General features: G+C 61.4%; 103 protein-coding genes and 5 tRNA genes (1 of these 108 cut by a window edge). 65 read left to right on the top strand and 43 right to left on the bottom strand.

Features of this window, described 5'->3' with window-relative positions; translation table 11 throughout:
* The first annotated feature begins 23 nt into the window (after positions 1–23).
* Entirely contained in the window at positions 24–2,534 is a 2,511-nt protein-coding gene (gene hrpB, locus TRP66_RS10910; protein ID WP_333401664.1) for an ATP-dependent helicase HrpB, read from the top strand.
* Here the strand turns inward: hrpB and TRP66_RS10905 are convergent.
* Positions 2,531–3,616 (bottom strand): endonuclease/exonuclease/phosphatase family protein, encoded by a 1,086-nt coding sequence (locus tag TRP66_RS10905; RefSeq protein ID WP_333401663.1) that lies wholly within the window; start codon positions 3,614–3,616, stop codon positions 2,531–2,533. The two genes, hrpB and TRP66_RS10905, sit on opposite strands and share 4 nt — an antisense overlap.
* A gap of 79 nt (positions 3,617–3,695) precedes the next feature.
* Positions 3,696–4,358, bottom strand: a complete 663-nt coding sequence (locus TRP66_RS10900) for a YciC family protein (RefSeq protein WP_333401662.1) — start codon at positions 4,356–4,358, stop codon at positions 3,696–3,698.
* A 199-nt stretch (positions 4,359–4,557) separates the two neighbouring features.
* Between TRP66_RS10900 and TRP66_RS10895 the strand changes: the two genes are divergently transcribed.
* The 5 genes from TRP66_RS10895 (at position 4,558) to TRP66_RS10875 (ending at position 8,930) form a co-directional block, all read left to right on the top strand.
* Positions 4,558–5,223: a DUF2076 domain-containing protein gene (locus tag TRP66_RS10895; RefSeq protein WP_333401762.1), complete on the top strand. Its 666-nt coding sequence runs from the start codon at positions 4,558–4,560 to the stop codon at positions 5,221–5,223.
* 158 nt (positions 5,224–5,381) lie between these two features.
* Positions 5,382–5,858 carry an NYN domain-containing protein gene (locus tag TRP66_RS10890; protein WP_333401661.1) on the top strand — a complete coding sequence of 159 codons (477 nt, stop codon included), beginning with the start codon at positions 5,382–5,384 and terminating at the stop codon, positions 5,856–5,858.
* A 25-nt stretch (positions 5,859–5,883) separates the two neighbouring features.
* A complete protein-coding gene (locus tag TRP66_RS10885; RefSeq protein WP_333401761.1) occupies positions 5,884–6,495 on the top strand; it encodes a 3'-5' exonuclease in 612 nt (203 codons plus the stop codon).
* Positions 6,496–6,585: 90 nt separating this feature from the next.
* Positions 6,586–7,500 carry a drug/metabolite exporter YedA gene (gene yedA, locus TRP66_RS10880; RefSeq protein ID WP_333401660.1) on the top strand — a complete coding sequence of 305 codons (915 nt, stop codon included), beginning with the start codon at positions 6,586–6,588 and terminating at the stop codon, positions 7,498–7,500.
* A gap of 101 nt (positions 7,501–7,601) precedes the next feature.
* Complete coding sequence (locus TRP66_RS10875) at positions 7,602–8,930, top strand: DEAD/DEAH box helicase (protein WP_333401659.1); 1,329 nt, start codon at positions 7,602–7,604, stop codon at positions 8,928–8,930.
* A gap of 70 nt (positions 8,931–9,000) precedes the next feature.
* Here the strand turns inward: TRP66_RS10875 and TRP66_RS10870 are convergent, their stop codons facing one another.
* Both TRP66_RS10870 and TRP66_RS10865 read right to left on the bottom strand, forming a co-directional pair.
* Positions 9,001–10,239: a TIGR03862 family flavoprotein gene (locus TRP66_RS10870; protein WP_333401658.1), complete on the bottom strand. Its 1,239-nt coding sequence runs from the start codon at positions 10,237–10,239 to the stop codon at positions 9,001–9,003.
* 66 nt (positions 10,240–10,305) lie between these two features.
* Entirely contained in the window at positions 10,306–11,223 is a 918-nt protein-coding gene (locus TRP66_RS10865) for a histone deacetylase family protein (RefSeq protein ID WP_333401657.1), read from the bottom strand.
* 121 nt (positions 11,224–11,344) lie between these two features.
* Here TRP66_RS10865 and TRP66_RS10860 point away from each other — a divergent pair, with 121 nt between their 5' ends.
* From TRP66_RS10860 to TRP66_RS10850, 3 genes are all read left to right on the top strand, one after another.
* Positions 11,345–11,914, top strand: coding sequence for a GNAT family N-acetyltransferase (locus TRP66_RS10860; RefSeq protein WP_333401656.1), 570 nt, complete (start codon positions 11,345–11,347; stop codon positions 11,912–11,914).
* 122 nt (positions 11,915–12,036) lie between these two features.
* On the top strand, positions 12,037–12,906 hold the full coding sequence (tesB, locus tag TRP66_RS10855; protein ID WP_333401655.1) for an acyl-CoA thioesterase II: 870 nt from the start codon (positions 12,037–12,039) through the stop codon (positions 12,904–12,906).
* Positions 12,903–13,493 carry an HAD family hydrolase gene (locus TRP66_RS10850; protein WP_333401654.1) on the top strand — a complete coding sequence of 197 codons (591 nt, stop codon included), beginning with the start codon at positions 12,903–12,905 and terminating at the stop codon, positions 13,491–13,493. Before tesB ends, TRP66_RS10850 begins: the two co-directional genes overlap by 4 nt.
* A 94-nt stretch (positions 13,494–13,587) precedes the next feature.
* On the opposite strand, the gene TRP66_RS10845 is transcribed toward TRP66_RS10850, so the two are convergent.
* From TRP66_RS10845 to TRP66_RS10820, 6 genes are all read right to left on the bottom strand, one after another.
* Positions 13,588–14,577 carry an alpha/beta hydrolase gene (locus tag TRP66_RS10845; protein WP_333401653.1) on the bottom strand — a complete coding sequence of 330 codons (990 nt, stop codon included), beginning with the start codon at positions 14,575–14,577 and terminating at the stop codon, positions 13,588–13,590.
* A gap of 4 nt (positions 14,578–14,581) precedes the next feature.
* Positions 14,582–15,466 carry a KPN_02809 family neutral zinc metallopeptidase gene (gene ypfJ / locus TRP66_RS10840; protein ID WP_333401652.1) on the bottom strand — a complete coding sequence of 295 codons (885 nt, stop codon included), beginning with the start codon at positions 15,464–15,466 and terminating at the stop codon, positions 14,582–14,584.
* A gap of 91 nt (positions 15,467–15,557) precedes the next feature.
* Complete coding sequence (locus tag TRP66_RS10835) at positions 15,558–16,499, bottom strand: LysR family transcriptional regulator (protein ID WP_333401651.1); 942 nt, start codon at positions 16,497–16,499, stop codon at positions 15,558–15,560.
* A 67-nt stretch (positions 16,500–16,566) separates the two neighbouring features.
* Positions 16,567–18,096 (bottom strand): tripartite tricarboxylate transporter permease, encoded by a 1,530-nt coding sequence (locus tag TRP66_RS10830; RefSeq protein ID WP_333401650.1) that lies wholly within the window; start codon positions 18,094–18,096, stop codon positions 16,567–16,569.
* The gene (locus tag TRP66_RS10825) at positions 18,093–18,623 is read right to left on the bottom strand and encodes a tripartite tricarboxylate transporter TctB family protein (RefSeq protein ID WP_333401649.1); all 531 of its coding nucleotides are present in this window, start codon (positions 18,621–18,623) and stop codon (positions 18,093–18,095) included. The genes TRP66_RS10830 and TRP66_RS10825 overlap by 4 nt, the downstream gene beginning before the upstream one ends.
* 77 nt (positions 18,624–18,700) lie before the next feature.
* Positions 18,701–19,714 (bottom strand): Bug family tripartite tricarboxylate transporter substrate binding protein, encoded by a 1,014-nt coding sequence (locus TRP66_RS10820; protein WP_333401648.1) that lies wholly within the window; start codon positions 19,712–19,714, stop codon positions 18,701–18,703.
* 304 nt (positions 19,715–20,018) lie between these two features.
* Here TRP66_RS10820 and TRP66_RS10815 point away from each other — a divergent pair, with 304 nt between their 5' ends.
* The 5 genes from TRP66_RS10815 (at position 20,019) to araD1 (ending at position 25,814) form a co-directional block, all read left to right on the top strand.
* Positions 20,019–21,371 carry an MFS transporter gene (locus TRP66_RS10815; protein WP_333401647.1) on the top strand — a complete coding sequence of 451 codons (1,353 nt, stop codon included), beginning with the start codon at positions 20,019–20,021 and terminating at the stop codon, positions 21,369–21,371.
* Complete coding sequence (locus TRP66_RS10810; RefSeq protein ID WP_333401646.1) at positions 21,364–22,320, top strand: amidohydrolase family protein; 957 nt, start codon at positions 21,364–21,366, stop codon at positions 22,318–22,320. Before TRP66_RS10815 ends, TRP66_RS10810 begins: the two co-directional genes overlap by 8 nt.
* The gene (locus TRP66_RS10805) at positions 22,317–23,315 is read left to right on the top strand and encodes a 4-hydroxythreonine-4-phosphate dehydrogenase PdxA (protein ID WP_333401645.1); all 999 of its coding nucleotides are present in this window, start codon (positions 22,317–22,319) and stop codon (positions 23,313–23,315) included. The genes TRP66_RS10810 and TRP66_RS10805 overlap by 4 nt, the downstream gene beginning before the upstream one ends.
* Before the next feature lie 264 nt (positions 23,316–23,579).
* Entirely contained in the window at positions 23,580–24,755 is a 1,176-nt protein-coding gene (locus tag TRP66_RS10800) for an L-rhamnonate dehydratase (RefSeq protein WP_333401644.1), read from the top strand.
* Positions 24,756–24,818: 63 nt separating this feature from the next.
* A complete protein-coding gene (gene araD1 / locus TRP66_RS10795) occupies positions 24,819–25,814 on the top strand; it encodes an AraD1 family protein (RefSeq protein ID WP_333401643.1) in 996 nt (331 codons plus the stop codon).
* 18 nt (positions 25,815–25,832) lie between these two features.
* On the opposite strand, the gene TRP66_RS10790 is transcribed toward araD1, so the two are convergent.
* The 3 genes from TRP66_RS10790 to TRP66_RS10780 all read right to left on the bottom strand — a co-directional run bounded on the left by TRP66_RS10790 (position 25,833) and on the right by TRP66_RS10780 (position 29,679).
* Positions 25,833–27,116, bottom strand: coding sequence for an MFS transporter (locus TRP66_RS10790; protein ID WP_333401642.1), 1,284 nt, complete (start codon positions 27,114–27,116; stop codon positions 25,833–25,835).
* Positions 27,117–27,301: 185 nt separating this feature from the next.
* Entirely contained in the window at positions 27,302–28,387 is a 1,086-nt protein-coding gene (trmA, locus tag TRP66_RS10785) for a tRNA (uridine(54)-C5)-methyltransferase TrmA (RefSeq protein WP_333401641.1), read from the bottom strand.
* Entirely contained in the window at positions 28,384–29,679 is a 1,296-nt protein-coding gene (locus tag TRP66_RS10780; RefSeq protein ID WP_333401640.1) for an NCS2 family permease, read from the bottom strand. Before TRP66_RS10780 ends, trmA begins: the two co-directional genes overlap by 4 nt.
* Positions 29,680–29,927: 248 nt before the next feature.
* Between TRP66_RS10780 and TRP66_RS10775 the strand changes: the two genes are divergently transcribed.
* The 6 genes from TRP66_RS10775 (at position 29,928) to TRP66_RS10750 (ending at position 36,667) form a co-directional block, all read left to right on the top strand.
* Positions 29,928–30,458 carry a (2Fe-2S)-binding protein gene (locus TRP66_RS10775; RefSeq protein ID WP_333401760.1) on the top strand — a complete coding sequence of 177 codons (531 nt, stop codon included), beginning with the start codon at positions 29,928–29,930 and terminating at the stop codon, positions 30,456–30,458.
* Positions 30,455–31,441: an FAD binding domain-containing protein gene (locus TRP66_RS10770; RefSeq protein WP_333401639.1), complete on the top strand. Its 987-nt coding sequence runs from the start codon at positions 30,455–30,457 to the stop codon at positions 31,439–31,441. The genes TRP66_RS10775 and TRP66_RS10770 overlap by 4 nt, the downstream gene beginning before the upstream one ends.
* On the top strand, positions 31,441–33,642 hold the full coding sequence (locus TRP66_RS10765; RefSeq protein ID WP_333401638.1) for a xanthine dehydrogenase family protein molybdopterin-binding subunit: 2,202 nt from the start codon (positions 31,441–31,443) through the stop codon (positions 33,640–33,642). Before TRP66_RS10770 ends, TRP66_RS10765 begins: the two co-directional genes overlap by 1 nt.
* Before the next feature lie 382 nt (positions 33,643–34,024).
* Positions 34,025–35,464, top strand: a complete 1,440-nt coding sequence (locus TRP66_RS10760; protein ID WP_333401637.1) for a cytochrome ubiquinol oxidase subunit I — start codon at positions 34,025–34,027, stop codon at positions 35,462–35,464.
* Between the two features lie 3 nt (positions 35,465–35,467).
* Positions 35,468–36,475 carry a cytochrome d ubiquinol oxidase subunit II gene (gene cydB, locus TRP66_RS10755; protein WP_333401636.1) on the top strand — a complete coding sequence of 336 codons (1,008 nt, stop codon included), beginning with the start codon at positions 35,468–35,470 and terminating at the stop codon, positions 36,473–36,475.
* 21 nt (positions 36,476–36,496) lie between these two features.
* Positions 36,497–36,667, top strand: coding sequence for a DUF2474 domain-containing protein (locus TRP66_RS10750; RefSeq protein ID WP_333401635.1), 171 nt, complete (start codon positions 36,497–36,499; stop codon positions 36,665–36,667).
* Between the two features lie 81 nt (positions 36,668–36,748).
* Here the strand turns inward: TRP66_RS10750 and TRP66_RS10745 are convergent, their stop codons facing one another.
* Together TRP66_RS10745 and TRP66_RS10740 are read right to left on the bottom strand one after the other, a co-directional pair.
* Positions 36,749–37,873: a methyltransferase gene (locus TRP66_RS10745; protein WP_333401634.1), complete on the bottom strand. Its 1,125-nt coding sequence runs from the start codon at positions 37,871–37,873 to the stop codon at positions 36,749–36,751.
* Between the two features lie 123 nt (positions 37,874–37,996).
* Positions 37,997–38,230: a response regulator transcription factor gene (locus tag TRP66_RS10740; protein ID WP_333401633.1), complete on the bottom strand. Its 234-nt coding sequence runs from the start codon at positions 38,228–38,230 to the stop codon at positions 37,997–37,999.
* Positions 38,231–38,562: 332 nt separating this feature from the next.
* Between TRP66_RS10740 and TRP66_RS10735 the strand changes: the two genes are divergently transcribed.
* Positions 38,563–39,339 carry a ferredoxin--NADP reductase gene (locus TRP66_RS10735; protein ID WP_333401632.1) on the top strand — a complete coding sequence of 259 codons (777 nt, stop codon included), beginning with the start codon at positions 38,563–38,565 and terminating at the stop codon, positions 39,337–39,339.
* 18 nt (positions 39,340–39,357) lie between these two features.
* Here the strand turns inward: TRP66_RS10735 and mscL are convergent, their stop codons facing one another.
* Complete coding sequence (mscL, locus tag TRP66_RS10730; RefSeq protein WP_333401631.1) at positions 39,358–39,804, bottom strand: large-conductance mechanosensitive channel protein MscL; 447 nt, start codon at positions 39,802–39,804, stop codon at positions 39,358–39,360.
* Between the two features lie 190 nt (positions 39,805–39,994).
* Here mscL and radA point away from each other — a divergent pair, with 190 nt between their 5' ends.
* Positions 39,995–41,362, top strand: a complete 1,368-nt coding sequence (gene radA, locus TRP66_RS10725) for a DNA repair protein RadA (protein WP_333401630.1) — start codon at positions 39,995–39,997, stop codon at positions 41,360–41,362.
* Positions 41,363–41,527: 165 nt separating this feature from the next.
* Here radA and TRP66_RS10720 read toward each other — a convergent pair whose 3' ends face one another.
* Positions 41,528–41,896, bottom strand: a complete 369-nt coding sequence (locus TRP66_RS10720) for a PilZ domain-containing protein (RefSeq protein WP_333401629.1) — start codon at positions 41,894–41,896, stop codon at positions 41,528–41,530.
* A 259-nt stretch (positions 41,897–42,155) separates the two neighbouring features.
* On the opposite strand from TRP66_RS10720, the gene TRP66_RS10715 reads away from it, so the two are divergent.
* The 3 genes from TRP66_RS10715 (at position 42,156) to yjiA (ending at position 45,527) form a co-directional block, all read left to right on the top strand.
* On the top strand, positions 42,156–44,231 hold the full coding sequence (locus TRP66_RS10715) for a carbon starvation CstA family protein (protein ID WP_333401628.1): 2,076 nt from the start codon (positions 42,156–42,158) through the stop codon (positions 44,229–44,231).
* Between the two features lie 24 nt (positions 44,232–44,255).
* On the top strand, positions 44,256–44,453 hold the full coding sequence (locus tag TRP66_RS10710) for a YbdD/YjiX family protein (RefSeq protein WP_333401627.1): 198 nt from the start codon (positions 44,256–44,258) through the stop codon (positions 44,451–44,453).
* Between the two features lie 96 nt (positions 44,454–44,549).
* Complete coding sequence (yjiA, locus tag TRP66_RS10705) at positions 44,550–45,527, top strand: GTPase (RefSeq protein WP_333401626.1); 978 nt, start codon at positions 44,550–44,552, stop codon at positions 45,525–45,527.
* Positions 45,528–46,026: 499 nt separating this feature from the next.
* Here yjiA and TRP66_RS10700 read toward each other — a convergent pair whose 3' ends face one another.
* Complete coding sequence (locus tag TRP66_RS10700) at positions 46,027–46,572, bottom strand: hypothetical protein (protein WP_333401625.1); 546 nt, start codon at positions 46,570–46,572, stop codon at positions 46,027–46,029.
* Positions 46,565–47,833, bottom strand: a complete 1,269-nt coding sequence (locus TRP66_RS10695) for a PAAR domain-containing protein (protein ID WP_333401624.1) — start codon at positions 47,831–47,833, stop codon at positions 46,565–46,567. Before TRP66_RS10695 ends, TRP66_RS10700 begins: the two co-directional genes overlap by 8 nt.
* 196 nt (positions 47,834–48,029) lie before the next feature.
* Here TRP66_RS10695 and TRP66_RS10690 point away from each other — a divergent pair, with 196 nt between their 5' ends.
* Positions 48,030–50,234 (top strand): OsmC domain/YcaO domain-containing protein, encoded by a 2,205-nt coding sequence (locus TRP66_RS10690; protein ID WP_333401623.1) that lies wholly within the window; start codon positions 48,030–48,032, stop codon positions 50,232–50,234.
* Between the two features lie 67 nt (positions 50,235–50,301).
* On the opposite strand, the gene glyA is transcribed toward TRP66_RS10690, so the two are convergent.
* A complete protein-coding gene (glyA, locus tag TRP66_RS10685) occupies positions 50,302–51,552 on the bottom strand; it encodes a serine hydroxymethyltransferase (RefSeq protein WP_333401622.1) in 1,251 nt (416 codons plus the stop codon).
* 327 nt (positions 51,553–51,879) lie between these two features.
* Positions 51,880–55,716 carry a bifunctional diguanylate cyclase/phosphodiesterase gene (locus TRP66_RS10680; protein WP_333401621.1) on the bottom strand — a complete coding sequence of 1,279 codons (3,837 nt, stop codon included), beginning with the start codon at positions 55,714–55,716 and terminating at the stop codon, positions 51,880–51,882.
* Between the two features lie 367 nt (positions 55,717–56,083).
* Between TRP66_RS10680 and ettA the strand changes: the two genes are divergently transcribed.
* Entirely contained in the window at positions 56,084–57,748 is a 1,665-nt protein-coding gene (ettA, locus tag TRP66_RS10675) for an energy-dependent translational throttle protein EttA (RefSeq protein WP_333401620.1), read from the top strand.
* 102 nt (positions 57,749–57,850) lie between these two features.
* Here ettA and TRP66_RS10670 read toward each other — a convergent pair whose 3' ends face one another.
* The 4 genes from TRP66_RS10670 to TRP66_RS10655 all read right to left on the bottom strand — a co-directional run bounded on the left by TRP66_RS10670 (position 57,851) and on the right by TRP66_RS10655 (position 61,326).
* Positions 57,851–58,366 (bottom strand): GreA/GreB family elongation factor, encoded by a 516-nt coding sequence (locus TRP66_RS10670; RefSeq protein WP_333401619.1) that lies wholly within the window; start codon positions 58,364–58,366, stop codon positions 57,851–57,853.
* 78 nt (positions 58,367–58,444) lie between these two features.
* Complete coding sequence (locus tag TRP66_RS10665; RefSeq protein WP_333401618.1) at positions 58,445–58,792, bottom strand: hypothetical protein; 348 nt, start codon at positions 58,790–58,792, stop codon at positions 58,445–58,447.
* A gap of 129 nt (positions 58,793–58,921) precedes the next feature.
* Positions 58,922–60,775 carry an Lnb N-terminal periplasmic domain-containing protein gene (locus tag TRP66_RS10660; RefSeq protein ID WP_333401617.1) on the bottom strand — a complete coding sequence of 618 codons (1,854 nt, stop codon included), beginning with the start codon at positions 60,773–60,775 and terminating at the stop codon, positions 58,922–58,924.
* A gap of 62 nt (positions 60,776–60,837) precedes the next feature.
* The gene (locus TRP66_RS10655; protein ID WP_333401616.1) at positions 60,838–61,326 is read right to left on the bottom strand and encodes a DUF3015 domain-containing protein; all 489 of its coding nucleotides are present in this window, start codon (positions 61,324–61,326) and stop codon (positions 60,838–60,840) included.
* Positions 61,327–61,678: 352 nt separating this feature from the next.
* Here TRP66_RS10655 and TRP66_RS10650 point away from each other — a divergent pair, with 352 nt between their 5' ends.
* The 4 genes from TRP66_RS10650 (at position 61,679) to TRP66_RS10635 (ending at position 66,004) form a co-directional block, all read left to right on the top strand.
* Complete coding sequence (locus tag TRP66_RS10650; RefSeq protein WP_333401615.1) at positions 61,679–64,114, top strand: Lon protease family protein; 2,436 nt, start codon at positions 61,679–61,681, stop codon at positions 64,112–64,114.
* A 242-nt stretch (positions 64,115–64,356) separates the two neighbouring features.
* On the top strand, positions 64,357–64,686 hold the full coding sequence (locus TRP66_RS10645) for a PA4575 family protein (protein ID WP_333401614.1): 330 nt from the start codon (positions 64,357–64,359) through the stop codon (positions 64,684–64,686).
* Positions 64,687–64,775: 89 nt separating this feature from the next.
* Complete coding sequence (locus TRP66_RS10640; protein WP_333401613.1) at positions 64,776–65,264, top strand: TIGR00645 family protein; 489 nt, start codon at positions 64,776–64,778, stop codon at positions 65,262–65,264.
* Positions 65,265–65,386: 122 nt separating this feature from the next.
* Complete coding sequence (locus TRP66_RS10635) at positions 65,387–66,004, top strand: FKBP-type peptidyl-prolyl cis-trans isomerase (RefSeq protein ID WP_333401612.1); 618 nt, start codon at positions 65,387–65,389, stop codon at positions 66,002–66,004.
* Positions 66,005–66,068: 64 nt separating this feature from the next.
* On the opposite strand, the gene TRP66_RS10630 is transcribed toward TRP66_RS10635, so the two are convergent.
* Together TRP66_RS10630 and TRP66_RS10625 are read right to left on the bottom strand one after the other, a co-directional pair.
* Positions 66,069–66,311, bottom strand: a complete 243-nt coding sequence (locus TRP66_RS10630) for a PA4570 family protein (protein WP_333401611.1) — start codon at positions 66,309–66,311, stop codon at positions 66,069–66,071.
* A gap of 267 nt (positions 66,312–66,578) precedes the next feature.
* Positions 66,579–67,547 carry a polyprenyl synthetase family protein gene (locus TRP66_RS10625; RefSeq protein WP_333401610.1) on the bottom strand — a complete coding sequence of 323 codons (969 nt, stop codon included), beginning with the start codon at positions 67,545–67,547 and terminating at the stop codon, positions 66,579–66,581.
* Between the two features lie 241 nt (positions 67,548–67,788).
* Between TRP66_RS10625 and rplU the strand changes: the two genes are divergently transcribed.
* From rplU to TRP66_RS10600, 5 genes are all read left to right on the top strand, one after another.
* Positions 67,789–68,100 carry a 50S ribosomal protein L21 gene (gene rplU / locus TRP66_RS10620; protein WP_333401609.1) on the top strand — a complete coding sequence of 104 codons (312 nt, stop codon included), beginning with the start codon at positions 67,789–67,791 and terminating at the stop codon, positions 68,098–68,100.
* Positions 68,101–68,132: 32 nt separating this feature from the next.
* Positions 68,133–68,408, top strand: a complete 276-nt coding sequence (rpmA, locus tag TRP66_RS10615; protein ID WP_333401608.1) for a 50S ribosomal protein L27 — start codon at positions 68,133–68,135, stop codon at positions 68,406–68,408.
* A gap of 206 nt (positions 68,409–68,614) precedes the next feature.
* The gene (cgtA, locus tag TRP66_RS10610) at positions 68,615–69,838 is read left to right on the top strand and encodes an Obg family GTPase CgtA (protein ID WP_333401607.1); all 1,224 of its coding nucleotides are present in this window, start codon (positions 68,615–68,617) and stop codon (positions 69,836–69,838) included.
* A gap of 89 nt (positions 69,839–69,927) precedes the next feature.
* Complete coding sequence (gene proB, locus TRP66_RS10605; RefSeq protein WP_333401759.1) at positions 69,928–71,046, top strand: glutamate 5-kinase; 1,119 nt, start codon at positions 69,928–69,930, stop codon at positions 71,044–71,046.
* A gap of 23 nt (positions 71,047–71,069) precedes the next feature.
* A complete protein-coding gene (locus tag TRP66_RS10600) occupies positions 71,070–71,534 on the top strand; it encodes a CreA family protein (RefSeq protein WP_333401606.1) in 465 nt (154 codons plus the stop codon).
* A gap of 65 nt (positions 71,535–71,599) precedes the next feature.
* On the opposite strand, the gene rpsT is transcribed toward TRP66_RS10600, so the two are convergent.
* Complete coding sequence (gene rpsT / locus TRP66_RS10595) at positions 71,600–71,878, bottom strand: 30S ribosomal protein S20 (protein WP_333401605.1); 279 nt, start codon at positions 71,876–71,878, stop codon at positions 71,600–71,602.
* A 251-nt stretch (positions 71,879–72,129) separates the two neighbouring features.
* Here rpsT and murJ point away from each other — a divergent pair, with 251 nt between their 5' ends.
* The 6 genes from murJ to ispH all read left to right on the top strand — a co-directional run bounded on the left by murJ (position 72,130) and on the right by ispH (position 79,623).
* On the top strand, positions 72,130–73,668 hold the full coding sequence (gene murJ / locus TRP66_RS10590; protein WP_333401604.1) for a murein biosynthesis integral membrane protein MurJ: 1,539 nt from the start codon (positions 72,130–72,132) through the stop codon (positions 73,666–73,668).
* Positions 73,669–73,803: 135 nt separating this feature from the next.
* Positions 73,804–74,730: a bifunctional riboflavin kinase/FAD synthetase gene (gene ribF / locus TRP66_RS10585; protein WP_333401603.1), complete on the top strand. Its 927-nt coding sequence runs from the start codon at positions 73,804–73,806 to the stop codon at positions 74,728–74,730.
* 75 nt (positions 74,731–74,805) lie between these two features.
* Positions 74,806–77,637: an isoleucine--tRNA ligase gene (gene ileS / locus TRP66_RS10580; RefSeq protein WP_333401602.1), complete on the top strand. Its 2,832-nt coding sequence runs from the start codon at positions 74,806–74,808 to the stop codon at positions 77,635–77,637.
* On the top strand, positions 77,630–78,151 hold the full coding sequence (gene lspA, locus TRP66_RS10575) for a signal peptidase II (RefSeq protein WP_333401601.1): 522 nt from the start codon (positions 77,630–77,632) through the stop codon (positions 78,149–78,151). The genes ileS and lspA overlap by 8 nt, the downstream gene beginning before the upstream one ends.
* Positions 78,152–78,170: 19 nt before the next feature.
* On the top strand, positions 78,171–78,620 hold the full coding sequence (locus tag TRP66_RS10570) for an FKBP-type peptidyl-prolyl cis-trans isomerase (protein ID WP_333401758.1): 450 nt from the start codon (positions 78,171–78,173) through the stop codon (positions 78,618–78,620).
* 55 nt (positions 78,621–78,675) lie between these two features.
* Positions 78,676–79,623: a 4-hydroxy-3-methylbut-2-enyl diphosphate reductase gene (gene ispH / locus TRP66_RS10565; RefSeq protein WP_333401600.1), complete on the top strand. Its 948-nt coding sequence runs from the start codon at positions 78,676–78,678 to the stop codon at positions 79,621–79,623.
* Positions 79,624–79,631: 8 nt separating this feature from the next.
* Here ispH and TRP66_RS10560 read toward each other — a convergent pair whose 3' ends face one another.
* Positions 79,632–80,132, bottom strand: a complete 501-nt coding sequence (locus tag TRP66_RS10560; RefSeq protein WP_333401599.1) for a GspH/FimT family pseudopilin — start codon at positions 80,130–80,132, stop codon at positions 79,632–79,634.
* A 130-nt stretch (positions 80,133–80,262) separates the two neighbouring features.
* Between TRP66_RS10560 and TRP66_RS10555 the strand changes: the two genes are divergently transcribed.
* The 7 genes from TRP66_RS10555 to thiO are packed head-to-tail and all read left to right on the top strand — an operon-like array spanning position 80,263 to position 87,160.
* A complete protein-coding gene (locus TRP66_RS10555) occupies positions 80,263–80,727 on the top strand; it encodes a GspH/FimT family pseudopilin (protein WP_333401598.1) in 465 nt (154 codons plus the stop codon).
* A complete protein-coding gene (gene pilV, locus TRP66_RS10550) occupies positions 80,724–81,233 on the top strand; it encodes a type IV pilus modification protein PilV (RefSeq protein ID WP_333401597.1) in 510 nt (169 codons plus the stop codon). Before TRP66_RS10555 ends, pilV begins: the two co-directional genes overlap by 4 nt.
* The gene (locus TRP66_RS10545; RefSeq protein WP_333401596.1) at positions 81,230–81,949 is read left to right on the top strand and encodes a PilW family protein; all 720 of its coding nucleotides are present in this window, start codon (positions 81,230–81,232) and stop codon (positions 81,947–81,949) included. Before pilV ends, TRP66_RS10545 begins: the two co-directional genes overlap by 4 nt.
* Before the next feature lie 7 nt (positions 81,950–81,956).
* Positions 81,957–82,460, top strand: a complete 504-nt coding sequence (locus tag TRP66_RS10540; protein ID WP_442965191.1) for a pilus assembly PilX family protein — start codon at positions 81,957–81,959, stop codon at positions 82,458–82,460.
* Positions 82,447–85,626: a pilus assembly protein gene (locus TRP66_RS10535; RefSeq protein ID WP_333401594.1), complete on the top strand. Its 3,180-nt coding sequence runs from the start codon at positions 82,447–82,449 to the stop codon at positions 85,624–85,626. The genes TRP66_RS10540 and TRP66_RS10535 overlap by 14 nt, the downstream gene beginning before the upstream one ends.
* A 10-nt stretch (positions 85,627–85,636) precedes the next feature.
* Positions 85,637–86,035: a type IV pilin protein gene (locus tag TRP66_RS10530; RefSeq protein WP_333401593.1), complete on the top strand. Its 399-nt coding sequence runs from the start codon at positions 85,637–85,639 to the stop codon at positions 86,033–86,035.
* 27 nt (positions 86,036–86,062) lie between these two features.
* Complete coding sequence (gene thiO / locus TRP66_RS10525; protein WP_333401592.1) at positions 86,063–87,160, top strand: glycine oxidase ThiO; 1,098 nt, start codon at positions 86,063–86,065, stop codon at positions 87,158–87,160.
* A gap of 160 nt (positions 87,161–87,320) precedes the next feature.
* On the opposite strand, the gene TRP66_RS10520 is transcribed toward thiO, so the two are convergent.
* The 4 genes from TRP66_RS10520 to TRP66_RS10505 form a co-directional block, all read right to left on the bottom strand.
* The gene (locus tag TRP66_RS10520) at positions 87,321–88,661 is read right to left on the bottom strand and encodes a sigma-54-dependent transcriptional regulator (protein WP_333401591.1); all 1,341 of its coding nucleotides are present in this window, start codon (positions 88,659–88,661) and stop codon (positions 87,321–87,323) included.
* A complete protein-coding gene (locus tag TRP66_RS10515) occupies positions 88,658–90,256 on the bottom strand; it encodes a two-component system sensor histidine kinase NtrB (RefSeq protein WP_333401590.1) in 1,599 nt (532 codons plus the stop codon). Before TRP66_RS10515 ends, TRP66_RS10520 begins: the two co-directional genes overlap by 4 nt.
* The gene (locus tag TRP66_RS10510; RefSeq protein WP_333401589.1) at positions 90,246–90,476 is read right to left on the bottom strand and encodes a PP0621 family protein; all 231 of its coding nucleotides are present in this window, start codon (positions 90,474–90,476) and stop codon (positions 90,246–90,248) included. Before TRP66_RS10510 ends, TRP66_RS10515 begins: the two co-directional genes overlap by 11 nt.
* Before the next feature lie 145 nt (positions 90,477–90,621).
* Positions 90,622–91,644, bottom strand: coding sequence for an outer membrane protein assembly factor BamD (locus TRP66_RS10505; protein WP_333401588.1), 1,023 nt, complete (start codon positions 91,642–91,644; stop codon positions 90,622–90,624).
* A 149-nt stretch (positions 91,645–91,793) separates the two neighbouring features.
* Between TRP66_RS10505 and rluD the strand changes: the two genes are divergently transcribed.
* The 7 genes from rluD to TRP66_RS10470 all read left to right on the top strand — a co-directional run bounded on the left by rluD (position 91,794) and on the right by TRP66_RS10470 (position 96,949).
* The gene (rluD, locus tag TRP66_RS10500) at positions 91,794–92,756 is read left to right on the top strand and encodes a 23S rRNA pseudouridine(1911/1915/1917) synthase RluD (protein WP_333401587.1); all 963 of its coding nucleotides are present in this window, start codon (positions 91,794–91,796) and stop codon (positions 92,754–92,756) included.
* The gene (gene pgeF, locus TRP66_RS10495; protein ID WP_333401586.1) at positions 92,753–93,481 is read left to right on the top strand and encodes a peptidoglycan editing factor PgeF; all 729 of its coding nucleotides are present in this window, start codon (positions 92,753–92,755) and stop codon (positions 93,479–93,481) included. The genes rluD and pgeF overlap by 4 nt, the downstream gene beginning before the upstream one ends.
* 172 nt (positions 93,482–93,653) lie before the next feature.
* Entirely contained in the window at positions 93,654–96,218 is a 2,565-nt protein-coding gene (gene clpB, locus TRP66_RS10490; RefSeq protein ID WP_333401585.1) for an ATP-dependent chaperone ClpB, read from the top strand.
* Between the two features lie 299 nt (positions 96,219–96,517).
* A tRNA-Asn gene (locus TRP66_RS10485) sits at positions 96,518–96,593 on the top strand.
* Positions 96,594–96,619: 26 nt separating this feature from the next.
* A tRNA-Pro gene (locus tag TRP66_RS10480) sits at positions 96,620–96,696 on the top strand.
* A 5-nt stretch (positions 96,697–96,701) separates the two neighbouring features.
* Positions 96,702–96,777 (top strand) — tRNA-Lys (locus TRP66_RS10475).
* 95 nt (positions 96,778–96,872) lie between these two features.
* Positions 96,873–96,949: transfer RNA gene (locus TRP66_RS10470), tRNA-Pro, on the top strand.
* A gap of 276 nt (positions 96,950–97,225) precedes the next feature.
* Here the strand turns inward: TRP66_RS10470 and TRP66_RS10465 are convergent.
* The 4 genes from TRP66_RS10465 to TRP66_RS10450 form a co-directional block, all read right to left on the bottom strand.
* On the bottom strand, positions 97,226–98,524 hold the full coding sequence (locus tag TRP66_RS10465; RefSeq protein ID WP_333401584.1) for an NAD(P)/FAD-dependent oxidoreductase: 1,299 nt from the start codon (positions 98,522–98,524) through the stop codon (positions 97,226–97,228).
* 66 nt (positions 98,525–98,590) lie between these two features.
* Positions 98,591–98,764 carry a DUF3094 family protein gene (locus TRP66_RS10460; protein ID WP_333401583.1) on the bottom strand — a complete coding sequence of 58 codons (174 nt, stop codon included), beginning with the start codon at positions 98,762–98,764 and terminating at the stop codon, positions 98,591–98,593.
* On the bottom strand, positions 98,761–99,300 hold the full coding sequence (locus TRP66_RS10455; protein WP_333401582.1) for an MOSC domain-containing protein: 540 nt from the start codon (positions 99,298–99,300) through the stop codon (positions 98,761–98,763). The genes TRP66_RS10460 and TRP66_RS10455 overlap by 4 nt, the downstream gene beginning before the upstream one ends.
* The gene (locus TRP66_RS10450) at positions 99,297–99,926 is read right to left on the bottom strand and encodes a DUF1780 domain-containing protein (RefSeq protein WP_333401581.1); all 630 of its coding nucleotides are present in this window, start codon (positions 99,924–99,926) and stop codon (positions 99,297–99,299) included. Before TRP66_RS10450 ends, TRP66_RS10455 begins: the two co-directional genes overlap by 4 nt.
* 146 nt (positions 99,927–100,072) lie before the next feature.
* On the opposite strand from TRP66_RS10450, the gene TRP66_RS10445 reads away from it, so the two are divergent.
* Together TRP66_RS10445 and TRP66_RS10440 are read left to right on the top strand one after the other, a co-directional pair.
* On the top strand, positions 100,073–100,534 hold the full coding sequence (locus TRP66_RS10445; RefSeq protein WP_333401580.1) for a hypothetical protein: 462 nt from the start codon (positions 100,073–100,075) through the stop codon (positions 100,532–100,534).
* A complete protein-coding gene (locus tag TRP66_RS10440) occupies positions 100,531–101,214 on the top strand; it encodes an energy-coupling factor ABC transporter permease (RefSeq protein WP_333401579.1) in 684 nt (227 codons plus the stop codon). The genes TRP66_RS10445 and TRP66_RS10440 overlap by 4 nt, the downstream gene beginning before the upstream one ends.
* A gap of 64 nt (positions 101,215–101,278) precedes the next feature.
* Here TRP66_RS10440 and yacG read toward each other — a convergent pair whose 3' ends face one another.
* From yacG to pilB, 5 genes are read right to left on the bottom strand one after another with little or no spacing between them, the layout of a single operon-like run.
* A complete protein-coding gene (gene yacG / locus TRP66_RS10435) occupies positions 101,279–101,488 on the bottom strand; it encodes a DNA gyrase inhibitor YacG (protein ID WP_333401757.1) in 210 nt (69 codons plus the stop codon).
* Positions 101,482–102,105: a dephospho-CoA kinase gene (coaE, locus tag TRP66_RS10430; RefSeq protein ID WP_333401578.1), complete on the bottom strand. Its 624-nt coding sequence runs from the start codon at positions 102,103–102,105 to the stop codon at positions 101,482–101,484. Before coaE ends, yacG begins: the two co-directional genes overlap by 7 nt.
* Positions 102,102–102,974 (bottom strand): prepilin peptidase, encoded by an 873-nt coding sequence (locus TRP66_RS10425; RefSeq protein WP_333401577.1) that lies wholly within the window; start codon positions 102,972–102,974, stop codon positions 102,102–102,104. The genes coaE and TRP66_RS10425 overlap by 4 nt, the downstream gene beginning before the upstream one ends.
* Position 102,975: 1 nt before the next feature.
* Positions 102,976–104,193, bottom strand: coding sequence for a type II secretion system F family protein (locus TRP66_RS10420; RefSeq protein ID WP_333401576.1), 1,218 nt, complete (start codon positions 104,191–104,193; stop codon positions 102,976–102,978).
* A 2-nt stretch (positions 104,194–104,195) separates the two neighbouring features.
* A complete protein-coding gene (gene pilB / locus TRP66_RS10415; RefSeq protein ID WP_333401575.1) occupies positions 104,196–105,899 on the bottom strand; it encodes a type IV-A pilus assembly ATPase PilB in 1,704 nt (567 codons plus the stop codon).
* Between the two features lie 224 nt (positions 105,900–106,123).
* On the opposite strand from pilB, the gene TRP66_RS10410 reads away from it, so the two are divergent.
* Both TRP66_RS10410 and TRP66_RS10405 read left to right on the top strand, forming a co-directional pair.
* Positions 106,124–106,558, top strand: coding sequence for a pilin (locus TRP66_RS10410; protein WP_333401574.1), 435 nt, complete (start codon positions 106,124–106,126; stop codon positions 106,556–106,558).
* A 40-nt stretch (positions 106,559–106,598) separates the two neighbouring features.
* Positions 106,599–106,675 (top strand) — tRNA-Thr (locus TRP66_RS10405).
* 118 nt (positions 106,676–106,793) lie between these two features.
* Here the strand turns inward: TRP66_RS10405 and TRP66_RS10400 are convergent.
* Entirely contained in the window at positions 106,794–107,339 is a 546-nt protein-coding gene (locus TRP66_RS10400) for a DUF1523 family protein (RefSeq protein ID WP_333401573.1), read from the bottom strand.
* 120 nt (positions 107,340–107,459) lie between these two features.
* On the opposite strand from TRP66_RS10400, the gene TRP66_RS10395 reads away from it, so the two are divergent.
* From TRP66_RS10395 to TRP66_RS10375, 5 genes are all read left to right on the top strand, one after another.
* A complete protein-coding gene (locus TRP66_RS10395; RefSeq protein WP_333401572.1) occupies positions 107,460–108,458 on the top strand; it encodes an ATP-grasp domain-containing protein in 999 nt (332 codons plus the stop codon).
* Positions 108,459–108,512: 54 nt separating this feature from the next.
* Positions 108,513–109,652 (top strand): trypsin-like peptidase domain-containing protein, encoded by a 1,140-nt coding sequence (locus TRP66_RS10390; protein ID WP_333401571.1) that lies wholly within the window; start codon positions 108,513–108,515, stop codon positions 109,650–109,652.
* A gap of 63 nt (positions 109,653–109,715) precedes the next feature.
* The gene (locus tag TRP66_RS10385; RefSeq protein WP_333401570.1) at positions 109,716–110,849 is read left to right on the top strand and encodes a phosphoribosyltransferase domain-containing protein; all 1,134 of its coding nucleotides are present in this window, start codon (positions 109,716–109,718) and stop codon (positions 110,847–110,849) included.
* The gene (locus TRP66_RS10380; RefSeq protein WP_333401569.1) at positions 110,842–111,618 is read left to right on the top strand and encodes a trehalose phosphatase; all 777 of its coding nucleotides are present in this window, start codon (positions 110,842–110,844) and stop codon (positions 111,616–111,618) included. The genes TRP66_RS10385 and TRP66_RS10380 overlap by 8 nt, the downstream gene beginning before the upstream one ends.
* Positions 111,611–112,602, top strand: the 5' portion of a protein-coding gene (locus TRP66_RS10375) for a cysteine protease StiP domain-containing protein (RefSeq protein ID WP_333401568.1). 103 nt of this gene lie beyond the right edge of the window; the window shows 992 of its 1,095 coding nt (coding positions 1–992); the start codon lies at positions 111,611–111,613; the stop codon falls past the right edge of the window. The genes TRP66_RS10380 and TRP66_RS10375 overlap by 8 nt, the downstream gene beginning before the upstream one ends.

The raw sequence follows: 112,602 nt of genomic DNA, 5'->3' as shown, positions 1-112,602 counted from the left end.
CGGCCCCTTGTTCTGGAGCCGCCATGATTTCTCTTCCCATCGATTCAGTCCTGCCGGCCTTGCGCCAGGCGCTCATGTCCCGTGACGAAGCCGTGCTCGAAGCCCCTCCCGGCGCGGGCAAGACGACGCGCGTGCCTCTGGCGCTGCTGGACGAACCCTGGCTGGCGGGGCAGCAGATCCTGATGCTCGAACCTCGCCGGCTGGCGGCGCGCGCCGCGGCCGAGCGACTGGCAAGCGAGCTGGGCGAGAACGTCGGCGAAACGGTCGGCTATCGAATTCGTCTGGAGAGCAAGGTCGGTCCCAGGACCCGTATCGAGGTGGTCACGGAGGGCATCCTGACCCGCCGCCTGCAGGACGATCCCGCGCTGGAAGGCGTCGGTCTGCTGATATTCGATGAGTTTCACGAGCGCAGCCTGGACGCCGACCTGGCCTTGGCGCTGAGCCTGAACGGTCGCGAGCTGTTTCGCGACGAGCAGCCGCTGAAAATCCTGCTGATGTCGGCCACCCTGGAAGGCGAGCGCTTGTCGGCGTTGCTCGACGATGCGCCCGTGGTGCGCAGCGAAGGACGCATGTTTCCGGTGGCGATCAACTGGGGCAGGCCTTTCCAGCCGGGAGAGTTCATTGAGCCGCGCGTGGTGCAGACGCTACTCGACGCCTTGGGCAACGAAAGCGGCAGCGTGCTGGTTTTCCTGCCGGGGCAGGCGGAGATCCGCAGAGTCCATCAGCAATTGGGCGAAGCGCTGGGCGAGCGGGCCGATATCCTGCTCTGCCCGCTGCATGGCGAACTGGACCTGAGCGCTCAGCGCGCCGCCATCGATCCCGCGCCCCAGGGCAAGCGCAAGGTCGTGCTGGCGACCAATATCGCGGAGACCAGCCTGACCATCGATGGCGTGCGGGTCGTGGTGGATGCCGGGCTGGCGCGGGTGCCGCGTTTCGATCCCGGCAGCGGCATGACCCGGCTCGACACTCAGCGTATCTCCCGGGCCAGCGCGACCCAGCGCGCCGGTCGCGCCGGGCGTCTGGAGCCTGGCGTGTGCTATCGCCTGTGGTCCGAAGCTCAACATGAACACCTGGCGGCCTACGGCATCGCCGAAATGCTCCAGGCCGATCTGGCCGGGCTGGCGTTGCAATTGACGCGTTGGGGTGTGTCACCGGGCCAGTTGAAATGGCTGGACATCCCGCCTGCCGCCGCCTTCGCTCAGGCCTGCGATCTGTTGCAGCGTCTGGGCGCGCTGCTGGCCGACGGTCGGTTGAGCGAGCACGGCCAGGCCATGGCCGGCCTGCCGGCGCACCCGCGCATCGCTCATTTGCTGTTGCGCGGCCATGCGCTGGGGCTGGGCGAGATGGCCTGTGACGTGGCGGCCTTGCTTGGCGAACGCGACATCCTGCGCGGCGGCGGGGCGGACCTGCACAATCGCTTGACACTGCTTTCCGGCAGTCAGCGCGGGCACAACGGCGCAGGCCGCGTGCGTCAGCTGGCGCGTCAGTATCGTAACTTTCTGCGCGGCACGCCGGACCAGCCGGTCAGCAACCCTGATCACCCGCGCTGGCTCGGCTGCCTGCTGGCGCTGGCCTATCCGGACCGTATCGCCCGTCAGCGCCGGCCGGGCGGCGCCGAATATCGACTGGCGAACGGCCGCGCCGCCGTATTCGGCGAAGCCGATGCGCTGATGAAGCACGCCTGGCTGGTGGTCGCCGACCTCGGCAGCCGTCAGGGACAGCGAGAAGAACGTATCTATCTGGCAGCTGATCTCGCCCCTGGTCTGTTCGATACGGTGCTGGCCGAGCAAGTGCGAAACGTGGACGAACTGGAATGGGACGAGCGCGAAGGCGCGCTGCGGGCCGAGCGTCAGAGAAAGGTGGGCGAACTGATCCTGAGCAGCGCGCCGCTGACCGGCCTGGACGAAGTGGCGCGTTCCCAGGCACTGGTCAATCTGGTGCGACGCAAAGGACTTGAACTCCTGCCCTGGACACCCGAGCTGCGCCAGTGGCAGGCGCGTGTTGCGCTGTTGCGGGAAATTGACCTGAGCCGGGAGTCAGAGAGTGCGTGGCCGGATCTGAGCGATTCGGCTTTGCTCGATTCCCTGGAAAACTGGCTGCAACCGTACCTGACCCATGTAAACCGGCTAAGCCACTTCGCCCAGCTGGATCTTCAGGCCATCCTTCGAGGTATCCTGACCTGGCCTTTGCCGCAGCAGTTGGACGAGCTGGCTCCGACCCACATCAGTGTCCCTTCCGGCTCTTCGATAAAACTCGATTACAGTGAAACGCCGCCGGTACTGGCCGTCCGCCTCCAAGAGCTGTTCGGGCTTGCGGATACGCCGCGCATCGCCGGAGGTCGTCAGGCGCTCAAATTGCACCTGCTGTCGCCGGCACGTCGCCCGGTGCAGGTTACCCAGGATCTGGCGAGCTTTTGGAACAATACGTACCACGAGGTCAAGAAAGACCTTAAAGGACGCTACCCCAAGCATTACTGGCCCGAAGACCCATTGATCGCTGAACCGACCGCCCGGGCCAAGCCACGCAACCCCTAACGATCAGCCGCAACCGGCAACAGAAACCGCCCGATCAGCGGCAGGTGGTTGGAGATGATCAGCGTGTCTTCGCCGCGCACCCGGGCTTCGATGCGCTTGAGGCTCGGGGAGTGGAACAGGTAGTCGAGGGTGCGATCCGGGCCGCTCACGCGGGTGTCGTTGGGGAAGTAGGTCAGCCAGTGCCTGCGGTCGATGCCGCTGGATTCGGCGTGATTCGGAATCATGGGATATTTGTCCCACAGCGCATGCAGAGGGCTGTCAGGTCGGTAGCCTTCACGCTGCTCGGCCGGCAGCCGCTGATAGTGCCCCAAGGGCAGCAGACTGAAGTCGCCGCCGATCAGCCAGGCAATGCCCTGGCGCTCCAGCTTGTCGAGTTGCTGTTCCACATCTGCCAATTGGGCGCCTGCATGGGCGCCTTGCGCCAGACGGGTGTTGATCACCGCCAGTCGCGTGCCGTCGCGCAGCGGCAGGTAGCTGATCAGCATGGCTTCCTGGGGCTTGAATCGACGGCTGATGAAGTTGCCGTGTGGCTCGGGCAATTGCAGCCGCTCGGCGCGATCGATGCGGTAGCGGCTGAGTGTCGCCAGCTTCCTGCCGACACTGCCCCAGATGTGCGGATCCGGAATGAAGTCGGCCTTCCAGTCGAACGCCTGCGCGCTGCACGGGTACAGATCGATGAGACGCTCCTGTAGCCGCGCCAGTTGATCCTCGTAATCGGTGTTCTTGGCGCCGTCGTTCACTTCCTGCAACAGCACGACATCCGGTTGCTCATCGCGGATGACCCGCGTCACTTCGTCGAGGTTGTAGGCGATGTCTTCAGGCGTGGGGCGCTCGTCCGGTCCGCTGCTGTCGGGCATGTCGTACCAGAACACGTAGCGTTTGCCGGCGAGGTACTGAACGTTCCAAGTCATGACCTTGAGCGCCTGGCCCGGCACCAGCGGCGGTGCCTGGTTTTTCGCATCGCAGCGGGGAGCGACTTCTTCCTGCGCGGCGGGACGCCAGGTCACCTGATAGATCAGGGTGAGCAGCAGGCCCGCGATGATCAGCAGGAGCAGCATCAGACGAAGCAGCAGACGGGTCATTCGCTCGACTCGAAGCAGATGGTGCGCAGGAACGGTTTTGCGACGAGCATAGACGAATCCTCCACACCGCAGGCGCGAGTCACGCCTGTTGCCTTGGCTCGCTGATCAGCATGAACAGGCGAAACAGCACCACGCTGATGAACAACTGGAGAAAGCTCCCGATGCTGCTCAGCGCCAGCGACAGCCCTGCGTTCTGCGGCTCTGGAAACAGATACAGGCTCAGCCCTTCGAGCAACGACAACGGCAGGTACACACAAAGAATGCAGGACAGGATGCGGACAAAATGGCCGGTGGTCATGAGCATGCTTTCGCGTATGGCCATGAACGGGGTGAGTTTGCGCAGTACCAGCAGGTATTCGCAGAACGCCAGTTTGATCATGACCCAGATACCGGGAATCACGAACAGCGACAGCCCGAACATGATCAACAGCGTGCTGATGCCGGAAAGCACAGCGAAGGTCGGCCACAGGCGCAGGGTCATGGCCCAGATATCGCGGGTCGCCGGCTCTTCGCCACGGCTGCGGGCGTCGAGAAACAGGATCAGCGCGCCGGTGTAGAGCGGGTAGAACAACAGGCCGACCAGCAGTTCGTACGCGGGAGAGGCGTCGGCCGCCATGGCGTTGTTCAACGCCTGCTTGGCCAGGGCTTCGAGTACCACCAGCGGCAGACAGAGCACCAGAATACTGCCCAGATGGCGGCGGAAGAAGTACAGCGAATCCTGGATAACGGTCAACGGGTTCATGCGCATGGGTCACGACTGAAAAGCAGGCCGACACTTTAGCCCATGCCGGCGCGGGGAACCAAGGGCGCCGGAGGCAGGCCAGAGCCTTCATGACATTTCGTTCATGTCATTGAACAAGGGCGGGGCAGCCCCATTACTGAATGCAGGTTCGGTACCCGACCGATACGTCAACCAGCAACGGCTATCCAGCGAGGTCGCCATGAACAGCGAAGAGCAAACCCTGATCGACGGTCTTTTCAGCAAACTCCAGGACGCCGAGCGCTCCTCGGCGCCACGCGACGCAGCGGCCGAGGCGCGGATCAAAGAGCATCTGGGCCGCCAGCCGGGCGCGCCTTACTACATGGCCCAGGCGATTCTGGTTCAGGAAGCGGCGGTCAATCAGCTCAACCGGCAGGTTCAGGAGCGTGATGAGCAGATCCAGAAATTGCAGGCCGAACTGTCCCAGGCGCGCGGTCAGTCACCGTCGTTTTCGACAGGCGGCGGTTTTCTGTCCGGGATTTTTGGGGGCGGCGCATCGCGACCTTCCCAGCCGGCATCGAATGGCTGGCGCGACGGACCGGGCGTCAGCCCCGCACCCGCTCAGCAGCAGGGTTACGCTGCGCCGCAAATGTCCAGGGGCAGCGGCTTCCTGGGCGGCGCACTGCAAACCGCGGCGGGCGTGGCCGGTGGTGTGATGCTGGCCGAAGGCATCAGCAGCCTGTTCAGCCACCACGACCAGCCGCAGGAAATCGTTGAGGTCATCCATGACGAACCGGTTCAGAGTCATGACCAGAACGACTGGCAGCAACAGGATTCCCAATATGTCAGTGACAACGACTTCGACGACGGCGGGGATATGTTCTCGGACGACGATTCTTTTGTCTGATACGGCTACGTAGGAGCCAGCTTGCTGGCGATCTTCAGGTACACCGCGCTGCCTGCATCGCCAGCAAGACGGATCGCCGCCCGCTGGCTCCTACGGGCCCTTGCAAGATGGCATACTGGTCGCCCCGCTGGCCGGTCGCTTGCGCATGAGGAGTTGCGGTGAAGAAGATCGCGGTGTTCGCCGACGTACAGAATCTGTATTACACCGTGCGTCAGGCGCATGGCTGCCACTTCAACTACGCCGCGCTGTGGGCGGATGTCAGCAGGCGCGGGGAGATCGTCCAGGCCTTTGCCTACGCCATCGACCGTGGCGACAGCAAACAGCAGCAGTTCCAGCAGATCCTGCGCAACCTGGGTTTCACCGTGAAACTCAAACCGTACATCCAGCGCAGCGACGGTTCGGCGAAAGGTGATTGGGATGTGGGCATCACTATCGATATCATGGACGTCGCGCCGCAGGTCGATGAGATCGTGCTGGCCTCCGGCGACGGCGATTTCGACTTGCTGCTCGAACGCATCATCGCCAAGCACGGCGTCGAAGCCGTCGCCTATGGCGTACCGGGGCTGACCGCTCATTCGCTGATCCGGGCCGCCACCCGCTACGTGCCTGTCGAAGGCGCGCTCCTCCTCAAATGAAACGCTCAAGGGTCTGCATCCAGTGTTGGAACGTGTTGCCGTCATCGACTTCGAAACCACGGGCATATCGCCCGGCCAGGGTTGCCGAGCCACCGAAATCGCCGTGGTCATCATGGAACAGGGGCGTATCGTCGATCGCTATCAAAGCCTGATGAACGCCGGGGTGCGCATCCCCGCCTTCATCGAAGGACTGACCGGTATCAGCAACGCCATGATCCGCACGGCGCCTTCGGCCGAGCGCGTCATGGGCGATGTCAGCGATTTCGTCGGCGCGACGCCGCTGGTCGCCCACAATGCATCCTTCGACCAGAAATTCTGGGACTACGAGTTGTCTCGCATCCAGCGCAGCCGCCAGCAGAGCTTCGCCTGTTCCCTGTTGCTGGCCCGACGCCTGATTCCCGGTGCGCCTAATCACAAGCTGGGGACCCTGACCCGTTATGCGCGTCTGCCGGACACCGGCAGGGCTCACCGGGCGATGGCTGATGCCGAGATGGCCGCCAACCTGACCGCTTACCTCACCAACGAACTGCGCCAGACCCACGGGCTCACCACCATTTCCCACCAGATGCTGTGTTCGCTGCAAAAGGTGCCCGCGGCGAAAATCAGCGAAGCGATCAAGCGTCACCGGGGCGTTTGAGCCTGCGCCGCCTGCTGCTGCGGGATCGAGCGGCAGGCTGACCGAAGCGGCGGGTCCCCGCTGCCCGATTCAATAAAACAGAGCATGGACATGCCTTCCCAAACCCGTTTTCCCTTGCTGCTCATCGGCGCATTCATTGCCCTTTATCTCGTCTGGGGCTCCACGTACCTGGCGATTCGCATCGGCATCGAATCCTGGCCGCCGCTGATGATGGCCGGAACCCGGTTCGTCATCGCCGGCAGTCTGATGTACGGATTCCTGCGTTGGCGGGGTGTGCCTGCGCCGACCTGGGCGCAATGGAAGGCCGCGTTCGTCATCGGCTTCCTCCTACTGGCCTGTGGCAATGGCGGCGTGACGCTGGCCGAGCATGCGGGCGTGGCGTCCGGCGTCGCGGCGCTGGCGATCGCCACCATGCCGCTGTTCACGCTGCTGTTCGGCCTGTTCTGGGGCAATCGCACGACCACGCTGGAATGGGCGGGAATCGTGCTCGGGTTGATCGGCATCGGGCTGTTGAATCTGGGTTCCAACATGCAGGCCAGTCCCTACGGCGCGGCGATAGTGATATTCGCGGCGGCGGCCTGGGCGTTCGGCTCGGTACTGAGCAAACATCTGCCGCTGCCGGCCGGGCCCATGGCCAGCGGCGCGGAAATGATCACCGCGGGCGTGACCCTGCTGGCCGGCAGCCTGCTCAGCGGCGAGCGTCTCGACCACCTGCCCACCGCCGCGGGTTGGGGCGCGCTGCTTTACCTGATCGTCTTCGGCTCCATCATCGCCTTCAGCGCCTACATGTACCTGCTCAAGAATGTGCGACCGGCGGCGGCGACCAGCTACGCCTACGTCAACCCGGCGGTGGCGGTGCTGCTGGGCGTATTGTTCGCCGGCGAAACCATCGGCACGGAAGAGTGCATGGCGATGGTGGTGATCATCGGCGCCGTGGTGCTGATCGGTCTGCCGCAATGGCGCAAGCCGAAACATCAACCGGCGGCGACCGCGCGCGGCCGCTGACTGGCAGCCGCTGACTGAGGCCGCTGACTGCTGCCGCTGACTGTAAGTGCCGTACGGGGTAAACTGCGCGCCTTGCGCTGAATTATCCCTACGGTATCTCCATGACATTCGCTTCACTCGGCCTGATCGAACCCTTGCTGCGCGCGCTCGACGCGCTCGGCTACCAGACTCCGACACCTGTGCAGACACAGGCGATTCCTCCGGTGCTGGCGGGCCGCGACCTGATGGCGGCGGCCCAGACCGGAACCGGCAAGACCGCCGGCTTTGCTCTGCCGCTGCTGCAACGGTTGACCATGGAAGGCCCGAAGGTCGCGCCCAATTCGGTTCGCGCTCTGGTGCTGGCGCCAACTCGCGAGCTGGCCGAGCAGGTTCACGAAAGCATCCGTCAGTACGCCGAACACTTGCCGCTGACCACCTACGCGGTTTACGGCGGCGTGAGCATCAACCCGCAAATGATGAAGCTTCGTCGCGGCGTCGACGTGCTGGTGGCGACGCCGGGCCGTCTGCTGGACCTGCATCGTCAGAACGCCGTGAAGTTCTCGCAGTTGCAGACACTGATTCTCGATGAAGCCGACCGCATGCTGGACCTGGGCTTTGCCGAAGAACTGCGCGGCATCTATGCAGCGCTGCCCAAGCGTCGCCAGACCCTGCTGTTCTCCGCGACTTTTTCCGATCCGATCCGCCTGCTGGCGTCGCAAATGCTCAACGATCCGCTGACCATCGAAGTCAGCCCGCGCAACGTGGCGGCTTCGTCGGTCAAGCAGTGGGTGGTGCCGGTCGACAAGAAGCGCAAGAGCGAGCTGTTCATTCATCTCTTGAAGAAACATCGCTGGGGCCAGGTGCTGGTATTCGCCAAGACCCGGGTCGGGGTGGATCAGTTGGTCGATCGCCTGCAAGCTCTGGGTCTGAATGCCGACGGCATTCATGGCGACAAACCCCAGGCCACGCGCCAGCGGGCGCTGGATCGCTTCAAGGCCAACGAAGTGCAGATTCTGGTGGCGACCGACGTTGCGGCTCGTGGTCTGGACATCGACGATCTGCCGACGGTGGTCAATCTCGACCTGCCGATCGTGGCCGAAGACTACGTGCATCGCATTGGCCGGACCGGCCGCGCGGGGCTGACCGGCGAAGCGATTTCGCTGGTTTGCGCCGATGAAGTGGAACTGCTGTCGGCCATCGAAGTGCTGACCCGCCAGACGTTGCAGCGCAAGGAAGAACAGGACTTCGAGCCGGAGCATCGCGTACCCGCCACCGATGCCAGCGGCCAGATCCTCAAAAAGCCCAAGAAGCCGAAGAAACCCAAGGTGTCGGGCGGCAAGCGCAATTTGGGCAAATGGGTGGACAGCGGAGATTCCGATCCGGAGCCGGTGGTCAAACCCGTGCGCAAAGTGCCCGTCTTCAACACCGGCCCGCGCAAGCGCAAGCCGTAGTCGGCCATTTCCGTGTAGGAGCCAGCTTGCTGGCGATAGACGCATCGCCAGCAAGCTGGCTCCTACACGGTTACGCTCTGCGCAACCACTCGATCATCCCCAACGCCGCCGCGCGGCCGCTGGCGAAGCAGGCGGTGAGCAGGTAACCGCCGGTCGGGGCTTCCCAGTCGAGCATTTCGCCGGCGCAGAACACACCAGGCAATTGCCTGAGCATCAGACGCTCGTCCATCGCCTCGAAGGCTACGCCGCCCGCGGTGCTGATGGCCTCGTCGATGGGGCGGGGCTTGATCAAAGTAAGGGGCAGCGCCTTGATGCAGCGCGCCAGGCGGGCCGGATCGTCGAAGGCTTCGCGGTCCGCCAGTTCGCGCAGCAACGCAGCCTTGACGCCATCAAGCCCCAACTGACCCTGCAAATGCCTGGACATGGAGCGAGAGCCACGGGGTTTGCTCAACGCCCGTTGCACGTCGTCCAGGTTACGGCCCGGCAACAGGTCGATCCACACCGTCGCCGATCCTTGCAGGTTGATGCGCTCGCGTATGCGCGCTGAAAGCGCATACACCAGACTGCCCTCGACACCGTTTTCGGTAAGCACGCATTCGCCGAGCCGTGGCGGCTGATCCTCAACGGCCATGGCGATGTTCTTGAGCGGCGCGCCGGCAAACTTGCTGCGCAGCAGGTCGCTCCAGGCCGCCACCTCGAAACCGCAGTTGGCGGGTTGCAGCACGCGGGTTTCGATGCCGCGCTGATTCAGGACCGGCAACCAGGCGCCGTCCGAACCCAGCCGTGCCCAACTGGCGCCGCCCAGGGCCAGCAAGGTCGCTGCTGGCCGAATCGACAGCTCGCCTTGCGGATGAGCGATGCGCAGACTTCCGGAAGCGTCCCAGCCCAGCCAGCGGTGACGGGTATGAATCGTCACGCCGCCCTCGCGCAACCGCTTGAGCCAGGCGCGCAGTAACGGCGCGGCTTTCATGTCGGTGGGAAAAACCCGGCCCGAGCTGCCGACAAAGGTCTCGATCCCCAGCCCATGAATCCACTCGCACAGCGCAGCGGCATCGAAATCCCGCAGCAAGGGGGCGATTTCAGGCGCTCGCTCGGCATAGCGCGACAGGAATGCCGGATACGGCTCTGAATGGGTAATGTTCATCCCGCCGACGCCCGCCAGCAGGAACTTGCGGCCAACCGAAGGCATGGCGTCGAACAGCTCTACCTTGATTCCGGCCTGACTCAACACTTCGGCCGCCATCAGCCCCGCCGGACCACCTCCGATGATGGCGACGGATGAAGACGAGGGCGGAGTGAGGTCGGTCATGAACTGAATATCGGTGGCAGCGAGGGGTTGCGCATTCTACCCGACTTTCGCCCGCTGCTTTGTCGCTCAGAGCCCGAGGTCGTTCCAGACTTTGTGCGCGGTGTGGTGCAGGATGCCATGACGACGCGCCAGCGCCTGGCGGTCCTTGCTGTAACCACCGCCGATCACGCCCATCACCGGAATGTCACGGCCCAGACAATGTCGCAAGACCGCTTCGTCTCGCGCCGCCAGACCCTGATCGGTCAGCTTCAGGTAACCGAGTGCGTCGTCCTTGTGCACATCGACGCCGGCGTCGTACAGCACCAGATCCGGTTTATGAAAAGGCAGCAGGTAGTTGAGCACATCATCGACCACGTGCAGGTATTCGAGGTCGCCCATGCCCATGGGCAGCGGGATGTCCCAATCGCTTTGGGCCTTGCGCGCCGGAAAGTTCTTTTCGCAGTGCAGCGAAACGGTCACCGCTTCCTCGGTGTCGGCCAGGATTCGCGCGGTGCCATCGCCCTGATGCACGTCGCAATCGAAGATCAGAACCTTGTCCACGCGGCCGCTGGCCAGCAGAAAGCGGCTGATGACCGCCAGATCGTTGAAGATGCAGAAGCCTGCCGGATAGTCGTAATGCGCGTGATGGGTGCCACCCGCCAGATGACAGCCCAACCCGTGTTCCAGCGCTTTCTCTGCGGTCAGCAACGAACCCCCCACCGCGCGAATGGTGCGCCGCGCCAGATCCTCGCTCCAGGGCAGGCCGAGGCGACGCTGGTCCTCCCGGGACAGGTCGCCGCTCAGGTAACGCTCGATATAGGCCGGATCATGGGCGAGGGCGAGGATCTCCGAAGTGCACAACTCAGGTCGCAGCAATTGCGCGTCGCGGGCCAGGCCGCTTTCCACCAGGTGGTCGCGCAGCAGGCGGAACTTGTCCATCGGAAATCGATGGTCCGCTGGAAATTCGGGGCTGTAATCGTCGTGGTAGATGAGCGGCAGGGACATTTTGCGTCCGATCGGAGGTCGAAGGCCGATAGTGCCAGCATTGTCGGTCGGCGCACAGCGAACCGACAGGTCCAACGACTACACTGGCGCACTTTTCAAGCAGGCTAACAGGGGAGAATCGATGGAGCCGATACTCAAGCTCGACAGCGCGCGATTGAAGATGCGCCAATGGCGAGACGACGACTTGCCGGCTTTTGCCGCCCTGTGCGCGGACCCGCAGGTCATGCGCTACTTTCCCGAGCCCTTGAGCCGGCTCGAAAGCGCGGCCATGATCGGGCGGATGCGCGGGCATTTCGCTGAACTTGGCTTCGGGCTGTGGGCGCTCGAACGCAAGGACACTGGGGACTTCATCGGTTTCACTGGCCTGGGGGTGGTGGGTTTCGATGCGCATTTCACGCCTGCAGTCGAAATCGGCTGGCGTCTGGCGCGTGAGCACTGGGGGCTGGGTTTCGCCAGCGAAGCGGCCTGGACCGTGCTGGGCTGCGGCTTCGAGCGCCTGGGACTGGATGAAATAGTGTCCTTCACCGCGTCCAGCAATGAGCCTTCGCAGAAGGTCATGCAGGCCATCGGCATGCGCCGCGATGAATCAGGCAACTTCGATCATCCGAACCTGCCACAGGACCATCCTCTCCAGCCTCATGTGCTGTACCGGATCAGTCGTGAAGAATGGCTCACTACGCTCAAACCCTGAGTGAGTTCCCCCCGCTGACTTCTGTATCATCTCCATCTGCCCAAGCGGGGCCGAGCCGGACCCCGCGCCCAACCTGATCGAGCACCACCGACCTGCTGGCTGGTCGGTACGAGGAACCCCGAATGAGCCGAGTATTGGATGACCTGGTCGAATTGCTGACCCTGGAGTCTATCGAAGAGAACATGTTTCGTGGCCGGAGCCAGGACCTGGGTTTCCGCCAGTTGTTCGGCGGCCAGGTTCTGGGCCAGTCACTGTCGGCCGCCAGCCAGACGGTCGAACAGGACCGGCATGTGCATTCCATGCACGGTTATTTTCTGCGTCCGGGCGATGCCGGACTGCCGGTGGTCTACCTGGTCGACCGGGTTCGCGATGGCGGCAGCTTCAGCACCCGGCGCGTCACGGCGGTGCAGAAGGGCAAACCGATCTTCACCTGCAGCGCGTCGTTTCAGTACGACGAAGAGGGCTTCGAGCATCAGCGCTCGATGCCGGACATCGTCGGGCCTGAAGACCTGCCGACCGAGCTGGAGTTGCTGACTCAGCGCGCGCACCTGATTCCCGAGGCGATGCGCGACAAGTTCCTGTGCCCCAAGCCGATCCAGTTCCGCCCGGTCACTGCTGAAGACCCTTTCAATCCCAAGCCCGGTGACCCGGTCAAATACATCTGGTTTCGCGCCGACGGCACGCTGCCTGACCTGCCCGCGCTGCACAAATACATGCTCGCCTATGCGTCGGATTTCAACCTGCTGACCACCTCGCTGCTGCCCCACGCCAAGACGGTCTGGCAGCGGGACATGCAGGTCGCCAGCCTCGACCATTCGCTGTGGTTCCACAACGATCTGCGTGCCGATGACTGGCTGCTGTACGCGATGGACAGTCCGTGGGCTGGCAATTCCAGGGGTTTTTCCCGTGGCAGCGTCTTCAACCGCGCCGGGCAACTGGTGGCTTCGGTCAGCCAGGAAGGGCTGATTCGCCACCGCAAGGATTGGGCATGAGCCTCGACCGGATTCGCCACTGGGTCTTCGACATGGATGGCACCCTGACCATCCCTGTGCATGATTTCCCGGCGATCAAGCGCGCGCTCGATATTCCCCAGGAGGCGGACATCCTCGGGCACCTGGCCGCGCTGCCTGCCGAAGAGTCCATCGCCAAGCACGCGTGGCTGCTGGAGCATGAGCGTGAACTGGCCCTGGGGTCGAAAGCGGCCGATGGCGCCGTGGAACTGGTTCGAGAACTGGCGGCACGGGGTTACCGGCTGGGTGTGCTGACCCGCAATGCCCGGGAGCTGGCGCATATCACCCTTGAAGCCATTGGCCTCGCGGGCTGTTTCGCGGTGCAGGATGTGCTGGGTCGTGACGAAGCCACCCCCAAGCCACATCCCGCCGGCTTGCTGAAACTGGCCCGCGCCTGGGAAGTAGAACCGTCGCAGATGGTGATGGTCGGCGACTTCCGCCACGACCTGGATTGCGGCCGCGCGGCCGGTGCGAAAACCGTGCTGGTCAACCTGCCGGACAATCCTTGGCCGGAGCTGACCGACTGGCATGCGGTGGATTGCCACGCATTGCGCGGGATGATCGGCTAGAGATTTGCTTTGGCTGCATCGCCAGCATCGCCAGCAAGCTGGCTCCTACACAATATCTGTAGGAGCCAGCTTGCTGGCGATGACGTTCAATCCATCACAACGGCTGAAACAGCGCCGCCTGCCCCTCGGGCGAAGTAAAGATGCCGTCGCCGCTATGCCCGACCTTGGGCACGATGATCAGACGCTGATTCAGCCCGTCCGGATGGCGTTTCTGCAGATACTGGAAATAATTCTGCCCCCGTTGCAGGCGCGACTCGCCCTGTGCTTCGGCCGCGCAGGATTTGTCCAGCGCCGGATGGTTGCGGTCTGTATCCAGTTCGCCCACCAGATAAGTGACATCGCGCTTCACATACGCCTTTTCAATCTCCGCAACGGTTTCCTTGCCTGAATAGAACGGCATGTTCTTCAGCCCGTATTTCCAGCCATCGAAACCGGGACAGCTGTGCGCGGAGACCGGCAGCGGGCGCTGTGCGTCGAAATACGCATAGGACGACGGGTTGGCGACCACATAGCGCAACTTCACGCCTTCGCGGTGCAAGAGGGCATCCTCCTTGCCGCCGATCATCGCGTAGCGCTGCACGACCTGCGCGCCGCCGGAATGCCCGGCGATGACGATTTCCTTCAGGTTGGGAAACAGCTTGCTATCGCTCAGACGCTTGAGGATATGGTCCAGCACCAGAAAGGAGCTGACCGGTTTGGGGCCGACCGCCGCGGCACCTTCCATCCAGTCATCGTGGTGCCAGCGCAGGATGGAATCGGAGAGGTGATGGGCGACGATATCCTGCTCGTTCAAAAACTGCGGAGCGATCAGCAGCGTCTTGCTACGCTCCTTGGACTGGTTGGCGGCCCGTTCGATGCTGCGCAGATACGTCTGTGCGTTGCGCAGGCGTCCATGGAGCATGATGACCACGCGTTCGATGCGGGGTTTGGGATGAACCCATTCCTGACTCAGCCCCAGCGTCGCCTGGCTGCCGTTGATGGCCAGGCGATCGGGGCTGATGGAAATAACCGCTTGATCCTCGGCATGAGCCGCGGGGCTCAGCAGGGCAGCGCTCAACAACAAGGCTACAAGCGGTTTGATCATGTATTCAGAGACTCCTGGCGGCGAACGTGTCGCATGAACTTATCTGGCCCTTTTCAAAGCCGGTCTTGAACCAGCGCACCCGCTGCGCGGAGGTGCCGTGGGTGAAGGAATCCGGCACCACCCGGCCACGGCTCTGCTCTTGCAAGCGATCATCACCGATGGCGTTGGCGGCGTTCAGCGCCTCCTCGATGTCACCCGGCTCCAGCCAGTTCAAACGGTTTTGCGCGTTGTAGGCCCAGACGCCTGCCAGGCAATCGGCCTGCAACTCCTGGCGGACCAGCAGACCGTTGTTGCCTTCCATGCGCTGGCCGGACTGACGCGCGGCTTGTACTTTGGCGGAAATGCCCATCAATGTCTGCACGTGGTGACCAATTTCATGTGCGATGACGTACGCCTGGGCGAAATCCCCTGCGGCGGAGAAGCGCTGGGACATTTCCCGGAAGAAGTCGAAATCCAGATACACCTGCTGGTCGGCGGGGCAATAGAAAGGTCCGGTGGCCGAGGTCGCGAAGCCGCAGGCCGAATTCACCTGGCCACTGAACAGCACCAGCTTCGGGTCCTTGTACTCACGACCGTTCTGGGCAAACACCGCGCGCCAGGTATCTTCGGTATCGCCCAGGACGCTGCGTACGAAGTCGGCCTGCGGGTCGTTGGCCGGCGGCGCCTGACGGGTCTGCGGGCTGACCTGAGCCGAATCCTGGCTCATCTGGCCGGTCAGTTGTCCGAGGATCTGCATCGGGTCCTGGCCGGTCAACAGCCCCAGAGCGACGATAATGACCACGCCTCCCAGGCTCAGGCCCTTGCCGCCGATGCGCATGCCGCCACCGCCGCTGCTTTCGCCGCGGGCATCGACCACGTTGTCACTGCGACGGCCTTTCTTCCAGAGCATGTCGGATCCCTCTCTTGAATCGTGCAAAAAGTGTAGCTGTAGAGAGGCATGCCCCGGCATTAGTTCGCTTGAAGAGGTCGTCGATGGCGTGTCAACGCGCCGCTTCGTGTTCGGCCTTCACGGAATTGATGAACGCCTGCATGGCCGAGGACTGGATACGATGACGCCGGGTAATCAGGCCGTAGGGCGGCAGCCGCGCTTCGAAGGCGATGGGCAGCACTGCGAGCAGCTCGCGCCCGGGATAATCTTCCACCACCGACAAGGGCGTGACGCCCAGCATGTCGGTCTGCTGAACCAGCGACAGCAGGGTCATGATCGAGGTGGTTTCGACGATGCTGCTCGGAATGTCGACCCGCGCGTTATGGAACACCTGATTGATGATCGAGCGCATGGGGCTGGGGTGTTGTTGCAGTACCCAGGTCATGTTCTGCAGTTCCGCCCAGTTCAGGCTGTCGGCCTGCGCCAGGGGATGCTGCGCGCCGGCGATCACGCAGAGGGCTTCTTCGCCCAGACTGTCGAAAATCAGTTCTTCGGCGCGGGCACCGCTGGGAATGCGGCCCAGCACGATGTCCAGTTGATCCTGAAGCAGGGCCTGGACCAGTACGTCGCTGGTGTCGACCTGAATGCTCATCGACAGGCGCGGATGACTGTTCTTGAGATGAGCGATGGTGCGGGTCAGCAGGCCCGAGGCCAGCGCCGGGATTGCACCGACAGCGACTCGCCCCAGATTGCCCGACTCCAGCGCCACCAGCTCCTCGCGCATGCCGCTCAGTTCGGCGAAGACCATGCGGGCGTAGTAGATCACGGTCTCGCCAAAGGGCGTCGGGCGCATGCCGCGCGGCAGCCGCTCGAACAGCTCGACCCCCAGCAGGTCCTCGGCCTCGTGGAGCATTTTGGTCGCCGCCGGCTGGGTCATGCCGATGTGATCGGCGGCACGCCGCAGCGACCCCAGTTCCTGTAGCGCCAGCATCAACCGCAATTGCCGCAGACGCAGCCGGCTGTGGATAACGTTGGCGACGGGAATTCGGGTCATCATGCGGCCTCCTTGGACAGATGCGGCGAGCCTGACAAGAAATGTCAGGCGTTGCCAGCATTGTCGATCAGGACACCGGGTCGGGCTTGTCGCAGGTGCGGCTCCGGGCGTTGAACAACGAGCGGATCGCGCCGGAGATCATGGGCCAGAACAGCATCAGCAGTGCCGCCGTGGTGAGGCTGCCGACCAGCGGGTTGGACCAGAAGATCACCACGGAACCATCCGAAAACAGCATCGACTGGCGGAAGGCGTCTTCGGCCTTGTCGCCCAGTACAGCGGCCAGCACCAGCGGGGCAATCGGATAGCCGAGCTTTTTGAACAGATAACCCAGCGCGCCGAAACCCAGCATCAGCACGATGTCGAACAGCGAGTTATGCACCGAGTAGGCGCCGATGGCGCAGACCATGATGATGATCGGCGCGATGATCGAGAACGGGATGCGCAGGATCGAAGCGAACAGCGGCACCGTTGCCAGCACCACGAGCAGACTCACCACGTTGCCCAGATACATGCTGGCGATCAGGCCCCAGACGAAGTCGTGCTGTTCGACGAACAGCGTCGGGCCGGGGTGCAGGCCCCAGATCATCAGGCCGCCCAGCATCACGGCGGCTGTCGCCGAACCGGGAATGCCCAGGGTCAGCATCGGCAGCAGGGCGCTGGTGCCTGCCGCGTGGTCGGCGGTTTCAGGGGCAATGACGCCTTCTACTTCGCCTTTGCCGAACTTGTCACGGTTGCGCGAGAAACGCCGCGCCAGGCTGTAGCTCATGAAGGATGCGGCAGTCGGCCCGCCGGGCGTGATGCCCATCCAGCAGCCGACCAGTGTGCTGCGCAGAATGGTCAGCCAGTAGCGGGGCAGTCTGGCCCAGGTGCGCAGCACCGTCATTGGCGAAATGCGTGCGTGCTCGCCGCGAAACACCAGGCCTTCCTCGACCGTGCAGAGGATCTCACCGATGCCGAACAAGCCAATAACCGCGACCTCGAAACTGATGCCGGTCATCAGGATCGGCTGGTCGAAGGTCAGGCGCAGGTTGCCCGATACCGTATCCATGCCGACCGCGGCCATGGCGAAACCGATGAGCATGGCGGCCAGTGTCTTGAGCGGCGGATTCTTGCTCATGCCGATGAAAGTGCAGAACGCCAGCAGGTATACCGCGAAGAACTCCGGCGAGCTGAACGACATGGCGAACTCGGCGATGCGGGTCGACAGAAAGGTCAGCAGCAGGACGCCGGCGAGCGCGCCGATCAGCGCCGAGCTGAAAGCGGCGGTCAAGGCTTCGGCGGCACGGCCCTCGCGGGCCATGGGGTAGCCGTCGAAGGTCGTCGCCACGGAAGAAGGCTCGCCCGGGATGTTGAACAGGATCGAGGTGATCGACCCGCCGAACAGCGCCCCCCAGTACATGCACGACAACAGGATAATTGCCGAGACCGGCGACATGGTGAACGTCAGCGGCAATAGCAGCGCCACGCCGTTCGGCGCGCCCAGACCGGGCAAGACGCCGACCAGAATGCCCAGCAGCACGCCAACCACCATGAGGCCGATATGGCCGGGCGTCATGATCAGGTTCATGCCCTGCATCAAGGAATCGAATTCGCTCATTGCAGTGACCTCCCGGCCATCGCCAGCCAGTCACCTACGGGACCGGCGTCCAGCGGCACCTTGAACCACAACGCGAAGATCAGATAACTGGCGAGCACCGCACCGCCCGACACGCCGCAGATCACCAGCTTGCCGTAGGGCCTGGCGCGCAACCGGTCGCGCCACATGAACCAGCCGATGAACGCCGCCGATGCCAGATAGATGCCAGTGAAGGGCATTGCCGCGACGAACAGGGCGATGGGGATGAACACCGACAGCACCTGAACGAACGCCTGCCTGCTGACGAAAGCGACGCTCAAGGCCTGCCAGCGGATGATCGTCAGCACAATATTGCCCAGGCTGGCGCAGGCCAGCAGCAAGCCGATGTAGAAGGGGAAATAACCCGGTTCCGGGCCGGCATCGCCCCAGCCGATGCCCTGTTCCAGACTGCCGTACATGACCACGGCGCCGATCAGGAACGTGAAGAGCGCAAGGCCGAGTTCCATCCAGCGGGTGCCGACCAGGGACGAGGATGAAGAATGAGACATGGATCACCTCCTGCATGAAGCTGCCGCCTCCGGACGCGACGCTTTGGGTCGTGGCCAGAGCGCGACAGCGGGGTGGATCACTTTTGCAGCCAGCCGGCTTCCTGGAACACAGGCGTTACCCGCGCGGTGTCCTGTTCGATGTAGGCGGTCAACTGCTCGCCCTGCAGAAAGGTCGGTACCAGTGCATTCTGCGCCACGTAGGCCTTGAACTCCGGCGCCTCGGTCACCTTGCGCATCAGCTCGACGTAGAACGCACGTTGCTCGGCGCTGACATCGCCGGGCATGAATACCGTGCGCGGGAAGCGGTATTCGTCCACGCCCAGACCCTGCTCGTGGCAGGTCGGAACGTCGGCCCAGGCCTGATCGCCGGCGACCTTGTCGGTGTAGCGCATGCGCTCCTTGCTGAACACGCACAGCGGACGCACCTGATTGCCGCGCCACTGGCTGATGCTCTCGCTAGGATTGTTGACGTTGGCGGCGATGTGTTTGCCGGCCAGCTGGGTCGCCGCTTCGCTGCCGCTTTTGAAGGGGATGTACACCAGCTTGCTGCCGGTGGTCTTGTTCAGCAGCAGTGTGAGCGTCTGGTCGACGTCCTTGGACTGGCTGCCGCCCATGCGCAATTTCGAGCCGTCGGCCTTCACTGTGTCGTAAAGCCCCTTGGCGTCTGCCCAGGGCGCGTCCTTGTAGGTCCAGAGAATGAAGTCGTCCTGCGCCAGCGCGGCAACAGGCGTCAGCTCCTGCCATTTGTAGCCCAGCTTCGACACCAGCGGCAGCAGGTAGATGTTGTTGGTGCCGATCACGAGCTTGTCGGCGTCACCCTTCGACATTTTCATGTCCAGAAACGCCTCGGCACCGTTGCCGCCGCCCTTGTTGAGCACGATGGTGTTTACATCGAGCAGCTTGTGCGTGGTGATGATCGACTGGATGAGCCGACCCAGCTGGTCGGTGCCACCACCCGGTCCTCCCGCGACCACAATCTCGACGTTCTTTTCCGGCTGCCAGGCATGGGCCACAAGGGGAAGGGCGCTGGCGCAGAGGAGGGTACAGCCGAGCAGCAGACGTGAAGCGCCTCGAAAGGATGCTTTTCGCATGGTGAATCCTCTTTTTCTTGTATTTGTTATGAAGACTGCGGTCCGTCGGGATTGCCGGGACGAACCCTGGAAGCGAGTGTGCGAAGCGGAACCGCCCGCGTCTACTCAAAACAATACATACACCGATAACCCATGGTTATAGCTCAGGATCGCAGGCATGCTCGGGCTGCCATAGCCGATCCCGCGCGCACCTATAGCCTGGTGTTATCGGTGTATTTCCAGGTTTGATTAGACGGTTATCGATACGGCTCCGATAGTGAGCCCGGCAAGACATACCAACAAGAACAACAAAGAGGTAAGCCCCATGGCTCGTCACAGCGCCGACGCGCACTTGTCCGCGGCAAGTGCGGACGCCCGTGCATTCGATTCCGCGACCAGCACGGCCACCACCCGCGCCAGCTCGGTTCGCTGGCGGATTTTCGCGATCATCTTTCTGCTGACCATGGTCAACCTGATCGACCGCGTATCGCTGTCCATCGCCATGCCGACGATCGCCAGGGAGTTTTCCTTGTCGCCAAGCATGCAGGGTTTGATTCTCAGCAGTTTTTTCTGGGCCTACGCGCTGTTGCAGGTGCCTGGCGGCTGGCTGATCGATCGCTTCGGCCCGCGCCGGGTCATCACCTGGTCGACCGTGTTGTGGGGCACGTTTCAGGTTTTGGCGGGGCTTGCCACGGGCGGCGCATCGATGCTGTTCGCCCGCGTTGCGCTGGGCGCCGCCGAGGCGCCGTTGTTTCCGTCCGGCGGCAAGCTGATTTCCCTGTGGCTGGCGCCCAGCGAGCGCAGTCGCGGCGCGGTGATGATGGACAGCGGCAGCCCGCTCGGCGTGGCATTGGGCGGGCTGATCATCGCTTACCTGATCGCGGTTCTGGATTCCTGGCGCCTGGCCTTCGTGATCGCCGGGATCGTGACCCTGGCACTGGCCTGGATCGCCTGGCGCTACCTGCGCGACGATCCGTCCACTCATCCGCAAGTCAATGCCCAGGAACTGGCCCGGATCAACGCCGGCCGGGAAACGCCTGCCGCCGAAGCCTCGCGGGCGCCGGTCAAGGGCTTGGGTATCGCCGGACGCTCGTTGGCCGGGTTGCTGATCGGCCGTTCCAGCTGGGCGATGGTGTATTTCGGTCTGTTGACCTGGGGGCCGAGCTATCTCGCCCAGGCGCGGGGCTTCGATATCAAGGGAATCGGCGCGGCGACGTTCGCGATCTTTATCTGCGGTGCGCTCGGTTCGCTGGCCGGCGGCTTTCTGTGCGACGGCTTGATCCGCAGAGGCGTGCGGCGAGGCCTTGCGGTCAAGGGGCTGCTGACGTTTTCCGGCCTGGTGGCCCTGACCGCGCTGTTGCTGCTGCCGACCCTGAGCAATCCGTTCGGCGCGGTGGGCCTGCTGGCGATGACCGCATTCTTTCTGATGTGGGGCAGCCTGTACTGGAGCTTCCCGGCATTGCTCGCCGCGCCGGCACGGGTCGGCCTGATCGGCGGGGTCATGAACCTGGCAGGCAGCGTCGGCGGCATTTTCGTGCCGATCCTGGTCGGCGTGATCCTGCAATTCTCCGGCGGCTTCGGCGCGGTGCTGGCGTTCTTCGCGGTATGCGCCGCGCTGTTCGTCATGGCCACACTGTTCATCAGCCTGGATGGCAAGCGCGAGGTGAGCGATGTCTGAACTCTGGAATGGCCCCATCGTGGATGCCCACCATCATTTCTGGGACCCGCACAGCAACTACCACCCTTGGCTGGCGCCGGAGGCGAACATTCCGTTTCGCTACGGCGATTACTCGGCCATCAAACGTCGTTACTTGCCGCCGGAGTATTTCGCCGATGCCGGCCGGCATCAGGTGGTGCAGACCGTCTATGTCGAAACCGAATGGGACCCGGCCGATCCGGTTGGCGAAACCCGCTTCGTCGAACAACTGGCGGCGCGCTATGGCGTACCCAATGCCATCGTCGCCCAAGCCTGGCTGGACCACCCCGACGCCGAAGCGGTGCTGGCCGAGCAGGCGGCTTTTCCTTCGGTGCGCAGCGTGCGGCACAAGCCCGGCGGCCCTGACGCTCCGGACCGGGTGGGCGAACAGCGCAGCCTGATGAGTGACGACCGCTGGCGCCGCGGCTATACCGCGCTGCTGTCGCTGGGTCTTCATTTCGACCTGCAAACGCCTTGGTGGAACCTTGACGAAGCCGGCCGGCTGGCCCGCGACTTCCCTGACACCACTTTGATTCTCAATCATGCGGGGCTGCCGTCCGACCGCAGCGAGAAAGGCCTGGCCGGTTGGCACGCGGCCATGGCGCGCTTCGCCGAGCAGCCCAACGCGGTCGTGAAAATCTCCGGCCTGGGTCAGCCCGGCAAGGCGTGGCGAGCCGAGGACAACGCTTGGATCGTGCGCGAGATCATCGCCATGTTCGGCACCGAGCGAGCCATGTTCGCCAGCAACTTTCCCGTCGACAGCCTGTGCGGCACTTTCGACGACATCTACAGCGGCTTCAAACGCATCGTCCGGGATCTGCCGAGCGCGGATCAGGAGCGCCTGTTCTACAACAACGCACGCCGTATCTACCGCTGCCACTCTCCAGCCACCGAACAGACGTGGCCTGAACACATGAGGAATCGAGCATGAGCAAGACCCGAATCGCAATGGTGCTGGGCGACCCGGCCGGTATCGGCCCCGAACTGATCGCTCGTCTGCTGGGCGACCCGCAAGTGCGCAGTCAGGCGAACGTGATCCTGATTGCCGACGAGGGTGAGATGCGGCGTGGCATGGACATCGCCGGCCTGGAATTTCCTTATCGTCCAGTGAGTTCGCTCGACGAGCTGGCGTTCAGCGATGACGTCCCGCTGTTCTACGACTATCGCGGTGAGACCAGCGGCGACTTCGCGCGCAGTCAGGCGAGTGCACAGGGCGGGCGTTACTGCCTGGACACGCTCAAGCTGGCTGTGGAATCCACCGCGTCGGGCAGGACCGACGCCGTGCTGTTCGGCCCGCTGAACAAGACGTCGCTGCACATGGCCGGCATGGCCCATAACGACGAACTGCACTGGTTCGCCGAGCTGCTGGGCTTCGACGGGCCGTTCTGCGAATTCAACGTCATGGACAATCTGTGGACCTCGCGGGTGACCTCTCACGTCGCCTTGTCGGAAGTGCCGGCCATGATCACCCACGACCGGGTCGTGCAGGCCATCGAGCTGATCGATACCGCGCTCAAGCGCAACGGCCTGCAGCGTCCACGCATCGGCGTTTGCGGCCTGAACCCGCACAACGGCGATAACGGCTCGTTCGGCCGGGAGGAACTGGACATCATCGGCCCGGCAGTCAAGACCGCGCAGGCGCGAGGAATCGCCGCCGAAGGGCCGTATCCGGGCGATACGATTTTTCTCAAAGTGCAGGGCGATGCCAGCGCATTCGATGCGGTCGTCACCATGTACCACGACCAGGGCCAGATCGCGATCAAGCTGATGGGCTTCTCCCGTGGCGTGACCGTCCAGGGCGGGCTTCCGATCCCGATCACCACCCCGGCCCACGGCACCGCATTCGATATCGCCGGGCAGGGCAAGGCCAACGTCGGCGCCATTCGCCAGGCGTTCGGGATTGCCTGTCGTATGGGCCGAGGTTAAGCCTCATCGCCAGCAAGCTGGCTCCCACGACTCCATACGTAGGAGCCAGCTTGCTGGCGATCCGTCTTGCTGGCGATAACCCGGATTCCAGCTATTGCGCAAAACCGATCACCTGCGGCTATCACTGGATACGCATAAGTGATTAGCGGCCCGCCAACCCCGCTGGCTAAATTCGAGTCATCGAAGCGCAGGTGATCACCGGCATCGACCCACAACTACAAGAAGCCGTCCTGCTCCCGCAGGCAGTGCCAAGGAACTGTCCCTATGAAAATCAAAGCGATTCGTACCCGAGTATTCGAGTGGAAAGGCAAGGTCGTCCCGCCTCAGGCTCACTTCTGCACCAACGCCAGCGATATCCTGTTCGAACGTGGCGATGCCATGGGTTCGTTCCGGTTTCACGGCTGGCTGGTGGTCGAAGTGGAAACCGATTCAGGGATCGTCGGCATCGGCAACTGCGCGCTGGCGCCGCGTGTCGCCAAGGAGATCATCGACACCTACCTGGCTCCCATCGCCATCGGTGAAGACCCTTTCGACAACGAATACATCTGGCAGAAGATGTATCGCCAGAGCCACGCCTGGGGGCGCAAAGGCATTGGCATGGCGGCCATTTCGGCCATCGATATCGCGGTCTGGGACATCATGGGCAAGGCGGTGAACAAGCCGGTGTTCAAACTGCTCGGCGGGCGGACCAAGGAGAAGATCTGGACTTACGCCTCCAAACTCTATGCCAACGACAATCTGGACCTGTTCCTCGAAGAAGCCCAGGGCTATCTGAACCAGGGCTTCACGGCGCTGAAAATGCGCTTCGGCTATGGACCGAAAGACGGTCCGGCGGGCATGCGCCGCAATATCGAACAAGTGCGCGCACTGCGCGAGCTGGCCGGTCCGGACGTCGACATCATGCTCGAATGCTACATGGGCTGGACCCTCGAATACGCCCGGCGCATGCTGCCCAGGCTCGCTGAATTCGAACCACGCTGGCTGGAGGAGCCGGTGATCGCCGACGACATCGAAGGTTACGTCGAGCTGAAAAAGATGGGCATCATGCCGATCTCCGGCGGCGAGCACGAGTTCACCTCCTACGGCTTCAAGGACCTGCTCGAACGCCGCGCGGTCGACGTCATTCAGTACGATACCAACCGCGTCGGCGGCATTACCGCCGCCCGCAAGATCAACGCCATGGCCGAAGCCTGGTCGGTGCCGGTCATTCCCCATGCCGGACAAATGCACAACTATCACCTGACCATGTCCACCACGGCCTCGCCGATGGCCGAGTTCTTCCCGGTCTTCGACGTCGAGGTCGGCAACGAGCTGTTCTACTATGTGTTCAAGGGCGAGCCGCAGCCGGTCAACGGTTATATCCAGCTGGAGGATGACAAGCCGGGGCTTGGCCTTGAGATCTCCGACGACTACCTGAGCGAGTTCAACATCATCGAATGAGGGTCGCGACCCATGCGCCGCAGCTCTTGCGGCGGCGCTTCCCGGAATGATCGGAGATAGACAATGCGCTTGATTCAGTTTGAAAACGATGCGGGACAGCGCCAGGTCGGCGTCGTTAACGGCGATCGTATCGATGTCGTACAGAACGTTGTGACCACCCGCGAGCTGGCGCTGGCGGCCACCGCTGCCGGACGCAGCCTTGAGCAGGAAGTGCATGACCGTGGCGTCGTGTTGGGTCCTGACTACCGGCATTTGCTGGACAATCGTCGGGTGCTGCCGCCACTGGACCATGAAGATCCGGCCCATTGTCTGATCAGCGGCACGGGCCTGACCCACCTCGGCAGTGCGTCAGCGCGTGACAAGATGCATCAGCAGGAGCATCAGGCCGAAGCGGCCATGACCGACACCATGCGCATCTTCAAGTGGGGGCTCGAAGGCGGCAAGCCCGCGTCCGGGCAGGTCGGCGCCCAGCCGGAATGGTTCTACAAAGGCGATGGCCGCTGCGTGGTACGTCCCGGCGCAGACTTTCCCGTGCCGTCCTTCGCCGAAGATGCCGGGGAGGAACCGGAACTGACCGGGCTTTATATCATCGGCCACGACGGGCAGCCTTGGCGACTGGGCTACGCGCTGGGCAACGAGTTCTCGGACCACGTCATGGAGCGGCGCAACTACCTGTATCTCGCCCACTCTAAGCTGCGTTTCTGCGCATATGGCCCTGAACTACGGGTCGGCGCGTTGCCTCGGCATCTGTCCGGCACCAGCCGCGTGCTGCGCGACGGTCAGGTTCTCTGGGAAAAGGAATTTTTGAGCGGCGAGGACAACATGTGCCACAGCCTGGAGAATCTGGAATATCACCACTTCAAGTACACCCAGTTTCTGAATCCGGGTGACGTGCACATTCACTACTTCGGCACCGCGACCCTGTCGTTTGCCGATGGCGTCACGACAAGGCCGGGCGACCGGTTCCAGATCAGCCTCGACGAGTTCGGCGCGCCGCTGGAAAACGGAATCGGGGAGGGCGCGCGCCCGCTGGCGGCCGGGCAGGTTCGCGCGCTTTAAAGGGGCCGTGTCGAACGATCAGTCCGGACGCTTTTCCGGGCTGGCCGTCTCGGCAGGCGCCGCGTCGGCAAAACGGTCCACCCGGCGCAAAGTTTTGAACCCCGTCATCCAGGCCCCGACCACGCCCAGCGTACAGACGCCGCCCAGAATCGCCGCGTTGATCGGCCCCATCAGCGAAGCGGTGGTGCCGGCACGGAATTCGCCCAGTTCGTTGGAAGAACCGATGAACAGCATGTTCACCGCGTTGACCCGCCCACGCATATTGTCCGGGGTCGAGAACTGCACCAGCGCCGAACGTATGTAGACGCTGACCATATCCGCCGCGCCCGCGATCAACAGCGCCAGACACGACAGCCAGAACAGCGTGGACAGCGCGAACACCAGGTTGGCGACGCCAAACACGCCGACCGCTATGAACATGGTCATGCCGACGTTGCGATCCAGCGGGCGCATGCTCAGATACACACCGACTGCCAATTCGCCAAGACTCATCGATGCGCGTAACGCGCCCAGGCCTTGCGGGCCGAGGTGCAGCACTTCATGAGCGTAGATCGGCAACAGGGCGACCACGCCACCCAGCAGGACCGCGAACAGATCCAGAGAAATCGTGCCGAGGATGATCGGCCGCGAGCGAATGAAGGCGATGCCAGCGGTGAAGCGCGTCCAGGCGCCGTCGCTCAGGTCGACCGGTTTGCCAGCAAACGGCGTCGGCACCCGGCCCAGCAGCAGGATGCCGCTGACGAACGCGGCGACGCAGGTCGAATAGGTCAGCTCCGCGCCTCCCAGCGCATAGAGACCGCCGCCGATCAACGGGCCGGCCACCGTGGAGCAGCGCATGATCACGCTGTTGGTGGCGATGGCCGAGGCGAGCTTTTCACGGGGGACGATTTGCGGCAGCAGGCTTTGTAGCGCCGGGCCGGTGAAGGCGCGGGCGCCGCCGTACAGCACCAGCGCGGCGTAGATCAGACGCACGTCCTGCAGATCCAGCGCCGAGAACGCCAGCAGAATCAGGCCGCACAACGCCTGCACACTCCAGCTCAGGCGCAGGATCAGCTTGCGGTCATAACGGTCGATGAGATCGCCGGCTGGCATCAACAGCAGCAACATGGGGATGAACTGGGCCAGACCGACGTAGGCGAGCGCCATCGGCTCGCGGGTCATGTCGTAGACCTGCCAGGCGACCACGACTGCCTGGATCTGCATGGCGAACACCGCCAACAAGCGCGCCAGAATGAAGCTCAGAAAACCCGGCTGGCTGGACAGTTTGAAAGAGGACGACGAAGCGGAAGATTCAGAGCTCAAGAGAACATCCCATCGAAGCGGCGGCAATATCGAGTAACGCTTTATACCCCCAAACCATCGATAGCGACCTAATCATTTAGTTCAACCCCTGCGCGTCAGGCGGTTCATGTGGGAGGGAGCGAAGCTCGCGACATAGCCGTCGCGAGCTTCGCTCCCTCCCACATGTTCAATATGCGCCTGATCGCTCACCGCCGAGCCAGCAACACCCCGGATTCCATATGGTGGGTATACGGAAACTGATCGAACAGCGCGCAGCGCTCGATGCGATGGGTGTCGTGTAGTTGCGCGATGTTGGCGGCCAGGGTTTCCGGATTGCAGGAGATATAAAGGATACGATCGAAGCGGCGGGTCAGTTCGCACGTGTCAGGGTCCATGCCGGCGCGGGGCGGGTCGACGAAGACGCTGCCGAAGTCGTAGCTCTTGAGGTCCACGCCCTGTAGACGGCGGAATGGACGCACGTCGTTGAGCGCCTGGGTCAGTTCTTCGGCCGACAAGCGCACCAGCGTGACGTTATCCACAGCGTTGTCTTCGAGATTGCTTAACGCCGCGTACACCGAGGTCTTGCTGATCTCGGTCGCCAGCACCTTGCGCACGCGGGTCGCCAGCGGCAGGGTGAAGTTGCCGTTGCCGCAGTACAGCTCTAGCAGGTCGTCGCTGCGCTCGCCCAGTGCTTCGAACGCCCAGTTGAGCATCTTGGCGTTCACCGTGCCGTTGGGCTGGGTGAACGCGCCTTCCGGCTGGCGATAGCTGAAGGTGCGCCCGGCCACTTCCAGTTCTTCCGTCACGTAGTCACGTCCGACTACCAGACGCTGGCCTTTCGAACGACCGATCACGCTGACGTCCAGATCGGCGGCCAGTTGTTCGGCTTCCGCCTGCCAGGCCTCGTCCAGCGGGCGGTGATAACACAGGGTGATCATCGCGTCGCCGGCCAGGGTGGTCAGGAAATCGACCTGAAACAGCTTGTGGTTCAGCGCCGGGCTGGCTTCCCAGCGATCGCGCAGCACCGGCATCAAGGCATTGATGCGCTCGCTGGCGATCGGCAGGCTGTCGAGCAGAATCGGCGTGCGCTTGTCGCCGGGATTGAACATCGCGTAGTGGCGCTTCTGATCCTCGCGCCACAGGCGGAATTCGGCCCGCAGGCGGTAATGCTCGCGCGGCGAGTCGAATACCTGCGGCTGCGGCGCATCGAACGGCGCCAGCAGCTCACGCAGGCGTTCGGCTTTCTCTTCGAGCTGACGGTCGTAGCTCGCGGGATCGAAGGGAACACTCATGCGTTGAACCAGCCCAGCTTGATGACGAACAGGATGGAAAGGATGACCAGCGCCGCATTCAGCTCACGGCCACGACCCGACAGCAGTTTGATCGCGGTCCAGGAAATGAAGCCGAAGGCGATGCCATTGGCGATGGAATAGGTGAACGGCATCGCCAGGGCGGTAATGACGACCGGCGCGGCGACCGTGATGTCGTCCCAGTCGATTTCGGCCATGCCCGAGGCCATCAGCACCGCCACGAACAACAGGGCAGGGGCGGTGGCGAAGGCTGGCACGCTGCCGGCCAGCGGCGCGAAGAACAGCGCCAGCAGGAACAGGATCGCGACCACGATGGCAGTCAGGCCAGTGCGGCCGCCGGCGCTGACGCCCGCCGCCGATTCGATGTAGCTGGTGGTGGTCGAGGTGCCCAGCAGCGAGCCGGCCATCGCCGCGGTACTGTCGGCGATCAGCGCGCGGCCCATTTTCGGCATGTGACCGTCCGGGCCCATCAGGCCGGCGCGCTTGGCGACACCGATCAGAGTGCCGGAGTTGTCGAAGATGTCGACGAACAGGAAGGCGAAGATGATGCTGACCAGACCGACGTCCAGCGCGCCCATGATGTCCAGTTGCAGGAAAGTCGGCGCCAGTGACGGCGGCATCGACACCACGCCGCCGAATGGCGTGAAGCCCAGCACGATGGAGACGATAGTGACGGCCAGAATGCCGATCAGCACCGCGCCGCGCACTTTGAGCTTGTCCAGCGCCACGATCAGGAAGAAACCCAGCGTTGCCAGCACCGGCGCCGGCTGCTTGAGGTCGCCCAGGCCGATCATGGTTGCGGGATTGCTGACCACGATGCCGGCGTTGTGCAGCGCGATCAGCGCCAGGAACAGGCCGATACCGGCCGCGATGGCCGAGCGCAGCGGCAGCGGAATGCTGTTGATGATCCACTCGCGGATACGGAAGATCGACAGGATGAAGAACATCACCGCCGAGATGAACACCGCGCCCAGCGCCACTTGCCAGGTGTGGCCCATATGCAGGACCACGGTGTAGGTAAAGAAGGCGTTGAGGCCCATGCCGGGCGCCAGGGCGATCGGGTAGTTGGCGATCAGGCCCATGACGGTCGAGCCGATGGCGGCGGCCAGACAGGTGGCGACGAACAGCGCGCCTTTGTCCATGCCGGTCTCGCCGAGAATGCTCGGGTTGACGAACAGGATGTACGCCATGGCCAGGAAGGTCGTGACGCCCGCGAGTATCTCGGTCCTCACATTGGTGTTATGTGCCTTGAGTTGAAACAGCCTTTCCAGCATGTCTGGCTCTCCGTGACGCGCCCTGCGTCGTGAATGATACGACTCCAACAGCAAAGCACAGACTGCCGGGGCAGCCCGCCGGGTTTTGCGGGTCGGAAAAAGCCGCGCATCATACCAGCAGCTTTCCGCGATGGCTTGCGCGATCGGCCTCGCGCTCATCCATAAACCCTGAACGATGGAAACCCCGGGAAGTCGTACCCCCAAGACGCATATGAATGCGCTGGATGAGTACCTACCGTGAGGTTTCCATGAGTGCAACGACCCAGAACCCGAAGGATCTCGCAGGCCATGCGATTTCGCTGACCCTCAACGGGCAGCCACGCCAAATCACCGTCCAGCCCTGGACCACACTGCTCGACCTGTTGCGCGACCGTCTGGACCTGGTCGGCACCAAGAAAGGCTGCGACCACGGCCAGTGCGGCGCCTGTACCGTACTGCGCGACGGCAAGCGCATCAATGCCTGTCTGACCCTGGCGATCATGTGCGACGGCGCTGAAGTGACCACCATCGAAGGCCTGGCTGACGGCGACCAGTTGCACCCGATGCAGCAGGCGTTCATCAAGCACGATGCCTTCCAGTGCGGCTACTGCACGCCGGGGCAGATCTGCTCGGCTGTTGGCCTGGCCAACGAAGGCCGCGCCAACAGCCGCGCCGAGATTCAGGAACTGATGAGCGGTAATCTGTGCCGCTGCGGTGCCTACAGCAACATTCTGGCGGCCGTCGAAGAGGCGTTGCCGCAATTCCACGATGCCGCGCGCAAGACGGAGGTGACCCCATGAATCCCTTCGCCTACAGCAAACCGGCGGACGTGGCGGCCGCGATTCACTTGTCCGGACCTGCCACGCGCTTCATCGCCGGCGGCACCAACCTGCTGGACCTGATGAAGGAAAACGTGGCCCGACCTGAACATCTGATCGACATCACCGGTCTGCCGCTCAAGGACATCACTGAAACCGCCAATGGCGGCCTGATGATCGGCGCGCTGGTCAGCAACGCGGACCTGGCCTGGCATCCGCTGATTGAACAGCGTTACCCCTTGCTCAGCCAGGCACTGCTGGCTGGCGCTTCCCCACAGCTGCGCAACATGGCCAGCACTGGCGGCAATCTGCTGCAACGCACCCGCTGCTACTACTTCTACGACTCGAAGGTGCCGTGCAACAAACGCGAGCCCGGTACGGGCTGCCCGGCGCGGGAAGGTGTGAACCGAATCCATGCGATCCTCGGCGCCAGTGATCAATGTGTCGCCACTCATCCGTCCGACATGTGCGTGGCGCTCGCGGCGCTGGAAGCCGTGGTGCACGTCGAAGGCCGAGGAGGCCGGCGCAGCATCGAGTTCGCCGATTTCCACAGGCTGCCCGGCGATACACCTGAACGCGACAATTTGCTGGCCGACGACGAACTCATCACGGGCATTGAACTGCCTGCGGCGGGTTTTGCCAGCCACAGCAACTATCTGAAGATTCGCGATCGTGCGTCCTACGCTTTTGCTCTGGTGTCGGTTGCGGCAGCGCTGGAACTGGACGGCGGTGTAGTGCGTGACGCTCGCATTGCGCTTGGCGGGGTGGCCCACAAGCCCTGGCGCGACAAGGCGGTCGAGCGGCTGCTGATTGGCAAGCCCGCGACCCGCGAGCACTTCGCCGAGGCCGCCGATGCCATGCTGGCCGATGCCCAGCCGCTGGAGCACAACGCATTCAAGGTCAAACTGGCACGTCGGGCGATCATTCGCGCCCTGAGCGACGCCGCTACCGGAGGTGTCGCCTGATGAATACGCTCTTTTCCCCCATCGGCAAGCCAGTCGACCGCGTCGACGGCAAGGCCAAGGTTACCGGCGAAGCGCGCTACGCCGGCGAATATCCCGAGGATGGCCTGCTGCACGGCAGCGTTGTGTCCAGCAGCATTGCCAGTGGCCGAGTGGTCAGCATCGATACCGGCGAAGCGCTCAAGGTGCCCGGCGTGATCGCGGTTCTGGACCATACCAACCGGCCGCCCGTCGCCAGTTATGACGAAAGCTACGAAGATGCCGACTCGGCGGACGGCTCGCCGTTCCGTCCTTTCTATAACGACAAGGTGCTGTACAGCGGCCAGCCGCTGGCGCTGGTGGTGGCTGAAACGCTGGAGCTGGCGCGGCATGCTGGCTCGCTGGTACGAATCGAGTACGAGCAGAACCCGCACGAAACCGACCTGGCTTCGATGCTGGAACAGGCTCACGAGGCGCCGGCCGAGCTGCCCGAGCCGCGTGGCAATTTCGAGGCGGAGCTGGCGAGTTCGGCGTTGAGCGTCGATGTCACCTACAGCACGCCCAGTGAATACCACAATCCCATGGAGCCGCACGCCTCGACCGTTCTTTATCAGGCCGACGGCAGTCTCAATATCCATGACAAGACCCAAGGCACCCAGAACTGTCAGGACTACCTGCACAAGGTCTTTGGCCTGGAAAAGGACAAGATTCGCGTGCAGGCAGCATTTGTGGGCGGTGCCTTTGGCTCGGGCTTGCGTCCGCAATACCAGTTGCCGCTGGCAGTGATGGCCGCGCTGCAGCTCAAGCGTTCGGTGCGCGTGACTCTGACCCGCCAACAGATGTTCACCTTCGGCTACCGCCCGCGCACCCTCCAGCATCTGCGGCTGGGAGCTGCGGCCAATGGCCGGCTGCTGGCGGTCGGGCATGAAGCCATCGGCCAGACATCCCGTTTCGAAGACTTCACCGAGCACGTCGTGGAATGGAGCGGCATGCTCTACCAGTGCGACAACGTCAAACTGGGCTATAAACTGGTGCCGCTGGACGTCTATACCCCGCTGGACATGCGCGCGCCGGGCGCTGCGCTTGGCATGATCGGCCTGGAATGTGCGATGGATGAACTGGCCTGCGCCGTGGCCATCGATCCGGTGCGGCTGCGCGTGATCAATTTCGCCGAGCGCAACGGTAACGAAGACAAGCCTTATTCCAGCAAGGAACTGCTGGAATGCTATCGCCAGGGCGCCGAGCGTTTCGGCTGGGAACGCCGTAACCCCGAGCCGCGCAGCATGCGTGAAGGCCGGCAGCTAGTCGGCTGGGGCATGGCGGGCGGCGTGTGGGAGGCGATGCAGAACAAGGCCAGTGCCAGGGCTCGCATCGACGCGCAGGGCAAGCTGGTGGTGAGCAGCGCCACGACCGATATCGGCACCGGCACCTACACCGTCATGACGCAGATTGCGGCAGAGTCGGCGGGTGTCGAGCTGGAAAACGTCACCTTCCTGCTGGGTGACTCTTCGCTGCCCACCGCGCCGTTGCAGGGCGGTTCGTTCACTGTGTCGTCGGTCGGCACGGCGGTGCAGCAGGCCTGCGAGGCGCTCCAGCGCCAATTGCTGGAAATCGCCAGAGAGCGTCATCCCGCGTTCGCCTCGGCTACGCCGGATCAGGCTCGCTTCGAAGCGGGTTACCTGCATTTTGCCGACCAGGCCGTTTCACTGGGAGAGCTGGCCGCGACCGGTGAGCATGGCGTGATCGAGGTTCAGGTCGATGCCGAACCGGACAAGAAGCGCGACGCCTACGCCACAGCGACCCATTCCGCGGTGTTCGTCGAGGTGCTGGTGGACGAAGACTTGGGCACCATCCGCGTCAATCGGGTGGTCAACGCAGTAGCGGCGGGCCGCATCGTCAATCCCAAGACTGCCGGCAGCCAGATCCTCGGCGGAGTGGTCTGGGGGATCGGCATGGCGTTGCAGGAAGAAGCACTGCTGGACCATGACCTGGGCCGGCCGATGAACCACAACCTGGCCGAGTACCACATTCCGGTGAACGCCGACATTGGCGACATTGATGTGCTGTTTGTTGAAGAACATGACGAGATCGTCAATGCGCTGGGTTCCAAGGGGGTGGGCGAGATCGGCATCGTCGGCGTTGCCGCCGCGATTGCCAATGCGATCTATCACGCCACCGGCAAGCGGGTGCGAGAGTTCCCAATTACCCTCGACAAGCTGCTGTGACCGAACCCGTAGGAGCCAGCTCGCTGGCGATAAACGATGACGCGTATTTGCCTGACCATCGCTTCGTCTAATTTGCTGCCGCTTCGCGACAGCTCGCCAGCAAGCTGGCTCCTACGGGCAGCTGCCAAGCCCGCGGCTCTGAACCGCGGGTGAGGCAAGTCGCCACGCGACAAAAGACCACACGCCCAATGTGCCCAAACAGGACTAATCTTTCAGCGTCGGCTGACCTGGATCAAAACGTTGCATCGAGGGCTGTGAGCCGACGGTCCTGCTGGCTAAAGATAACGAGAACAATCCGAAATATTGGTACTCCATACCGTGGGGGTATTCACTATTGGTCTCGCAGGCCAACTAGCCGGTTTCACCTGAGAGAGGAACACTTATGTTCGGTTTGGAGGCTATCGATCTCGCCCGAATTCAGTTCGCATTCACGATTTCGTTTCACATCCTGTTTCCTGCCATCACCATCGGTCTGGCAAGTTACCTGGCTGTGCTCGAAGGCCTGTGGCTGAAAACTCGCGAAGACGTCTACCGTGACCTTTACCATTTCTGGTCCAAGATCTTTGCCGTCAACTTCGGCATGGGTGTGGTATCCGGGTTGGTCATGGCCTATCAGTTCGGCACCAACTGGAGCCGCTTTTCCGACTTTGCCGGTGCTATCACCGGGCCGTTGCTCACGTATGAAGTGCTGACGGCATTCTTCCTCGAAGCAGGCTTCCTGGGCGTGATGCTGTTCGGCTGGAACCGCGTGGGCCGCAACCTGCACTTTTTCTCGACCGTCATGGTCGCCATCGGCACCCTGATTTCTACCTTCTGGATCCTGTCGTCCAATAGCTGGATGCAGACGCCCCAGGGCTATGAAATCGTCGATGGCCGGGTCATTCCGGTCGACTGGTTCGCTGTCGTCTTCAACCCCTCGTTCCCGTACCGCCTCGCCCACATGGCGATTGCGGCGTTCGTGGCGACCGCGTTCTTCGTTGGCTCGTCGGCCGCCTGGCACTTGCTGCGCGGTCGCGATACGCCGGCGATCCGCAAGATGCTGTCGATGGCCATGTGGATGGCGCTGCTGGTCGCTCCGATCCAGGCCATCGTCGGCGACTTCCATGGCTTGAACACCCTCAAGCATCAGCCGGCGAAAATCGCCGCGATCGAGGGCCATTGGGAAAACGTCGGTAATGAGCCGACTCCGCTGATCCTGTTCGGCATCCCCGACATGAAGGAGGAGCGGACCAAATACGCAATCGAGATTCCGTACCTGGGCAGCCTGATCCTGACTCACAGCATCGACAAGCAGGTCCCGGCGCTCAAGGAGTTCAAGCCTGAAGACCGTCCGAACTCGACCATCGTGTTCTGGTCGTTCCGGGTCATGGTCGCCATGGGCATGCTGATGATTCTGACCGGTCTGTGGAGTCTCTGGCTGCGCAAGCGCGACGCGCTGTATCAGTCGCGGCCGTTCCTGTATCTGGCATTGTGGATGGGGCCGTCCGGCCTGATCGCGATTCTCGCCGGCTGGTTCACCACTGAAATCGGCCGTCAGCCCTGGGTCGTGTACGGCCTGATGCGCACTGCCAACGCCGATTCCGGCCATAGCGCGACGCAGCTGGGTATCACCCTGGTGCTGTTCGTGGTCGTCTACTTCGTGCTGTTCGGCGCTGGCCTCAGCTACATGATGCGTCTGGTTCGCAAAGGTCCTCAGGCCTATGTCGAGCACAAGCCGCATGGCGGCCCTGGCCAGAAACGTACACCGGCCCGTCCGCTTTCCGCAGCCGTCGAAGGCTCGGAAGAGGGTGACGAACTTGACCGCCTGAGCAAGGGGAACTGAGTCATGGGTATCGATCTTCCGCTGATCTGGGCCGTGATCATCATCTTCGGCATCATGATGTACGTGGTGATGGACGGCTTCGACCTGGGCATCGGGATTCTCTTCCCGTTCATGAAAGAGAGCCACGACCGCGACGTGATGATGAACACCGTCGCGCCGGTCTGGGACGGTAACGAAACCTGGCTGGTACTGGGTGGCGCCGGGTTGTTCGGTGCCTTCCCGATGGCCTATTCGGTCGTGCTGTCGGCCTTGTACATGCCTCTGATTCTGATGTTGATGGGGCTGATCTTCCGTGGCGTGGCGTTCGAGTTCCGCTTCAAAGCGCGCGAACACAAGCGTCACCTGTGGGACAAGGCGTTCATCGGCGGCTCGATTGCGGCGACCTTCTTCCAGGGCGTGGCACTGGGCGCGTTCATCGATGGCATTCCGGTCGAGAACCGTCAGTTCGCCGGTGGTTCGCTGGACTGGCTGGCGCCATTTCCGATGTTCTGCGGTGTAGCGCTGGTCGTGGCCTATGCGTTGCTGGGCTGCACCTGGTTGATCATGAAAACCGAAGGTTCGTTGCAGAAAGCCATGCACGATCTGGCACGCCCGCTCGCGCTGGTGCTGCTGGCGGTGATCGGCATCGTCAGCCTCTGGACGCCGCTGGCGCATCCGGAAATCGCCGACCGCTGGTTCAGCATGCCGAACCTGATCTGGTTCCTGCCGGTGCCGATTCTGGTACTGGTTACCCTGTACGGCCTGATCAAGGCGGTGGCCCGCAATGCGCATTACACGCCGTTCCTGCTGACCCTGCTGCTGATCTTCCTGGGTTACAGCGGTCTGGGCATCAGCCTGTGGCCGAACATCATTCCGCCGTCGGTGTCGATCTGGGCTGCTGCGTCGCCACCGCAAAGCCAGGGTTTCATGCTGGTCGGCACGCTGTTCATCCTGCCGTTCATCCTGGGGTACACCTACTGGAGCTACTACGTGTTCCGCGGCAAGGTGACCACTGAAGACGGTTATCACTAGTCCAGGCAGAGGAGGTTGGCGATGACAGGCAAGAAATCCATGCACGACGAGCCGGATCCGGCAATGAGCAAGCCGCTGTGGCAGCGTCTCGCCTGGCTGGCGGGCATCTGGGCCGGCAGCGTGTTCGCGCTGTTCATCGTCGCCAGCCTGCTGCGCATGTTCATGAACGCCGCGGGTCTGACGACGCACTGACCCGCGAAAAATCCCATCCGTGTTTTCGAACGCGGTATTTCGACCCTCCTCATGGAGGGTTTTTTTTGCCCGTGTGACGGGCTATTTGCGGGCCTTGAGAATCACGAACTTGGGCGTGGCCGCCACTTGCTCGACGCCGCGGAACAGGCGCGCGAGCTTGCTGTGGTAACCCAGGTGCCGGTTACCGACGATGTACAGCGCGCCGCCGGTGACCAGCGCCGTTCGAGCCTGGAGAAACATGCGCCAGGCCAGGAAATCGCCGACCACCTGTTGCTGGTGGAACGGTGGATTGCACAGCACCACGTCGAGCGAATCGGGTTCCTGGGCAGCCAGACCGTCGCCGGCATGGATCGTCACGGGGCGCTCGCCCAGCGCGGCCTGCCAGTTCGAAGCGGCGGACTGGACGGCCATGAACGATTCGTCCACCAGCGTGTACTGTGCCTCGGGGTTGTCCAGGGCGCTGGCGATCGCCAGCACGCCGTTGCCGCATCCCAGATCGGCGACTCGCGCCGCGCCCAGCCCTTTTGGCAACCAGGGAAGAAACGCACGCGTCCCGATATCCAGACCTTCGCGGCAAAACACATTGGCATGGTTGATCAGTTCGATGGCGGGTTGGTCCAGCCGATAACGGGTCGGATAAGGCGACTCGAATGGCTCGTGGGGTTGCGGCGTCGCGAACAGCAGGCGCGCTTTCTTGACGGCCAGCGATGCCTGCACCGGGCCGATATAAGTTTCCAGCAAGTCGCCGGCCGAGCGTGGCAGATGCTTGACCATGGCCGCCGCGACCACGCGGGCGCCCGGCGCCAGCTGACCCTGCAGGCGAATCAGCTGTTCTTCGAGCAGCGCGAGGGTTTTCGGAACACGGATCAGCACCCAGTCGAACGGGCCGGTCAAGGGCGCGCTGGCCGGAATCAGCGGCACGGCGTCATAGGGCATGCCGTTGCGGGCCAGGTTCTTTTCCAGTCCCTGGGCGGCCAGGTACGAATCAGTGCTGCTGATCACGGTCGCATGCCGGGCAAGGCTGGCCGCCAGCGCGCCGAAGCTGTCATTGAGTACCAGCACGCGTGTCTGCAGGGTCAGGCCGGTTTGCGCCACATGGTCGAGCAGGTACTCGTCGGCCGCGTCGAATGCTTGCAGAGGCTCGTCTTGCTGCTCGGGCTGGCGTATGAGATCGAGTTGAGCGAACGGGCTGATGAGCTGGGGCATGGGCAGGCAAACTCTGGACAATCGGAACGTGAATCGCCGGCCCCTCGGGGCCTGGCTGAAAGCGGGGATTCTACGTGCTTTTCGCCTTTCGCACCTGCCGTGTTGCCAGTTCGGATCCGTGGCTCAGAACATTCCATGCAGCGCGGCCTGCACTACCGCTGCAGTCTTGTTGCAAACGCCCATTTTCTGAATCGCACTGGCGATATGGAAATGAATGGTGCGTTCCTTGAGGCAAAGAATGAGTGCAATGTCTCCTGCTGTCTTGCCCTCCGCTGACCATTTGAGTATTTCGATTTCGCGTCGGGTGAGGTTATTGGGTTTGAGTGAGCGAAGTGTCCTGCTTTCCATGTGTTCCATGATCGCCTCCATACCTTTGATGGCGAGCTGACGTAAGGGCTCCCACCCCAAAAAATAGATCGGGAATCTGACGGTGAATTTGCATCTAGACGGAAGGGGTGCTGGCATTTCTGCACGCGAATATGCATGAAAGCGCTGAAACGGCCTGCCAGCGGGGTTGTGACGAAGCAGATATGTCAGATTGGTAATACAAGCTGGTAAAGACCAGAACCAAATACTCTAACTGTCGATTTGCGCGGACGAGACAAGCCACTACAAACCAGTGGTGTTTATCGGACGTGGTTTGCGGGAAACTGGTCGGGCTTTTCATTCTCAGGAGCCAGAGACAGGCCATGACCGTCAGCGAAGACAAGTTCACTCGACAGACATTGCAGCGCGTAACACCGCTGACGCCCAATCTGTTCACCCTGCGCGCGACGCGGGATCCGGGGTTTCGCTTCCGGGCGGGGCAATTTGCGCGTCTGGGGGTTACCAAGGCGGACGGCTCTACCGTATGGCGCGCGTACTCGATGGTGTCTTCGCCCTACGACGAATTCCTGGAGTTCTTTTCCATCGTGGTGCCCGATGGCGAGTTCACCAGTGAGCTGAGCCGACTCCGCGAGGGCGACAGCCTGCTGGTCGAGAAGCAAGCGTTCGGCTACCTGACTCTGGATCGCTTCGTCGATGGCCGCGATCTCTGGTTGCTGTCCACCGGCACGGGCGTCGCGCCCTTCCTGTCCATCCTTCAGGACTTCGAGGCCTGGGAAAAATTCGAACGCATCATTCTGGTCTACAGCGTGCGCGAGGCCAAAGAACTGGCGTATCAGGAACTGATCGCCGAGCTGACCCGACGCGACTATCTGGCCGAGTACGCACACAAGTTTCTGTTTCTGCCTGTCGTAACGCGTGAAAATTACCCGGGCGCACTCAGTGGCCGGATTACGCATCTGATCGAGAACGGCGAGCTTGAGCGGGCGGCGGGTGTGACGCTGACCCCCGAACATTCGCGGGTGATGCTGTGTGGGAATCCACAGATGGTGGATGACACCCGGGCCGTGCTCAAACAGCGTGACATGAGATTGGCGCTGTCGCGCAAGCCCGGGCAGATCGCGGTAGAAACCTATTGGTGAATCCGCGGGCGCTACCGGTTACAGCGGATGCTTCGGATCGACGGTCACCGGCTCGCTGGGCTTGTGCTGTTCCTTGAGCAGATCGCGGATCTCGCCCAGCAGCACTTCCTGCTTGGAGGGCGCTGCTGGTGCGGCGGGCGCCTTGGCCTGTTCATGCTTGAGACGGTTGATGGCTTTCACGCCCATGAAAATCGCAAAGGCGACGATCAGAAAGTCGACCACGGTCTGGATGAACTTGCCGTAAGCCAGCAGCACGGCCGGTGTGTCACCTTGAGCGGCGCGCAGGGTGATCGCCAGATCGCTGAAATCCACGCCACCGATCAGCAGCCCCAGGGGCGGCATGATGACGTCGCCGACGAACGACGAAACGATCTTGCCGAATGCTGCGCCAATGATGATACCGACGGCCATATCGACCACGTTACCTTTGACGGCAAAGGCTTTGAATTCGCTGAGTACGCTCATGGGGCATTCCTTGTTACGGATGAATTGATCTCGTGCAGTTTAAGACACGGGCGCGGGCTGCGCCGGATGCACGTTAAATCGACCGGGGACGGCCGGTTAAGTTTTATCGGAACGGTAAAAACCGGAATTCATGAGCGGCCGGCGCATCGGCTATCTGCGTTATCATGGCGGCTTTTACGCTGGGGTTGTCATGGCCAAGGCCAAACGCTTGTACGGTTGCACCGAGTGCGGCGCGACCTTTCCCAAATGGGCCGGACAATGCGCCGACTGCGGCGCTTGGAACACGCTGGTCGAAACCGTGATCGAGGCTGGCGCGCCCGCGGCGCCCAGCGGCCGCACCGGCTGGGCCGGGGCGCAGGCGCAGATCAAGACGCTGGCCGAAGTCAGCGTCGAGGAAATTCCACGATTCTCCACCAAGTCCGCCGAGCTGGATCGCGTGCTGGGTGGCGGTCTGGTGGACGGCTCCGTCGTGCTGATCGGCGGCGATCCGGGCATCGGCAAGTCCACGATTCTGTTGCAGACCCTGTGCAACGTCGCCGAACGCATGCCTGCCCTGTACGTGACGGGCGAGGAATCCCAGCAGCAGGTAGCGATGCGCGCCCGGCGACTGGGCCTGCCGCAGGACAAGTTGCGGGTGATGACCGAAACCTGCATCGAATCCATCATCGCCACGGCGCGGGTCGAGCAGCCCAAGGTGATGGTGATCGACTCGATCCAGACCATTTTCACCGAGCAGTTGCAGTCTGCGCCCGGTGGCGTGGCACAGGTGCGTGAAAGCGCTGCCTTGCTCGTACGCTACGCCAAGCAGAGCGGGACCGCGATCTTCCTGGTCGGGCATGTCACCAAGGAAGGCGCGCTCGCCGGCCCTCGCGTCCTCGAACACATGGTGGACACCGTTCTCTACTTCGAAGGCGAATCCGACGGTCGACTGCGTCTGTTGCGCGCGGTGAAAAACCGTTTCGGCGCGGTCAACGAGCTAGGCGTCTTCGGCATGACCGACAAGGGGCTGAAGGAAGTGTCCAACCCGTCGGCGATTTTTCTGACGCGAGCGCAGGAAGAAGTGCCGGGCAGCGTGGTCATGGCGACTTGGGAAGGCACCCGGCCGATGCTGGTGGAAGTTCAGGCGCTGGTGGACGACAGTCATATGTCCAACCCGCGTCGGGTCACACTGGGGCTGGACCAGAACCGGCTGGCAATGCTGCTTGCGGTGTTGCATCGCCATGGTGGAATTCCGACCCACGACCAGGACGTCTTTCTCAATGTGGTCGGCGGCGTCAAGGTACTGGAAACCGCGTCCGACCTGGCACTGATGGCGGCGGTCATGTCCAGCCTGCGCAACCGGCCATTACCTCACGATCTGTTGGTGTTTGGCGAAGTAGGGCTGTCCGGCGAGGTCCGGCCGGTGCCCAGCGGGCAGGAGCGACTGAAGGAGGCGGCCAAGCACGGCTTCAAACGCGCCATCGTGCCCAAGGCCAATGCCCCCAAGGAATCGCCCAATGGCCTGCAGATCATCGCCGTGACCCGCCTCGAACAGGCGCTGGATGCGTTGTTCGAGTAGCAGCCAGCGGCGGCGATCCATTTTGCTGACGATGCGATGTGCCTGACAGACCGCGCTATCTTCGTCGCGAGCAAGCTCCCTCCCACGGACGACCGAAATCCTGTGGGAGGGAGCGGAGCTCGCGACCGAGTGCGAAGCGCTCGCAAAACGGCCGGGCGCGTTAGCTCAAACCTCAATCAGCGCCGCCAGCTCTCGATCCAGCTCGTCATGGTCGGCCAGGTTCAGTTCGATCAGGCGCTTGAGGTGGCTGATCGACTCCAGGCCGATATGCTCGCAGGCGAAGCCCAGTTGCTGATGGTCGTCGTGCATCAGCTTCACGTCCATCTTCACATGGGCATCCGGGCTGAGGTGGATGTCGACCATGAAGTCCGCGTCCGGGTCACCGGTCCAGGGTTCCGGCCGCTGGATCAGCAATCCTTTAAGCGAGAGGTCGACCAGCTGCACTTTCCAATGCTGGTCGCCCTGATTGAGTTCGGTCCGGGCATCGAAGGCGATGCGTTTGAAACGGCGACGTTCTGCATGGGGGGCGCTCATCGATAGACTCTCCAGGGGGCGGCTGCCTGCACGGATCGGTCAGGCCTGGCTCGATACCTTTACCCCTCGACGATAGACCTGAATGCGTCGAGGGAACAGCGCGGCGCACGAGATTTGCGACGCCGTTATCCAGGCGTCGCCCTGTACTCCCCGACCCGACGACGAAACGTCTTCTAGACCAATGTAGGGGGGTGGCCTTTCGCTGCGACAAGGCTAAACTCGCAGAGCTGCCTTCTAGTCACTCAGCTGGAATAAGAAGATGAAAAATAATAATAGTCTGATGCGCCATGTGCCCTGGCTCATTGTTGCGATTGTGGGAGCGTGTTCCCTGGGGGTCGTGGCCTTGCGCCGCGGGGAGGCGATCAACGCCTTGTGGATCGTAGTGGCTGCGGTCGCTATTTATCTGGTTGCCTATCGTTATTACAGCCTGTTCATCGCCAGGCATGTGATGCAACTCGACCCGTCGCGCGCGACGCCGGCCGTGGTCAACAACGACGGTCTGGACTATGTGCCGACCAACAAACACATTCTTTTCGGTCACCACTTCGCCGCCATCGCAGGGGCCGGTCCTCTGGTCGGCCCGGTACTGGCCGCGCAGATGGGCTACCTGCCCGGCACCCTCTGGCTGATCGCCGGCGTGGTACTGGCGGGCGCAGTCCAGGATTTCATGATCCTGTTCCTGTCCACGCGCCGTAACGGTCGTTCGCTGGGCGACATGGTTCGCGAAGAAATGGGCCGTATTCCCGGCACCATCGCGCTGTTCGGCTGCTTCTTGATCATGATCATCATCCTGGCGGTGCTGGCGCTGATCGTGGTCAAGGCCCTGGCCGAGAGTCCATGGGGCATGTTCACCGTGATGGCGACCATTCCGATCGCGATGTTCATGGGCGTCTACATGCGCTACATCCGTCCGGGCCGTATCGGCGAAATTTCCATCATCGGCGTGGTCCTGCTGCTGGCCTCGATCTGGGTCGGTGGCGCGGTGGCTGCCGATCCGACCTGGGCACCGGTGTTCACCTTCACCGGCGTGCAGATCACCTGGATGCTGGTCGGCTACGGCTTCGTCGCTGCGATGCTGCCGGTATGGCTGCTGCTTGCACCGCGTGACTACCTGTCGACGTTCCTCAAGATCGGCACCATCGTGGCGCTGGCGATCGGCATCCTGATCCTCGCGCCCGAGCTGAAAATGCCGGCCCTGACTCAATTCACCGACGGCACCGGTCCGGTCTGGAAAGGCACTCTGTTCCCGTTCCTGTTCATCACCATCGCCTGCGGCGCGGTGTCGGGTTTCCACGCGCTGATCTCGTCGGGCACCACGCCCAAGCTACTGGACAACGAAGTCAACGCCCGTTACATCGGTTACGGCGGCATGCTGATGGAGTCCTTCGTCGCCATCATGGCAATGGTTGCGGCTTCGGTGATCGAGCCAGGCGTGTACTTCGCCATGAACAGCCCGGCCGCGGTAGTGGGCGGTGACGTCGTGGCAGTCGCGACAGCCGTCAGCAACTGGGGCTTCACGATTACGCCTGACCAGCTGACCGCGGTTGCCAAGGACATCGGTGAAAACACCATCCTGGCCCGTGCTGGCGGTGCGCCAACACTGGCGGTCGGTATCGCGCAGATCCTGCACCAGGCGCTGCCAGGCGAAAACACCATGGCGTTCTGGTACCACTTCGCGATTCTCTTTGAAGCACTGTTCATCCTGACCGCGGTTGACGCCGGTACCCGTGCCGGTCGCTTCATGCTGCAGGACTTGCTCGGCAGCTTTGTGCCGGCGCTCAAGCGCACTGAATCCTGGACCGCCAACGTGATCGGCACCGGTGGCTGCGTTGCGCTCTGGGGTTACCTGCTCTATCAGGGCGTGATCGATCCGCTGGGCGGCATCAACACCTTGTGGCCGCTGTTCGGTATCTCCAACCAGATGCTGGCGGGTATCGCCCTGATGCTGGCCAGCGTGGTGCTGGTGAAGATGAAGCGTCAGCGCTACGTTTGGGTCACCGTCCTGCCGGCCACTTGGCTCTTGATCTGCACCGTGACCGCAGGCCTGATCAAGCTGTTCGATTCCAACCCGGCGGTCGGCTTCCTGGCCTTGGCGAAGAAGTACAGCGCGGCGGCGGATGCCGGTCAGATCCTGGCTCCGGCCAAGACCATGGACCAGATGCAGCATGTGATCTTCAACGCCTACACCAACGCCGGCCTGACCGTGCTGTTCCTGTTCGTCGTCTTCAGCATCCTGGTCTATGCCTTGAAAGTTGGCATCGCGGCCTGGGGCAAGCAGGAGCGGACCGACAAGGAAGCGCCGTTCCAGGCCATGCCACCGGCGTCGCGTGTTTGATGAGCATCAGGGGAGGGTCTGTCCATGTTCAATGATCTGAGTCGTCTCGGGAAATACCTCGGCCAGGCCGCGCGCCTGATGGTCGGGATGCCCGACTACGACAACTATGTCGAGCACATGCAGACCACCCATCCGGACAAGCCGCTGATGAGCTACGAGGAGTTCTTCCGGGAACGCCAGGAAGCCCGATACGGCGGCAAATCCGGCCCCAAGTGCTGCTGAACCACTTGTCCTGAGTTATCGTAAGACCCGCGCGCCACAGGCTCTTGCTTGTGGCGCGTTTTCATTTTCGCCAGACGCGACCGCTTCGGGAGCCTTATGACCGAGTTGCAACCCATCCCCGTTACCGTCCTGACCGGCTTTCTCGGCGCGGGCAAGACCACGCTACTGCGTCATCTGCTTAAAGCCGAACATGGCCTGAAAATCGCCGTGATCGAAAACGAGTTCAGCGACGCCGGTATCGACAGCCAGCTGCTGGGCGCGGAACCGGTGCAAGTCATGACGCTGTCCAATGGCTGCGTGTGCTGCACGATCCACACCGACCTGACCAAGGCCCTGTACCTGCTACTCGAACGGCTGGACAGCGGCGAAATCGCATTCGACCGGTTGGTGATCGAATGCACCGGTCTCGCCGATCCCGCTCCGGTGGCACAAACCTTCTTCATCGATGAAGAACTGCGCGAGCGCTATATCCTCGACGGCATCGTCACCCTGGTCGACGCCGCTCACGCCGAAACCCATCTGGCCCAGACCATCGCTCAGGCCCAGATCGGCTTTGCCGACCGGCTGCTGGTCAGCAAGACAGATCTTGTCGAGCCGGCCGCGTTCGAGGCCTTGAGCGCGCGTCTCTCGCGGATCAACCGCCGCGCGCCGATCCGCGTGGTCGATCACGGCAAAATCGACCTCGCCGAATTGCTCGACGTACGCGGCTTCAACCTCAACGCCGACCTGGGCGGAGGAATGACCCTGCGCCCCGTGACGCCCACGGCGAACAGTACGGACCGGATTTCCAGCCTCGTCCTGCGCACAGACCAGCCGCTGGACATCGACAAGCTCAGCGCCTTCATGAACGACCTGCTGGAAGACCATGGCAAGCAACTGCTGCGCTACAAAGGCGTGCTCAACATCGCCGGCGAGCCCCGCCGTCTGGTGTTCCAGGGCGTGCTCAAGCTCTACGGTTTTGATTGGGACACCGAATGGGCGGACGGCGAGGCGCGGGAAAGCGTGATCGTGTTCATTGCGGATGAACTGCCGGAGGAGAAGATACGGGCAGGGTTTGCGGGGATGGGTGGTTGAATGCGAGCTGCAGGAGCGGCGTTCTGCCTTGCCCGTAAACGCGCTGGTAGGGGTGTGTGAATATTCATTCGCGCACCTGTCTTCATGCTGTGCCGCTCAGCCGATATACGTCATGCTCAGGTGAGTGTCAGTCGGCGTTAGCCCGTTTCTTGTAATAGACTTCCCTGCAATCTTCGAAGTCTTTCATGGTTCTCATCTCTGTCTTTACACCAACATAGTACGTGCAGAAATCTATTGCATACTCACGCTCCTTCTTCTCGAGTTGTCCCTGCCAGTTGTCTTCGTGGTCCGTTGCGTAAACGTTGACAAAGCCAATTTTAAAAGTGGGGCTTTTCTTGATGAAAAAATGGATGAAATTATCTTCCATCCAGCGGGTTTTGTAATAGCCAGTGCAAAGCCATATGTATAGCAGCGGTATGATCAGTAATTTTTTCATGATGGTTAAGAAATGATAGGGTCAATGATGGAGGTTTGATTGTCAATGATTTGGCTTCGATGATCATTGGGGTTCGGAGCAGCTTTCCTTACCTGCTTGTAGCCATTCGTTATGAGGCTTGTGTCGCTCAGCGTTGTAGGGTTTTGCGCTAATGTAGAAAGTCGGTTTGTATTCGGTTTTGTCTGGCTGCGCAACAGTAATTGTCCATTTGCTATAGTTGTAGTCTATGATTTTTTCAAAATAGTGATGAGCGATGTTGCTATATTCATCGATGGTGCTTTTGGTGTAATTGAGATTTCGATACCAGTCCGGTGATTTGGTAATTTCTTCTATAATACGCTCTGCCACGATTTTGACCTCTGGACGCAAAAACATAGCGCCGAAAGCAAGCTGTCCTTCTTTGACAAAAACTTTCTCGGGGAAGATTCTGGGGTGTCTGCTGATCAGTAATACTTGCTTGCAGTCGTATACCCACTCACCTGAGGTTACGTACTTGTCTGCTACCGTGATTACTCCATTGCCCCAGTCGGTTGTGTAGTCGTGGCCGCGTAGGGTGAGCAGGATAAATGCTAGAGCCAAGGCGTGCGTGATCAAAATTATCTTATTCATGAGGCGCGAATTTGATAAGGCCTCGTGAAGTCCCGTAAGGCGTGCTACCAGGTTCGACCGGATTAAGAGCACCTATCATCTGGTAGGTCGCACCAGCGTCTGCACTGTCGATGTCTCGCTGGGTCAGCATATCTTTCCAGTCCGTACATTGCTCGGGGTCAGGTAGTTTTTGCGACGTTATCTCGCACACGTTTCCCGCCCGTCTTTCAGTAAAAGACCCCCATGTGTTCTTGTAATCCGAGCGAGTTACAAAAGCATGGACAGGAATTTTTAAATGGTTTGCCAACTTTTGCGCAAGGCTCGCTTCGAGTTCTGGCTTTAGTTGAACCGCGCCTTCGATCTCCAGGTCCTGAGGGTTTCCCATTCCGGTCTGGCAGGCGAAGGAGGTGATCTTCGCGGTTGGGCTGAAGGCCGCAGGAGACAGCTGTTGAAAGTTGTGCAGCCCCAGCGACATTTCGGATTCTTCCTGCAACTGATAGCCAAACGAGACATGTAGGGGAATGCCGTGACTGAACAGGTCGAATTGCGCAACGGGATGCCGCTGGCGATCCATGCCGACATTGATGTAGCCAATCAGCTCATCCGCGGTCTTGATAGTCTTGAACACGGCCTGATAGAGGTCGGCTGAAGCTCGCGCCGCCTTGAGCATCGCTTCGCTGTAGCCGGGGGTGAAGACGATCAGGGTTCGAGGCCTGGCCGGGTAATCGTGTTTGAATGCCTTCAGCTGGCGGACAGCCTGCCCGATGAACATCATTTTATTGCCCCTGCCTTCGTCGTGCTGGCTACCCGCAACCGCAATCATTTCAGGAAGATCGGGTTTTGGGGCTCGGGGGAAGGGCGCATCGCCGCTCTTCACCAACGCCCCCGCCGCCCGAGCACGCTGCTCCAACTGAGGATCCGCCAGCAACTCGGCCATGAGCTTTTCATCGACAACCCCATGCTCGCTCACCGCGCCCAGCTTCGCGAAATCCACCACCAGCTTCGACGTGCTGAAGCTGATGCCGCCTGTGCAGTCATGGCTGCCTGTGACAACAGCGCCGCCGTGGCTGGTGAGGCTGCCGACGTGGGCCATGGGGCGGCCGTCGACGAGGATGTGGGGAAAGCCAGAGACGATGACGGCGCCGCAGCCGGACATATCGCCAACCCGGGCCACCGGGAGGCCGTTGACGTACACGCTGGGCGAGCCGCTGACGAGCGGCGTCAGGCCGTGTAGCGGAATAGGGCAGGCGTGCTGGTCGGTCAGGCGGGAAACGGGAATCATGGTCGGCTTCAACGATTACGGGCTGCATATCGTTGCGCGTATGACTTTGCCGTTGCTGTAGGGCATGTCTGCGAATGGCAATGGATAACACGGCAGGTGCTGTCATCAATGGCGGTTGTCGAAAGGACAAGACGGCGAGCGGAAAAACCGGATAATTGCCGCCAATCCGTTTTCGCTCGCTAGCAGGTGTTTCATCATGGAAATCAAAGTCAATTTTCTCGACAACCTTCGCCTTGAGGCGAAGTTCGATGATTTCACCGTGATAGCGGACCAGCCTATTCGCTACAAGGGCGACGGATCGGCGCCAGGGCCTTTCGATTATTTCCTGGCCTCGTCAGCCTTGTGTGCTGCCTACTTCGTCAAGCTGTACTGCTCGTCGCGGGGCATCCCCACGGATAACATCCGTCTGTCCCAGAACAACATCGTCGACCCCGAGGATCGCTACAAGCAGGTCTTCAGAATCCAGGTGGAGTTGCCGGCGGACATTTCCGACAAGGATCGTCAGGGCATTCTGCGTTCCATCGACCGCTGCACCGTGAAGAAAGTGGTGCAGACCGGGCCGGACTTCGTGATTGAAGAGGTGGAAAACCTCGACGCCGATGCGCAGGCTTTGCTGATGCCGGGTCTGGCATCCGAGGCCAGCACCTTCATTGCCGGCAAGGATCTGCCGCTGGAGCAGACCATCGCCACCATGTCGGGTCTGCTGGCTGATCTGGGCATGAAGATCGAGATCGCTTCGTGGCGCAATATCGTGCCGAACGTCTGGTCGCTGCATATTCGCGATGCGCAGTCGCCGATGTGTTTCACCAATGGCAAGGGCGCGACCAAGGAGGGCGCCCTGGCGTCGGCGCTGGGCGAGTTCATCGAGCGGCTCAACTGCAACTTTTTCTACAACGATCAGTTCTGGGGCGAGGACATTGCCAATGCGGCGTTCGTGCATTACCCGAACGAGCGCTGGTTCAAGCCGGGCCGTCGAGACGCGCTCCCGGCGGGGCTGCTCGATGAGTACTGCCTGGAGATCTATAACCCCGACGGCGAACTGCGCGGTTCGCATCTCTACGACACCAACTCCGGAAACACCGAGCGCGGTATCTGCGCGCTGCCGTTCGTGCGGCAGTCGGACGGCGAGGTGGTGTATTTCCCGTCCAACCTGATCGAAAACCTCTACCTGAGCAACGGCATGAGCGCCGGCAATACCCTGGCCGAAGCGCAGGTGCAGTGCCTGTCGGAGATCTTCGAGCGCGCGGTCAAGCGCGAAATCCTCGAAGGCGAACTGGCCTTGCCGGACGTGCCACAGGAAGTGCTGGCCAAGTACCCCGGCATTCTGGCCGGCATTCAGGGGCTGGAAGAGCAGGGCTTCCCGGTGCTGGTCAAGGATGCGTCGCTGGGCGGCGAGTTTCCGGTGATGTGCGTGACCCTGATGAACCCGCGCACTGGCGGGGTGTTTGCTTCGTTCGGCGCGCATCCGGATTTCGAGGTGGCGCTGGAGCGCAGCCTGACCGAGTTGCTGCAGGGTCGCAGCTTCGAAGGTCTGAATGATCTGCCGCAGCCGACCTTCGAGAGTCAGGCCGTGATCGAACCGAACAACTTCGTCGAGCACTTCATCGATTCCAGCGGTGTGGTGTCGTGGCGCTTTTTCAGTGCCAAGGCCGACTTCGAATTCGTCGAGTGGGATTTCTCCGGCAAGGGTGAACTCTCCAACGCCGAGCAGGCGCAGACTCTCTTCGCTATCCTCGAAGCGATGGGCAAGGAGGTCTACATGGCCGTGTACGAAAACCTTGGCGCCAAGGCATGTCGCATCCTGGTGCCGGATTATTCGGAGATCTACCCGATCGACGATCTGATCTGGGATAACACCAACAAGGCCCTGTTTTTCCGCGAGGATATTCTCAACCTGCATCGTCTCGACGACGCCGCGCTCCAGGAGTTGGTCGAGCGTCTGGAGGAGAGTGAGCTGGATGACTACACCGATATCACCACGCTGATCGGCATCGAGTTCGATGACAACACGGCCTGGGGGCAGCTCACCATTCTGGAGCTCAAACTGCTCATCCATCTGGCGTTGCAGAATCTGGAGCCGGCCAAGGAACTGGTCGAAACCTTCTTGCAGTACAACGACAATACCGTGGAACGCGGGCTGTTCTATCAGGCGGTGAACGTAGTGCTTGAAGTGCTGATGGATGACGAACTGGAGCTGGCCGATTTCGAGGCCAACTTCCGTCGCATGTTCGGTCAGGAGCGCATGGACGCCGTGCTGGGTTCGGTGGACGGCAGCGTACGTTTCTTCGGCCTGACGCCGACCAGCATGAAGCTCGAAGGTCTGGATCGCCATTTGCGTCTGGTCGACAGCTACAAGAAGCTGCATGCGGCGCGTGCCAGGGCAGCCGGGTTGGACGGCTGACGAAACCCAAGGCAATAAAAAAACCCGGTTCAGACGAACCGGGTTTTTTGTATGACCAGCGCTGCTATCAGCTGTAGACCGGCAGCTTGGCGCAGATGGCCTTGACCTTCTCGCGAACGGCGTCGATGACCGCTTCGTTGTTCAGGTCGGCCAGGATGTCGCAGATCCAGCCCGCCAGTTCCTTGCACTCGGCTTCCTTGAAACCGCGAGTGGTCACGGCCGGAGTACCGAAGCGCAGGCCGGAGGTCACGAACGGGGAGCGTGGGTCGTTAGGCACGGAGTTCTTGTTGACGGTGATGTAGGCGCGGCCCAGGGCAGCGTCGGCATCTTTACCGGAGATGTCCTGCTTGATCAGCGACAGCAGGAACAGGTGGTTCTCGGTGCCACCGGATACCACGTCGAAGCCGCGCTCGATGAATACCGAAGCCATGGCCTTGGCGTTCTTCACGACCTGCTGCTGGTATTCCTTGAATTCAGGCTGCAGCGCTTCCTTGAAGCACACGGCCTTGGCCGCGATCACATGCTCCAGCGGGCCGCCCTGGGCGCCTGGGAATACGGCGGAGTTGAGCTTCTTCTCGATGTCGGCGTTGGCGCGTGCCAGGATCAGGCCGCCACGTGGACCGCGCAGGGTCTTGTGAGTGGTGGTGGTCACGACGTCAGCGAACGGAACCGGGTTCGGGTAAACGCCAGCGGCGACCAGACCGGCCACGTGAGCCATGTCGACGAACAGGTAGGCGCCGACCTTGTCAGCGATTTCGCGGAAGCGCGGGAAATCCAGGATCTGTGAGTAAGCGGAGAAACCGGCAACGATCATCTTCGGCTTGTGCTCGACGGCCAGGCGCTCGACTTCGTCGTAGTCGATCATGCCGTTGGCATCGATGCCGTACTGGACGGCGTTGTACAGCTTGCCCGAGGAGCTGACGCTGGCGCCGTGGGTCAGGTGACCACCATGAGCCAGGCTCATGCCCAGAATGGTGTCGCCGCCCTGCAGCAGGGCCAGGTAGACCGCAGCGTTGGCCTGCGAACCGGCGTGCGGCTGGACGTTGGCATAGTCAGCGCCGAACAGCTGCTTGGCGCGGTCGATCGCCAGCTGCTCGACCACGTCGACGTACTCGCAGCCGCCGTAGTAACGCTTGCCTGGGTAGCCTTCGGCGTATTTGTTGGTCAGCACAGAGCCCTGAGCTTCCATGACCGCCGGGCTGGTGTAGTTTTCCGAGGCGATCAACTCGATGTGTTCTTCCTGACGCAGAGCTTCTTGCTCCATGGCGGCAAACAGATCGGAGTCATACTTCGCGAGAGTCAAATCACGGCTGAACATGGCAGTCCTCAAGGGGCTTGGCGGAAAAGGGGGGCATTCTACCCCATCGGGTTTTATCTGGCATATGAAAGGCGGTCATGTGCCGGATGAATGGGACGCGGGTTGCGATGCCCCGTGTGGGAGCCAGCTTGCTGGCGATGCGGCGAAACAGACTCCGCAGATTTACGACTGCTGCGCAGCCGATCGCGGATGAATCCGCTCCTACAGTGCGCTCAGTTGGTGTGGGAGCCAGCTTGCTGGCGATGCGGTGCAACAGACTTTGCAGATTTACGACTGCTGCGCAGCCGATCGCCAGCAAGCTGGCTCCTACGCAATGTACGCCCACCGTCAGCAATCGAGCATGAACAGCGCGTCGTTGCTGAACTGGGCTTCGAATTGGGTGGCGGACATGGGGCGGCCGAACAGGTAGCCCTGGACTTCGTCGCAATCGTGCTGACGCAGAAATTCCAGTTGTTCCTGGGTCTCGACGCCCTCGGCGATCACCGCCAGGTTCAGGCTATGGGCCATGGCAATGATGGCGCGAGCGATCTGTGCGTCCTGTTCGCCGGACGGCAGGCCGTCGACGAAGGTGCGGTCGATCTTCAGCACGTCGATGGGGAACTGCTTGAGGTAGTTCAGCGACGAATACCCGGTTCCGAAGTCGTCTACGGCAATGCTCAACCCCAGCGTCTTGAGCCCGTCGAGAATCTGCATGGCTTCGTTGACTTCGCGCATCAGGATGCTTTCGGTCAGCTCCAGTTCCAGGCAGGCAGGGGGCAGCCCCGTTTCTTTCAGCATTCGGGCGATGCGTTTGCCCAGGTGGCCATCGGAAAACTGGCGGGCGGAAATGTTGACCGACACCTTGGGCACTCGCACGCGCGCCATATGCCAGTTCTTGAGCTGCCGGCAGGCTTCGGCCAGCACCCAGTCGCCGACTTCCACGACCAGTCCCAGTTCTTCCAGAACCGGAATGAAATCATTCGGCGGCACCAGTCCGCGCCGCGGATGCCGCCAGCGCAACAAGGCTTCGGCGCCGGTCAGGCGTTTGCCGTCGCCGCTGAACTGCGGCTGGTAGTAGAGCGTGAACTCCTGCTGCTCCAGGGCATGACGCAGATCGCTTTCCAGTTCCAGGCGCTCCAGCGCGGTCGCGTTCATGTCTGCCTGATAGAACTGGAAGTTGTTCTTGCCACGCTCCTTGGCGTGGTACATGGCCGTATCGGCGTTTTTCATCAACTGGCTCGACTCGCTGCCATCCTGCGGACTCAGCGCGATGCCGATACTGGCCGTCACGAAGAACTCGCGGCCTTCGAGTACGAACGGCGTCACCAGACTGGTGAGAATCTGTTCGGCTACATGAATGGCGCGACCCAGTGCAATGTCCCGGGTCGCACCCGGCTGCAATAACAGCGTGAATTCGTCGCCGCCCATGCGCGCGACGGTGTCGTCTTCGGCGACGCAAGCCTGCAGGCGGACTGCCATTTCCTTGAGCATCTGGTCGCCAGCCGCGTGGCCGAGCGAGTCGTTGATGGGCTTGAAGCGGTCCAGATCAAGAAACATCAGAACCACCCAGGCCTGCTGACGTTCGGCCTGCTGCAAGGCCGAATGCAGGCGATCCTGGAACAGCGTGCGGTTGGGCAGATGGGTCAGGGCGTCGTAATAGGCCAGCCGGTGAATGTGTTGTTCGCTGGCCTTGCGTTCGCTGATGTCGCTGAAGAAACAGACGTAGCTGGCCAGATCGCCCTCGTCGTCGACCACGGCGGTGATGCCGACCCAGGCGGGATATCCCTCGCCGTTACGGCGTCTCAACCGGACTTCGCCTTCCCAGCTTCCCGTCTGGTGCAGGTCCTGGAGAACGAGGCGCAGATCGGTCTGCTGATCGCCTTCGACGATCAGAATGCCCGGCAACTGGTCGAGCACTTGCGATGCTTCGTAGCCGCTGACGCGGGTAAAGGCTTCGTTGATCTGAACGATGTAGCCGGCCGGGTCCGTGATCAGGATGGCCGAGGTCGAGTGCTCGAAAACCGTCGCGGCCATGCGCAGGTCCTTTTCCGCGCGGCGCTGCTGACTGATATCGCGGCCTACGCCCAGCACGCCCTCGAAGCGGCCATGCTCATCCCAGACCAGCGCCAGGCGCAATTCCACAGGAATCTTGCGACCATCGGCGCGCAAGCAGTCGAACACGTAGAAGCAGGTCGGCACCTCGGCGCGCAGGGCGGCCAGTTCCTGCGGCATGTCGAGCACTTTGCGGATGCGTCCCAGCAGGGCGTAGAACCCGCTCAATTGCTGAGGGTTGGCGATTGCCACGTTCCAGCCGTGCTCGATGATCCAGTCGGCCTGATAGCCCAGCACCCCGAAGACCGACGGGCTGACATAGTTGGTGTCCAGGCGGCTGTCTGTGGAAAAGATCACGTCGCTGATGCTTTCTGCGAGCATGCGGTAACGTTGTTCGCTGTCGCGCAGCGACTGGCTGGCTGATACCTGTTCGGTGATGTCCTTGGCAACGCCGACGATGCGCGTGACCAGATTGTCCTGATTGCGCGCCAGCGCCTGTTCGCGAATGTCGAAGCAGCGCCAGTGGTTGGCCCGGTCGCGGAAACGCAGCACGCATTGCGACAGCTCGTCATGCCCATGATGCCGCTGGCGCAGGCGCATGTCCTGATACAGCCGGGCATCCTCGGGGTGCAGCAGGATCTCCCAGAAGAACTCGCCCATGGCGTGCAGCTCGGACTTGCTGTAGCCCAGCGTGCGGCCCAGGTTATGGTTGCTGTAGATCATGCGCTGACTGAGCACATCCTGAACGTACAAGTGGTCGGGAACGGTGCGCACGACGTCCGACCAGAAACTTTCGCGCTCTTGCAGCGACAGTTCGATCTGTTTGCGGCTGGTGATGTCGCCGACGCTGAGGATGACCGCATCGAAATCGGCCCGCGTTTCGGGCAGGCGCAGCACCAGCCACAAATGCTGATCCTGACCGTGCTCGCGCGTCAGACGGATCTCCAGTTCCAGGCGGGCCTGTTTGTCCAGCACCGCTTCGATGACTTGCACGCCCACGCCTGGATGTGTCCGGGACAGGCCTTCGATTAGTTGTTGCCAGGCTTGTTCGGTGCACGCGACGTCGAGCAGGTCCAGCGCCACCTGATTCACTTCGGTGATGCGCAACTGCTGCAGCAGACGCCTGGCCTGACCGGGCTGGTGGGTCGTCAGTTGATCGAGATCCGCGCGACTGCGTATCTGCAGGGCTTCCAGCAGGTCAGGGAGCCCCGACATATCGAGCACGCAGATGGCGACGCCGGCGCCCTCGAAAATATCCCGGTACCGTCGTCTGCTTTGCAGCAATTGAAGGCGGCGCCGGCGCAGGCTGATCAGGATCGCCAGCGGCAGAATCGCCAGCAACAGGCCCAGAATGCCTTTGCCGATCAAGGGCGCCAGCAGTTCCTGACGAGTCTTGTGGGCATCGAACAGGCCGCGCAGTTGCCAGTCGCTGTTGTTCAGCGGCTGCAGCAGCACGGTTTCGGGCTGACCTCCGGCGTCATCGTTGAAGGCCGCGGATTCACGCAGCAGCAGGCGCTGCGAGCCGCGCTCTTCAAGGCGCCAGAGATGCTGAAAATCCTGCGCGGGCTGGCGGATCAGTACTTTCAGGATGTCGGGATCGAAGCGCACGATCCAGTAGGTGCTGTCGGCCTTTGCGCTCTGGCGCATCAACAGGTACACCAGAGCGCCATCATCGGCAATCCGGTAGAAGTAGGGACGATCCGCGGCCGCGGCGAGCATGCTTTTCAACAAGGCGCCGTCACGCGCTTGTGCGCTGTCGCTGATCACTTCGCCTGTCGCGGTCAGCCCCACGACGCTGCGCAGACCAGGCAGCGTGCTTTTCAGACGATTCAAGGGACCTGGCTGCTCCAGGCGGGCTCCGGAAGAAATGGCCTCTTCCAGCAGGTTGAGCGTGACCTGGGCGTTGAGCGCCATGTTCAGGCTCAAGCGGTCCGCCAGCTGAGTGCTGTAGTCCAGGCTGCGCTGGCGCTGGCGGTCCTGCGTCTGATGGAATTGTTCGATCTGCTGCCAGACCAGCAATGCCAGCACCAACAGCACCAACGCCGCCAGCGCTCCCCTGAAGGAGCCGCGCAACGGCAAGGCGGTATTGCGTTGAGCGATACCTGGTGGCGAAGAGGGCGGTGTCGTAGGCAAACCGTTGTTCCTGACTACTGGACTGAAGCAGCGATACGTTGTGCACTATATGCCGGACGCCGGAAGGGCGGCTAGCATGCCTTGGCCCGTGATGGAGTGCCAGCCCCTGCCGGTCGGATCGTTTGCCCTGCAGGCTGCATTCGGGTAGCTTTACGCGAGTCCGACTCCTGCATGAGTGAATCCACTGTGTGCAAACATCGATCCAGCTTTCAATCTGTCCCCGTGCCAGGGTCCTTCTTCCGCTTGTCTTGATTCAAGGCGCGGAATGCGCGGGCGGCAAGTCCGGCAGACAAATAAAAGCTTTTCCAGGTTGGAGCTCCCGGCTCCGTCCCATTCGTACTTATCGCAGACGCTAGGTTTTCATTCCATGGCTCAATACGTCTACACCATGCATCGGCTGAGCAAAGTTGTGCCGCCGAAGCGGGAAATCCTGAAAAACATCTCTCTTTCTTTCTTCCCGGGCGCCAAGATCGGCGTGCTGGGTCTCAACGGTTCGGGCAAATCGACCCTGTTGAAGATCATGGCTGGCGTCGACAAGGAATTCGACGGCGAAGCACGTCCGATGCCCGAGCTCAACGTAGGTTATCTGCCGCAAGAGCCGCAACTTGACCCCACCAAGACGGTTCGTGAAGTGGTCGAGGAAGCGGTGAGCGTCATCAAGGATGCTCAGGCGCGTCTGGACCAGGTGTATGCCGAGTACGCCGAACCCGATGCCGACTTCGACAAGCTGGCCGCCGAGCAGGCGAAGCTCGAAGCCATCCTGCAGGCCGCCGATGGTCATAACCTGGAACGCCAGCTGGAAGTCGCCGCCGACGCGCTGCGTCTGCCGGCCTGGGATGCCAAGGTCGCCGTGCTTTCCGGTGGTGAGAAGCGCCGCGTCGCGTTGTGCCGTCTGCTGCTGTCCGCTCCGGACATGTTGCTGCTCGACGAACCGACCAACCACTTGGACGCCGACTCCGTCGCCTGGCTCGAACAGTTCCTGCACGGCTTCCCCGGCACCGTGGTCGCCATTACCCACGATCGCTACTTCCTGGACAACGTCGCCGGCTGGATTCTGGAACTCGACCGCGGCGCGGGCATCCCGTACGAAGGTAACTACTCGGGCTGGCTGGAAGCCAAATCCGACCGTCTGGCGCAGGAATCCAAGCAGCAGACCGCGCATGAAAAGGCCATGAAGGAAGAACTGGAGTGGGTCCGCAAGGGCGCCAAAGCTCGTCAGTCCAAGTCCAAGGCCCGTCTGCAACGCTTCGAGGAAATGCAGTCGCAGGAATTCCAGAAACGCAGCGAGACCAACGAAATCTACATCCCGGCGGGTCCACGCCTGGGTGACAAAGTCATCGAATTCAAGAACGTCACCAAGGGCTACGGTGACCGTGTATTGATCGACAACCTGTCGTTCGCCATGCCCAAGGGCGCCATCGTCGGCGTGATCGGCGGCAACGGTGCCGGTAAGTCGACCCTGTTCCGCATGCTGATGGGCAAGGAGCAGCCGGACTCGGGCACCATCGAGATCGGTGAAACCGTGCAGCTGGCCTGCGTCGATCAGAGCCGTGATGACCTGGACGGCAGCAAGTCGGTGTTCCAGGCGGTTTCGGATGGCTCGGACGTGATCCGTATCGGCAACTATGAGATCCCGTCGCGTACCTATGTCGGCCGTTTCAACTTCAAGGGCGGCGATCAGCAGAAGTTCGTGAAGGATCTGTCCGGTGGTGAGCGCGGTCGTCTGCACCTGGCGCTGACCCTGAAAGAGGGCGCCAACGTATTGCTGCTCGACGAACCGTCCAACGACCTCGACGTCGAAACCCTTCGCTCGCTGGAAGAAGCGTTGCTGGATTTCCCGGGCGCCGCGATCGTGATTTCCCACGACCGTTGGTTCCTTGACCGAGTGGCGACGCACATCCTGGCGTATGAAGACGATTCGCAGGCGGTGTTCTTCGAAGGCAACTACACCGAGTACGAAGCCGACCGCAAGAAACGCCTCGGTGAAGCCGCAGCCCAGCCACATCGCGTACGGCACAAGAAGCTGGCCTGATCCTCTCTGATCGCCAGCAAGGCGGATCGCCGCCCGCTGGCTCCTACAGTTCGTGCCGTAGGAGCCAGCTTGCTGGCGATTGGACCGGCGCGGTGCGTCGGTTCAATCCAGACGACTCACCTCCGCATCCCCCTCAATTCCAACCACCTCGATCACCTGATCCCCGGCCGGTCGCTTCCACACGACCTCGTCGCCTACTCGCGCGCCCAGCAAGGCCCGGCCCAGAGGCGATCCCCAGTTGATCAGTTTCTGCGCGGCATCCGCCTGATCCTCACCCACCAGTTGCACACGTTGCCGCCGGTCTTCCTCGTCCGCGAAGGTGACCCAGCTGCCAATCTGCACTTTCTCGGTGGACAGGGCAGGGGATACGACCTGAGCGGTCCGCAAGCGCTGGGTGTAATAACGCAGGTCTCGCTCCAGATCCGCCAGACGCTGTTTGTCGGCGTTGTCTCCCAACGCGTGCTGGGCACTGTGCTGGCTCTGCAAGTTGCGAACCTGCTGCTGCAACAACACCAGCCCTTGGGCGGTGACGTAATTGGGCTGGCTGCTGACCAGGCGTTCGACCGGTTGGCTGGCATCGGCCGCAGCCGTATCTTCATTGACGAATGCGCGACTCATGGGCTTTCCTCCTTCGATAAGGATTGGGCCGCATGCGTGACGGTTTGGTTTCGTCGGATGTTCGCCGCGTCCGGCTCATTAGCGGGGGCGATAGGCCTCGGCCGCGCTTCGAGACTTTTCCCGCTCCCAGTCCCGGTCGCGGTCGCTCAGACCCGGCGGGGTACGATCGCGGCCTTCCTGCATGGCCTGACATTGACGGAAGCCGTCGGCCCAGCCCTGGGAATACAGGTTATCCCGGGTAAACCGCGGCGCGTCCTTTTTGAACTCGCCGCCAATCGCGCCGGCTGCCTGCCGGCCACTGCCGCAACCATCCTGGTAGCCGTCGGCAAAGGCGGGCGGATAACCCTCGGCCAGCAATTGATCACGGGTGGACTGACAACCTGCCAGCCCGACGGCCAGCGACAACAACACCCACTGCAGCTTCATGGCGACTTCCTCGTGTATGAGTGGAGTCTAGAAGGCAATTGGTGAGTTATTTGTAAAAATTACGTTCGCATCGCCAGCAAGCTGGCTCCTACAGATCGCGTTGTAGGAGCCAGCTTGCTGGCGATCGGATCAATAGTGATACCACTTCACCTGCAACATCACTTCATTCTGCGGCGCGCTGAGGTGGGTGAATTCGCGCTGGGCGCTCAGCCGCAGGCCCAGATTGCGCGACAACTCCCACTGTTGATTGAGGCTGATGCTGCGACGCACCTCGCCGTTGGTGAAGTAATCGCCCTTGGCTTCCAGGCTCAGGTTTCCAAGCGGATTGCGCCAGAGCACACCGGTATTGAACCCGGCCGCGGGCGAGACGAACTCGGCGAAGTCGTTGTTGTGCTCGATACGCGCCGTCCCCAGCGCGAACCCCAGCACGTCTTCGCCCAGCTGCCAGGTGCCGCCCGCGCCGCCGTTGACATGGCTGACAAGGTTTTCGTCGCCGTGCTTGCCGGGTACTCGCTCCAGCCCGCCGGTGACTTGCCATGACCAGGGCTGCAGCAGCGCATTGCGCGGCGTGAGCGAGCGGATCGTCGCCAGATCCAGACGCTGGACCTGCCAGTCGTTGCCTTCGTACTGACGCACTTTCAATTGCAGAATCTCGATCTGCGCACCCAACGGGAAACCGTAGGCGTTGTCGTTCAGGTCGTGATAAGCCATGCGCAGGCCGTACTCGGCGAATGCGCGGTCCTCCCGAGAGCCCACGCCCAGTTGCCAGGTACGGGATTCATGGCCGTCTTCCGGCAGGCCAGGACGCTCGATCTCCAGCTCCGGCGGCGGATTGCGGTTGATGGCCTGCAACAGCTCGAAACTGCGCTGTGCGCGGCCTGCGTCACGCTCCAGACCGTTGGCCCGGTAACGTTCGAGCCGATACGCCGCGTCCTGGATCAGCGCCTGCCGCGCCTTGGGCAGCGCGCGATAATCGGGGGCCTGCATTTGTTTCTGGTCAGCGCTGACCTTGAGTACCCACTGCTGCTCATCATCGTTCAGCGGCTCGGCGCGGCTCAGCAGCTCGCGCTCCCGTGAAGGGCGATAGATCGTCTTTTCCACAAGCCCGGCGGCCTTGATGGCCTTCACCGTATCCGTCGGGATCGCCGTGAGGCCGAACTGTTCGGTCAGTTCCAGACCCGGCCTTGCAACCTGTAAAAGCTCCAGCAAGCGATACGAGCAGTTTTCATCGAAGAAGAAATAGCTGAAGCGGATCTGCTTCAATTCCCACACGTGCTCGACCATCCTCCCGGTTTCTTCCGGCGTGAGATTGAGTCGGTATTCCCAGAGGTCACGGTTTTCCAGGCTGCGGTATTCCGAGAGTTTTTCCTGATAGGGCACCAGCGCGAACAATCCTGGATAACCGCCCATCAGGCCTTTCCAGGCGTACAGCAAACTGTTGTCCATGCCTTCGATGTAAGCACCGAAGTTGATGGCGTAGCTCAGCAGCGTCGTGTCATTGGTCTTGGCGCTTGCCGGGTCGATACGCAGCAAGGTATGCCCGAACATCGACGAGGGGCTGTTCAGGTAAGCCGCGGGAAAGATCAGTACCGTACTGTCCGGCGCAACGTCCTTGAACCAGGCTTTGTATTCCGTGCAGTCCGGGGTCGGCAGGCCGGTGAGCTGCAACTGGTCGCGCAACCAGCGGGTCCGCGCCGGATAGACGCACTGCGCATGAGTCTGGGGATCTCTCACCGGCGCGTAGATGGCCTTGAGCGTCGCGCGCAGTTCAGCGTCCGGATGGTGCGCGCCATCCTCGGCGAGGAAGAATTTGGGGTCGTCGACATAGCTGCGCCAGCCGCCCAGCTTGCCGGCTTCGTAATGACCGAGCGAGAGCCAGTAGCGGTCACTGGCCAGTTGCTGCAAACGGTCGGTCGCCACCTGGGGCATGGCAGACAGAGGGGCACAGACAAAGAGCGCCAGATACGCAAGACGTTTGAGCATAGAGGGCAACTAGATCGAGGGGTGAGAAAACCGCTCCCCGGAACGGAGAGCGGTCAGCGACTTTAAGCCTGGGTAGCGTATTTGGCCAGAGTCGGATCGTTCTTCAGTACAGCTACGGTGTTGTTGTGTACGTCTTCAGCGGTGGCATCTGCCTTGTTGAAGATTTGCGAGAAGTGCTCATGGGTGACAGCGGCGAAGTGCGCGCGGTCTTCAGGGGCGACACCCAGTACCACCGCGTAGGTGGTCAGCGCTTCGCCTTTGCCCATCGCCATGTCCTTGGACAGCTCGTCCATCATGCCATTCATGGCAAGCCAGGATTTGCCGCCGTAGGTCAATGCGCCGTTGGTGGAGCAGCCGTTGGTGCCGGAGGTCATGCCGAAGGTGGCGTTACCGGAAGTGCCGTTGGTGGTAGAGGCCAGGAAGTGAGCGGGGGTGCCGCGCTGGCCTTCGAACAGCATGTTGCCCCAGCCGCAGTCCGGACCACCCGGAGCCTGAGCCATAGCGTTGATGGAAACAGCGGTGAAGAGCGTTCCAAGAAGAATCCGTTTCATAGCTTGTTCTCTATCTTATTCAACCAAGGGTCGGGGTTCTTGACGCGATCCGGCTCGAAACTGGCTGTGCCTGGCTCTGCAGCTTGAACAACAGAACTTGGTTCACCGATGACAGGCCGAACGGCTCATCAAGTCAGATGGCCATCAAATAATCATCTGCGCACTTTGGAGTTTAGGCAGAGTCATCCGGTTCCGTGGTTTATTACAAATTGCTGCCGGTCATTCCGAGGCAAAGGGCCGCCATGCCCGTGTTTCCGGCAGCGGAAAGCATTCAGGACGCGAGCGCCTTGCAAGTCTCGTTCGGCGAGCGCCAGAATGCCGACATCTGCCCCGCCTGATGTAAGGAACACTGATGCCAGATTCTGTCGCAGCCAGCCTCCGTCTAGCGCCTCATGCGCTGACCCGCCCGTTTTCCGCTGAACAGTTCAGCTTTTCGACGACCAACGATCTGGAGCCTTTCCGTGGCGTGCTCGGCCAGGAACGCGCCGTGGAAGCCTTGCAATTCGGTGTCGCCATGCCGCGCCCCGGCTACAACGTGTTCGTGATGGGGGAGCCGGGCACTGGCCGCTTCTCGTTCGTCAAACGCTACCTCAAGGCCGAGGCCAAGCGTATGCAGACGCCGGCCGACTGGGTGTACGTCAACAATTTCGACGAGCCTCGCGAACCCCGCGCGCTGGAACTGCCACCGGGCAGCGCCCAGGCGTTCATGACCGATATCGGTGGACTGATCGACAATCTGCTGGCGACGTTTCCGGCGGTATTCGAGCATCCGTCCTACCAGCAGAAGAAGAGCGCCATCGACCGGGCATTCAACCAGCGTTACGACCGGGCGCTGGATGTGATCGAGCGTCTGGCGCTGGAGAAGGGCATCGCGCTCTATCGCGACAGCTCCAACATTGCGTTCACGCCCATGGCCGACGGCAAGGCGCTGGACGAAGCCGAGTTTTCCCAGCTTCCGGAGGTGGAGCGCGAACGTTTCCATGACGACATCGCCGGGCTTGAAGAGCGCTTGAACGAAGAGCTCGCCAGCTTGCCGCAGTGGAAGCGCGAGTCCAGCAATCAGCTGCGCCAGCTCAACGAAGAAACCATCATTCTCACGCTCCAGCCGCTGCTGGCACCGCTGTCGGAAAAATACGCCGAGAACGCTGCGGTCTGCGCGTATCTGCAGGCGATGCAGGTCAATCTGCTCAAGACCGTGGTCGAGCAACTGGTGGAAGACAGCAAGGCCGATGCCCAGGCCCGCAAGTTGCTGGAAGAGCAATACAGCCCCAGTCTGGTGGTCGGGCATACTCACGACGGCGGCGCGCCGGTGGTCTTTGAGCCGCATCCGACTTACGACAATCTGTTCGGACGTATCGAGTACAGCACCGATCAGGGCGCGCTTTACACCACTTACCGCCAGCTGCGTCCCGGCGCGCTGCATCGAGCCAATGGCGGCTTCCTGATTCTCGAAGCCGAGAAAATGCTGGGCGAGCCGTTTGTGTGGGACGCGCTCAAGCGCACCCTGCAATCGCGCAAGATCAAGATGGAGTCTCCGCTTGGCGAGATGGGCCGCTTCGCGACCGTCACGCTGACGCCCCAGGTCATCCCCTGGAACGTGAAGATCGTCATCATCGGTTCGCGCTCGCTGTATTACACCCTTCAGGACCTGGATCCGGACTTCCAGGAGATGTTTCGCGTGCTGGTGGATTTCGACGAGGAAATCCCCATGGTCGACGAAACTCTTGAGCAGTTTGCCCAGCTCTTGAAAACCCGTACCTCCGAGGAAGGCATGGCGCCGCTGACCGCCGATGCCGTTGCCCGGCTGGCGACCTACAGCGCGCGTCTGGCCGAGCATCAGGGGCGGTTGTCGGCCAAAATCGGCGATCTGTTCCAGCTGGTCAGCGAAGCCGACTTCATTCGTCAGCTCGCCAACGAAGAACAGACCGACGCCGGCCACATCGAGCGCGCGCTCAAGGCCAAGGCGACTCGCACAGGTCGCGTGTCGGCACGCATTCTCGATGACATGCTGGCGGGGATCATCCTGATCGACACCGATGGCGCGGCAGTCGGCAAGTGCAACGGCCTGACCGTGCTGGAGGTCGGCGACTCGGCGTTCGGCGTGCCGGCGCGCATTTCCGCGACCGTCTATCCGGGCGGCAGCGGCATCGTCGATATCGAGCGTGAGGTCAACCTGGGCCAGCCTATCCATTCCAAGGGGGTGATGATCCTGACCGGTTATCTGGGGAGCCGATATGCTCAGGAATTCCCGCTGGCAATCTCCGCGAGTATCGCGCTGGAGCAGTCCTACGGCTACGTCGACGGCGACAGTGCGTCGCTGGGCGAGGTCTGCACGCTGATTTCGGCGTTGTCGCGCACGCCTCTCAAACAGTGCTTCGCGATCACCGGATCGATCAACCAGTTCGGCGAGGTGCAGGCAGTCGGCGGCGTGAACGAGAAAATCGAAGGATTCTTCCGTCTCTGCGAAGCGCGCGGCCTTACCGGCGAACAAGGCGCAATCATCCCCAAGGCCAACGTCGCCACGCTGATGCTCGATGAGCGTGTGCTGCAGGCAGTGCGCGCTGGACAGTTCCATGTGTATGCGGTGAGCCAGGCCGATGAAGCCCTGAGCCTGCTGGTCGGAGAGCCGGCCGGCGAGCCCGATGAGACGGGCGAGTTTCCCGAGGGGAGCGTCAACGCCCGGGTGGTCGAGCGCTTGCGCGATATCGCCCAGATGCTCAGTGACGAAGACCTCAAGGAAGAGCTGGAGAAGGAACCGGCGCAATTGCAACCCGAACTGAAAGCTTGATGCGCTAACGGATGCCGGGCGGTCATCGGCCCCCGGCATCCGTTCATCCGGCCTGCCTTCCGCTCGCGGCTTTTCTTCTATCCTGAATGGTTACAAGAGTGGCCAGATGAACTGGCGCACCCTCCCGTCCCACGAGGGGAGGTCAAGACTGTCCCTCAGTGGGTGTTCATAAAACTGGCGAACGAAGACAAGGCCATTGTCGAGTGCAGCCATCCGTAACACCCGCTCACGAGGAGTCCGCTATGTCGCGTAGCCTCTGTCTTACCCGTCAATGTCTGGGCCTGATGACTCGTATCGAATGCGCCGTGCGGCCGTTGGGCGGCGGTAACGGCACGTGGATGCTGCTGTTCGCCGCCGGCATGTCCGGCGAGCAGCCTTCGGCCATCAAATCCCAAGGACCGTTCACCGGGCTGCCGGCCGCCGAGGCCGTGCTGACAGCCATCGCCGAGAGCCTGGCGCTGCATGGCTACCAGATGACCGACGACGTGCCAATCTGGAGCCTGCACCTGCAAAGCGAACTACGGCGTATCAACAGCGACTTGACGGCCTATCCCCGGTCATCGCCGTTCTGATCGTTCGTGCGGTATTTCGTCGCAGGCTTAGAGGCGACGGCTACCACTGATATACTCGCTCGTCATTTTTTCACTTCTGGCGAGTCTCGATGGAACGTTTTTTTGAAAATGCCATGTACGCCTCCAGGTGGCTGCTGGCGCCGATCTACTTTGGTCTTTCTCTCGGGCTGCTGGCGCTGTCCCTGAAGTTTTTCCAGGAAATTTTCCACGTCCTTCCCAACGTCTTTTCCCTGGCAGAAGCCGATCTGATTCTGGTGCTGCTGTCGCTGATCGACATGGCGCTGGTCGGCGGCCTGTTGGTCATGGTGATGATTTCCGGCTACGAAAACTTCGTGTCCCAGCTCGACATCGACGAGACCAAGGAAAAGCTCAACTGGCTGGGCACCATGGACTCCTCTTCGTTGAAGATGAAAGTGGCCGCCTCGATCGTGGCGATCTCATCGATCCATCTACTGCGGGTGTTCATGGATGCGGCCAACATCGAAGCCGAACACTTGAAGTGGTACGTCATCATTCACATGACCTTCGTGGTGTCGGCGTGCGCCATGGGGTATCTGGACAAAGTCACCAAACACTGAGGGGTCGCGCGGGCTAACTGTGCTAGTCTGCTCGCCCTTTTGTTTCGGGGCGCCTCGCCTCGGACCGCGCCGGCCGCCAGGCCGACGCGCCGTATCGAACCGCCCCTCTACGGAGCAGCGTCATGTCCGAAGTCAATCTGTCCACCGACGAAACGCGCGTCAGCTACGGCATCGGCCGTCAGTTGGGCGATCAATTGCGCGACAACCCGCCGCCAGGCGTGGACCTCAATGCGATCCTGGCCGGTCTGACCGATGCCTTCAACAGCCAGCCAAGCCGTGTGGGTCAGGAAGAAATGTCCGCCGCCTTCAAGGCAATCCGCGAAGTCATGCAGGCTGAAGCTGCCGCCAAGGCTGAGAAAGCCGCTCAGGCTGGCGTAGCCTACCTGGCCGAGAACGGCAAGCGCGAAGGTGTGACCACCCTGGCCTCCGGTCTGCAATTCGAAGTGCTGACCACCGGTGACGGCGCCAAGCCGACCCGTGAAGACCAGGTCCGCACTCACTACCACGGCATGCTGATCGACGGCACCGTGTTCGACAGCTCCTACGATCGTGGCGAGCCGGCCGAATTTCCGGTCAGCGGCGTGATCGCCGGCTGGACCGAAGCCCTGCAACTGATGAACGCCGGCAGCAAATGGCGTCTGTACGTGCCGAGCGAGCTGGCTTACGGCGCTCAGGGCGTGGGCAGCATTCCGCCGCACAGCGTGCTGGTGTTCGACGTGGAACTGCTGGCCGTTCTGTAACGAACGAGTGCCGGGCGGATCGTGCTGATCCGCCCGGCATCGCCGTCGGACGCAGGTTTCATGTTCAATGCAACTCGCCTGCCGGGCGCAACGCCCGGGCATAGCAGAACAGAAACAGACTGCGCACCATCTCCTTGAGCACCATCGGCTCACTGGAGCTCAGGTCGTGGACGTCCAGGTCACCCTGATCCCGCAACTCCTCCAGGGCTTCCTCTTCCAGCACCGCACACACCTCGCCGGTTTCCCGATGAAGGATCCGCAGATAAGGGTGAGGGCGGTCCAGCCATGCATCGATCAAGTAAGTCATGTCTCATCTCCGGTAGCGACAAGATGAGAATAATTCCTATCAAGATAATAGCAAGCACCTATTTGAGATTAATTCGCATTTTGCGCCGAGCGGTAGCATGGGAATTGCCGTAGGAGCCAGCGGGCGGCGATCCGTCTTGCTGGCGATGCGCGCATGTTGAATGCGTAGTCCGCGGCGTGGCAGATCGCCAGCAAGCTGGCTCCTACACAAGGCCGCGCGAAATAAAAAACCCGTCACAAGGACGGGCTTTTCAACAACGCTTTACGATCAATACGTGCGGGCTACCGCGAACTCGCTCAGCTCCACCAGCGCATCGCGGTATTCGCTGGGCGGCAGCACTTCGAGGCAAGCGATGGCGCGCGCCGCGAATTCTCGGGCCTGACGGGCGGTGTAGTCCAGGGCGCCGGAGCTTTCGACCGCATCGCGGATGCGTTCCAGATCTTCGAGGCCCCCTTTCTGGATCGCCTGACGCACCAGCGCGGCCTGCTCCGGGGTGCCTTCGCGCATGGTGTAGATCAGCGGCAGCGTCGGCTTGCCTTCGGCCAGGTCGTCGCCGACGTTCTTGCCGAGGGTTTCGGCATCGCCGCGATAGTCCAGCAGGTCGTCCACCAGCTGGAACGCGACCCCCAGATGGTCGCCGAAAGTGCGCAGCGCTTCCTTCTGCTCAGCGGTCGCCTGGCACAGCGCCGCGGCGCTGTGGGTGGAGGCCTCGAACAGCATGGCGGTCTTGCCGCGGATGACTTCCATGTAGGTCTCTTCGGTGGTGCTGGCGTCACGCACCTTGGACAACTGCAAAACCTCGCCTTCGGCGATGATGCGCGTGGCCTGCGAGAGAATCTTCATGACCGGCATCGAGTCGAGCTCGACCATCATTTCGAAGGAGCGGGAATAAAGGAAATCGCCGACCAACACGCTGGGCGCGTTGCCCCACAGTGCGTTGGCGGTCGAACGGCCACGACGCATGCCGGACATGTCGACCACGTCGTCATGCAGCAGGGTGGCGGTGTGCAGGAATTCGATTGTGGCAGCCAGCAGGCGCAGGTCGTCGCCCTCGCGGCCCAGGGCCTTGCCGCACAGCAGAACCAGCAGCGGGCGCAGTCGCTTGCCCCCGGCGGACGTGATGTAATCGCCGATTTTCGAGACCAGCGGTACGCGCGACGTCAGCTGTTTTTTGATGATAAGGTCAACGGCACTAAAGTCGTCCGCCACCGCGCGATAGAAGGCTTGGGGTTGCATCAGCGACACGTGCTCCGGATAGATTGCGCCGCATGCTAGGTTGCGGGTCAGGGTGTGTCAAGGCAAGACGAGCGGCCCCTTGCAAGCACTCTGGTCCTTGCGTACAATCGCGCACCCTAACTTTCCTGGGCAGCACCTGCCTTACGCAATTGCACGACAGGCCTTTCCAGCCCCGTGCAGCCATGCCAGCCGACACTCTTCCTATAAAGAGCTGGGTGAGCAGGATTTTCGGAGAAATACCATGTACGCAGTAATTGTTACCGGTGGCAAGCAGTACAAAGTCGCCCCAGGTGAATACCTGAAAGTTGAAAAGCTGGAAGTCGCTACTGGCGAATCCGTCACTTTTGATCGCGTCCTGCTGGTTGGCAATGGCGACGACGTCAATATCGGTGCTCCAGTCGTTGCTGGCGCTACCGTTGTGGCTGAAGTGGTTTCGCAAGGTCGTCACGATAAGGTTCGCATCATCAAGTTCCGTCGTCGTAAGCACCACATGAAGCGTATGGGCCACCGCCAGTGGTACACCGAGATCAAAATCACCGGTATTCAGGCGTAATTCAGCCTAATCCTCATTTGGAGAATTGACTCATGGCACACAAAAAAGCTGGTGGTAGTACCCGTAACGGTCGCGACTCAGAAGCCAAACGCCTTGGCGTGAAGATGTATGGCGGCCAGACTATCGTTCCTGGCAACATCATCGTGCGTCAGCGCGGCACTCAGTTCCACGCTGGCTACGGCGTTGGTATGGGTAAGGATCACACCCTGTTCGCTAAAGTCGAAGGCGTGATCAAGTTTCAGGTTAAAGGCGCCTTCGGTCGCCGCTACGTGAGCATCGTTCCGAAGACTGAAGTCTCCGCAGCGTAATCACGCAGTCGCTTGAAAAGCCCTGTCTTGCGAGACGGGGCTTTTTTGTTTGTAGATGTTGGTGAGTCTCTTGCAAAGCTGTTTGTGCGGGCTGTTGTGATGTTGACCCTTGTGGTCACTGGTTTCTGATCGGTATCGCAACGCTCATCTTTGCAAGAGTCTTATGTATGTGGTTCTGCTCGCCCCTGTGGCGGGAGGCGTGCGTTATGAAATTTGTAGATGAAGTATCCATTCGAGTGAAGGCCGGCGACGGCGGCAACGGTTGCATGAGCTTCCGTCGCGAAAAATTCATTGAAAACGGTGGTCCTAACGGTGGTGACGGCGGCGACGGCGGTTCCGTGTTCATGGTTGCCGACGAAAACCTCAATACCCTGGTCGACTACCGCTACACCCGTCATTTCGATGCGGAGCGTGGCTCCAATGGTGGCAGCACCGACTGCACCGGTCGCAAAGGCGAAGATCTGGTGCTGCGTGTGCCGGTCGGCACCACCATCATCGATGCGAGTACCCAGGAAATCATTGGCGACCTGACCAAGGCCGGTCAGCGCCTGATGGTGGCTCAGGGTGGATGGCACGGTCTGGGTAACACTCGCTTCAAGTCCAGTACCAATCGTGCGCCGCGCCAGACGACGCCAGGCAAGCCGGGCGACCAGCGTGATCTCAAGCTGGAGCTGAAAGTGCTGGCCGACGTGGGTCTGCTGGGTCTGCCAAATGCCGGCAAGAGCACGTTTATTCGCTCCGTTTCCGCCGCCAAGCCGAAAGTGGCCGACTACCCGTTCACCACGCTGGTGCCGAACCTGGGCGTGGTCAGTGTCGATCGCTGGAAGAGCTTTGTGGTAGCGGACATTCCGGGCCTGATCGAAGGTGCGTCGGATGGCGCCGGTCTGGGCATTCGCTTCCTCAAGCACCTGGCGCGCACGCGTCTGTTGCTGCACCTCGTGGACATGGCGCCGCTGGATGAAAGCAGCGCGGCGGATGCGGCCGAAGTCATCGTCAACGAGCTGATCAAGTTCAGCCCGTCCCTGGCGGAGCGCGATCGCTGGCTGGTGCTGAACAAGTGCGACCAGTTGCTCGAAGACGAGCAGGAAGCGCGCAAGCAGGAAATCATCGAACGTCTGGAGTGGACCGGTCCGGTCTACGTCATTTCGGCGATCGCCAAGCAGGGCACCGAGCAGTTGTCCCGCGACATCATGCGCTATCTCGAAGAGCGCAGCCTGCGCATGGTCGAGGAGCCGGGCTACGCCGAAGAGCTGGCCGAGCTGGATCAGCGCATCGAAGACGAGGCGCGTGCCCAGCTGCAGGCCCTGGACGATCAGCGTGCACTGCGTCGCAGTGGCGTGAAGAGCGTCCATGACATCAGCGATGATGACTGGGACGAAGATGATGTGGAGGGCGACGACGGTCCGGAAATCATTTACGTCCGTGACTGATCGCTTGCAGTAAACTTGAACGCCGCTATCTCTGATAGCGGCGTTTTTGTATCTCGAATTCAAAACTCTCTGGCTAAGGTTGGAAGATGATGCGCAGCAAAGTGACGGGTGCCCAGCGCTGGGTTGTGAAGATCGGCAGTGCCTTGCTGACGGCTGACGGCAAAGGGCTGGATCGCACCGCCATGGGTGTATGGGTCGAGCAGATGGTGGCGCTGCATGAAGCGGGCGTCGAGCTGGTCCTGGTGTCGTCCGGTGCGGTAGCGGCCGGCATGAGCCGGCTGGGCTGGACTGTTCGACCTAGTGCCATGCACGAGCTGCAGGCTGCCGCCGCGATCGGTCAGATGGGGCTGGTGCAGGCCTGGGAGTCGAGCTTTGCCGACTATGGGCGTCACACGGCGCAGATTCTGCTGACTCATGATGACCTTTCCGACCGCAAGCGTTACCTGAACGCGCGCAGCACATTGCGCGCCCTGGTCGAGCTGGGCGTCGTGCCGGTGATCAACGAGAACGATACCGTCGTCACTGACGAGATCCGCTTTGGCGATAACGATACCCTGGCCGCGCTGGTCGCCAACCTGGTCGAGGCTGATCTGCTGGTCATTCTGACGGATCGTGACGGCATGTTCGATGCGGACCCGCGCAACAATCCCGAAGCGCAGTTGATTTACGAGGCGCGCGCCGACGATCCGGCGCTGGATGCCGTGGCAGGCGGAACGGGCGGGGCGCTGGGGCGTGGCGGCATGCAGACCAAGCTGCGCGCGGCGCGTCTGGCGGCGCGTTCCGGTGCGCACACGGTGATTGTCGGCGGACGCATCGAGCGGGTCCTGGCGCGCCTGAAAGGCGGCGAGCGCCTTGGCACCTTGCTGTCGCCCGAGCGCGGAATGCTGGCGGCGCGTAAGCAATGGCTGGCCGGACATTTGCAAACCCGCGGCACGCTGGTGCTGGATGAGGGCGCTGTCGCCGCGCTGGCCAGCGATCACAAGAGCCTGTTGCCGGTGGGGGTGAAGGTCGTGCAGGGCAGTTTCAGGCGCGGCGAGATGGTGGTGTGCGTCGCGCCGGATGGGCGTGAGATCGCCCGTGGGCTGAGTAACTACAGCGCCGTGGAGGCGCAAAAGATCATCGGCCAGTCTTCGGACGCCATCGTGCGCGAGCTGGGCTATATGGCCGAGCCTGAGCTGATCCATCGCGATAATCTGGTGCTAGTCTGATGCGTGCCGCGAGGAAACATCCCATGCGCTTGATCAAAGGCGTTCTGGTCGCGCTGCTGGCACTGCCGGCAGTGGTGGTCGCCGAAGAGATCGGCCAGGTCTCTACGGTGTTCAAGCTGGTCGGGCCGAACGACCGCATCGTGGTCGAGGCTTTCGACGATCCCAAGGTCGAGGGCGTGACCTGCTATCTGTCGCGCGCCAAGACCGGCGGCGTGAAAGGCGGGCTGGGCCTGGCCGAGGATCGCGCCGAAGCGTCCATTGCCTGTCGGCAGGTCGGTCCCATTCGCTTCCAGCCGCCGCTCAAGGATGGCGAAGAGGTGTTCAAGGAGCGAACATCGCTGGTGTTCAAGACCATGCAGGTGGTGCGCTTCCTCGACAAGAAGCGCAATACGCTGGTGTACCTGGTCTACAGTGACCGCATCATCGAAGGCAGTCCGCAGAATGCGGTGACAGCGATCCCTATCCTGCCATGGCCGCAGACGCCCTGAAAGTGCCGAATTGCAGGCAATAAAAAACCGACCCTGAGGTCGGTTTTTTTCATCAAGCGGTACGCTTAGGCTGCAGCAGCCTGGACCAGAGCCTTGATGTGGCCGTTCAGACGACCTTTATGGCGAGCAGCCTTGTTCTTGTGGATGATGCCCTTGTCGGCCATACGGTCGATCACAGGCACTGCCAGAACATAGGCGGCTTGCGCTTTTTCAGCGTCTTTTGCGTCGATGGCTTTGACTACATTCTTGATGTAGGTACGAACCATGGAACGCAGGCTGGCGTTGTGGCTGCGACGCTTCTCAGCCTGTTTTGCACGTTTTTTGGCGGAAGGTGTGTTGGCCACCGTCGAGCTCCTCGAAAGACTTTGTGAAATAGCAAAGAAAACAGGCCGCGAATCATGCCGATGACTTCAGGGGTTGTCAAGGGCAGTTAGGGGCTTCCGCCGAGTGGTCGCAACATTTTTCCGGGTGATTCATTTCCCGTCGGCGACCTGTAAACTCGCGGGTTTGGCTCCGTACCGTTCGCGGCGCGCGAGTATCGCATAAATGGACCGCCCGGGCGTGCATCTCCGGGCCAAGGCGCACGATTCTCCACATGAACCTACTCAAGTCACTGGCTGCCGTCAGCTCTATTACCATGCTGTCGCGGGTTCTGGGCTTCATCCGGGACACGATCATCGCCCGCACATTCGGCGCGGGCCTGGCCACCGATGCGTTTTTCATCGCGTTCAAGCTGCCCAATCTGCTGCGCCGGATCTTTGCCGAAGGCGCCTTCTCCCAGGCTTTCGTGCCCATTCTGGCCGAGTACAAGAGCCAGCAGGGCGAGGAGGCAACGCGCACTTTCGTGGCGTACGTGACCGGGCTGCTGACGCTGGCGCTGGCAATCGTGACCCTGCTGGGCGTGGTCTTCGCACCCTGGGTGATCTGGGCCACGGCGCCCGGTTTCGTCGATTCGCCGGAAAAGTTCACGCTGACCTCCGACCTGCTGCGCGTGACCTTTCCTTATATATTGCTGATTTCCCTGTCCTCGCTGGCAGGCGCGATTCTCAATACCTGGAACCGTTTTGCCGTCCCGGCGTTCGTCCCGACCCTGCTGAACGTGAGCATGATCGTGTTCGCGTTGTTCCTGACCCCGTATTTCGATCCGCCGGTCATGGCGCTGGGCTGGGCGGTGCTGGCCGGCGGGCTGGCGCAGCTGCTCTACCAGCTGCCGCACCTCAGGAAAATCGGCATGCTGGTCCTGCCGCGCCTCAATCTGCGCGACAGCGGCGTATGGCGGGTCATGCGGCAGATGTTGCCGGCCATTCTGGGGGTGTCCGTCAGTCAGATTTCGCTGATCATCAACACCATCTTCGCCTCGTTCCTGGTCGCCGGCTCCGTCTCCTGGATGTACTATGCCGATCGCCTGATGGAGCTGCCGTCGGGTGTGCTGGGCGTGGCATTGGGGACGATCCTGTTGCCGATCCTGTCCAGGACCTATGCCCAGAAAGACCGTCATGAATATTCCCGCATTCTCGACTGGGGGCTGCGCCTGTGCTTCGTGCTGGTGCTGCCATGCACGCTGGCGCTGGGTCTGCTCGCCGAGCCCTTGACCGTCTCGTTGTTCCAGTACGGCAAGTTCGATGCGACGGATGCCGAGATGACCCAGCGCGCCTTGATCGCGTATTCCGTGGGATTGCTGGGCATCATCCTGATCAAAGTGCTGGCGCCGGGTTTCTATGCGCAGCAGAACATCCGTACGCCGGTGAAGATCGCGGTCTTCACCCTGGTCGTGACACAGCTGCTCAACCTCGCGTTCATCGTGCCGTTACAGCATGCGGGGCTGGCGCTGGCGATCAGTGTCGGCGCCTGCATCAACGCCGGGCTGCTGTATTGGCAATTGCGTCGGCAGAAGCTGTTCCAGCCTCAGCCAGGCTGGACGAAATTCCTGTTCAAACTGATCGTCGCCGTGGCGGCCATGTCGGCGGTATTGCTGGGTCTCATGCAGATCATGCCGGCCTGGGACCAGGGTCTTATGCTTGAACGGTTCATGCGCCTGGGTGTTCTTGTTGTCGCGGGTGTGGTTACCTATTTCGCGATGCTGTTGTTGCTAGGCTTTCGTCTGCGGCACTTCGCCCGCAAGGCCATCATGTAGAAAGCGATACAAAGGGGTGGCTGTCGGTCTTTGCGCGCTGCGCAAACGGCGGCCGTAATCGGGCCTTGGCGTGCTGCCTGTCGCCCAGGGCCGTGTGTGGTTATAATCGGCCACTTTATGAGCAAGAAGTGCGTTATGCAGCTGGTCAGAGGCCTCCATAATCTGCGCCCCCATCATCGGGGCTGCGTCGCCACGATTGGCAACTTCGACGGTGTTCATCGCGGTCATCAGGCTATCCTGAAGCGCTTGCGCGAGCGTGCCGTCGAACTGGGCGTGCCCAGCTGCGTGGTGATCTTCGAGCCGCAGCCGCGGGAATTCTTCGCTCCCGAAACGGCGCCCGCGCGCCTGACGCCCTTGCGTGACAAGCTGGAGCTGTTGGCGGCCGAAGGCGTGGACCGGGTGCTCTGCCTGTCGTTCAACCGCAGGCTGAGCCGGCTCAGCGCGGCGGATTTCGTCGAGAAGGTATTGAACGACGGTCTGGGCATCCAGCATCTTGAGGTCGGCGACGACTTCCGTTTCGGCTGCGACCGGGTCGGCGATTTCGATTTCCTGCAGCAGGCCGGCAATGCCCAGGGATTTTCGGTCGAAGCAGCCCAGACTGTCGAAATCGAAGGCGTCCGGATCAGCAGCACCAAGGTTCGCACCGCTCTGGCGGGCGCGGACTTCGCTCTTGCCGAGCGTTTGCTTGGCCGCCCGTTCCGGATGACTGGCCGGGTACTGCACGGCCAGAAGCTGGCGCGCCAGTTGGGAACGCCCACGGCGAATGTGCAACTCAAGCGCCGTCGCGTGCCGTTGAGCGGGGTTTACCTGGTCAGCGCCGAGATCGACGGCAAGGCCTGGCCGGGCGTCGCCAACATTGGCGTGCGTCCGACCGTGGCCGGCGACGGGAGCGCCCACCTGGAGGTGCATATTCTGGATTTTGCCGGTGATCTCTATGGCCGGCGCCTGACGGTGGTTTTCCACCACAAGCTGCGCGATGAGCAGCGTTTCGCCTCGCTGGAGGCGCTCAAGACGGCGATCAATGCGGATGTTGCCGCCGCCCGTGCCCATTGGCATGGTTAACTGTTCGAGATTGTCCGCAACGCCGCATGAACGAGCGCAGACATTAAGCATGCATGCCCTAACCAAGAGCCTGAAATGACCGACTACAAATCCACGCTAAACCTTCCGGACACCGCCTTCCCGATGAAGGCCGGCCTGCCCCAGCGCGAGCCGCAAACTCTGCAGCGCTGGGACAGCATTGGCCTGTACCAGAAGCTGCGTGAAATTGGCAAGGATCGTCCGAAGTTCGTCCTGCACGACGGCCCTCCTTATGCCAACGGCACCATTCACATCGGGCATGCGGTCAACAAGATTCTCAAGGACATGATCGTCCGCTCCAAGACGCTGGCCGGCTTCGACGCGCCTTACGTTCCGGGCTGGGACTGCCATGGCCTGCCGATCGAGCACAAGGTCGAAGTGACCCACGGCAAGAACCTGGGCGCCGACAAGACTCGCGAGCTGTGCCGCGCCTATGCCGCTGAGCAGGTCGAAGGCCAGAAAGCCGAATTCATCCGCCTCGGCGTGCTGGGCGACTGGGACAATCCTTACCTGACCATGAACTTCGCCAACGAAGCCGGAGAAATCCGCGCTCTGGCGGAAATGGTCAAGGGCGGTTTCGTGTTCAAGGGCCTGAAGCCCGTTAACTGGTGTTTCGATTGCGGTTCGGCGCTGGCCGAAGCCGAGGTCGAGTATCAGGACAAGAAGTCCTCGACCATCGACGTCGCGTTCTCGATTGCCGATGAGGCGAAACTGGCCGCAGCCTTCGGTCTGCCGTCGCTGGCCAAGCCTGCCTCGATCGTGATCTGGACCACCACCCCCTGGACCATCCCGGCCAACCAGGCGCTGAACGTACACCCCGAATTCGAATATTCGCTGGTGGACGTCGGCGACAAGCTGCTGGTGCTGGCTTCTGAACTGGTCGAAAGCTGCCTGTCGCGCTACAAGCTCGAAGGCACCGTCATCGCCACCACGACCGGTAAGTTGCTCGAACTGATCAATTTCCGTCACCCGTTCTACGACCGTCTGTCGCCAGTCTATCTGGCCGAATACGTGGAGCTCGGCGCCGGAACCGGTGTCGTGCACAGCTCGCCAGCCTATGGCGTGGACGACTTCAATACCTGCAAGCAGTACGGGATGAGCAACGACGACATCCTGAGTCCGGTGCAGAGCAATGGCGTCTATGTCGAATCGCTGGAGTTCTTCGGTGGCCAGTTCATCTTCAAGGCCAACCAGAACATCATCGACAAGCTGGTGGAAGTCGGCAGCCTGATGCACACCGAAACCATCAGCCACAGCTACATGCACTGCTGGCGCCACAAGACCCCGCTGATCTACCGCGCTACCGCGCAGTGGTTCGTGGGCATGGACAAGCAGCCGACCAAGGGCGAGAGCCTGCGTCAGCGCTCCATCAAGGCCATCGAGGACACCAAATTCGTTCCGGCCTGGGGGCAGGCGCGTCTGCACTCGATGATCGCCAACCGTCCCGACTGGTGCATCTCGCGCCAGCGCAACTGGGGCGTGCCGATCCCGTTCTTCCTGCACAAGGAAAGCGGCGAGCTGCACCCGCGTACCGTCGAGCTGATGGAAGAAGTCGCGCAGCGCGTCGAGAAAGAGGGCATCGAAGCCTGGTTCAAGCTCGATGCCGCTGAGCTGCTGGGTGACGACGCCGCCAAATACGACAAGATCTCCGATACCCTGGATGTCTGGTTCGATTCCGGCACCACGCATTGGCACGTTCTGCGCGGCTCGCACCCCATGGGTCACGAGACCGGCCCGCGTGCCGACCTGTATCTGGAAGGTTCCGACCAGCATCGCGGCTGGTTCCACTCGTCGCTGCTGACCGGTTGCGCCATCGACGACCACGCGCCGTACCGCGAGCTGCTGACCCACGGCTTCACCGTCGATGAGAACGGTCGCAAGATGTCCAAGTCGCTGGGCAACGTAGTTGCTCCACAGAAGGTCAATGACACCCTGGGCGCCGACATCATGCGTCTGTGGGTTTCGGCGACCGATTACTCGGGCGAGATGGCGGTTTCCGATCAGATTCTGCAGCGCAGCGCCGATGCCTACCGCCGGATCCGCAACACTGCACGCTTCCTGCTCTCGAACCTGTCGGGCTTCAACCCGGCGACCGACCTGCTGGCGGCCGAGGACATGCTCGCGCTGGATCGCTGGGCGGTGGATCGCGCCTTGCTGCTGCAACGCGAGCTGGAAGAGCACTACAGCGAATACCGCTTCTGGAACGTGTACTCCAAGATCCACAACTTCTGCGTGCAGGAGCTGGGTGGTTTCTACCTGGATATCATCAAGGACCGTCAGTACACGACCGGTGCCGACAGCAAGGCCCGGCGTTCCTGCCAGACCGCGCTGTTCCACATCTCCGAAGCACTGGTGCGCTGGGTCGCCCCGATCCTGGCGTTTACCGCCGACGAGCTGTGGCAGTTCCTGCCGGGCGAGCGCAACGAATCGGTCATGCTCAACACTTGGTACGAAGGCCTGACCGAGCTGCCGGAAGGCTTCGAGCTGGACCGCGCCTACTGGGAGCGGGTCATGGCGGTCAAGGCTTCGGTCAACAAGGAAATGGAAAACCTGCGCGCGGCCAAGGCGATTGGCGGCAACCTGCAGGCGGAAGTGACCCTGTACGCGGAAGAGTCCCTGGCATCCGATCTGTCGAAACTGGGCAACGAGTTGCGCTTCGTGCTGATCACCTCGACCGCCAGCGTCGCACCGCTGGTGTCGGCTCCGGCCGATGCGGTAGTGACCGAAGTGGCGGGCCTGAAGCTCAAGGTCGTGAAATCCGGCCATGTGAAGTGCGCCCGTTGCTGGCACCACCGCGAAGACGTCGGCGTGAACCCGGAGCATCCGGAAATCTGCGGTCGTTGCGTGGACAACATCAGCGGCAGCGGCGAGGTTCGTCACTATGCCTAACGGGCCTGATGTGAACAGCGGCCGTTTCGGCCGCCTGGGCTGGCTCTGGTTGAGCTTGCTGGTGGTGGTCATCGACCAGGCCAGCAAGTACTACTTCGAGCACCGGCTGGAGCTGTATGAGCAGATCGTGGTGATTCCGGACTACTTCAGCTGGATGCTGGCCTACAACACTGGCGCGGCCTTCAGCTTCCTGGCCGACAGTTCGGGGTGGCAGCGCTGGCTGTTCGCCCTGATCGCCATCGTGGTCAGCGTGGTGCTGGTGGTGTGGCTCAAGCGACTCGGCCGCAATGACACCTGGCTGGCCGTTGCGCTGGCGCTGGTGCTGGGCGGCGCGCTGGGCAACCTGTACGACCGCATCGTCATCGGCCACGTGATCGATTTCATCTTCGTGCACTGGAAAGAGCATGGCTTCCCGGCGTTTAACGTCGCGGACAGCGCGATCACCGTCGGTGCGATCATGCTGGCACTGGATATGTTCAAGAGCAAGAAAACCGGAGAAACCGTCCATGACTGATCAGTCTTCGGATCCGGGCGTGGCGAACGTGCTGCGCATCGGCCAGAACACGGAAGTCACCCTGCATTTCGCGCTGCGCCTGGAAAACGGCGACACCGTGGACAGCACTTTCGACAAGGCTCCGGCCACGTTCAAGGTGGGAGACGGCAACCTGCTGCCCGGTTTCGAGGCGGCGATCTTCGGCTTCAAGGCCGGCGACCACCGTACCGTGCACATTGCGCCGGAAAACGCCTTTGGTCAGCCCAACCCGCAGAACGTGCAAATCATGCCACGCTCGCAGTTCCAGGACATGGAGCTGTCGCCGGGATTGCTGGTGATCTTCAACGACGCGGCCAATACCGAGCTGCCTGGCGTGGTGAAGACGTTCGATGACGAGCAGGTCACCATCGACTTCAACCACCCCCTGGCCGGCAAGGCCCTTGACTTCGAAGTGCAGATTCACGAAGTGAAGGCCATTCTGGCCTCCTGAACGCACCACGACCCGGCTCGGCCGGGTCGCTTCGCACGTACATATGAGGCACTGCATGCAAATCAAACTCGCCAACCCCCGCGGCTTCTGCGCCGGTGTGGACCGCGCGATCGAAATCGTCAATCGTGCGCTGGAAGTGTTTGGTCCGCCGATCTATGTGCGGCATGAGGTCGTGCACAACAAATTCGTCGTCGAAGACCTGCGCTCGCGTGGCGCGATCTTCGTCGAAGAGCTGGATCAGGTGCCGGACGACGTCATCGTGATCTTCAGTGCCCACGGCGTTTCCCAGGCCGTTCGCGCCGAGGCCGCCGGCCGTGGCCTGAAGGTGTTCGATGCGACCTGCCCGCTGGTCACCAAAGTGCATATCGAAGTCGCGCGCTACAGCCGCGACGGCCGCGAATGCATCCTCATCGGGCACGAAGGGCATCCGGAAGTCGAAGGCACCATGGGTCAGTACGACACCAGCAATGGCGGCGCGATCTATCTGGTGGAAGATGAAGAGGACGTCGCCAACCTGCAGGTTCGCAACCCTGAAAGCCTGGCGTTCGTGACTCAGACCACGTTGTCCATGGATGACACCAGCCGGGTGATTGATGCGCTGCGCAAGCGTTTCCCGGCCATCGGCGGTCCGCGCAAGGACGATATCTGCTACGCCACCCAGAATCGTCAGGATGCGGTCAAGCAATTGGCCGATGAATGCGACGTGGTGCTGGTCGTGGGCAGCCCGAACAGCTCCAACTCCAATCGCCTGCGCGAACTGGCCGAGCGCATGGCAACCCCAGCCTATCTCATCGATGGCGCCGAAGACATGCAGCGCGGCTGGTTCGACGGGGTGCAGCGCATCGGCATCACCGCCGGTGCATCGGCGCCCGAAGTGCTGGTGCGCGGCGTGATCCAGCAGTTGCATGCCTGGGGCGCGACCGGTGCCGAAGAACTGGCCGGTCGTGAAGAGAACATCACCTTCTCCATGCCCAAGGAACTGCGGGTCAAGTCGGTGTTGTAAGCGGCAGCTCACGCGCAGGGTGCGTGGGCTCGCCGTCCTTCGACGATTCGCACGCGTCCGGTGATGTTGACGATCACCCGGTAATGGCTCTCCGCCGCGCCTTTGACGCAGACGTGCAGTGTGCCATTAGCGGCTCGCCGCAGGCCGCCCAGTCCATCGAAACTCAAGTGCTCGGCAACCTTGCTGTTGCCGACGACTCGCGTTCGGGCCGAGCTCGCCTGTTCGACGAGCACAAGGTCGTCATCGTCCGGGCCGTTGCTTTTTGGGTCGATCACAATGCGCCAGCCGTTGTCCCAGCTTTTGTCGATCCCATGGATGGTGACTGTCTGATTGCGTGTAACGGCGGCGACACGCGCTGTGCGAATACCGCTGGCAAGCGCCTCGGCGGTCACCTTGCGGTGTTGAGCGTCGAGGACTTCCCTGAGCGATGGCGCGGCAAAGGTGGTCAGAATTGCCACCAGCGCCAGAACGATCAGTAGCTCGACCAGCGTGAATCCCGCATGCTTCATTCGCTTCCCTCCCTGGAAAACGCTGTGGAAATGCAGCAGGGCGTTCGTCATCGCAAAACAACCGTACGTCCCGCTATGGATTTTCCCAAGGCGTTGCTGCCTTATAGTCGTAACGTCTAGGAGACACTCAATGCGCCTCAACGCCAAGGGATTCAGCCTCGTCGAATTGTTAGTCACTGTGTCGATAGTGGCCATTCTGGCTGCGGTCGCGATTCCGAATTTCAACAGCACATTGCAGAACAACAGGGCCGAAACCGAGGTCAGCGACCTGCAGCGAGCGCTCAACTATGCGCGGCTGGAGGCGATAAACAGGGGAGTGAGCGTTCGTATCGCGCCCACCACCGGGACCGACTGGACCACGGAGTTACAGGTGACGCTGGCCTCGAGTGCGCAGACGGTGTTGCGCAAAGTTACGCCTTTGAGCAGCGGAGCGACGCTGGTTGCGGCTAATGTGGCGGCCGTGGAATTCAATAATCTCGGCGGGATGACCTCTCCAGCCTCCGCGGTGGCGATGACCTACACACGCGGATCGACGACCAAGGTCATCAATGTGTGTCTGACCGGTAGAATCATGGTAGGTAGTAGCTGTTCATGATGAAATTGACCCGACGTCGCCAGCATGGCATGACGCTGATCGAAGTGCTGGTGTCCGTTCTGATCCTCGCCATTGGCTTGCTCGGCGCGGCGGCGATCCAGCTCAACGCCTTGAAGTACACAGACAGCGCGACCCTGAGCAGTCAGGCGAGCTTCATTGCCTACGACATGATGGACCGCATCCGCGCCAACGTGGACGGCAATGCCACTGCCAATGGATCGGCCGACGTACTCACGACCTATTTGCTGCGCAGTATCTCTTCCGCGCCGACAGGAACGCAGACCAACGCCAAGGATCAGGATCTTGCCGATTTTCGGGCCAATGTCGAACGCCTGCCAGGCGGGACCGGCAGCATCAATGTCGAGACGAATCGCTTCGTCACGGTCACAGTCGGCTGGGACGACACTCGCGCCGCAGCCGCGAGTACTGTTGCATCCGGAGGAGCGCCTACAGCTTCGAATCCGCAAAAAATCGAGATCACTTCACGTATCGGTGTGACCCCATGAAGAATTTCTCCAGAGGGTTTGGCCTCGTCGAAATCATGGTGGCGCTGGTGCTCGGGTTAGTGGTCAGTCTGGGCATCATCCAGATATTCATCGCGTCCAGAGGGACTTTCGTGGCGCAGAACGCCTCGGCGCGCATGCAGGAAGATGCCCGGTTCGTCCTGAGCAAGCTGCTTCAGGAGCTGCGTCTGGCGGGAATGTATGGCTGCTTGCAGTTCGATACCGCCGTCGCGTCGGGTGCCATCAACAAGCCGGCGGCCCTTAACAATCCGATTCTCTGGGATGTCGCCAACCAGACCCTGACACTGGTAACCGCTGATGTAGGAACAGCGGGCACGTCGCCTACCTGGACTGTCATCTCGGACTGCCAGACCACTTCCCAGCTGTACTCAGGGAGCAAGGCGCCTCTCGCCGGGCAGACCGCATTTCCGTTGCGCCAACTGGTATACAGGCTCAACGGCACAGACTTGCAGATGCAGCAGTTTCCGGCCGGTGTTCCAGGACAATCCCAGACGCTACTTCAGAATGTCCGCAGCCTTGAGGTCTCGTTCGGCCTGAAGGGCCAGCCGATGACCTATACCGCGTTAAACGCTCCGATCACTAACGCGAACGGACCGGACGTGCTTAGTGTGCGGATCGAGCTTGTAATGTCCGATCCGACCGCGCGCGTCCGGGAGCAGCAATTCAACGTAGTCGCCTACCTGCGTAACCGTTTCTGATGCGAGCCTGAACATGACCACAGCACGAAGAGCTTTACCCCCCAGGTTTGCCCGACAGCAGCGGGGCATGGTGCTGCTCGTTAGCCTGGTATTCCTGCTCTTGCTGACGATGCTGGGGATTTCCTCCATGCAAAACGCAACCATGCAGGAGAAAATGGCCGGCAGTGTGACTCTGCGCAACAAGAGCTTTCAGATGGCGGAAGCCGCTTTGCGGATGGGAGAGTCCAGGATCAAGGAAAAAGATTTCAAGATGGACAAGTGCGTGGGGACCGCCCGTTGCGTTCCTCCTGCAGAAGCTCCAACCGTCAATTCCGAACGAACCGATGGCACTTCCGGTGTGATCTGGAGAGCAGGGGGTGGAGGCTACTACGGTATCCAGAACCTGGGTACGACCGCCACGCCAATCATCAGGCCCAACTGCAGCGGAACGGTCACGCTGTACCGCGTAACGGGAGTTGCCACCGAGGGCACATCGACGACCGTGCTGGAGAGCATTTATGCCAATTGCTGATGCGCTGCGCCGTGGGTTGAAGTATTTCTGCGGCGCCGTGCTGGCGCTGTATGTGGCGGCACCGGTCTATGCCTTCACGCCATCTCAGGTTCCGTTGCTCAGCGCGACGGCGGTGACGCCCAACGTCATGCTGCAAGTGGATAACTCCGGCAGTATGGACACGATCATTTTCGATGCCGGATTCGATGCGTCAGTGTCGCGCCCGACGATCTACCGTTCACAGTCCAACTGTCTGGTGATCATTTGCGTGTCCTACTCCCGGGGAAGTGCGATTTCCACGAGTCCGGGCGATTTTGTGACCCTGAGCAGCCTGAGCCGTGACGGCTGCAACAGCGGCTACGGTTTCTGGAGAAACTCGTCGTCGGTCATTTGCCTGCCACTGGCTGATCCGGCGGGCGGCCGCAGCACGCGTTATCCAGGCGCTTATCTTTCCTATCTGGTTTCGCAGGTACTTGCTGGCAACAGCGTGGCGAACATTCCTACGGAAAGCCGTCTGACATCCGCGATATCAGTCGCACTCAACCTCGTCGAAAACAACCGGTCGCTGCGCATTGGTCTGGCGACCTACAACCCTGTGAGCAATACCGACCGCGGACCGGGCGGCAATATCCGGCGAGACGTTCTGGATCTGAACGCGGTTGCTGCCAACGCTTATCAAAGTGCGGTTACCCAGACCACTGCGAATACCAACTACAACAACCTGCGCAACGCCATTTCGGCTCTGGCGGCAGAGGCGAACACACCACTGGCCGAAACCTATTATCAGGTTACGCGGTACTTTCGTGGGCTCGCGCCGTATCCGGCCTACAGCGGCTCACCCTCTACCTTTACCAGCCCCATTCAGTATCGCTGCCAGAAAAACTATGGCGTGGTACTGACCGACGGCCTACCGACCTACGACAAGACATTTCCCAGCAACGACCCGGACGATCCCAACCGCTACCTGCCGAACTGGGACCGGGTGAACAACGACGGTCCAAACGTCAACGAAGCCAACGAGGGCGATACGCTGTACCTGGACGACATCGCCAAGTTCGCCTACGACATCGACTTGCGCAAAGACTCCTCCACGCCTTCGCAGGATCTGACCAAGAAAAGCTGGGACACCGCCGGGTTCCCCAGACAGAACCTCATCACCTATACCATCGGTTTCACTCTGGATAACCAGATGTTGATCGATGCCGCCGACGAATCGCATGGACGTGGCAAGTATTTTCAAGCGAATGACAGCGCCGGTCTGACCTCTGCCCTGAATCTGGCGTTGAGCGACATCTACGCCAAGGCAGGTTCCGGCGGCGCAGGCACGGCCAACTCGGCGACTCTTCAGACCGGCACGCGTTTTTACCAAACTCTGTATGACCCGACCGATTGGCACGGTACGATTCGCGCCTATAGTCTCGATGACACGACCGGTTCCGTAGGTTCGACCGTCTGGAACACGGATAACACGATCACCTCCAGTTCGACGGCACCGACCTTCGAAACCTGGAATACCGCCACGAATGCCAAAATCGCGCTCGACTATACCGCGCTTTCCGCCGCACAGCAGACCACCTTCAACGCCACGTTGCCGACCGGTGTGACTGGCGCTCAGCTGCTTGCCTGGAGCAAAGGCACTGCCAACAGCCGACTGCGCACGCGTACCCGCCTGCTCGGCGATCTGGTCAATACCAACCTGGCGGCAGCACTGCCCACGGATAAAACCTCGACCGATTTCAGCACCGGTACTTCCTATACCGACTTTCTGGCGACCAAGGCCAGCAAAATGACTTACACCTTGCTGGCAAACGCCAACGATGGATTCTTCAACGTGATCGGTGCCGATGATGGCAAACGGCGTTACGCCTACATGCCGTCTACCGCGCTGAACTCGCAGGCGACGATCGCCGCGACCAACTACGGCTCCGGAGTCCACAAGTTCACGGCTGACGGCCAGATCAGCGTTTTCGACACTCAGACTTCCGCCGGCTCGGCCTGGCGAACCATGGCCGTCAGCGGTCTGGGCGCGGGCGGCAAAGCGTTCTTTGGCATCAAGTTGTTCGAAGGCACCAGCAACACGGTCAGCGCGATGTGGGAAGTCAGGGCACCGGACACCTCGACGCCCAACAACCCTTTCAATAACCTCGGTTACACGTATGCCAAGCCGGATGCCGCCCGCATGGCCGATGGCACCGGGATTGTCGTCGTGGGTAATGGCTACGGCAGTTTTACTGGCCGAGCGTCGCTCTTCGTACTCAACGCCAACACTGGTGCGCTCATCACCGAGATTCAGACTCCCGCCTTGGGCGAAACGGATAATGGATTGTCTTCCGTGAAGCTGCGGGTCAATGCGCAGAACGTGGTGCAGGCCGCCTATGCCGGTGATCTGAAGGGGCGCATGTGGAAGTTCGATATGAGCGGTGCCGCTGCCTCGAGCTGGAAGCTGGCCTATGGTGAAAACCCCTTGTTCACGACGCCTATGGCGTTGAACGGCGTCAGACAGCCGATCACGGTGCAGCCGCTGGTTCTGGATCACCCCACCAACGGCAAGCTCGTATTCTTTGGCACCGGCAAATTCAGTGAAACGACGGACAAGCAAGTCACGGCTCAACAGGGCTTCTATGCCGTCTGGGACTCGGATGGCGGGGCTGGCAATCTGGGTGTCGCCAATCTCCAGGCACAGTCGATTCTTGACCCTTATATCGGGAGCGACGCGACTTATTACACTTCCAGCGCCAATCCCGTGGATTACACCAACAAACGAGGGTGGTACTTGCCGCTTTCGACCGATGATCCATATATCGGTGAACGGATCATTTATCCTGCGCAAACCAGCAGAGGTCGCATCATTTTCACCACCGCCGCAGTCAACTCGACCGACCCTTGCGAGAGCACCGGGGTGGGCCGTCTGTTCGAGCTGGAAGCCAATACTGGAAGCTTGCTGACCTATCCGGTGCTGGATACCAACGGCGACGGTGCAATCAACTCAAGCGACAAGCCTGTGGCTAGCCGAGCCTTCAGCGGTGGCATTCCGTCGCTGGCGTCCATTCTTTTCGGCTCTGGCAAGTCGGAAAACAACAATGACAAGAAATACGTCATCGTCAGCAGCTCCGACATCGCAGACTTGGATGAAGCGGGTAGCACTACCAGTGTCTACCAACGCATCATGTGGCGACAAATCCAGTAGGGAAGTGATTATGCGAGCGACAGCCAAAGGTTTTACCTTGATCGAACTCATGATCGTGGTGGCGATTGTCGGTATTCTGGCCGCCATTGCGTATCCGAATTACACCGAGTACGTGAAACGCAGTCACCGGGCGGAAATCGCCGCGCTGCTGTCCGAGCAGACTCAGGCGCTGGAGCGTTGGTACAGCAGGAACGGCAAATACACGGGAATAACCGGGCTGAGCCTGGGCAACTCCTTTTATGGAATTGTTCCAACGAACCTGACCGATACCGCCTTCACCCTGACGGCCACCCCTGTTGCAACCTCGGTCATGAACGGCGACAAGTGCGGCAGCTTCGTCATCACAAACACAGGCGCGCGTAGTAATACCAGCAATACAGCGACTTCCAAGGAATGCTGGGGCCGCTAAGCCTTTTCACTTTGTCCAGAGAGCAAGATGTCCAAGCAACACGTTGTGATCGTCGGTGGTGGTGTCATTGGACTGCTGACCGCGTTCAACCTGGCAACCGAGGCGATCCGCGTTACGTTGCTCGACCGTACGGCCGTAGGCCAGGAATCCTCCTGGGCGGGGGGCGGTATCGTCTCGCCGCTCTATCCATGGCGATATAGTTCTGCGGTCACTGCCTTGGCGCACTGGTCTCAGGATTTCTACCCGCAACTGGCTGAGCGTCTGTTCACGCTGACCGACCTAGACCCGGAAGTACACAAGACAGGCCTGTACTGGCTCGATCTGGACGATGAAGCGCAAGCGCTGGCATGGGCGACCCGGAAAAAGCGTCCGCTGAGCAGCGTCGATGTGCGCGCCGTTCGTGAAGCCGTACCCGCGCTTGGCGAAGGCTACTCGCGCGCGGTGTACATGGCCGACGTCGCCAATGTGCGCAATCCGCGGCTGGTCAAATCGCTGAAAGCCGCGCTGTTGTCCATGCCGCATGTGGATATTCGTGAACACTGCGAAGTGCAGGGTTTTGTGCGTGAAGGCGAGCGCATTGTCGGCGTCGCCACAGCGAACGGAGATGTGCTCGGCGATCGAGTTGTGCTTACTGCTGGCGCCTGGAGCGGCGAGCTACTCAAGACGCTGGGCGTGATGCTGCCGGTCGAGCCGGTGAAAGGGCAGATGATTCTCTACAAGTGCGCTTCGGATTTTCTGTCGAGCATGGTGCTGGCGAAGGGGCGGTATGCGATTCCGCGTCGCGACGGGCATATTCTGATCGGCAGTACCCTGGAGCATGAAGGGTTCGACAAGACGCCAACGGCCACTGCGCTGCAAAGCCTCAAGGCCTCGGCTGTGGAGTTGTTGCCTGCGCTGGCTCAGGCCGAGCCAGTGGCACAATGGGCCGGTCTGCGGCCGGGGTCGCCTGAAGGGATTCCCTACATCGGCCCTTTGCCGGGGTTCGACGGGCTGTGGCTCAACTGCGGGCACTACCGCAACGGGCTGGTGCTGGCACCGGCTTCCTGCCAGTTGCTGACGGACCTGCTGCTGGAACGCAGTCCAGTCATTGATCCCGCCCCATACGCTCCGGCAGGGCGGCTGTAGGAGGAATCCTCCTCCAGGAAGCGTGGCCCTTCGCGGATGAATCCGCTCCTACCGGCGTGCGTCGGCCAGCCGAGGTGCCGAACTGTAGGAGCGGATTCATCCGCGATCTGGCGTAAGCGGCAGCGGATCGCCAGCAAGCTGGCTCCTACGAGCTTGTGAGTTAATCCAGGCCAAGTTTTTTCAGCCGGTAGCGCATTGATCTGAATGACAGGCTCAATCGCTGGGCTGCGGCAGTGCGGTTCCAGCGGGTTTCTTCGAGGGCCTGCAGGATCAGCTTGCGTTCGATGCTTTCGAGATAATCTTCAAGGTTGTCGATATCGGCCAGGCGTGCACCGGCGATTTCCTGGGGCGCCGGGCTTTCCGCCAGGCGCAGATCCGATGCCTGGATTTCGTCGTTGTCGCAGAGCGTCCAGGCCCGCTCCAGCATGTTTTCCAGCTCTCGCACGTTGCCGGGGAAGTGGTAGCCGGCTAGCGTCGCGAGGGCAGATGGGTGCAGTTTCGCCATCGATTGTCCAGAAACGCCAGCCAGGCGTTGCAGGATGCTGATCGCCAGTGGGGCGATATCCGCTCGCCGTTCACGCAGCGGCGGAACGCGCAGTTCGATGACGTTGAGGCGGTAATAAAGGTCTTGCCGGAAACGCCCGGCAGCCACTTCCGCGGCCAGATCCTTGTGGGTAGCGCAGAGAATCCGCACGTCCACCCGTTGCTCCTGCTGATTGCCGACACTGCGAATGGACTTTTCCTGGATGGCCCGCAGCAGTTTTACCTGCATCGCCGTGGGCAGGTCGGCCACCTCATCGAGAAACAGCGTCCCGTCGTGCGCGGCCCGGAACAGTCCTGGTTTGTCTTCGTGCGCCCCGGTAAAACTGCCCTTGCGATGGCCGAAGAATTCGCTCTCCATCAACTCCGATGGAATGGCCCCGCAATTGACCGGCACGAAAGGCTTGTCGTTGCGCGGGCCTTGCTCGTGAATCAGGCGAGCGACCAGTTCCTTGCCGCTGCCCGATTCGCCGCTGATGTAGATGGGTGCCTGGCTGCGTGCCAGCTTGCCGATCTGCTTGCGCAAAGTGCGCATCGGTGGCGAATCGCCCAGCAGGCGGCTGTCGATGCTGCGCTCGGTCTGTACCGCCGGATGCAAGCGCAGGGCGCTGTTGACCAGATCGCGCAGGCGATTGAGGTCCACAGGCTTGGTCAGGAAGTCGAACGCACCGGCTTTCAGTGCCTGGATTGCCGTATCGACGCTGCCATGGGCGGTGATCATCGCCACCGGCAGTTGCGAATGATGCTGCTGTATGTGCTGAACCAGATCCAGGCCATTGCCGTCGGGCAGGCGCATGTCGGTCAGGCACATATCGAAGGTGTCCCGGGTCAACCAGTCATGCGCTTCACTGACGTTGCGTGCGCTGCGTGTGTCGAGCTTCATGCGCCCCAGGGTGATCTCCAGGAGTTCGCGGATGTCCGGCTCATCATCGACTATCAGGATCTTTTGCCGTGGGGTCATGTCTGGCTCGTCTTCAACGGATGGGCGAAGGTAATACGCATGCAGCTGCCGCCACCCAGGCGCGGGCTGTAGACCAGATGCGCCTGATTGCTCTCGCAGAGTTCGCGGGACAGATACAGCCCCAGCCCGGTCCCTTTGGTTTCGGTGGTGAAGAAGGGCTCGAAGATCTTGCCCAGATGCTGCGATGAAACACCTGGACCATCGTCGATGACTTCCAGGACAGGCAGGTCGCTGTGCGGGTCGTGGAACAGCTTGAGCCAGACCTGGGCGACTGCGTGAAGCCTGCCGCTGTAGCGCAAACCGTTCTGCAGCAAGTTAGTGACGATCTGGGTCAGTTGCTCGGGGTCGATACGCGTGGTCAACGAGCCTTGACCGATCTCAGTATGAGTCAACTGGTGGGGCGGGGCGCTGCTGCGAATATCGGTCACGAAGCGTTCCAGCCAGCCACGAAGATCCAGTAGCTCGGGTTGGGATTCCCGGCGTCTCGAAAGCTGCAGGACGTTCTCGATCACCACGTTGATGCGCCGTGACTGGTCATGAACGATTTGCCCAAGACGTCGGTCGGCAGCGCTCAGTTCCTCTGATTCGCCGAGCAGCTGCGCGGCATGACTGATCGCGCCGAGCGGATTGCGGATTTCATGGGCGATGCCGGCAGTCAGGCGCCCCAGGGCAGCCAGCTTCAATTGCTGGGCCTGCTGGGTGATCTGCGACAGGTCTTCCAGAAACACCAGGGTCTGGCGCTGATCCCCACGATGCAGGGCCGCGAAGCTGGGTTGCAGGACCGGACCGAGCGGCGAGGTGGTGATGCTGCGCGGCCGCCTGATCGGATTGATCAGCCATTGCCTGAGACGGTCGACCAGTTGTGGCGAATATTCGTCGATGATTTCGCCGGCCAGCCGTTCGTGGCCCAGCAGCGACAGCGCGCTCTGATTGGCCAGCAGAACCTGGCGTCGGGTGTCCAGCACCAGAATGCCCGTGTGCATGCGCTGCAGGATCAATGCGTTCAGCGCTTCGAGATTGCCGACGTCTGCGGCTCGCTGTGCCGCCAGTATCTCGCTTTTGTGCATCCGGGCAGTGAGCGCCTGCACCAGCAGAGCGGCGGCGAAACACAGCGCGCCGAGCGAGCCGGCTTGCACGTAGTCGTTGGAAACCGACGGTGTGCTGAAGCTGATGTAGAACGTCAGGTAGATGATGCCGATGGCTGAAGTCGCGGCTATCAGGAGCCCGAAGCGGCCATGCAGCAACACATTGCTGATGGCGACCGAAGCGATGAGCAGATTGCCGATACCGCTGGAAGGCCCGCCCGCGGCGTAGAACAGGCCGGACAGCAGCAGCGCGTCAGTCAGGGACAGACCGAACAGCTGAGCCTTGCGGCCGGGGAGTTCCAGCAGCACCACGACAAGAATATTGAAAACAAGGTAGAGCCAGCAGCCGGCGCGAAACAGATCGGTATCGGCCATTTGCAGCAGCTCGGTGTCCAGGCTGCTGGATATCAACAGGACCAGCAGAACGCCGATGCTCAGTCGATAGAGGTGATACAGGCGCAGTATGCGCTGCGCCTGAGGACTGTCGAGTGAAAGCGTCTCAGCGGTCACGGGTCGCAGGGCCTTCCAGCCGGTGCGACTCGCTGCAATACCATAGCTGTTCCTGGCTCAATGCACGGTCGCGAGGAAGATGAACGCCACAATGGGCGCAACGCACCATCGGCGCCGCCGCGTCGTCACGCGGGGTTCGGGGCGCGGGAGGGTTGAGCAGACGCTTGACGAACCAGATGACCGCTGCGATCAGCGCGGCCCACATAATGATGCGTAACATGAGTACCAGCTTTGTGAGGAAAGTCTGAGCAGTGTAGCCAAGGCCGGGCCGCGCCGACAGAGGGAGGTGTGCTGTCCGCGGCAAGCCTGGTGACAGGCACAAAAAAAGAGGCCCGCGGGCCTCTTCTCTGTGCTGACTTCCGGTATCAGTCGAACAGACCGAACGTCATGTAGCTGAACCACGAGCGGCTTTTATCACCTTTGGCTTCGGCTTCTTCGGCGGCCTGCTCATCCAGTTCCGCCTGGTTTTCAGGCAGCAGCTCTTTCGGGATAGCGCTCTTGGCTTCCTGATACTGACGCTGCACGTCCTGGTTGGCGCGGGTTTCGCCTGGCGGCAATGGCGCCTTGTTGTCGATCAGGCCCAGCGTCGCCTTGGACAGCCAGGAACGGTTGTCCGCCTCGGCTTCGCGCGGCGTGAACTCACCATCCGCCAGCTGCGGGTGGTTCGGGTAGTTGGTCTTCAGCACTTCAAGGCTGGTCGCGGCCAGCTCGTCCAGATGCAGACGCTGGTAAGCCTCGACCATCACCGCCAAGCCATCGGCAACCGACGGAGTTTCCTGGAAGTTCTCGACGACGTAGCGGCCACGGTTGGCGGCAGCAACATAGGCCTGACGCGTCAGGTAATAGTCGGCTACGTGGATTTCGTAGGAGGCCAGCAGGTTGCGCAGGTAGATCATGCGCTGCTTGGCGTCCGGCGCGTAGCGGCTGTTGGGGAAGCGGCTGGTCAGTTGCGCGAACTCGTTGAACGAGTCACGAGCGGCGCCCGGGTCACGCTTGGTCTGGTCCAGCGGCAGGAAGCGCGCCAGCAGGCCGACGTCCTGGTCGAAGGACGTCAGGCCCTTCATATAGTAGGCGTAGTCGACGTTGGGATGCTGCGGATGCAGGCGGATGAAACGCTCGGCGGCGGATTTCGCGGCTTCGGGCTCACCATTCTTGTAGTTCGAGTAGATCAGCTCGAGCTGGGCCTGATCGGCATAGCGGCCGAACGGATAGCGCGATTCCAGCGCCTTGAGCTTCTCGGTGGCGCTGTTGTAGCTGTTGTTGCCCAGGTCGGCCTGCGCCTGCTGGTACAGCTCCACTTCGCTGAGGTTTTCGTCGATGACTTCCTTCGACGAACAGGCCGCAGTCGTTGCGAGGATGGCGATCAGCAGCAGGTGTTTCACTTGCATGGCGGCTTGCGTCCCTATAACGGCCCGCTGTCTTGGGCGTGGCCGTCCTGTTATGATGAGCGCCCCGCGAAACCTGCGGGACAAAAGACGCCGTATTTAACCACAAGCGTGCAGCCGAAACCAAAGGCTAGCCGCCACCTAGTCTGGTCATGTCCGAAAATATAGAACTCCGCGCCGAGGTGCCGTCCGAATTGGGTGGTCAGCGCCTCGATCAAGTCGCCGCACAATTATTCTCCGAGCACTCGCGCTCGCGCCTTTCCGCCTGGATCAAGGACGGCCGCCTGACCGTGGACGGCGCCGTGCTGCGTCCCCGCGACACCGTGCACGGCGGCTCTGTCCTGGAACTCGTCGCCGAGCAGGAAGCGCAGGGTGAATGGGTCGCTCAGGACATCGAACTGGATATCGTCTATGAAGACGACCAGATCCTGGTGATCAACAAGCCTGCCGGTCTGGTGGTGCACCCGGCCGCCGGTCATGCGGACGGCACGCTGCTCAATGCGCTGCTGCATCACGTGCCGGACATCATCAATGTGCCGCGCGCGGGCATCGTGCATCGTCTGGACAAGGACACCACCGGTCTGATGGTGGTCGCCAAGACGATCCAGGCCCAGACGCAGCTGGTCAGCCAATTGCAGAGCCGTACGGTCAGCCGCATCTACGAATGCATCGTGATCGGCGTGGTCACCGCCGGCGGCAAGATCGATGCGCCGATCGGTCGTCATGGTCAGCAGCGTCAACGCATGGCCGTGATGGAAGGTGGCAAGCCGGCGGTGAGCCATTACCGCGTGCTGGAGCGGTTCCGGTCGCACACCCATGTGCGTGTCAAGCTGGAGACCGGCCGTACTCACCAGATCCGGGTGCACATGGCGCACATCAATTTCCCGCTGGTAGGCGATCCGGCCTACGGCGGTCGTTTCCGCATCCCGCCTGCCGCAAGTCCGGGCATGGTCGAATCGCTCAAGACTTTCCCGCGTCAGGCGCTGCATGCGCGCTTCCTGGAGCTGGATCACCCGGTGACCGGCCAGCGCATGAGCTGGGAATCGCCGCTTCCCGACGACTTCGTCTGGCTGCTGTCGCTGCTCAAGCAGGACCGCGAGGCATTCGTCGGGTGACTGACTGGCTGATTCCGGACTGGCCCGCGCCCGCGCTTATCAAGGCGTGCGTGACCACGCGCTCCGGGGGACTCAGCCTTGCGCCGTTCGACACTTTCAATCTGGGCGATCACGTCGATGACCGGCCTGAGGCCGTCGCAAGCAATCGCCTGCTGCTGACCTCGCGATTGCAGGTTCAGCCCGCGTGGCTGCGTCAGGTCCACGGGGTGGCGGTCGCCCATGCCGATCCCGCCACCGTGATGGAAGCCGACGCCAGCTGGACCTCCACGCCCGGCGTGGCGTGCACCATCATGACGGCGGATTGTCTGCCCGCGCTGTTCTGCAACCGGGACGGAACCCGGGTCGCGGCTGCCCATGCCGGCTGGCGCGGGCTGGCGGCGGGGGTTCTGGAAGCTGCCGCCGACAGCCTGGATACCGCATCGAGCAACATTCTGGTGTGGCTGGGGCCTGCCATCGGCCAGCAATCCTTTGAAGTCGGCGCCGAGGTTCGTGACGCCTTCACCGACAGCCATCCCGAAACCGCGCAGGCCTTCCTGCCCAGTGTCAACGCCGGTCGTTTCATGGCCAACATCTATATGCTGGCGCGCCTGCGTCTGGCTGCCCACGGGATTACAGCGGTGTACGGCGGTGGCTTCGACACTTATACCGATCCGCGTTTCTTTTCCTACCGCCGCAGCGCCCGCACCGGTCGCTTCGCCTCGCTGATCTGGATCGATCACGCCTGATCTCCTGTCATTCTCCCCGGCCAAGCTAGTCTTGCCTTGGGAGAAAGCCTGACCTGCATCAATCGAACCGAGCTTGAAAGCCGCAGAATCGACCGCATCTAACTGGCAATCCCGCAGGTTTTCGTTACAGGTGTGTTCATTGCTCCGGCCTGCATTGAAAGGAAGGTGACTAATGCGTATCGACAGATTGACCAGCAAGTTGCAATTGGCGTTATCCGATTCACAATCCCTGGCCGTGGGTCTTGACCATCCGGCTATCGAGCCTGCGCACTTGATGCAGGCGTTGCTTGAGCAGCAAGGCGGCTCCATCAAGCCACTGCTGATGCAGGTGGGCTTCGATATCAACAGCCTGCGCAAAGAACTCAGCAAAGAACTCGACCAACTGCCCAAAATCCAGAACCCGACCGGCGACGTCAACATGTCGCAGGATTTGGCGCGCCTGCTCAATCAGGCTGACCGCCTGGCGCAGCAGAAGGGTGATCAGTTCATCTCCAGCGAGCTGGTGCTGCTCGCGGCGATGGACGAAAACAGCAAACTCGGAAAGTTGTTGCTTGGTCAGGGCGTCAGCAAGAAAGCCCTGGAAAACGCCATCAACAACCTGCGCGGCGGCGATGCGGTCAACGACCCCAATGCCGAGGAGTCGCGTCAGGCTCTGGACAAATACACCGTCGACCTGACCAAGCGTGCCGAAGAAGGCAAGCTCGATCCGGTGATCGGTCGCGACGACGAAATCCGCCGCACCATTCAGGTCCTGCAACGCCGGACCAAGAACAACCCGGTGTTGATCGGTGAGCCTGGCGTCGGCAAGACCGCCATCGCCGAAGGTCTGGCGCAGCGCATCATCAATGGCGAAGTGCCGGACGGCCTGCGCGGCAAGCGCCTGCTGTCGCTGGACATGGGCGCGCTGATCGCGGGCGCCAAGTACCGCGGTGAGTTCGAAGAGCGCCTCAAGTCGCTGCTCAACGAACTGGGCAAGCAGGAAGGTCAGATCATCCTGTTCATCGACGAACTGCACACCATGGTCGGCGCCGGGAAGGGCGAAGGCTCGATGGACGCGGGCAACATGCTCAAGCCGGCGCTTGCGCGTGGCGAGCTGCATTGCGTGGGTGCGACCACCCTCAACGAGTACCGGCAATATATAGAGAAGGATGCGGCGCTGGAGCGGCGCTTCCAGAAAGTGCTGGTGGACGAGCCGAGCGAAGAGGACACCATCGCAATCCTGCGTGGCCTCAAGGAACGCTACGAAGTCCACCACAAGGTAGCGATTACCGACGGCGCGATCATCGCTGCGGCCAAACTGAGCCATCGCTACATCACCGATCGCCAGCTTCCGGACAAGGCCATCGACCTGATCGACGAAGCGGCCAGCCGGATTCGCATGGAAATCGATTCCAAGCCTGAAGTGCTGGATCGTCTGGAGCGGCGCCTGATTCAGCTCAAGGTCGAGTCCCAGGCTCTGAAGAAAGAGAAAGACGAAGCGGCGATCAAGCGTCTGGAGAAACTCCAGGGCGAAATCGAACGCCTGGAGCTGGAATACGCCGACCTCGAAGAAGTCTGGACGTCCGAGAAGGCTGAGGTGACCGGCTCGGCGCAGATCCAGCAGAAGATCGAGCAGTCTCGTCAGGAGCTGGAAGCCGCGCGCCGGCGTGGCGATCTGAATCGCATGGCCGAGTTGCAATACGGAATCATCCCGGACCTGGAACGCAGCCTGCAGATGGTCGACCAGCACGGCAAGCCCGAGAATCAGTTGCTGCGCAACAAGGTGACGGAAGAGGAGATCGCCGAGGTCGTCTCGAAGTGGACCGGGATTCCGGTCTCCAAGATGCTGGAAGGCGAGCGCGAGAAGCTCCTGAAGATGGAAAGCCTGCTGCATCAGCGCGTGATCGGCCAGGACGAAGCTGTGGTGGCGGTTGCCAACGCGGTGCGTCGTTCCAGGGCCGGGCTGTCGGACCCCAACCGTCCAAGCGGCTCATTCATGTTCCTCGGCCCGACCGGCGTCGGCAAGACCGAACTATGCAAGGCGCTGGCCGAGTTCCTGTTCGACACCGAAGAGGCAATGGTGCGCATCGACATGTCCGAGTTCATGGAGAAACATTCCGTGGCTCGTCTGATCGGGGCACCGCCCGGCTATGTGGGTTATGAAGAAGGCGGCTATCTGACCGAAGCCGTGCGTCGCAAGCCTTACTCGGTCATCCTGCTGGATGAGGTCGAGAAGGCGCATACCGATGTCTTCAATATCCTGCTGCAGGTACTGGAAGACGGACGTCTGACCGACAGTCACGGACGCACGGTGGATTTCCGCAATACCGTGATCGTGATGACCTCCAACCTGGGCTCCGCGCAGATCCAGGAACTGGTAGGCGATCGCGAGGCGCAGCGTGCGGCAGTGATGGATGCGGTCGGCAGTCATTTCCGGCCCGAGTTCATCAACCGGATCGACGAGGTGGTGATTTTCGAGCCGCTGGCTCGCGATCAGATCGCCGGCATCACCGAGATTCAGCTCGGCCGTCTGCGTAGCCGTCTCGCCGAGCGGGACCTTACGCTGACCTTGAGCCCGGAGGCCCTGGACAAGCTGATTGCTGTCGGTTACGACCCGGTGTATGGCGCACGGCCGTTGAAGCGTGCGATCCAGCGCTGGATCGAAAACCCGCTGGCGCAGCTGATCCTGTCCGGCAGCTTCGTTCCCGGCACGAGCATCACAGGCTCTGTGGCAGGCGACGAGATCGCGTTCACCTGATCCGTTCTGCGGCCAGACCGGAAGGGCTCCCTGATGGGAGCCCTTTTTCGTGGCGCGAGCGAAGCGGAATATCGATCACGAAAGCCAATCTGAAAAAAAATCGCAAATCATTGTCTTCAAAGCAATTTAGAGGGTTGACAGGGTGTTTTGATCTTGTAGAATAGCGCGCCTCAGAGACGTGAACGCAACGATACAAACGAAGCGCAAAGGTCGATGAGTCTGGAACGGACTGGTTAACAGCAGGTCAGTTTCAGGGTTGTAAAGATGTACGGTTGTACGTTGAATCTGAAATCGATAGTTCCGCGATAGCTCAGTTGGTAGAGCAAGTGACTGTTAATCACTGGGTCCCTGGTTCGAGTCCAGGTCGTGGAGCCAGATTTCACAAGGTTCGATGTTTCAGTCGGGGTATAGCGCAGTCCGGTAGCGCGCCTGCTTTGGGAGCAGGATGTCAGGAGTTCGAATCCCCTTACCCCGACCATATTTGGGTCGTTAGCTCAGTTGGTAGAGCAGTTGGCTTTTAACCAATTGGTCGTAGGTTCGAATCCTACACGACCCACCATTTTTGACTGGTTTGTATCCGGTCGAATCTTAGGGAGTGATGCCAGTTGCATCATCCACAAAAAGCGCCTTTAATTAGGTGCTTTTTAGCATCATCGGGGTATAGCGCAGTCCGGTAGCGCGCCTGCTTTGGGAGCAGGATGTCAGGAGTTCGAATCCCCTTACCCCGACCATTTTCGCCCGGCTGTATCAGGGTAGAAAATCCAGGACTCAAAGCCAGTTGTTTTGAGATCCACAAAAAAGGCGTCCTTCGGGACGCCTTTTTTCGTTTGAGATTCAGACGCAGTCTGTAGGAGCCAGCTCGCTGGCGATCTGCCGTGAAACGGCAGCAAACGTGACGATGCGGTGTATCAGATAGATCGCGCCCGAGTCGGTGCAAAGTCGCACATCCCACAGGCTTCCTGGACTGGCGCTTGCGCAGGCCGGACCTGCGCAAGCGCCAACGCACCTCAGTGCAACTTCATCCGCGGCTCGGTCCCTTTGCCGATCCGGCTGCCGAGCATCAGCATCAGGGTCTTGAAGGTGCCGTACAACGCCATCTGGTGCATGCGGTACAGCGAGATATAGAACATCCGCGCCAGCCAGCCTTCCAGCATGACGCTGCCCATCAAACTGCCCATCAGATTGCCGACCGCCGAGAAGCTCGACAGCGAGATCAGTGACCCGTAGTCCTTGTAGGTGTATTCCGGCAAGGCCTTGCCCTCGATGCGATGGCGCAGCGATTTGACCAGGAGTGACGCCTGCTGGTGAGCCGCCTGGGCGCGGGGTGGAACGTTGCGGTCAGTGCCTTTTTGCGGGCAGGCCGCGCAGTCGCCGAAGGCGAAGATGTTTTCATCGCGAGTGGTCTGCAGGGTCGGCAACACCTGAAGCTGGTTGATCCGATTGCTCTCCAGGCCGGCCAGATCCTTGAGGAACTCCGGAGCGCGGATGCCGGCGGCCCAGACTTTCAGGGTCGCGGGAATGAACTGGCCGCTGGCGGTGTGCAGACCCTCGGCCGTCACTTCGCTGACGGCCGCATTGGTCAAGACCGTCACGCCGAGCTTCTCCAGAGTCTTGTGCACAGGCCCACCGATCCGCTCCGGCAGGGCCGGTAGTACGCGAGGTCCGGCTTCGATCACGGTGATGCGCAGGTTTTCCGGCTTGATCCGGCCCAGGCCATAGGCCGCCAGCTCATGGGCGGCGTTGTGTAGCTCCGCGGCCAGTTCGACTCCGGTCGCCCCGGCACCGACGATGGCGACAGTGATTTCTTCAGTGCCGTTGCTTTCGCCGGCGTGAGCTCGCAGGTAATGGTTGAGCAATTGCTGGTGGAAACGCTCGGCCTGCTTGCGGCTGTCCAGAAACAGGCAGTGCTCGGCCGCGCCCTTGGTGCCGAAATCGTTGGTGGTGCTGCCGACCGCCAGGACTAGCGAGTCATAGCCCAGGCTACGCGCAGGCACCAGCTCGGCGCCCTGTTCGTCGAAGGTGGCAGCCAGATGGATCTGACGATTCTCGCGATCCAGGCCGACCATACGCCCCAGCTGAAACTGGAAGTGGTTCCATTTGGCTTGGGCGACATAGTTCAGCTCGTCCTCGTAGGAATTGAGCGAGCCGGCGGCGACTTCGTGCAGCAGCGGTTTCCAGATATGCGTCAGATTGGCGTCGACCAGCGTGACGCTGGCCGTGCCTTTCTTGCCAAGGGTTTTACCCAGACGGGTAGCCAGCTCCAGACCGCCGGCGCCTCCGCCAACGATGACAATGCGATGAGTCATTAGGATTTCTCGAAAGGTTAAAGGAATTCGGGGGCGCGAGACCGATCTTCGCGAGCGCAATGCAGCTCATAGCGTCAGATGGCTCAGCAAACGGCTCAGCAGGCCCAGACCTGCAACCACCACGACCAGCAGCACCAGGAGCAGCCAGGGCCGGAATGGCCGGCGCTCGACTCGGTGCTGGGGCGCTTGAAGGTACTCTTCGACACGCCGTTGGTCTTCGGGGTTCAGGCGGCTGCTCATTTTGGCCTCGAGGTGGACGGGACAGAGAGCAGGGCGCCTTCGGGCAGCGGCTCGACCTGCAATGCATCGTCCAGGCGGATGATTCCGCTTTGTACCACTCGGGCGGTGATTCCGCCATGGCCGCGCATGGCCTGGAAGGTGCCTGATCCCAGACGTTGTTCCAGCTTGGCGCAGGGCTGGCACCAGCCAGTGGTTTCAAGGATGGCCTGGCCAATCCTGAAGTGCCGTCCCTTGAGGCTGAACAGGTTGATGCCGCTGATGACAAGATTGCGGCGCAAGTCCTGAGGCAGAATCGGGTTCGTTTCGCTGCGACCGAGCAGAGAACCGACCACGGCCAGGTGTTCCCACTGAATCAGTGTCACCTGACGGGCGTTGCGTGGGCCGGGGCGGGCATGGTCGCCGGTCAGCCCGGCTTCGCGGCGCGCTTCCACCGCTTCGAGTTCGACCATGTCCGCGCGTGACACCGGGCGTACGCCGATCCAGCGGACACGGCCTCGCTGCGGCACCTCGGCCAGCAGTTGTTGCAGGGGACTCATAAACTGATTCCGACATCGAACACTACGCTGCGACCCAGGTTGGTACGCAGAAAATCCGGAGCGTCCGGGTGGGCGAACAATACCCGAGCGAAGGTGGGTCCGACCAGTGACAAAGAGCGCCAGCCCTGGCGCAGATATTCAGTGGGCGGCGGGAAATGGCTGTTGAGGTCCAGAACCTCCCGCTTGAGGCTGGCGAACGCGACGATATCCAGCTCGCCCAGATCAAGGCCGCGCTCTTTGTAGTTGTGCGACTTCTTGCGCAGCGTCGGGGCGAGCCTGCGCAGCAACTCGGCGGCGGGTATGCGTTTGGGCTTGGCTTCGCGACGAACCAGCTGGCTCAGGGAAAACGCACTGCGGCGGCGCTCCAGTTCCTCGCGCCATTCGTCATTCAGGCGACGGCCCTCGTCCAGCACGAAGAACACTTCGAAGCAGGCATCCCGGAACAGAACGTCCGGAGGCTCCTGGCCCGCGGACAGAAAGTCTTCATTGCGGTGCGCGATGTTCAAGCCTTGCAACAGGCGCTGGCAAACCCAGCGCTCGCGTTCCCACTTTCGCGCGTTGGAAAGAAACGTATTGGCTTGTTCGGCCTGGATCGTCAGCAGGCGCAAATAGTCTGAATCGTCCATGGGCCCAAGCTTAGCGTCATGGACGCCCGAACTGAAAGAGTGATCTGAGGGGGTAGACGGGCTTTTCCATAGTTGTAGTCTGTAATCGGGCTTCGCACACGGACCGGCGCAACCGGTCGAGCACGCATTTTTCGAGGAAATACCCGTTGAAACTCCTGCCTGTACTGCTGCTGGCCTTGTTGCCACTGACTGCCAGCGCCCTGGATGCCGGTGACCCTGTCGCCCCGTGGACACTGCTGGACCAGCACGATCAACCCTTCACCTTGAACGAGCAGACCCGGACGCTCTTGGTCGCCCGCAGCATGGAGGGCGCCAAAATGGTCAATCAGGCACTGGACGGCAAGCCGAAGGGCTTTCTGGAATCACGCCAGACCGTTTTCCTGGCGGACATCCAGAAGATGCCCGCCTTGATCGCCAGACTGTTCGCCATCCCCAAGATGCGCGATTACTCCTATCGCGTGGTTCTGGACCGTGACGCGCGCATCGCGCCGCGTTATGCGGGGGATGAAGATAAAGTGCTGTGGTTGCAAATGCGCGACGGGCGCCTGGTCAGTCAGCGGCAGTTCAGCAGTGCCGAGCAATTGCGTGCGGCCCTCGAACAGCCATGATCAGCGCGCAGGTGCTGACGACAGGCATCCTGACCTTAGGGTGGCTGTTGTACGTGCCTGCGCTGGGCTGGGCAGTGTGCCGTTCGCCCTGGGTAGAAGTGTTCAGCGACCGTCGTCGACAGTATTTGCTGTTGGGCACGGTCTTCGCGCTACTGCTCCTGTGGCTGGTGCGACGCGATTTCGAGACCGGTGTGTCTTACCATTTCCTGGGTATGACGGCCGTCACCTTGCTGCTGGACTGGCCGTTGGCGCTGGCGGGAGGATTCGCGGCTCAGATCGCCCTGGTCGCTTTGGGCCGGCAGGAACTTGCGGCGCTGGGCGTGAATGGTCTGCTATTCGTCGCGGTCCCGGCACTGATTACTGAGATCTTTGCCGCGCTGGTGGAGCGAGCGCAACCGAAAAGTCCTTTCGTCTACATTTTCTGTTCGGGATTTCTCGCGGCGGCGGCATCGGCGCTGGTGAGTCTGATGCTTGCGCTGGGCCTGTTACGGCTGGAAGGGATCTTCGAAATGCCGTACTGGCTGACCGACTATATCGGTTACCTGTGGCTGATCATCTTTCCCGAAGCCTTCATCAACGGCGTGGTGATCAGCGCACTGGTGGTGTTCAGCCCCGAGTGGCTGGAAACGTTCAACCGGACGCGGTATCTCTCGGCGCCTTGGAATGATGACAGCCTGTGACGGTGATCGCCAGCAAGCTGGCTCCTACAACAATCTTGTAGGAGCCAGCTTGCTGGCGATTTAATCAATGCCCCCGATGCGGATTTTCCAGATCGCCGGAGAACAGCTCGTCTTCCGCATCAGGGCTCACGGGAATCGCGTGTTCCTCGGAAGCCCAGGCGCCAAGATCGATCAGCTTGCAGCGGTCGGAACAGAAAGGACGTGCCGGGCTGGCGGCGCTCCACTCGACGGGCGCTCCGCAGGTCGGGCACTGGACGGTTGTTGGGCTCATGATCGGCCTCCACTCAAAGAAAGATAAAAATGGTGCAGTCGCTCGACTTCGCTTTTCAGCCAGGCATGATCGCGATCGTTCACCAGTACGTCGTCGGCATGGCTCAAGCGATCCTCGCGCTTGGCCTGCGCCTTGAGGATCGCCTGAATCTGCTCCAGGCTCGATCCATCGCGCCGCAGGGTGCGCTCGATCTGCAATGGCTGCGGCGCGTCGATCACCAGCAGCCGCTGCACGGTCCGGTACTGGCCGGATTCGATCAACAGCGGCGACACCAGAATGGCATACGGCGATTCAGCGCGCGCCAGATGCTCGGCGACCTCCTGATTGATCAGCGGATGCAGCAAGGCCTCCAGCCACAAGCGCTGATCGGTGCTCTCGAAAATCCGTTTGCGCAGTGCGCCGCGATCCAGTTCGCCGCTGGCTTGCAGGACATCCGCGCCGAAGTGTTCGGCAATTCTGGCCAGCGCCGGCCGGCCTGGTTCGACCACCCAGCGGGCAGCCTGATCCGCGTCGACCGTATGAATGCCCTGCTCGGCGAAGCACTGCGCCGCGGCGCTCTTGCCGCTGCCTATGCCACCGGTAAGGCCGAGAATCCAGGGTTTGGAAACAGGTGAGGTCATCTGAAACCGGCAAATTGCAAATAGGAGTCGGTTATTTGACCACCCCAGAGCAAAGCGATCCAGCCCGCGATGGCCAGGTAAGGGCCGAACGGGATCGGCGTACCGGCTTCTACCTTGCGTATGCGCATCATGATGACGCCCAGCACGGCGCCGACCAGTGACGACATCAGGATAGTAAGCGGCAGAATCTGCCAGCCGCCCCAGGCTCCGAGCGTGGCGAGAAGTTTGAAGTCGCCATAGCCCATGCCTTCCTTGCCGGTGACCAGCTTGAAGCACCAGAACACCGACCACAGCGACAGATAACCCGCCACCGCGCCCCACAGTGCGTCGTCCAGCGAGGTGAACAGTCCGAAGGCATTGGTGATCAGCCCGAGCCAGAGCAGGGGCATGACGATGGAATCGGGGAGCAACTGGTGATCGACGTCGATCATGCTCATCGCCAACAAGCCCCAGGTCAGCACCAGCATGGCCGCCGCAGGCCAGCCGTAACCGAAATGCCAGGCGACATAAGCCGACAGGATTCCGCACGCCAGCTCTATCATCGGGTAGCGTTTGCTGATGGGGGCTTTACAGCCGGCGCACCGGCCGCGCAACAGCAGGTAACTGATGACGGGCAGGTTTTCCCAAGGGCGGATTGCGTGACCGCAGTGAGGGCAGCTGGAATGCGGGAGAACCAGATCGAACCTCGGCTCGGCGGGCGCGGCGGGCAGCCCGAGCATTTCACGCGCCTGAATTTTCCAGTCACGCTCCATCATTTTGGGCAGGCGGTAGATCACCACATTCAGGAAACTGCCGACCAGCAGACCCAGAACACCGCACAACACTACGAAGGCCAGCGGATAACCGGCCAGAAAATCGAAGAAAAACATGTCAGACGGCGTTTCCGAGCTGGAAGATGGGCAAGTACATGGCGATGACCAGGCCGCCGACGATCACCCCAAGAACCGCCATGATCATCGGCTCCATCAAGCTGGTCAGGCTGTCGACCATGTTGTCGACCTCGGCCTCGTAGTAGCTGGCGACTTTGTCGAGCATATTGTCCAGCGCGCCGGACTCTTCGCCGATGGCCGTCATCTGAATCGCCAGGCTGGGGAAGACGTTGGTCGAGCGCATGGAGAAATTGAGCTGCATGCCGGTGGAGACGTCCTGCTTGATCTTGTTCACGGCGTTCTTGAATACCACGTTGCCGGTCGCGCCAGCCACCGAATCCAGCGCTTCCACCAGAGGTACGCCTGCAGCGAACGTAGTCGCGAGCGTCCGCGCGTAGCGGGCAACCGATGATTTGTAAATCAGCGGACCGATGATCGGGACTTTGAGCAGAAAGCGATCGATAGTGTCGCGAAACTTCTGCGACTGTTTATAGGAACGTTTAAACACGAAGAAGCCGGCAATAAATAAGCCGATGATCATCAGCCACCAATCCTGAACGATTTGGGAAAGCCCTATGACCATCAGCGTGAAGGCCGGAAGCTCGGCGCCGAAGCCTGCAAACACCGACTGGAATTGTGGCACAACCTTGATCAGCAGGATGCCGGACACGATCACGGCGACGATCAGAACCGCAATAGGGTAGGTCATGGCCTTCTTGATCTTGGCTTTCAACGCCTCGGTTTTTTCCTTATAGGTCGCCACCCGGTCGAGCAGGCTTTCCAGCGCACCGGCCTGCTCCCCGGCGTCGACCAGATTGCAGAACAGCTCGTCAAAATATTCGGGTTTTTGCCGCAGTGCCGTGGCGAAACTGTTACCGGCGGAGACTTCCTGCTTCAACGAGTCCACCAGGCTGCGCATGTTCGGGTTCTCGGCGCCCTCGCTGATAATGTCGAAGGATTGCAGAAGGGGCACGCCGGCTTTCATCATGGTCGCCATCTGCCGGGAAAAGAACGCGATATCCAGCGGCTTGATCTTCTTGCCCTTGCCGAACAGCGACACCGACTTCTTACGCACCTTGGTCGGATTGATGCCCTGCTTGCGCAACTGCGCCTTCACCAGCGGCAGATTGTGTCCGTTCAGCTCGCCGCTGACCTTGGTGCCTTTGCGGTCCACGCCTTCCCAGGTGTAGACGCTGACTTTTTCCGCCTTCTTGGCCATGCTCAGTCCTTGGTCACGCGGTTGACTTCTTCAAGGCTGGTGATGCCCTGCATCGCCTTGACCAGACCGGAGGCGCGCAGATCATTGAAGCCGTCCTTGCGCATCTGGGCAGAGATATCCAGTGAGTTGCCTTCTTCCATGATGATCCGCTCCAGCTCAGGGGTCTTCTTGACCACTTCATAGATACCGACCCGACCTCGGTAGCCGCCGTTGCAATGGTCGCAGCCCACCGGGCCGTAGATCTTGAACTTGCCGATCTCGGATTCCGGAAAGCCTTCCTGCACCAGGGTATCGTGCGGAATGTCCAGCTCCTTCTTGCAGTGCGGACACAGCTTGCGCGCCAGGCGCTGGGCGATGATCAGGTTGATCGCGGTAGCGATGTTGAACGCCGCTACGCCCATATGATGCAGGCGGGTCAGGGTTTCCGCGGCGCTGTTGGTGTGCAGGGTGGACAGCACCATGTGGCCCGTCTGCGAAGCCTTGATCGCGATCTCGGCGGTTTCCAGGTCGCGGATCTCGCCGACCATGATCACGTCCGGGTCCTGGCGCAGGAATGCCCGCAACGCCTGGGAAAAGTCCATGCCCTGACGTGGATTCACGTTGACCTGGTTGATGCCTTCGAGGTTGATTTCGACAGGGTCTTCGGCCGTGGAAATATTGATGTCTACGGTGTTGAGGATATTCAGGCCGGTGTACAACGACACCGTTTTACCCGAACCGGTCGGCCCGGTGACCAGAATCATGCCTTGCGGCTCCTTGAGCGCCTCCAGATACAAGGCTTTTTGCTCCGGCTCGTAACCCAAGGCATCGATGCCCATCTGCGCGCTGGTCGGGTCGAGAATACGCATCACGATCTTTTCGCCCCACAGCGTCGGCAGGGTGTTCATCCGGAAATCGATGGCCTTATTCTTCGACACGCGAAGCTTGACCCGGCCATCCTGCGGCTTGCGCCGCTCGGAAATGTCCAGGCTTGCCATGACCTTGAGCCGGGCGGCGATACGGCTGGCGAGATGGATGGGCGGTCGCGCCACCTCATGCAGGATGCCGTCGGTACGCAGCCGCACTCGAAAGATCTTTTCATAGGGCTCGAAGTGCAGGTCGGATGAGCCGAGCCGGATCGCATCCATGAGCATTTTATTGACGAAACGCACCACCGGCGCGTCATCTGCGTCGCTTTGCGCATCAAGCGCGGTTTCCTTCTGCGCTGCGCCATCGAGTGCTTCGACCTCAAGGCCCAAGTCGACGTCCGCGAGGTTGCCCAAGCCGCTGTCAGTGTCAAAAAACTTGTCGATAGCAGCGGTGAGCTTGTCGTCTTCGACCAGAATGGGTTCGGTGGTCAGCCCGGTGCTGAACTGAATGTCCGTAAGGGCCTGATGACTGGTCGGATCGGAAATGGCGATGAACAGCTTGTTGCCACGCCGCCATAGCGGCAACGCGTGATGCTGGCGGGCAAGCTTTTCGCTGACCAGCCCCTTGGGCTGGCTCTCCGGATCAATGCTGCTCAGATCCAGAAACGGAATGCCGAACTGGTCCGAGGCCATCTCGGCGAGCGTCAGACTTTTGACCAGTTTGTGCTGGACCAGATGGCTGATCAGCGAAATCTTGTCGCGCCGAGCATCCAACACGGCTTGCTGCGCAGCTTTCTCGGTAAGCAGCTCGGCCAGAACCAGTTGTTTGGCCAAACCGGTGAGGACAACATCAGTCATAAAACCACCAGACACAGACAGTATGAGGGTTATAACCCAGTCCACGGATGCTGCCAAATGGCGAGGCACGATGTGACGAAAATTGTCAGTTTCTGCTGATTTCCAGAAGGAAGGGCACTTATCGAAGTGTGTTGCGTCAATGAAATTGTAGGGCTGGCATTGGCACGCCCTGTGCTTTTATACCGTTAAGGCACCACCTAATTGACGCCTTGGAGAAGTACGATATGAATACACAAAAAGGTTTCACGCTGATCGAATTGATGATCGTGGTTGCGATCATTGGTATTTTGGCTGCAATCGCGATTCCGCAGTATCAGGACTACGTCACCCGAGCGCGTTGGGCGGAAAACAACACTGTCATTGCACCGGTGAAGGCTGCTATTGCCGAATGCTTGCAAGTGAGCAACAGCACGATTGGTAGCTGCGATACGGTCGCTGAGCTGACTACGACTACGGGTTATGCTGCGCTTCCTACTGGTAGCAACAACCTGTCCAGCGTCGCCCTTACGACTGGTACGGCAGCCATAGTGGTAACTGGCACGGCGGCTGTAGGTAGCTGTGTGGTGACGTGGACTCCTAGCGTTGCCGACGCTAATAAAATCACGTGGACCGGTGCTACTACTGGCACGAACTGTACCAGAGCGAAAACCGGAGTCTAAATCTCTCTATACTGCCTATTGTGATCGAATCCCGACCATAGCCGGAATAGCTCAGCCCGGTAGAGCAGCGCACTCGTAACGCGAAGGTCGCAGGTTCGATTCCTGTTTCCGGCACCAGCAAAACGAAAGCCCGGTCACATCACTGATCGGGCTTTTTCGCTTCTGGCATTCGGGTCTGTAGGCAAAAAACCGGACGGTGGCTGTATCGCGCCGGTTTTCCCTCATCTGGTCCGACTTATCTCACCACTCCGTCTACCCTTGGCTGCTTGCGGAAGCGGCGTCTGATCACGATGATGACCACCAGCGCCAACAGGGCCAGACCGGCGAAGAAGATCGTGTTGAACACCGGGAACGGCTCGTCACGCGTGCTTGTTGCCTGCACCTCGGTGACGTTCGGAAACATCGACAGGATGGTGATGCGCCAGCCGTAATAACGGATGATCGCCAGCTGCTGGGAATCGCGTGAATAGCCCTGCGCTTTGGCCTGGATGTCCGCCGAGTCGAACTTGAAGTACCACGGGAAGCTCCAGCCGGTGTCTTCGTTGCGGTAGACCACGACCTTCTTGGTATCGGGATGCTCGGTGTTGATGAAGTACACGTCCCGGGTGGGTCCGTCCGCGGGGTTTTCGGCGTTGATCACGCCGTCGGCGTCCATCCGTTTGACTTCCACACCGGTAATCATCACGACATCGTGACGCGGCAGAACGTAATGGAGACTCAAGGCGGCGATTGCCAGTGCCACCACCACCACGAACCAGATCGATCTTCTCAGCCACTTCATGTCGTTGCCCTCTATGGAAAAATTGCGTGACTTTGCCTTAAACCGACCGTTTTGAAGCAAAACAGTTATTACAAAATTCGACAAGGCCGACCAGAGACGCCTCGTCTTGCGGAGATTCACATGATTTGGTTCCTCGAAGGACAGTCCAGCCAGCGCGAAGTCATCATGGGCGCGCGCGAAGCCTTGCCGGCCAGCGTAAAGATCATCGCTTCCCATCGTCATCAGCGTCCGGAGATCACTGACCAGGCAGACGTCGCCTTGCGGGAACCGGCGCAGAGCGAGGAGCGTATCGGATGGGTGATTGAAAACGCCCGTCGTCTGGGCGTGAAAGTGATAGTCGCCGGGCGGGTCGGAGGCCTTTACGAGGCCCATCGGGGGCGCTTCGAGGCTGAAGGCTTCGATCTGGTGACCGGCGGGTGTTCGGCGCAAACCTTTGACACTGTAGACGATAAAGGCCGCTTCACCGCCGCTGCCGAAGCGGCGGGGCTGGCCTGCATTCCAGGCATCACGGCCCGCAACGCCCAGGAGCTGCGGGAGGCCTACGAGATCCTTAGCCAGACCGGGGAAGTGTGTATCAAGCCCACCGTGGGGATCTTCGGCCACGGGTTCTGGCGCTTCAAGGCCGGCGTCGATGATTTCCGCTGTTTCGCCAACCCGGATGCCCGAGAGACGAGCTTCGAGGCGTACTTCAACGCCTATCGTCAATCCGGGCAGCGACCGCCCATGCTGCTCATGCCTTACATGCCGGGCAGCGAGTGCTCGGTGGACATCGTCTGCGAGCGAGGCAAGGCGATCGCCAGCGTCGGGCGGCGCAAGGCTGGCATGAACCAGACCTTCGAACGCGACAGCGCGGCCGTCCGGCTGGCAGTCCAGGCGGCCGAACATTTCGGCTGTGACGGCCTGATCAACGTGCAGACCCGCGACGATGTGCACGGCAAGCCACACTTGCTGGAAATCAACCCGCGGTATTCAGGCGGGATTGGCTACACGCGCGAAGCCGGCATCAATCTGCCGGGAATCTTCGCCACACGCCGACTGGGCATGAAAGAACCGGAAACAAATTGGCACGAGAATATACGGGTGAAGGCCATCACGGTGGCTGTACGGGCGATGGGCTGAACTGGATAATAGTTTTTTGCTATCAGTTACAGCTCTTGCCATGGAGGATCGAGCATGAAGTTGCTGGCACCGGGTGCGAACGTCGCGCTGCCCCATTCCGATTGCAGCTGGAATCTCGAAACCGGCCGCAGGTCGGTGTTCGGAGAGTATGGCGCGGTCGCCTTGCTGCCGGTCAACGAGAAGCGGCAGCCAATGGGGAATCCGGCGCTCCTTCATGACGAACAACAGTGGATGGAGTGGAGCGGCGGGCCGGAAAACGTGGCCTGCGCGCTGAAGCTGGACCGGCTTCCGACGGGAAGCGACCGCGTGCTGCTGATGGTCTACGTGTATGCGGCGACCGGGCCGGTCAGCGAGATGCAGCATCTGCACCTGCAGGTGGGCACCGACATTGAGCACCGGATCGACCTGCGGGATAACGGCGAAGCGGCGATCATCATCGGCGAGTTGTACAAGCGAAATGATCAATGGAAGTTTCGCGCGTTGAGCGAAGGCTCCGCTTACGGTCTGTCAGCATTCGGCCGCAAGATCGGGCTGGAAGTCGACGACAGGCATCCGCGACGGCCATCCGGTGGAGCCAACAATGGTCCTCGCCATGAGTCAGCGACCGGAACGGCTTTCGTAGTGGGCCCGGGGCATGTGATGACTTGCGCGCACGTCATCGAGGACATGAGCGTGCTGCATATCACCTCGCTCGAAGGCCGCTACAAGGTCGAGCCGGTGGTCGTGGATCGTCGCAACGACATCGCGCTGTTGCGCGTGCAGGGAGCATCGCCCTTGAAAGCGCTGACGTTTCGCGAAGGAGAGGGGTGCGAAGCCGGGGACAGCGTGACGGTGCTGGGCTATCCGCTGGCTTCGATCTCTGGCGGCGGTCTGCAGGTCACCCAGGGCGGGATATCCGGACTGTTCGGCCTGCACAGCGACGCGAGCCTGTTCCAGTTCACAGCACCGATACAGCCCGGGTCCAGCGGCAGTCCGGTATTCGATCAAGGTGGGGCGGTCATCGGAATGGTGACCTCGACCGTGCCGGACGGGCAGAACATGAATTTCGCGGTGAAGTCCGCATTGCTTTTGTCTTTTCTCCAGGCTTGCCGCATCGATGCGCCGCGAGCTCGGCCGGAAAGAACGTACACCACAACTGAAATCAGTCGCTCTGCACAGGCATCGCTCTGGCTCGTTGAAGCCTCCCGAGGGTGATGCCGGTTCCCTTATCCGGGGCGGGGCGTCGGAGGCATCTGCCTCGTTAACAGGAATCACATGATGGACAGCAGCACGGCCTTTCCCCAAACCGCGACGCTTGGCGCCGATCTGCTTCGCGGACGTCTCGACGTGACGGTCGACGCGTCCAGCATTCCGCCTGATTCGCTGTTCGGCTTCGCCGAGCGTCGCAATCCAAAACGCGCCTTTCTTTTCGTGTCCCGTGTCCTGGGCCGGCATATCCCGGTGCGCCCCAGCGTGATGTGCAAGAGTTACCAGGATCTGGCGGAGCGGATTCCCGCCGACCTGCCGGGTCCTGTGCTGATCATCGGCATGGCGGAAACCGCAGTCGGACTGGGCGCCGGCGTGCATCGCGCCTACAGCCGGACGCGCCCGGATGCCTTGTATCTGGTCAGCACGCGACATCCCACCGGAACCGAACTGTTCGCCCGTTTCGAGGAAGAGCACAGCCACGCCAGCGCACACTTGTTGCACCTGCCGACCGACCCCGCGCTGCGGGAGATGATGCTGACGGCGCGATCGCTGGTGCTGGTCGACGATGAAGCTTCCACGGGCAAGACCTTCATCAATCTGCACCGCGCGCTGGTCGAAGCGGGGCTGAACAAGCTGGAGCGGGTGGTCACCTGTGTGCTGACGGACTGGTCGGCCGGTTCCGTCAGCTCGCGGATGGGGCCGCTCGCCGAGCAGGTTTCGCTGCTGCAAGGCTCGTACACCTTCGCCGAAGACCCGACAGCGCCGCTGCCGGAAATGCCCGAAGTGGGAACCGTGGCGGCGGGCGACTGGCCGTTGACCACCGCCAACGATTGGGGACGCCTGGGCGTGCGCTCGGTCGCCGACACCCTGGCGCCGGATCTCTGCGTCAGGCCAGGCGAGCGGGTGCTGGTGGTCGGCACCAGCGAATTCGTGTGGCGGCCGTTCTTGCTGGCCGAGCGTCTGGAAAGAGGCGGCGCGGACGTGCATTTCAGCTCCACCAGCCGCTCGCCCATCGCGCTGGGACACGCCATCGGACACGCGTTGTCGTTTTCCGACAACTACGGGCTTGGCATTCCCAATTTTCTCTACAACGTACAACCGGGCCAGTTCGACCGCGTCCTGATCTGCACCGAAACGCCACGGCAGGCGGTTTCGGCACAGCTGATCGACGCCCTGGATGCCGAGGTAATCTGCGATGAATGACGTTCGGCCCCTGATCTTCGTCGACCTGGATGACACCCTGTTCCAGACCGCTCGCAAAATGCCTGCTGATGTCGAGAGGCATGTCGCGACCGTGGATATCGTCGGCAACGCCAACGGGTACATGACCCGCGTGCAGAAAACCTTCGCCGACTGGCTGTTGGCACATTCTGACGTGGTGCCGGTCACGGCTCGCAGTGTTGAAGCGTTCAGTCGGGTAAAGCTGCCGTTCACCTCCGGGGCGATCTGCTCCCATGGCGGCGCCATGCTCGATGCGACCGGGCGCCTGGATTGCGACTGGAACGAGCAGATGAAGCAGACGCTGGCCGGTTACCAGATGCGTCTGCATGAACTGAGCGCTGCGACGCTCGCCATCGGCCAGGAACTGGGGATTTCGCTGCGCGGCTGGGTGGTCGAAGAGGCCCGGCTCTTTCATTACGTAGTGACCAAGCACAATGAAAGCGACGACAGCGTGCTTGACCGCGTGCTGGCGCAGGTTCAGGCGCGCGGCCTTCTAGACGGCATGCACGTCCATGGCAACGGCAACAACCTGGCATTCCTGCCTGATGGCCTTGCCAAGCGCTTCGCCGTGCAGGAGTGGCTGCGTCGCGACAGAGCGGTCAACGGCGAGCGTCCCGTGCTGGGTTTCGGTGACAGCATCACCGATCTGGGTTTCATGGAGGAATGTCACTGGTGGGCGACGCCGGCTCGCAGTCAGTTGGCACGCCTGTTCGCCAGTATTCAGCCTGCGTCGGATACGCCCCATGAATAACGCCGCGTGGGGCCTGGAAACGGTAGGCAGTGGCAGCTACCTCCCTGATGACGTGCACTTTCTATTGCGCCGCGTCGAGCTGCAACCGACCGCCGTCGAGGAGAAAGAGCGTCTCATCCAGACCGGACGAAAGCATTATTCGGAGATGATCAGCCAGGAATCCGCGCCCGGCGAAGCGCATCGCCACCTGTTCGAGAGGGCGCTCGACCATAACGGCGACCGCATGGCGGCGGACGTGCAGGCGCTGGCGCTGGCGCTGGCGAACGAATGCGCCGGCCGGGAAATCGTGCTGGTCTCGTTCGTGCGCGCCGGTCTGCCGCTGGGCGTTTTGTTGCGCCGGGCGCTGCTCGATCTTGGGCGTCAGGCTGTGCATTACGGAATCAGCGTCATCCGTGACCGAGGCCTTGACCCGGTTGCGCTGGAAGCGATTATTGGCGCCCATGGTGCGTCGAACATCGTCTTCGTCGACGGCTGGACCGGCAAGGGCGCGATATCCGGGGAGATCAGGCGCAGTCTGGCGCAGGATTCGCGCTTCCCCGAAGAGCCCCGTCTGGTGGTGCTCGCCGATCCCTGCGGTGCGGCCTGGCTGGCGGCCTCCGCCCAGGACTGGGTCATTCCGTCAGGCATCCTGGGTGCGACGATTTCAGGACTGGTCTCGCGATCGATCTGGCCGGCGGAAGGCGGTCTGCACGGCTGCATGGTCTACGATCATTTGCGCGAGCATGACGTGAGCCGGTCCTTTATCGAGCAAATCGAACAGCGTCGCCAGGCTCTGTCATTGGTCCCAAGGGTGCAGCCCTGGACCCCGGACCAGCGTGCGACGCTGCAAGCGGCAGCACAGCAGGTCATCGCCGGCCTTGCGCAGCGCTTCGCCATCGATAATCTCAATCGCATCAAGCCGGGCATCGCCGAAGCGACACGGGCGGTGATGCGTCGAGTGCCCGACCATGTACTGGTGCGCAGCAAAGCGGACGGTGACGTGCA

It is taken from the genome of Pseudomonas sp. JDS28PS106, assembly GCF_036706555.1.
In the GTDB taxonomy this organism is placed as follows: domain Bacteria; phylum Pseudomonadota; class Gammaproteobacteria; order Pseudomonadales; family Pseudomonadaceae; genus Aquipseudomonas.
Note: the sequence above shows the minus strand (reverse complement) of the source record. Positions and strands in the feature narration are given on the sequence as shown.

What these genes read in the sequence shown, in the direction of transcription:
- hrpB (WP_333401664.1), top strand. Translation starts at nt 24, where the DNA reads ATGATTTCTCTTCCCATCGATTCAGTCCTGCCGGCCTTGCGCCAGGCG.
- TRP66_RS10905 (WP_333401663.1), bottom strand. Translation starts at nt 3,616, where the DNA reads ATGACCCGTCTGCTGCTTCGTCTGATGCTGCTCCTGCTGATCATCGCG.
- TRP66_RS10900 (WP_333401662.1), bottom strand. Translation starts at nt 4,358, where the DNA reads ATGAACCCGTTGACCGTTATCCAGGATTCGCTGTACTTCTTCCGCCGC.
- TRP66_RS10895 (WP_333401762.1), top strand. Translation starts at nt 4,558, where the DNA reads ATGAACAGCGAAGAGCAAACCCTGATCGACGGTCTTTTCAGCAAACTC.
- yedA (WP_333401660.1), top strand. Translation starts at nt 6,586, where the DNA reads ATGCCTTCCCAAACCCGTTTTCCCTTGCTGCTCATCGGCGCATTCATT.
- TRP66_RS10875 (WP_333401659.1), top strand. Translation starts at nt 7,602, where the DNA reads ATGACATTCGCTTCACTCGGCCTGATCGAACCCTTGCTGCGCGCGCTC.
- TRP66_RS10870 (WP_333401658.1), bottom strand. Translation starts at nt 10,239, where the DNA reads ATGACCGACCTCACTCCGCCCTCGTCTTCATCCGTCGCCATCATCGGA.
- TRP66_RS10865 (WP_333401657.1), bottom strand. Translation starts at nt 11,223, where the DNA reads ATGTCCCTGCCGCTCATCTACCACGACGATTACAGCCCCGAATTTCCA.
- TRP66_RS10860 (WP_333401656.1), top strand. Translation starts at nt 11,345, where the DNA reads ATGGAGCCGATACTCAAGCTCGACAGCGCGCGATTGAAGATGCGCCAA.
- tesB (WP_333401655.1), top strand. Translation starts at nt 12,037, where the DNA reads ATGAGCCGAGTATTGGATGACCTGGTCGAATTGCTGACCCTGGAGTCT.
- TRP66_RS10850 (WP_333401654.1), top strand. Translation starts at nt 12,903, where the DNA reads ATGAGCCTCGACCGGATTCGCCACTGGGTCTTCGACATGGATGGCACC.
- TRP66_RS10845 (WP_333401653.1), bottom strand. Translation starts at nt 14,577, where the DNA reads ATGATCAAACCGCTTGTAGCCTTGTTGTTGAGCGCTGCCCTGCTGAGC.
- ypfJ (WP_333401652.1), bottom strand. Translation starts at nt 15,466, where the DNA reads ATGCTCTGGAAGAAAGGCCGTCGCAGTGACAACGTGGTCGATGCCCGC.
- TRP66_RS10835 (WP_333401651.1), bottom strand. Translation starts at nt 16,499, where the DNA reads ATGACCCGAATTCCCGTCGCCAACGTTATCCACAGCCGGCTGCGTCTG.
- TRP66_RS10830 (WP_333401650.1), bottom strand. Translation starts at nt 18,096, where the DNA reads ATGAGCGAATTCGATTCCTTGATGCAGGGCATGAACCTGATCATGACG.
- TRP66_RS10825 (WP_333401649.1), bottom strand. Translation starts at nt 18,623, where the DNA reads ATGTCTCATTCTTCATCCTCGTCCCTGGTCGGCACCCGCTGGATGGAA.
- TRP66_RS10820 (WP_333401648.1), bottom strand. Translation starts at nt 19,714, where the DNA reads ATGCGAAAAGCATCCTTTCGAGGCGCTTCACGTCTGCTGCTCGGCTGT.
- TRP66_RS10815 (WP_333401647.1), top strand. Translation starts at nt 20,019, where the DNA reads ATGGCTCGTCACAGCGCCGACGCGCACTTGTCCGCGGCAAGTGCGGAC.
- TRP66_RS10810 (WP_333401646.1), top strand. Translation starts at nt 21,364, where the DNA reads ATGTCTGAACTCTGGAATGGCCCCATCGTGGATGCCCACCATCATTTC.
- TRP66_RS10805 (WP_333401645.1), top strand. Translation starts at nt 22,317, where the DNA reads ATGAGCAAGACCCGAATCGCAATGGTGCTGGGCGACCCGGCCGGTATC.
- TRP66_RS10800 (WP_333401644.1), top strand. Translation starts at nt 23,580, where the DNA reads ATGAAAATCAAAGCGATTCGTACCCGAGTATTCGAGTGGAAAGGCAAG.
- araD1 (WP_333401643.1), top strand. Translation starts at nt 24,819, where the DNA reads ATGCGCTTGATTCAGTTTGAAAACGATGCGGGACAGCGCCAGGTCGGC.
- trmA (WP_333401641.1), bottom strand. Translation starts at nt 28,387, where the DNA reads ATGAGTGTTCCCTTCGATCCCGCGAGCTACGACCGTCAGCTCGAAGAG.
- TRP66_RS10780 (WP_333401640.1), bottom strand. Translation starts at nt 29,679, where the DNA reads ATGCTGGAAAGGCTGTTTCAACTCAAGGCACATAACACCAATGTGAGG.
- TRP66_RS10775 (WP_333401760.1), top strand. Translation starts at nt 29,928, where the DNA reads ATGAGTGCAACGACCCAGAACCCGAAGGATCTCGCAGGCCATGCGATT.
- TRP66_RS10770 (WP_333401639.1), top strand. Translation starts at nt 30,455, where the DNA reads ATGAATCCCTTCGCCTACAGCAAACCGGCGGACGTGGCGGCCGCGATT.
- TRP66_RS10765 (WP_333401638.1), top strand. Translation starts at nt 31,441, where the DNA reads ATGAATACGCTCTTTTCCCCCATCGGCAAGCCAGTCGACCGCGTCGAC.
- TRP66_RS10760 (WP_333401637.1), top strand. Translation starts at nt 34,025, where the DNA reads ATGTTCGGTTTGGAGGCTATCGATCTCGCCCGAATTCAGTTCGCATTC.
- cydB (WP_333401636.1), top strand. Translation starts at nt 35,468, where the DNA reads ATGGGTATCGATCTTCCGCTGATCTGGGCCGTGATCATCATCTTCGGC.
- TRP66_RS10750 (WP_333401635.1), top strand. Translation starts at nt 36,497, where the DNA reads ATGACAGGCAAGAAATCCATGCACGACGAGCCGGATCCGGCAATGAGC.
- TRP66_RS10745 (WP_333401634.1), bottom strand. Translation starts at nt 37,873, where the DNA reads ATGCCCCAGCTCATCAGCCCGTTCGCTCAACTCGATCTCATACGCCAG.
- TRP66_RS10740 (WP_333401633.1), bottom strand. Translation starts at nt 38,230, where the DNA reads ATGGAACACATGGAAAGCAGGACACTTCGCTCACTCAAACCCAATAAC.
- TRP66_RS10735 (WP_333401632.1), top strand. Translation starts at nt 38,563, where the DNA reads ATGACCGTCAGCGAAGACAAGTTCACTCGACAGACATTGCAGCGCGTA.
- mscL (WP_333401631.1), bottom strand. Translation starts at nt 39,804, where the DNA reads ATGAGCGTACTCAGCGAATTCAAAGCCTTTGCCGTCAAAGGTAACGTG.
- radA (WP_333401630.1), top strand. Translation starts at nt 39,995, where the DNA reads ATGGCCAAGGCCAAACGCTTGTACGGTTGCACCGAGTGCGGCGCGACC.
- TRP66_RS10720 (WP_333401629.1), bottom strand. Translation starts at nt 41,896, where the DNA reads ATGAGCGCCCCCCATGCAGAACGTCGCCGTTTCAAACGCATCGCCTTC.
- TRP66_RS10715 (WP_333401628.1), top strand. Translation starts at nt 42,156, where the DNA reads ATGAAAAATAATAATAGTCTGATGCGCCATGTGCCCTGGCTCATTGTT.
- TRP66_RS10710 (WP_333401627.1), top strand. Translation starts at nt 44,256, where the DNA reads ATGTTCAATGATCTGAGTCGTCTCGGGAAATACCTCGGCCAGGCCGCG.
- yjiA (WP_333401626.1), top strand. Translation starts at nt 44,550, where the DNA reads ATGACCGAGTTGCAACCCATCCCCGTTACCGTCCTGACCGGCTTTCTC.
- TRP66_RS10700 (WP_333401625.1), bottom strand. Translation starts at nt 46,572, where the DNA reads ATGAATAAGATAATTTTGATCACGCACGCCTTGGCTCTAGCATTTATC.
- TRP66_RS10695 (WP_333401624.1), bottom strand. Translation starts at nt 47,833, where the DNA reads ATGATTCCCGTTTCCCGCCTGACCGACCAGCACGCCTGCCCTATTCCG.
- TRP66_RS10690 (WP_333401623.1), top strand. Translation starts at nt 48,030, where the DNA reads ATGGAAATCAAAGTCAATTTTCTCGACAACCTTCGCCTTGAGGCGAAG.
- glyA (WP_333401622.1), bottom strand. Translation starts at nt 51,552, where the DNA reads ATGTTCAGCCGTGATTTGACTCTCGCGAAGTATGACTCCGATCTGTTT.
- ettA (WP_333401620.1), top strand. Translation starts at nt 56,084, where the DNA reads ATGGCTCAATACGTCTACACCATGCATCGGCTGAGCAAAGTTGTGCCG.
- TRP66_RS10670 (WP_333401619.1), bottom strand. Translation starts at nt 58,366, where the DNA reads ATGAGTCGCGCATTCGTCAATGAAGATACGGCTGCGGCCGATGCCAGC.
- TRP66_RS10665 (WP_333401618.1), bottom strand. Translation starts at nt 58,792, where the DNA reads ATGAAGCTGCAGTGGGTGTTGTTGTCGCTGGCCGTCGGGCTGGCAGGT.
- TRP66_RS10660 (WP_333401617.1), bottom strand. Translation starts at nt 60,775, where the DNA reads ATGCTCAAACGTCTTGCGTATCTGGCGCTCTTTGTCTGTGCCCCTCTG.
- TRP66_RS10655 (WP_333401616.1), bottom strand. Translation starts at nt 61,326, where the DNA reads ATGAAACGGATTCTTCTTGGAACGCTCTTCACCGCTGTTTCCATCAAC.
- TRP66_RS10650 (WP_333401615.1), top strand. Translation starts at nt 61,679, where the DNA reads ATGCCAGATTCTGTCGCAGCCAGCCTCCGTCTAGCGCCTCATGCGCTG.
- TRP66_RS10645 (WP_333401614.1), top strand. Translation starts at nt 64,357, where the DNA reads ATGTCGCGTAGCCTCTGTCTTACCCGTCAATGTCTGGGCCTGATGACT.
- TRP66_RS10640 (WP_333401613.1), top strand. Translation starts at nt 64,776, where the DNA reads ATGGAACGTTTTTTTGAAAATGCCATGTACGCCTCCAGGTGGCTGCTG.
- TRP66_RS10635 (WP_333401612.1), top strand. Translation starts at nt 65,387, where the DNA reads ATGTCCGAAGTCAATCTGTCCACCGACGAAACGCGCGTCAGCTACGGC.
- TRP66_RS10630 (WP_333401611.1), bottom strand. Translation starts at nt 66,311, where the DNA reads ATGACTTACTTGATCGATGCATGGCTGGACCGCCCTCACCCTTATCTG.
- TRP66_RS10625 (WP_333401610.1), bottom strand. Translation starts at nt 67,547, where the DNA reads ATGCAACCCCAAGCCTTCTATCGCGCGGTGGCGGACGACTTTAGTGCC.
- rplU (WP_333401609.1), top strand. Translation starts at nt 67,789, where the DNA reads ATGTACGCAGTAATTGTTACCGGTGGCAAGCAGTACAAAGTCGCCCCA.
- rpmA (WP_333401608.1), top strand. Translation starts at nt 68,133, where the DNA reads ATGGCACACAAAAAAGCTGGTGGTAGTACCCGTAACGGTCGCGACTCA.
- cgtA (WP_333401607.1), top strand. Translation starts at nt 68,615, where the DNA reads ATGAAATTTGTAGATGAAGTATCCATTCGAGTGAAGGCCGGCGACGGC.
- proB (WP_333401759.1), top strand. Translation starts at nt 69,928, where the DNA reads ATGCGCAGCAAAGTGACGGGTGCCCAGCGCTGGGTTGTGAAGATCGGC.
- TRP66_RS10600 (WP_333401606.1), top strand. Translation starts at nt 71,070, where the DNA reads ATGCGCTTGATCAAAGGCGTTCTGGTCGCGCTGCTGGCACTGCCGGCA.
- murJ (WP_333401604.1), top strand. Translation starts at nt 72,130, where the DNA reads ATGAACCTACTCAAGTCACTGGCTGCCGTCAGCTCTATTACCATGCTG.
- ribF (WP_333401603.1), top strand. Translation starts at nt 73,804, where the DNA reads ATGCAGCTGGTCAGAGGCCTCCATAATCTGCGCCCCCATCATCGGGGC.
- ileS (WP_333401602.1), top strand. Translation starts at nt 74,806, where the DNA reads ATGACCGACTACAAATCCACGCTAAACCTTCCGGACACCGCCTTCCCG.
- lspA (WP_333401601.1), top strand. Translation starts at nt 77,630, where the DNA reads ATGCCTAACGGGCCTGATGTGAACAGCGGCCGTTTCGGCCGCCTGGGC.
- ispH (WP_333401600.1), top strand. Translation starts at nt 78,676, where the DNA reads ATGCAAATCAAACTCGCCAACCCCCGCGGCTTCTGCGCCGGTGTGGAC.
- TRP66_RS10560 (WP_333401599.1), bottom strand. Translation starts at nt 80,132, where the DNA reads ATGAAGCATGCGGGATTCACGCTGGTCGAGCTACTGATCGTTCTGGCG.
- TRP66_RS10555 (WP_333401598.1), top strand. Translation starts at nt 80,263, where the DNA reads ATGCGCCTCAACGCCAAGGGATTCAGCCTCGTCGAATTGTTAGTCACT.
- pilV (WP_333401597.1), top strand. Translation starts at nt 80,724, where the DNA reads ATGATGAAATTGACCCGACGTCGCCAGCATGGCATGACGCTGATCGAA.
- TRP66_RS10545 (WP_333401596.1), top strand. Translation starts at nt 81,230, where the DNA reads ATGAAGAATTTCTCCAGAGGGTTTGGCCTCGTCGAAATCATGGTGGCG.
- TRP66_RS10535 (WP_333401594.1), top strand. Translation starts at nt 82,447, where the DNA reads ATGCCAATTGCTGATGCGCTGCGCCGTGGGTTGAAGTATTTCTGCGGC.
- TRP66_RS10530 (WP_333401593.1), top strand. Translation starts at nt 85,637, where the DNA reads ATGCGAGCGACAGCCAAAGGTTTTACCTTGATCGAACTCATGATCGTG.
- thiO (WP_333401592.1), top strand. Translation starts at nt 86,063, where the DNA reads ATGTCCAAGCAACACGTTGTGATCGTCGGTGGTGGTGTCATTGGACTG.
- TRP66_RS10520 (WP_333401591.1), bottom strand. Translation starts at nt 88,661, where the DNA reads ATGACCCCACGGCAAAAGATCCTGATAGTCGATGATGAGCCGGACATC.
- TRP66_RS10510 (WP_333401589.1), bottom strand. Translation starts at nt 90,476, where the DNA reads ATGTTACGCATCATTATGTGGGCCGCGCTGATCGCAGCGGTCATCTGG.
- TRP66_RS10505 (WP_333401588.1), bottom strand. Translation starts at nt 91,644, where the DNA reads ATGCAAGTGAAACACCTGCTGCTGATCGCCATCCTCGCAACGACTGCG.
- rluD (WP_333401587.1), top strand. Translation starts at nt 91,794, where the DNA reads ATGTCCGAAAATATAGAACTCCGCGCCGAGGTGCCGTCCGAATTGGGT.
- clpB (WP_333401585.1), top strand. Translation starts at nt 93,654, where the DNA reads ATGCGTATCGACAGATTGACCAGCAAGTTGCAATTGGCGTTATCCGAT.
- TRP66_RS10465 (WP_333401584.1), bottom strand. Translation starts at nt 98,524, where the DNA reads ATGACTCATCGCATTGTCATCGTTGGCGGAGGCGCCGGCGGTCTGGAG.
- TRP66_RS10460 (WP_333401583.1), bottom strand. Translation starts at nt 98,764, where the DNA reads ATGAGCAGCCGCCTGAACCCCGAAGACCAACGGCGTGTCGAAGAGTAC.
- TRP66_RS10455 (WP_333401582.1), bottom strand. Translation starts at nt 99,300, where the DNA reads ATGAGTCCCCTGCAACAACTGCTGGCCGAGGTGCCGCAGCGAGGCCGT.
- TRP66_RS10450 (WP_333401581.1), bottom strand. Translation starts at nt 99,926, where the DNA reads ATGGACGATTCAGACTATTTGCGCCTGCTGACGATCCAGGCCGAACAA.
- TRP66_RS10440 (WP_333401579.1), top strand. Translation starts at nt 100,531, where the DNA reads ATGATCAGCGCGCAGGTGCTGACGACAGGCATCCTGACCTTAGGGTGG.
- coaE (WP_333401578.1), bottom strand. Translation starts at nt 102,105, where the DNA reads ATGACCTCACCTGTTTCCAAACCCTGGATTCTCGGCCTTACCGGTGGC.
- TRP66_RS10425 (WP_333401577.1), bottom strand. Translation starts at nt 102,974, where the DNA reads ATGTTTTTCTTCGATTTTCTGGCCGGTTATCCGCTGGCCTTCGTAGTG.
- TRP66_RS10420 (WP_333401576.1), bottom strand. Translation starts at nt 104,193, where the DNA reads ATGGCCAAGAAGGCGGAAAAAGTCAGCGTCTACACCTGGGAAGGCGTG.
- pilB (WP_333401575.1), bottom strand. Translation starts at nt 105,899, where the DNA reads ATGACTGATGTTGTCCTCACCGGTTTGGCCAAACAACTGGTTCTGGCC.
- TRP66_RS10410 (WP_333401574.1), top strand. Translation starts at nt 106,124, where the DNA reads ATGAATACACAAAAAGGTTTCACGCTGATCGAATTGATGATCGTGGTT.
- TRP66_RS10400 (WP_333401573.1), bottom strand. Translation starts at nt 107,339, where the DNA reads ATGAAGTGGCTGAGAAGATCGATCTGGTTCGTGGTGGTGGTGGCACTG.
- TRP66_RS10395 (WP_333401572.1), top strand. Translation starts at nt 107,460, where the DNA reads ATGATTTGGTTCCTCGAAGGACAGTCCAGCCAGCGCGAAGTCATCATG.
- TRP66_RS10390 (WP_333401571.1), top strand. Translation starts at nt 108,513, where the DNA reads ATGAAGTTGCTGGCACCGGGTGCGAACGTCGCGCTGCCCCATTCCGAT.
- TRP66_RS10385 (WP_333401570.1), top strand. Translation starts at nt 109,716, where the DNA reads ATGGACAGCAGCACGGCCTTTCCCCAAACCGCGACGCTTGGCGCCGAT.
- TRP66_RS10380 (WP_333401569.1), top strand. Translation starts at nt 110,842, where the DNA reads ATGAATGACGTTCGGCCCCTGATCTTCGTCGACCTGGATGACACCCTG.